General features: G+C 67.2%; 126 protein-coding genes, 5 pseudogenes and 1 riboswitch (2 of these 132 cut by a window edge). Of the genes and pseudogenes, 59 read left to right on the top strand and 72 right to left on the bottom strand.

Features of this window, described 5'->3' with window-relative positions; translation table 11 throughout:
• From IF88_RS0101490 to IF88_RS0101480, 3 genes are all read right to left on the bottom strand, one after another.
• Positions 1-701: the 5' portion of a polyprenol monophosphomannose synthase gene (locus IF88_RS0101490; protein ID WP_030706602.1), read on the bottom strand. Its footprint begins 73 nt before the window's first position; 701 of the gene's 774 nt are visible here — the first part of the coding sequence; it begins with the start codon at positions 699-701; the stop codon falls past the left edge of the window.
• A 329-nt stretch (positions 702-1030) separates the two neighbouring features.
• The gene (locus tag IF88_RS0101485) at positions 1031-2659 is read right to left on the bottom strand and encodes an amidohydrolase (RefSeq protein ID WP_030706601.1); all 1629 of its coding nucleotides are present in this window, start codon (positions 2657-2659) and stop codon (positions 1031-1033) included.
• A 57-nt stretch (positions 2660-2716) separates the two neighbouring features.
• Entirely contained in the window at positions 2717-3157 is a 441-nt protein-coding gene (locus IF88_RS0101480) for an Lrp/AsnC family transcriptional regulator (protein WP_030011705.1), read from the bottom strand.
• A gap of 217 nt (positions 3158-3374) precedes the next feature.
• Between IF88_RS0101480 and IF88_RS0101475 the strand changes: the two genes are divergently transcribed.
• Complete coding sequence (locus IF88_RS0101475; RefSeq protein WP_030706600.1) at positions 3375-3851, top strand: hypothetical protein; 477 nt, start codon at positions 3375-3377, stop codon at positions 3849-3851.
• Between the two features lie 25 nt (positions 3852-3876).
• Here the strand turns inward: IF88_RS0101475 and IF88_RS0101470 are convergent, their stop codons facing one another.
• A complete protein-coding gene (locus tag IF88_RS0101470; RefSeq protein ID WP_030706597.1) occupies positions 3877-4968 on the bottom strand; it encodes a phosphotransferase family protein in 1092 nt (363 codons plus the stop codon).
• 14 nt (positions 4969-4982) lie between these two features.
• A complete protein-coding gene (locus tag IF88_RS0101465) occupies positions 4983-6116 on the bottom strand; it encodes a hypothetical protein (RefSeq protein WP_030706594.1) in 1134 nt (377 codons plus the stop codon).
• 858 nt (positions 6117-6974) lie between these two features.
• On the opposite strand from IF88_RS0101465, the gene IF88_RS43090 reads away from it, so the two are divergent.
• Positions 6975-7265 (top strand): hypothetical protein, encoded by a 291-nt coding sequence (locus IF88_RS43090; protein WP_107050442.1) that lies wholly within the window; start codon positions 6975-6977, stop codon positions 7263-7265.
• A 50-nt stretch (positions 7266-7315) separates the two neighbouring features.
• Here the strand turns inward: IF88_RS43090 and IF88_RS0101455 are convergent, their stop codons facing one another.
• Both IF88_RS0101455 and IF88_RS49535 read right to left on the bottom strand, forming a co-directional pair.
• Complete coding sequence (locus IF88_RS0101455; RefSeq protein WP_030706593.1) at positions 7316-8488, bottom strand: acyl-CoA dehydrogenase family protein; 1173 nt, start codon at positions 8486-8488, stop codon at positions 7316-7318.
• A gap of 147 nt (positions 8489-8635) precedes the next feature.
• A complete protein-coding gene (locus IF88_RS49535; protein WP_051836253.1) occupies positions 8636-9406 on the bottom strand; it encodes a helix-turn-helix domain-containing protein in 771 nt (256 codons plus the stop codon).
• A gap of 68 nt (positions 9407-9474) precedes the next feature.
• Here IF88_RS49535 and IF88_RS47570 point away from each other — a divergent pair.
• A pseudogene (locus IF88_RS47570) lies at positions 9475-9597 on the top strand (DUF6230 family protein); the annotation flags it as partial.
• A 404-nt stretch (positions 9598-10001) separates the two neighbouring features.
• On the opposite strand, the gene IF88_RS45165 reads toward IF88_RS47570, so the two are convergent.
• From IF88_RS45165 to IF88_RS0101430, 3 genes are all read right to left on the bottom strand, one after another.
• The gene (locus tag IF88_RS45165; protein WP_107050446.1) at positions 10002-10154 is read right to left on the bottom strand and encodes an SCO1431 family membrane protein; all 153 of its coding nucleotides are present in this window, start codon (positions 10152-10154) and stop codon (positions 10002-10004) included.
• A gap of 135 nt (positions 10155-10289) precedes the next feature.
• Positions 10290-10724, bottom strand: coding sequence for an SPW repeat protein (locus tag IF88_RS0101435; RefSeq protein WP_030706588.1), 435 nt, complete (start codon positions 10722-10724; stop codon positions 10290-10292).
• A 95-nt stretch (positions 10725-10819) separates the two neighbouring features.
• Positions 10820-12187, bottom strand: a complete 1368-nt coding sequence (locus IF88_RS0101430) for a peptidase C39 family protein (RefSeq protein ID WP_030706586.1) — start codon at positions 12185-12187, stop codon at positions 10820-10822.
• 111 nt (positions 12188-12298) lie between these two features.
• Here IF88_RS0101430 and IF88_RS0101425 point away from each other — a divergent pair, with 111 nt between their 5' ends.
• Entirely contained in the window at positions 12299-12976 is a 678-nt protein-coding gene (locus IF88_RS0101425; protein ID WP_030706584.1) for a uridine kinase family protein, read from the top strand.
• 378 nt (positions 12977-13354) lie between these two features.
• On the top strand, positions 13355-15274 hold the full coding sequence (locus tag IF88_RS0101420; protein ID WP_030706581.1) for an AAA family ATPase: 1920 nt from the start codon (positions 13355-13357) through the stop codon (positions 15272-15274).
• 77 nt (positions 15275-15351) lie between these two features.
• On the opposite strand, the gene IF88_RS0101415 is transcribed toward IF88_RS0101420, so the two are convergent.
• The 11 genes from IF88_RS0101415 to ribD form a co-directional block, all read right to left on the bottom strand.
• Complete coding sequence (locus IF88_RS0101415; protein WP_030706579.1) at positions 15352-15759, bottom strand: hypothetical protein; 408 nt, start codon at positions 15757-15759, stop codon at positions 15352-15354.
• 94 nt (positions 15760-15853) lie between these two features.
• Complete coding sequence (locus tag IF88_RS0101410) at positions 15854-16927, bottom strand: hemolysin family protein (RefSeq protein WP_030706578.1); 1074 nt, start codon at positions 16925-16927, stop codon at positions 15854-15856.
• Positions 16924-18351, bottom strand: coding sequence for a hemolysin family protein (locus IF88_RS0101405; protein ID WP_234323410.1), 1428 nt, complete (start codon positions 18349-18351; stop codon positions 16924-16926). The genes IF88_RS0101410 and IF88_RS0101405 overlap by 4 nt, the downstream gene beginning before the upstream one ends.
• Before the next feature lie 200 nt (positions 18352-18551).
• The gene (locus tag IF88_RS0101400; RefSeq protein WP_030706576.1) at positions 18552-19016 is read right to left on the bottom strand and encodes a PH domain-containing protein; all 465 of its coding nucleotides are present in this window, start codon (positions 19014-19016) and stop codon (positions 18552-18554) included.
• A gap of 44 nt (positions 19017-19060) precedes the next feature.
• The gene (gene hisG / locus IF88_RS0101395; protein ID WP_030706575.1) at positions 19061-19909 is read right to left on the bottom strand and encodes an ATP phosphoribosyltransferase; all 849 of its coding nucleotides are present in this window, start codon (positions 19907-19909) and stop codon (positions 19061-19063) included.
• Positions 19910-19967: 58 nt separating this feature from the next.
• Positions 19968-20249: a phosphoribosyl-ATP diphosphatase gene (locus IF88_RS0101390; protein WP_030706574.1), complete on the bottom strand. Its 282-nt coding sequence runs from the start codon at positions 20247-20249 to the stop codon at positions 19968-19970.
• Between the two features lie 58 nt (positions 20250-20307).
• On the bottom strand, positions 20308-20793 hold the full coding sequence (gene ribH / locus IF88_RS0101385; RefSeq protein WP_007262951.1) for a 6,7-dimethyl-8-ribityllumazine synthase: 486 nt from the start codon (positions 20791-20793) through the stop codon (positions 20308-20310).
• Between the two features lie 50 nt (positions 20794-20843).
• Complete coding sequence (locus IF88_RS0101380; protein ID WP_051836252.1) at positions 20844-22133, bottom strand: bifunctional 3,4-dihydroxy-2-butanone-4-phosphate synthase/GTP cyclohydrolase II; 1290 nt, start codon at positions 22131-22133, stop codon at positions 20844-20846.
• Positions 22130-22786 carry a nicotinamide mononucleotide transporter family protein gene (locus tag IF88_RS0101375; protein WP_030706570.1) on the bottom strand — a complete coding sequence of 219 codons (657 nt, stop codon included), beginning with the start codon at positions 22784-22786 and terminating at the stop codon, positions 22130-22132. The genes IF88_RS0101380 and IF88_RS0101375 overlap by 4 nt, the downstream gene beginning before the upstream one ends.
• Positions 22783-23412 (bottom strand): riboflavin synthase, encoded by a 630-nt coding sequence (locus IF88_RS0101370; RefSeq protein WP_030706568.1) that lies wholly within the window; start codon positions 23410-23412, stop codon positions 22783-22785. Before IF88_RS0101370 ends, IF88_RS0101375 begins: the two co-directional genes overlap by 4 nt.
• The gene (gene ribD, locus IF88_RS0101365) at positions 23413-24549 is read right to left on the bottom strand and encodes a bifunctional diaminohydroxyphosphoribosylaminopyrimidine deaminase/5-amino-6-(5-phosphoribosylamino)uracil reductase RibD (protein WP_078892631.1); all 1137 of its coding nucleotides are present in this window, start codon (positions 24547-24549) and stop codon (positions 23413-23415) included.
• A 150-nt stretch (positions 24550-24699) separates the two neighbouring features.
• Positions 24700-24830, bottom strand: a riboswitch (FMN riboswitch).
• A gap of 331 nt (positions 24831-25161) precedes the next feature.
• On the opposite strand from ribD, the gene IF88_RS0101360 reads away from it, so the two are divergent.
• The 3 genes from IF88_RS0101360 (at position 25162) to IF88_RS0101350 (ending at position 29266) form a co-directional block, all read left to right on the top strand.
• Positions 25162-27513 (top strand): chitinase C-terminal domain-containing protein, encoded by a 2352-nt coding sequence (locus IF88_RS0101360; RefSeq protein WP_030706564.1) that lies wholly within the window; start codon positions 25162-25164, stop codon positions 27511-27513.
• A gap of 78 nt (positions 27514-27591) precedes the next feature.
• Positions 27592-28476 carry an RNA polymerase sigma-70 factor gene (locus IF88_RS0101355; protein ID WP_030706562.1) on the top strand — a complete coding sequence of 295 codons (885 nt, stop codon included), beginning with the start codon at positions 27592-27594 and terminating at the stop codon, positions 28474-28476.
• 55 nt (positions 28477-28531) lie between these two features.
• Positions 28532-29266 carry an SDR family oxidoreductase gene (locus IF88_RS0101350; protein WP_030706560.1) on the top strand — a complete coding sequence of 245 codons (735 nt, stop codon included), beginning with the start codon at positions 28532-28534 and terminating at the stop codon, positions 29264-29266.
• Positions 29267-29802: 536 nt separating this feature from the next.
• Here IF88_RS0101350 and IF88_RS0101345 read toward each other — a convergent pair.
• Positions 29803-30996 (bottom strand): ROK family transcriptional regulator, encoded by a 1194-nt coding sequence (locus tag IF88_RS0101345; protein WP_030706559.1) that lies wholly within the window; start codon positions 30994-30996, stop codon positions 29803-29805.
• A 55-nt stretch (positions 30997-31051) separates the two neighbouring features.
• On the opposite strand from IF88_RS0101345, the gene IF88_RS0101340 reads away from it, so the two are divergent.
• From IF88_RS0101340 to IF88_RS0101330, 3 genes and pseudogenes are all read left to right on the top strand, one after another.
• Positions 31052-32290, top strand: a complete 1239-nt coding sequence (locus IF88_RS0101340; RefSeq protein WP_051836290.1) for an MFS transporter — start codon at positions 31052-31054, stop codon at positions 32288-32290.
• A 93-nt stretch (positions 32291-32383) separates the two neighbouring features.
• Positions 32384-32539 (top strand): annotated as a pseudogene (locus IF88_RS45160) (nitrate reductase); the annotation flags it as partial.
• 86 nt (positions 32540-32625) lie between these two features.
• Positions 32626-34407, top strand: coding sequence for a recombinase family protein (locus tag IF88_RS0101330; RefSeq protein WP_158754268.1), 1782 nt, complete (start codon positions 32626-32628; stop codon positions 34405-34407).
• A 277-nt stretch (positions 34408-34684) separates the two neighbouring features.
• Here the strand turns inward: IF88_RS0101330 and IF88_RS0101320 are convergent, their stop codons facing one another.
• Together IF88_RS0101320 and IF88_RS0101315 are read right to left on the bottom strand one after the other, a co-directional pair.
• Positions 34685-34876, bottom strand: coding sequence for a DUF397 domain-containing protein (locus IF88_RS0101320; RefSeq protein ID WP_030706552.1), 192 nt, complete (start codon positions 34874-34876; stop codon positions 34685-34687).
• Complete coding sequence (locus tag IF88_RS0101315) at positions 34873-35706, bottom strand: helix-turn-helix domain-containing protein (RefSeq protein WP_078892629.1); 834 nt, start codon at positions 35704-35706, stop codon at positions 34873-34875. Before IF88_RS0101315 ends, IF88_RS0101320 begins: the two co-directional genes overlap by 4 nt.
• A gap of 98 nt (positions 35707-35804) precedes the next feature.
• Here IF88_RS0101315 and IF88_RS0101310 point away from each other — a divergent pair, with 98 nt between their 5' ends.
• From IF88_RS0101310 to IF88_RS0101260, 9 genes are all read left to right on the top strand, one after another.
• Positions 35805-36062 carry a hypothetical protein gene (locus IF88_RS0101310; protein ID WP_158754266.1) on the top strand — a complete coding sequence of 86 codons (258 nt, stop codon included), beginning with the start codon at positions 35805-35807 and terminating at the stop codon, positions 36060-36062.
• A 7-nt stretch (positions 36063-36069) separates the two neighbouring features.
• On the top strand, positions 36070-36465 hold the full coding sequence (locus tag IF88_RS0101305) for a hypothetical protein (protein ID WP_030706547.1): 396 nt from the start codon (positions 36070-36072) through the stop codon (positions 36463-36465).
• Positions 36466-37163: 698 nt separating this feature from the next.
• The gene (locus IF88_RS0101290) at positions 37164-37391 is read left to right on the top strand and encodes a hypothetical protein (RefSeq protein WP_030706544.1); all 228 of its coding nucleotides are present in this window, start codon (positions 37164-37166) and stop codon (positions 37389-37391) included.
• Positions 37369-37890, top strand: coding sequence for a DUF6879 family protein (locus IF88_RS0101285; RefSeq protein ID WP_030706543.1), 522 nt, complete (start codon positions 37369-37371; stop codon positions 37888-37890). Before IF88_RS0101290 ends, IF88_RS0101285 begins: the two co-directional genes overlap by 23 nt.
• A 13-nt stretch (positions 37891-37903) precedes the next feature.
• Positions 37904-38752 (top strand): helix-turn-helix domain-containing protein, encoded by an 849-nt coding sequence (locus IF88_RS0101280; protein ID WP_030706542.1) that lies wholly within the window; start codon positions 37904-37906, stop codon positions 38750-38752.
• 523 nt (positions 38753-39275) lie between these two features.
• Positions 39276-39716: a glycine-rich domain-containing protein gene (locus IF88_RS39920; protein ID WP_030706540.1), complete on the top strand. Its 441-nt coding sequence runs from the start codon at positions 39276-39278 to the stop codon at positions 39714-39716.
• Between the two features lie 92 nt (positions 39717-39808).
• A complete protein-coding gene (locus IF88_RS0101270; protein ID WP_030706539.1) occupies positions 39809-40240 on the top strand; it encodes a hypothetical protein in 432 nt (143 codons plus the stop codon).
• Complete coding sequence (locus tag IF88_RS0101265) at positions 40241-40537, top strand: hypothetical protein (RefSeq protein WP_030706537.1); 297 nt, start codon at positions 40241-40243, stop codon at positions 40535-40537. It abuts the gene before it with no gap.
• Positions 40538-40561: 24 nt separating this feature from the next.
• Positions 40562-40975: an NUDIX domain-containing protein gene (locus IF88_RS0101260; RefSeq protein WP_234323408.1), complete on the top strand. Its 414-nt coding sequence runs from the start codon at positions 40562-40564 to the stop codon at positions 40973-40975.
• 61 nt (positions 40976-41036) lie between these two features.
• Here IF88_RS0101260 and IF88_RS0101255 read toward each other — a convergent pair whose 3' ends face one another.
• The 27 genes and pseudogenes from IF88_RS0101255 to IF88_RS0101130 form a co-directional block, all read right to left on the bottom strand.
• On the bottom strand, positions 41037-41414 hold the full coding sequence (locus IF88_RS0101255; protein WP_051836248.1) for an Lsr2 dimerization domain-containing protein: 378 nt from the start codon (positions 41412-41414) through the stop codon (positions 41037-41039).
• A 50-nt stretch (positions 41415-41464) separates the two neighbouring features.
• Complete coding sequence (locus IF88_RS49530; RefSeq protein ID WP_030706532.1) at positions 41465-41869, bottom strand: deaminase; 405 nt, start codon at positions 41867-41869, stop codon at positions 41465-41467.
• A complete protein-coding gene (locus IF88_RS0101245; RefSeq protein WP_030706531.1) occupies positions 41869-42120 on the bottom strand; it encodes a thioredoxin family protein in 252 nt (83 codons plus the stop codon). Before IF88_RS0101245 ends, IF88_RS49530 begins: the two co-directional genes overlap by 1 nt.
• A complete protein-coding gene (locus IF88_RS0101240; protein ID WP_030706530.1) occupies positions 42117-42305 on the bottom strand; it encodes a hypothetical protein in 189 nt (62 codons plus the stop codon). Before IF88_RS0101240 ends, IF88_RS0101245 begins: the two co-directional genes overlap by 4 nt.
• A complete protein-coding gene (locus IF88_RS0101235) occupies positions 42302-42535 on the bottom strand; it encodes a hypothetical protein (RefSeq protein WP_030706528.1) in 234 nt (77 codons plus the stop codon). Before IF88_RS0101235 ends, IF88_RS0101240 begins: the two co-directional genes overlap by 4 nt.
• The gene (locus IF88_RS0101230) at positions 42532-44355 is read right to left on the bottom strand and encodes a DNA polymerase (RefSeq protein ID WP_051836247.1); all 1824 of its coding nucleotides are present in this window, start codon (positions 44353-44355) and stop codon (positions 42532-42534) included. Before IF88_RS0101230 ends, IF88_RS0101235 begins: the two co-directional genes overlap by 4 nt.
• A 36-nt stretch (positions 44356-44391) precedes the next feature.
• Positions 44392-44619 (bottom strand): hypothetical protein, encoded by a 228-nt coding sequence (locus IF88_RS0101225; protein WP_030706525.1) that lies wholly within the window; start codon positions 44617-44619, stop codon positions 44392-44394.
• Positions 44619-44747, bottom strand: a complete 129-nt coding sequence (locus IF88_RS48955; RefSeq protein WP_267884476.1) for a hypothetical protein — start codon at positions 44745-44747, stop codon at positions 44619-44621. Before IF88_RS48955 ends, IF88_RS0101225 begins: the two co-directional genes overlap by 1 nt.
• Positions 44737-45171 carry a hypothetical protein gene (locus IF88_RS0101215; protein ID WP_030706523.1) on the bottom strand — a complete coding sequence of 145 codons (435 nt, stop codon included), beginning with the start codon at positions 45169-45171 and terminating at the stop codon, positions 44737-44739. The genes IF88_RS48955 and IF88_RS0101215 overlap by 11 nt, the downstream gene beginning before the upstream one ends.
• Positions 45168-45305: a hypothetical protein gene (locus IF88_RS46375; protein WP_158754264.1), complete on the bottom strand. Its 138-nt coding sequence runs from the start codon at positions 45303-45305 to the stop codon at positions 45168-45170. The genes IF88_RS0101215 and IF88_RS46375 overlap by 4 nt, the downstream gene beginning before the upstream one ends.
• Positions 45305-45451 (bottom strand): hypothetical protein, encoded by a 147-nt coding sequence (locus IF88_RS46370; RefSeq protein WP_158754262.1) that lies wholly within the window; start codon positions 45449-45451, stop codon positions 45305-45307. The genes IF88_RS46375 and IF88_RS46370 overlap by 1 nt, the downstream gene beginning before the upstream one ends.
• Positions 45448-46131: an FAD-dependent thymidylate synthase gene (thyX, locus tag IF88_RS0101205; RefSeq protein WP_051836288.1), complete on the bottom strand. Its 684-nt coding sequence runs from the start codon at positions 46129-46131 to the stop codon at positions 45448-45450. The genes IF88_RS46370 and thyX overlap by 4 nt, the downstream gene beginning before the upstream one ends.
• Positions 46132-46148: 17 nt before the next feature.
• Entirely contained in the window at positions 46149-46289 is a 141-nt protein-coding gene (locus IF88_RS46365; protein ID WP_158754261.1) for a hypothetical protein, read from the bottom strand.
• A 72-nt stretch (positions 46290-46361) separates the two neighbouring features.
• Positions 46362-46883 (bottom strand): hypothetical protein, encoded by a 522-nt coding sequence (locus IF88_RS0101195; RefSeq protein ID WP_030706519.1) that lies wholly within the window; start codon positions 46881-46883, stop codon positions 46362-46364.
• 58 nt (positions 46884-46941) lie between these two features.
• Positions 46942-48945, bottom strand: a complete 2004-nt coding sequence (gene nrdJ / locus IF88_RS0101190) for a ribonucleoside-triphosphate reductase, adenosylcobalamin-dependent (protein ID WP_030706515.1) — start codon at positions 48943-48945, stop codon at positions 46942-46944.
• A gap of 10 nt (positions 48946-48955) precedes the next feature.
• The gene (locus IF88_RS0101185; RefSeq protein ID WP_030706512.1) at positions 48956-49144 is read right to left on the bottom strand and encodes a hypothetical protein; all 189 of its coding nucleotides are present in this window, start codon (positions 49142-49144) and stop codon (positions 48956-48958) included.
• Positions 49141-49707, bottom strand: coding sequence for a hypothetical protein (locus IF88_RS0101180; protein WP_030706510.1), 567 nt, complete (start codon positions 49705-49707; stop codon positions 49141-49143). Before IF88_RS0101180 ends, IF88_RS0101185 begins: the two co-directional genes overlap by 4 nt.
• Complete coding sequence (locus IF88_RS0101175; RefSeq protein ID WP_030706508.1) at positions 49704-50513, bottom strand: hypothetical protein; 810 nt, start codon at positions 50511-50513, stop codon at positions 49704-49706. The genes IF88_RS0101180 and IF88_RS0101175 overlap by 4 nt, the downstream gene beginning before the upstream one ends.
• Entirely contained in the window at positions 50510-50923 is a 414-nt protein-coding gene (locus IF88_RS49525; RefSeq protein ID WP_078892627.1) for an endonuclease domain-containing protein, read from the bottom strand. The genes IF88_RS0101175 and IF88_RS49525 overlap by 4 nt, the downstream gene beginning before the upstream one ends.
• A gap of 176 nt (positions 50924-51099) precedes the next feature.
• Positions 51100-51375, bottom strand: a complete 276-nt coding sequence (locus IF88_RS0101165) for a DUF3310 domain-containing protein (protein WP_051836245.1) — start codon at positions 51373-51375, stop codon at positions 51100-51102.
• The gene (locus IF88_RS39915) at positions 51360-52046 is read right to left on the bottom strand and encodes a toprim domain-containing protein (RefSeq protein ID WP_234323407.1); all 687 of its coding nucleotides are present in this window, start codon (positions 52044-52046) and stop codon (positions 51360-51362) included. The genes IF88_RS0101165 and IF88_RS39915 overlap by 16 nt, the downstream gene beginning before the upstream one ends.
• A gap of 37 nt (positions 52047-52083) precedes the next feature.
• A pseudogene (locus tag IF88_RS49520) lies at positions 52084-52263 on the bottom strand (CHC2 zinc finger domain-containing protein); the annotation flags it as partial.
• Position 52264: 1 nt separating this feature from the next.
• Positions 52265-52513: a hypothetical protein gene (locus tag IF88_RS46360; RefSeq protein ID WP_030706500.1), complete on the bottom strand. Its 249-nt coding sequence runs from the start codon at positions 52511-52513 to the stop codon at positions 52265-52267.
• On the bottom strand, positions 52510-52797 hold the full coding sequence (locus IF88_RS43065; protein WP_234323406.1) for an endonuclease VII domain-containing protein: 288 nt from the start codon (positions 52795-52797) through the stop codon (positions 52510-52512). Before IF88_RS43065 ends, IF88_RS46360 begins: the two co-directional genes overlap by 4 nt.
• Positions 52798-53003: 206 nt before the next feature.
• Positions 53004-53816: an AAA family ATPase gene (locus IF88_RS0101140; RefSeq protein WP_234323405.1), complete on the bottom strand. Its 813-nt coding sequence runs from the start codon at positions 53814-53816 to the stop codon at positions 53004-53006.
• A 40-nt stretch (positions 53817-53856) separates the two neighbouring features.
• Positions 53857-54699 (bottom strand): RecB family exonuclease, encoded by an 843-nt coding sequence (locus IF88_RS0101135; protein WP_234323404.1) that lies wholly within the window; start codon positions 54697-54699, stop codon positions 53857-53859.
• Positions 54696-55040, bottom strand: coding sequence for a hypothetical protein (locus IF88_RS0101130; RefSeq protein WP_030706492.1), 345 nt, complete (start codon positions 55038-55040; stop codon positions 54696-54698). The genes IF88_RS0101135 and IF88_RS0101130 overlap by 4 nt, the downstream gene beginning before the upstream one ends.
• A 535-nt stretch (positions 55041-55575) precedes the next feature.
• Between IF88_RS0101130 and IF88_RS0101125 the strand changes: the two genes are divergently transcribed.
• Positions 55576-56424, top strand: a complete 849-nt coding sequence (locus IF88_RS0101125; RefSeq protein WP_063754709.1) for a helix-turn-helix transcriptional regulator — start codon at positions 55576-55578, stop codon at positions 56422-56424.
• Positions 56425-56455: 31 nt separating this feature from the next.
• The gene (locus tag IF88_RS0101120) at positions 56456-56860 is read left to right on the top strand and encodes an acyl-CoA thioesterase (RefSeq protein ID WP_030706485.1); all 405 of its coding nucleotides are present in this window, start codon (positions 56456-56458) and stop codon (positions 56858-56860) included.
• 99 nt (positions 56861-56959) lie between these two features.
• Here IF88_RS0101120 and IF88_RS0101115 read toward each other — a convergent pair whose 3' ends face one another.
• Positions 56960-57445: a hypothetical protein gene (locus tag IF88_RS0101115; protein WP_030706484.1), complete on the bottom strand. Its 486-nt coding sequence runs from the start codon at positions 57443-57445 to the stop codon at positions 56960-56962.
• 670 nt (positions 57446-58115) lie between these two features.
• Between IF88_RS0101115 and IF88_RS49515 the strand changes: the two genes are divergently transcribed.
• From IF88_RS49515 to IF88_RS0100990, 25 genes and pseudogenes are all read left to right on the top strand, one after another.
• Positions 58116-58445, top strand: a complete 330-nt coding sequence (locus IF88_RS49515) for an HNH endonuclease signature motif containing protein (RefSeq protein ID WP_030706483.1) — start codon at positions 58116-58118, stop codon at positions 58443-58445.
• Between the two features lie 34 nt (positions 58446-58479).
• Positions 58480-58665 carry a hypothetical protein gene (locus IF88_RS0101105; RefSeq protein ID WP_030706481.1) on the top strand — a complete coding sequence of 62 codons (186 nt, stop codon included), beginning with the start codon at positions 58480-58482 and terminating at the stop codon, positions 58663-58665.
• On the top strand, positions 58665-59102 hold the full coding sequence (locus IF88_RS0101100) for a hypothetical protein (RefSeq protein ID WP_030706478.1): 438 nt from the start codon (positions 58665-58667) through the stop codon (positions 59100-59102). Before IF88_RS0101105 ends, IF88_RS0101100 begins: the two co-directional genes overlap by 1 nt.
• Before the next feature lie 34 nt (positions 59103-59136).
• Complete coding sequence (locus tag IF88_RS43055; RefSeq protein ID WP_078892622.1) at positions 59137-60696, top strand: terminase large subunit; 1560 nt, start codon at positions 59137-59139, stop codon at positions 60694-60696.
• Between the two features lie 88 nt (positions 60697-60784).
• On the top strand, positions 60785-62221 hold the full coding sequence (locus tag IF88_RS43050) for a phage portal protein (RefSeq protein ID WP_234323403.1): 1437 nt from the start codon (positions 60785-60787) through the stop codon (positions 62219-62221).
• A 63-nt stretch (positions 62222-62284) separates the two neighbouring features.
• Entirely contained in the window at positions 62285-62845 is a 561-nt protein-coding gene (locus tag IF88_RS0101080) for a hypothetical protein (protein WP_051836238.1), read from the top strand.
• Positions 62846-62917: 72 nt separating this feature from the next.
• Positions 62918-64027, top strand: a complete 1110-nt coding sequence (locus IF88_RS0101075; RefSeq protein WP_199808011.1) for a hypothetical protein — start codon at positions 62918-62920, stop codon at positions 64025-64027.
• Between the two features lie 34 nt (positions 64028-64061).
• Entirely contained in the window at positions 64062-64403 is a 342-nt protein-coding gene (locus tag IF88_RS0101070) for a hypothetical protein (protein WP_030706469.1), read from the top strand.
• Positions 64400-64729 (top strand): hypothetical protein, encoded by a 330-nt coding sequence (locus tag IF88_RS0101065; protein WP_051836237.1) that lies wholly within the window; start codon positions 64400-64402, stop codon positions 64727-64729. Before IF88_RS0101070 ends, IF88_RS0101065 begins: the two co-directional genes overlap by 4 nt.
• Positions 64729-65058, top strand: coding sequence for a hypothetical protein (locus IF88_RS0101060; RefSeq protein ID WP_030706465.1), 330 nt, complete (start codon positions 64729-64731; stop codon positions 65056-65058). The genes IF88_RS0101065 and IF88_RS0101060 overlap by 1 nt, the downstream gene beginning before the upstream one ends.
• Positions 65058-65441, top strand: a complete 384-nt coding sequence (locus IF88_RS0101055) for a hypothetical protein (protein ID WP_030706463.1) — start codon at positions 65058-65060, stop codon at positions 65439-65441. The genes IF88_RS0101060 and IF88_RS0101055 overlap by 1 nt, the downstream gene beginning before the upstream one ends.
• Positions 65442-65551: 110 nt before the next feature.
• A complete protein-coding gene (locus tag IF88_RS47125; RefSeq protein ID WP_063754706.1) occupies positions 65552-66463 on the top strand; it encodes a hypothetical protein in 912 nt (303 codons plus the stop codon).
• A gap of 80 nt (positions 66464-66543) precedes the next feature.
• Positions 66544-66834: a hypothetical protein gene (locus IF88_RS0101045; protein WP_030706459.1), complete on the top strand. Its 291-nt coding sequence runs from the start codon at positions 66544-66546 to the stop codon at positions 66832-66834.
• 412 nt (positions 66835-67246) lie between these two features.
• Positions 67247-68773, top strand: a pseudogene (locus tag IF88_RS49510) (tape measure protein); the annotation flags it as partial.
• A 3744-nt stretch (positions 68774-72517) separates the two neighbouring features.
• Positions 72518-72787, top strand: a pseudogene (locus IF88_RS49505) (transglycosylase SLT domain-containing protein); the annotation flags it as partial.
• A gap of 417 nt (positions 72788-73204) precedes the next feature.
• The gene (locus IF88_RS0101035) at positions 73205-74110 is read left to right on the top strand and encodes a phage tail domain-containing protein (RefSeq protein ID WP_051836235.1); all 906 of its coding nucleotides are present in this window, start codon (positions 73205-73207) and stop codon (positions 74108-74110) included.
• Positions 74111-74112: 2 nt separating this feature from the next.
• The gene (locus IF88_RS0101030) at positions 74113-75486 is read left to right on the top strand and encodes a Gp37-like protein (RefSeq protein WP_030706453.1); all 1374 of its coding nucleotides are present in this window, start codon (positions 74113-74115) and stop codon (positions 75484-75486) included.
• Complete coding sequence (locus tag IF88_RS0101025) at positions 75486-76556, top strand: hypothetical protein (RefSeq protein WP_051836233.1); 1071 nt, start codon at positions 75486-75488, stop codon at positions 76554-76556. Before IF88_RS0101030 ends, IF88_RS0101025 begins: the two co-directional genes overlap by 1 nt.
• 12 nt (positions 76557-76568) lie before the next feature.
• Positions 76569-77336: a hypothetical protein gene (locus IF88_RS41885; RefSeq protein WP_051836231.1), complete on the top strand. Its 768-nt coding sequence runs from the start codon at positions 76569-76571 to the stop codon at positions 77334-77336.
• Positions 77337-77349: 13 nt separating this feature from the next.
• Positions 77350-78174 carry a hypothetical protein gene (locus IF88_RS46345; protein WP_158754259.1) on the top strand — a complete coding sequence of 275 codons (825 nt, stop codon included), beginning with the start codon at positions 77350-77352 and terminating at the stop codon, positions 78172-78174.
• A 335-nt stretch (positions 78175-78509) separates the two neighbouring features.
• A complete protein-coding gene (locus IF88_RS0101010; RefSeq protein WP_030706446.1) occupies positions 78510-79349 on the top strand; it encodes a hypothetical protein in 840 nt (279 codons plus the stop codon).
• On the top strand, positions 79350-79919 hold the full coding sequence (locus IF88_RS0101005) for a hypothetical protein (protein WP_030706444.1): 570 nt from the start codon (positions 79350-79352) through the stop codon (positions 79917-79919).
• On the top strand, positions 79916-80197 hold the full coding sequence (locus IF88_RS0101000; protein ID WP_234323402.1) for a hypothetical protein: 282 nt from the start codon (positions 79916-79918) through the stop codon (positions 80195-80197). Before IF88_RS0101005 ends, IF88_RS0101000 begins: the two co-directional genes overlap by 4 nt.
• A gap of 82 nt (positions 80198-80279) precedes the next feature.
• On the top strand, positions 80280-81602 hold the full coding sequence (locus IF88_RS42755) for a LysM peptidoglycan-binding domain-containing protein (protein ID WP_078892621.1): 1323 nt from the start codon (positions 80280-80282) through the stop codon (positions 81600-81602).
• Positions 81592-81882 carry a hypothetical protein gene (locus IF88_RS0100990; RefSeq protein WP_063754700.1) on the top strand — a complete coding sequence of 97 codons (291 nt, stop codon included), beginning with the start codon at positions 81592-81594 and terminating at the stop codon, positions 81880-81882. Before IF88_RS42755 ends, IF88_RS0100990 begins: the two co-directional genes overlap by 11 nt.
• A 194-nt stretch (positions 81883-82076) precedes the next feature.
• On the opposite strand, the gene IF88_RS0100985 is transcribed toward IF88_RS0100990, so the two are convergent.
• The 15 genes from IF88_RS0100985 to IF88_RS46315 form a co-directional block, all read right to left on the bottom strand.
• Positions 82077-83525, bottom strand: coding sequence for a hypothetical protein (locus IF88_RS0100985; protein ID WP_051836230.1), 1449 nt, complete (start codon positions 83523-83525; stop codon positions 82077-82079).
• A 15-nt stretch (positions 83526-83540) separates the two neighbouring features.
• The gene (locus IF88_RS46340; protein WP_158754258.1) at positions 83541-83723 is read right to left on the bottom strand and encodes a hypothetical protein; all 183 of its coding nucleotides are present in this window, start codon (positions 83721-83723) and stop codon (positions 83541-83543) included.
• Positions 83724-83800: 77 nt separating this feature from the next.
• Positions 83801-84559 (bottom strand): histone-like nucleoid-structuring protein Lsr2, encoded by a 759-nt coding sequence (locus IF88_RS42750; RefSeq protein WP_063754697.1) that lies wholly within the window; start codon positions 84557-84559, stop codon positions 83801-83803.
• Between the two features lie 110 nt (positions 84560-84669).
• On the bottom strand, positions 84670-85002 hold the full coding sequence (locus IF88_RS0100970; RefSeq protein WP_158754257.1) for a hypothetical protein: 333 nt from the start codon (positions 85000-85002) through the stop codon (positions 84670-84672).
• 247 nt (positions 85003-85249) lie between these two features.
• Entirely contained in the window at positions 85250-85519 is a 270-nt protein-coding gene (locus IF88_RS0100960) for a hypothetical protein (protein WP_030706432.1), read from the bottom strand.
• Positions 85520-85541: 22 nt separating this feature from the next.
• Entirely contained in the window at positions 85542-85997 is a 456-nt protein-coding gene (locus IF88_RS46335) for a hypothetical protein (RefSeq protein ID WP_158754256.1), read from the bottom strand.
• On the bottom strand, positions 85994-86227 hold the full coding sequence (locus IF88_RS0100955) for a hypothetical protein (protein WP_030706430.1): 234 nt from the start codon (positions 86225-86227) through the stop codon (positions 85994-85996). The genes IF88_RS46335 and IF88_RS0100955 overlap by 4 nt, the downstream gene beginning before the upstream one ends.
• Positions 86228-86333: 106 nt before the next feature.
• Entirely contained in the window at positions 86334-86867 is a 534-nt protein-coding gene (locus tag IF88_RS41875) for an antirestriction protein ArdA (RefSeq protein ID WP_051836229.1), read from the bottom strand.
• Positions 86868-87087: 220 nt separating this feature from the next.
• On the bottom strand, positions 87088-87423 hold the full coding sequence (locus IF88_RS46330) for a hypothetical protein (RefSeq protein ID WP_158754255.1): 336 nt from the start codon (positions 87421-87423) through the stop codon (positions 87088-87090).
• A gap of 13 nt (positions 87424-87436) precedes the next feature.
• On the bottom strand, positions 87437-87661 hold the full coding sequence (locus IF88_RS0100940; RefSeq protein ID WP_158754253.1) for a hypothetical protein: 225 nt from the start codon (positions 87659-87661) through the stop codon (positions 87437-87439).
• A 35-nt stretch (positions 87662-87696) separates the two neighbouring features.
• Positions 87697-87888: a hypothetical protein gene (locus tag IF88_RS39895; protein ID WP_037805401.1), complete on the bottom strand. Its 192-nt coding sequence runs from the start codon at positions 87886-87888 to the stop codon at positions 87697-87699.
• 2 nt (positions 87889-87890) lie between these two features.
• Positions 87891-88136: a hypothetical protein gene (locus tag IF88_RS0100930; protein WP_158754251.1), complete on the bottom strand. Its 246-nt coding sequence runs from the start codon at positions 88134-88136 to the stop codon at positions 87891-87893.
• A gap of 97 nt (positions 88137-88233) precedes the next feature.
• Positions 88234-89043: a hypothetical protein gene (locus IF88_RS46325; RefSeq protein WP_158754249.1), complete on the bottom strand. Its 810-nt coding sequence runs from the start codon at positions 89041-89043 to the stop codon at positions 88234-88236.
• 88 nt (positions 89044-89131) lie between these two features.
• A complete protein-coding gene (locus tag IF88_RS46320) occupies positions 89132-89335 on the bottom strand; it encodes a hypothetical protein (protein WP_158754247.1) in 204 nt (67 codons plus the stop codon).
• 1228 nt (positions 89336-90563) lie between these two features.
• Complete coding sequence (locus tag IF88_RS46315) at positions 90564-90773, bottom strand: hypothetical protein (RefSeq protein WP_158754245.1); 210 nt, start codon at positions 90771-90773, stop codon at positions 90564-90566.
• Positions 90774-91074: 301 nt separating this feature from the next.
• On the opposite strand from IF88_RS46315, the gene IF88_RS46310 reads away from it, so the two are divergent.
• The 3 genes from IF88_RS46310 (at position 91075) to IF88_RS0100920 (ending at position 93429) form a co-directional block, all read left to right on the top strand.
• Positions 91075-91479, top strand: a complete 405-nt coding sequence (locus tag IF88_RS46310; protein WP_158754243.1) for a hypothetical protein — start codon at positions 91075-91077, stop codon at positions 91477-91479.
• Positions 91449-92684 (top strand): uracil-xanthine permease family protein, encoded by a 1236-nt coding sequence (locus IF88_RS0100925; protein ID WP_420710890.1) that lies wholly within the window; start codon positions 91449-91451, stop codon positions 92682-92684. Before IF88_RS46310 ends, IF88_RS0100925 begins: the two co-directional genes overlap by 31 nt.
• 76 nt (positions 92685-92760) lie before the next feature.
• A complete protein-coding gene (locus tag IF88_RS0100920) occupies positions 92761-93429 on the top strand; it encodes a DUF5995 family protein (RefSeq protein ID WP_030706418.1) in 669 nt (222 codons plus the stop codon).
• Positions 93430-93681: 252 nt separating this feature from the next.
• Here the strand turns inward: IF88_RS0100920 and IF88_RS0100915 are convergent, their stop codons facing one another.
• The 3 genes from IF88_RS0100915 to IF88_RS0100905 all read right to left on the bottom strand — a co-directional run bounded on the left by IF88_RS0100915 (position 93682) and on the right by IF88_RS0100905 (position 96863).
• Positions 93682-95379, bottom strand: coding sequence for a flavin monoamine oxidase family protein (locus tag IF88_RS0100915; protein WP_030706416.1), 1698 nt, complete (start codon positions 95377-95379; stop codon positions 93682-93684).
• Positions 95380-95419: 40 nt separating this feature from the next.
• Positions 95420-96220 carry a carbon-nitrogen hydrolase family protein gene (locus IF88_RS0100910; protein WP_030706414.1) on the bottom strand — a complete coding sequence of 267 codons (801 nt, stop codon included), beginning with the start codon at positions 96218-96220 and terminating at the stop codon, positions 95420-95422.
• A gap of 199 nt (positions 96221-96419) precedes the next feature.
• Positions 96420-96863 (bottom strand): hypothetical protein, encoded by a 444-nt coding sequence (locus IF88_RS0100905; protein WP_051836228.1) that lies wholly within the window; start codon positions 96861-96863, stop codon positions 96420-96422.
• 498 nt (positions 96864-97361) lie between these two features.
• On the opposite strand from IF88_RS0100905, the gene IF88_RS0100895 reads away from it, so the two are divergent.
• Both IF88_RS0100895 and IF88_RS0100890 read left to right on the top strand, forming a co-directional pair.
• A complete protein-coding gene (locus IF88_RS0100895; RefSeq protein ID WP_051836226.1) occupies positions 97362-98078 on the top strand; it encodes a GNAT family N-acetyltransferase in 717 nt (238 codons plus the stop codon).
• A 79-nt stretch (positions 98079-98157) separates the two neighbouring features.
• Positions 98158-98457: a WhiB family transcriptional regulator gene (locus tag IF88_RS0100890; RefSeq protein WP_030706408.1), complete on the top strand. Its 300-nt coding sequence runs from the start codon at positions 98158-98160 to the stop codon at positions 98455-98457.
• Positions 98458-98498: 41 nt separating this feature from the next.
• Here IF88_RS0100890 and IF88_RS0100885 read toward each other — a convergent pair whose 3' ends face one another.
• Positions 98499-98954: an Lrp/AsnC family transcriptional regulator gene (locus tag IF88_RS0100885; protein WP_007262967.1), complete on the bottom strand. Its 456-nt coding sequence runs from the start codon at positions 98952-98954 to the stop codon at positions 98499-98501.
• A gap of 10 nt (positions 98955-98964) precedes the next feature.
• A complete protein-coding gene (locus tag IF88_RS0100880) occupies positions 98965-100446 on the bottom strand; it encodes an amino acid permease (RefSeq protein WP_030706405.1) in 1482 nt (493 codons plus the stop codon).
• A gap of 414 nt (positions 100447-100860) precedes the next feature.
• On the opposite strand from IF88_RS0100880, the gene IF88_RS0100875 reads away from it, so the two are divergent.
• The 7 genes from IF88_RS0100875 to IF88_RS0100845 form a co-directional block, all read left to right on the top strand.
• Positions 100861-101880, top strand: a complete 1020-nt coding sequence (locus IF88_RS0100875; RefSeq protein ID WP_030706403.1) for a GDSL-type esterase/lipase family protein — start codon at positions 100861-100863, stop codon at positions 101878-101880.
• A gap of 118 nt (positions 101881-101998) precedes the next feature.
• Positions 101999-102979, top strand: a complete 981-nt coding sequence (locus IF88_RS0100870; RefSeq protein ID WP_030706401.1) for an SCO0930 family lipoprotein — start codon at positions 101999-102001, stop codon at positions 102977-102979.
• Between the two features lie 163 nt (positions 102980-103142).
• Positions 103143-103967, top strand: a complete 825-nt coding sequence (locus tag IF88_RS0100865) for a LytR/AlgR family response regulator transcription factor (protein WP_030706394.1) — start codon at positions 103143-103145, stop codon at positions 103965-103967.
• Positions 103968-104163: 196 nt separating this feature from the next.
• On the top strand, positions 104164-104439 hold the full coding sequence (locus IF88_RS0100860) for a hypothetical protein (protein WP_030706393.1): 276 nt from the start codon (positions 104164-104166) through the stop codon (positions 104437-104439).
• Between the two features lie 141 nt (positions 104440-104580).
• On the top strand, positions 104581-106341 hold the full coding sequence (locus IF88_RS0100855) for a cation acetate symporter (protein ID WP_030706392.1): 1761 nt from the start codon (positions 104581-104583) through the stop codon (positions 106339-106341).
• A 17-nt stretch (positions 106342-106358) separates the two neighbouring features.
• Positions 106359-107582, top strand: coding sequence for a histidine kinase (locus IF88_RS0100850; RefSeq protein ID WP_030706389.1), 1224 nt, complete (start codon positions 106359-106361; stop codon positions 107580-107582).
• A 281-nt stretch (positions 107583-107863) separates the two neighbouring features.
• Positions 107864-108556 carry the 5' portion of a hypothetical protein gene (locus IF88_RS0100845; protein WP_030706387.1) on the top strand. Its footprint extends 531 nt past the window's final position, so the window shows 693 of its 1224 coding nt (coding positions 1-693); its start codon is at positions 107864-107866; the stop codon falls past the right edge of the window.

Below are 108556 nucleotides of genomic sequence, written 5' to 3'. Positions count from 1 at the left end.
AGGGCCTCGACCACGATGTCCTTGCTCATCTTGCTGTCGCCGAACTCCCGCTCGACGAACGTGATGGGCACCTCCACCACGCGGAAGCCCTTCTGCACCGCCCTGCGGGCCAGGTCGACCTGGAAGCAGTAGCCCGCGGAGGCCACCTCGTCCAGGCCCAGGCCCTCCAGGGTCTCGCGGCGGAAGGCGCGGTAGCCGCCGGTCACGTCGCGGATCGGGACGTTCAGCATCAGCCGCGAGTACGTCGAACCGCCGCGCGAGAGGATCTCCCGGCTCTTGGGCCAGTTGACGACGCGGCCGCCCGCCACCCAGCGGGAGCCGAGGACCAGGTCGGCGCCGGCCAGCGCGGTGAGCAGGCGGGGCAGTTCCTCCGGCTGGTGGGAACCGTCGGCGTCCATCTCGACGATCACTCCGTAGCCGGCGTCCAAGGCCCAGAGGAAGCCCGCCAGGTAGGCCGCGCCGAGCCCCTCCTTGCCCTTGCGGTGCAGCACGTGCACGTGGTCGTCGCCGACCGCGAGCTCGTCGGCGAGCTTGCCGGTGCCGTCGGGGCTGTTGTCGTCGGCGACCAGGATGTGGGCCTCGGGCACCGCCGCGCGGACGCGGCCGACGATCAGCCCGATGTTCTCCGCCTCGTTGTAGGTCGGAATGATCACCAAGGCCGTACCGAGCGGCCCGTAGGTCCGCTGTCCGCCGTCGCTCACTGAGTCCCCTTTTGTGCTCTTGCACGTCCTGTACGTCTGGTCGCAGAGGATGACTTTAGAACAGTGATCGGGGCCCGCGGTCCTTCGGGCCGGTCAGACGCCCGCTGGCTGCGGGCCGCCGTGACCGTTGTCTACTGGACCGCCGGGCCCCGACCCGGGGCCACCCTCCCCCAACTACCACTGGGGGTGCCCCCACCGGCGGAACCTCCCCTCGCCCCCGAGGCGCGGGCGCGCTGAGCAGACGGATCCGTCCGGCACGGACGTCCTGTGGTGGACCCGGCCGAACCTATCCGGGTCCGACCGCCGGTACCGAACCGAGGCACAACGGATCACCCCTGTGGGCGTACGAAGACCTCCCGCCCGCCGACGACGGTGGCGAGGCACACCGGCAGTTCGGATCCGGGGGTCAGATCGGGCAGTCCGGGGGTGCCGGAACGGGGGTCGGTGGACCAGCGGGCGACCCGGTCGTCGGGGGCCTGGACCACCAGTTCGCCGGTCTGCCAGACCGCGTAGTCGGCCGGGGCGCCCGGTACGAGGATCCCCGCGTCGTCGCGGCCCAGCGCCCGCCAGCCGCCCCTGGTGTGGGCGGTGAAGGCGGCCCGTACGGAGACGCGGTGCCCGGGGGTCCGGTGGAAGGCGGCCGCGCGGACCGTGCCCCACGGGTCGAGCGGGGTGACCGGCGCGTCCGAGCCGAAGGCCAGCGGGACACCGGCCTTGAGCATGGCCGCGTACGGGTTGAGGGTGCGGGCGCGCTCGGCTCCGAGCCGGTCGGCGTACATCCCGTCCTCGCCGCCCCAGGCCGCGTCGAAGGCGGGCTGCACCGAGGCGGTGAGCCCCAGCTCCGCGAAGGCGGCGATGGCGGCGGGGGTCATCATCTCGGCGTGCTCCACCCGGTGCCGGGCGGCGCGCACCCGGGCCAGGCCGACCTTCTCGGCGGCCGCCCGGACGCCCTCGACCACGGCGGTGATCGCGGCGTCCCCGATGGCGTGGAAACCGGCCTGGAGGCCCTCCTCGGTACAGGCCGTCACGTGCTCGGCGACCGCGACCGCGTCCAGGTACTCCGTACCGGTGTGCGCGGCGTCGGCGTACGGGGCGTGCAGGCAGGCGGTGTGTGAGCCGAGGGCGCCGTCGACGAAGAGGTCGCCGGCGGCCCCGACGGCCCCGAGCGCCCTGGCCAGCTCCAGGTCCCGGTCGGCCCAGTACCCGAAGACGCGCGGGCCGGGCCGCTCGGCGGCCAGGGCGAGCAGGCCGGTGAAGTCCTCGGCGGAGGAGATGTCGGGCCCGCCGCACTCGTGCAGGGAGCCGATGCCGAGGGAGGCGGCCTGGTCGAGGGCGGCCCGCTGGGCCTCGGCGCGCTGGGCCGGGGTGACGGCGGCCAGGGCCGCCCGCCGTACGGCGTGGTGGTCGTCGGCGGTCAGCGGCTGGTCGCCGGCGGGCCGCACGCCCGGGACGAGGTCGAGCAGGGCCGTGGTGACCACGGCCGAGTGCACGTCGATGCGGCTCAGGTAGAGCGGGCGGCCGCCCGCGGCCTCGTCGAGCTCGGCCCGGCGCGGCGCCCGGCGCTCGGGCCAGCGGGCGGCGTCCCAGCCGTGCCCGAGGAGCACCCGGTCGGCCGGACGGCTCGCGGCGTACGCGCGTACCAGGTCCAGCGCGGCCGTCAGGGAGCGCGCTCCGCTGAGGTCCAGCCCGGTGAGGGCCAGACCCGCGGAGGTGGTGTGGACGTGGGCGTCGGTGAAGGCGGGCGTGACGAGCGCGCCGCCGAGGTCGACGACCTCGTCCACGCCCTGCGCGAAGGCGTCGGCCGCCCCCTCGGAACCGACCCAGGCGATGTGGCCGCGCTCGACGACCATCGCGGTGGCGAAGGGGTCGGCGGGGCTGTGGACCTCGCCCCCGCGGAGGAGGACGGTCCTGGTCGGTGCTCCGGCGGCGTCGGCGGAGAGGGCGGTGCGGTCAGTCATGCCGACCAGTGTCCCGCGTCGCCCCGCCCCGTCCGAACGCCGGGTCCCCCGCAGGGCCTACACGCGGGGCGGGCGGGCCTCGTAGGGGGTCGAGAGGACGACCGTCGTACGCGTCGAGACGTGGGCGAGGGCGCGCAGGCGGCCCAAGAGGTCCTCGAGCTCCAGGGGGGTGGCGACGCGCACCTTGAGGATGTAGTTCTCGTCGCCGGCGACGCTGTGGCAGGCCTCGATCTCGGGGACCCCGGCCAGCCGGTCCGCGATGTCGTCCGGGGCACTCGGGTCGAAGGGCTTGACCGAGATGAACGCCGTCAGCGGCAGGCCGACGGCCTCCGGGTCGACGACCGCCGCGTACCCGCGGATCACCCCTCGCTGTTCCAGACGGCGTACTCGCTGATGGACTGCCGACGTGGACAGTCCCGTGGCCTTGCCCAGATCCGTGTAGCTCATCCGCCCGTCCCGTACGAGCAGATCCACGATCTGGCGGTCCAGCTCCTCCATTGCGCTCATAGCCGCTCAACTTAAGGCCCAAGGGCACTCCAGGCCCAGTGGTGTCCGCCCACTGGAGGCATCTGCGCCAGGCATGTGACGAAGGCCACAGGGGTATGCAGGCCCCGGCCGGTCTGTTGTGGTTACTCGTGACGCTCGACGGGAATTGCTTGCTGTGGCCGAGGCCGCAGAACCTGCCCGCCCGGCCCACCCAAGGGGGAGTACATCCATGCTGAACACCAAGCGCGCCGGTCGCACCGAACCGGAGCCCCTCGAACCGCTCGATTCCGGGGACGGCACGTACTCGGTGGACGCCGAATACGCCGAATACCCCGACGACCTCGACGGATTCGAGATCCACCACGCGATCTGCCCCGACTGCGGCCAGTCGATCGCCCTCGTCGCGGACGAGGAGTACCTGCCTCAGCACGCGCTCTGCCTGACCCCGTGGAACCCCTTCGGACTCACGGTGTGCGCGGGCACCGGGCGGCCGGCCACGGACGCGCTGCCCAGCGTCGGCATGATCCAGCCGGTGGAGGCCCCCGGTGCCGTCGTCCTGTCGACGACCCTGCCCCAGGGCCTGGACTGGCGGACGCAGCCCTTCTCGCACGTGGGTGGCCCGGGCTCGCGTCCGGTCCGCGTGGTGAGCCCGGTGCTCCCCCGCCCGCAGGCGCAGACGCGGCAGCAGCACGCCCAGGCGGCCTGACGACCGCCCGGGCGTCCCGGCGTCCCTACCAGTACGTTCCCTGCACCATGGCGGCCAGGCTGGCGTGGTGCAGGATCAGGCTGTCCGGGTCCGCCGGGATCTCGACCTCCCCGAAGTGCGCCTGCCGGTAGGCGATGCGCAGCATCACGATGGCGTGCCGCAGGGCGGCGTAGAGAGTGTGGAACTCCATGTCCCGCGGGGTGTGCCCGGTGAGTTCGGTGTACCGGCGCTCCAGGTCCGCGCGGCGCAGGAAGTCCGGCAGGCCGGGCTGTCCGAAGCTCACCGTCAGGTCCTGGAAGAAGCGGTGGAGGTAGACGCTCCAGCCCAGGTCCACCTCGCGGGGCGCGTAGGCGGCCATCTCCCAGTCCAGTACGGCCACCGGCGTGAAGCCGTCGTAGATGACGTTGCCGATGCGGGCGTCGCCCCAGTTGAGGACCGCGGGGCCCTCGTCCGCCGGCCACAGCTCCTCCAGGCGGGCGAACGCCCGCTCGATGAGCGGGGAGGGGGCGAGTCCGGCCACCACCCAGGCGTAGTACGCGCGTTGGGCGTCCACGTGCCGCCGCAGGGGGGTGCCCTCGCCTTCGGGGAGGAGGAACTCGGCCTCCTTGGCCGGGAACTGGTCGTGCAGGCGGGCCAGCAGCGAGATGGTCGCCTCCTGCAGCGCGGCGCGCTCGGCATCGGTGGCGGCGTGCAGCCAGTTGCCCTCGTAGGTGTAAGGCATCACATCGGGCGGGACGCGGCCCTCGGCGCGGGCCATCACGAAGAACGGCGCCCCCAGCGGCCCCGGGTCCTCCTCCAGCCACTGCACCCGCGGGACGGGCAGGTCCGTGTGCTCGGCGACCAGACGCATCACCCGGTGCTGGCGCGGCATGTCGTACGTCGGGAAGACGGTGTAGGCGGCCGGGTCGGCGGCGAGCCTCAACGCGCAGGCACGCAGGGGGGTGTCGGGGTGCTCTACGTCGAACAGCAGGGTCTCGCTGGACATCCCGTTGGACCCGGGGACGGAGACGCCGGTGACCTTCGCGCCGGGGAGCCTGGCGTCCAGCCAGGCGGCGAGGCGCCGCCCGAGCTCCTCGGGCTCCCGGGTGGAGGTACGCGGACGTGGTGCGTCGGCCATGGTCGGTCCCCTTTCTACTGGGCGACGGAGGAGTAGTCGGCGAAACCGCTCGGGTCGTGGCGCCCGAAGCTGCCGTGCTCGAAGATGCCGTGCCCGGTCTGCCCGTCGAGGGTGAAGCGGGCCGAGTGGTCGGTGACCCCGAAGGCGGCCATCGGGTGGGCCGCGGGGTCGGACAGGTCGTAGACCCGGCGGTCGGTCCAGCCGCGGCCCTGCCAGGTGCCGTGCTGCCAGTCGCCGGCGGGCGGGTAGCCGGCGCCGACGGCCAGCGGCGAACTGTTGAGGATCTCCACACCGAGTTCGAGGGGCTTGCGGGACGGATCGCTGAGGTGGACGACCGCCCTCTCGGGGTGCCGACTGCCCGGCCGGTATCCGATCTCGGTGTGCGGCCAGCCGAGCTGGACGTCATGGCGGCCGCTGCCCTCGGGGAAGACCTGCACGGCTTCGTTGAGGGTGCGGTGCCCGTCGGCGTCCTCCTGGGCGATGACCATCACGAACCGGTCCTCGAAGCGGACCGGTATCCAGAGCCAGTGAAACCCCTCGGGCCGGTGCTCATCGCCGGCGCGGCCACCCTCCTCACCGGGGATCGGCCGCACCCCCCAACTCCGGTCACGGGTACCGGTCCACTCCCCCGGCGTGAGGACGAACTCCTCCCCCTTCGCCCGGATGACCCCGCTCACGCCGCCGGCCTGGACGAAGCGGCGCCCCTCGAGCATGAGGCGGTCGCCGCGCCGCTGGATGTGGTGGGGTTCCCAGACGGCGGGGAACTCCGCGGTCCAGGTGACGTCGTACGAGAGCCCGTCCGGATCTTCCGGGTCCGCCGTGCAGCGGAGCGTGAGCCGCTTGAGCGGAACGTCGACGGTGATGGACAGGGGCCCCACGGACAGACTCATCCGATCGTCGGTGAGGGCGTCGGAGGCCCGGACGGCGAGGAGCTCGTCGCCGATGCGGAGGGTGGCGTAGGCGTCGATGACCCCGGCGTTGGGGTAGACGCCGAGCCCGAGGATGAGGACGGCGCGGCCCGCGTGGTCGAAGACGTGGAAGATGCAGCGGTCGTAGGCGTTGCGGTCGCCGCTGACGAGGTGCTTCATCGACAAGGGGGCCTGGTGGATGGGGTACTCGTCGAGGGCGACGGGCCGGTCGACGGACATGGCGGACCTCCTGGACGGCGGGCTTCGGGGGGCGGCTCAGGCGGATATGACGGTACGTCAGAAACCCCGCCGGGGACCACCCTTCTGGCACGCTCTGACACACCGGCACACCACGCCGTGATCTCTGACCGGCCCGTGGACAGCCTGCGGCTCCGCGCCCTGAGCCATGACCGGCCCGTGGACAGCCTGCGGGCTCCGCGCCGTGATCTCTGACCGGCCCGTGGACAGCCTGCGGGCTCCGCTGCCGGGGGGCGCCGCCCCCGGACCCCCGCGCCTCAAACGCCGGCGAGGCTGGATTGGGCGACGGCCTGTGCCCAGCCCAGGACGGGCGACAGCCGCTGAGACGCGGGGAGCCCGTAGTGATCGGTGGCGGCCCATGTCCGACCCAAGACGGTCGGCAGACGCTGAGACCAGCGAAGCGCGTAGCGATTGATCGCGGCCTATGCCCAGCCCAAGACGGCTGGCAGACGCTGAGACGTGTGGGGAGCACGTAGCGATGTAGTGCGCACCGGGACCCTCGCCCGGAACTCACCGACGGGGCCGCCCCTGAAAGAAGGGACCCGGCCCGTCCTTCTGGGGGTTTCCCGGCTGTCTTCGTGTTTCCGTGGCGGGTCGGTCGGTCAAGGGTGGCCGAAGGCCATCGCGAAGCGACGCGACGAAGGAGCGCCCTTGAGGGACCGGCCCGACACGGAAGGACGATGGGACCGACGGGAAACCCCCACCTGCCCCGGAGCCCGCCCCCGGAGCCCGCCCCTGAAGCCCGCCCCCGAAGCCCACCACCGCCCCCGGGGACGGCTCGAACGGATACCCGCACCCCGGGGGCGATTACCCGGCCCTCCGCTCCCGCGTTGGCCGTGCATGACCATGCTTCAGGCTTCAACCGGCCGAAGGCGTCGGCCGACGCCGCCGGGTTTCGAAGAATCGGTTCAGCAGCAGCGGGACCAGCGCGACCCCCGCGACCACCGCGACCACCGCGACCACCGCGACCACCGCGAGCCACAACAGCAGACGCCGGACCCGCCGATCTACCGCGATCTGCTGGCCCGGTGGGCCGATGCCGGCCGCACGCTGCCCGGACGGCGCGACCCGGAGTGGTCCCGGCTCACGTCCTCCCCGGTCTGGCCGACGACCAGCAGCGGGCTGTACTAGCCCACCGCGACCCCGGCCCCCGGCCCCGGCCCTCGCCCCCAGGGCTCCCGTCAGCGGGTCTCCGGCCCCGCCAGGTGACGGGCGATGACCATGCGCTGGATCTGGTTGGTGCCCTCCACGATCTGGAGCACCTTCGCCTCGCGCATCAGTCGCTCGACGGGGAAGTCCGCGGTGTACCCGTAGCCGCCGAGGACCTGCACGGCGTCCGTGGTGACGGCCATCGCCGCGTCCGTGCAGAACAGCTTGGCCATCGCCGCCTGGCGCGAGAACGGCTTGCCCGTGTCCCGCAGCCGCGCCGCCGCGAGGTACAGCGCCCGGCCCGCCTCGATCTTGGTGGCCATGTCGGCCAGCATGAAGCGCAGCCCCTGGAAGTCGGCGATCGGGTGCCCGAACTGCTTGCGGTCCAGGGCGTACGCGAGCGCCTCGTCCAGGGCGGCCTGGGCCACGCCGATCGCGCAGGCGGCGATGCCGAGGCGTCCCGCGTCCAGTGCGGCCAGGGCGATGGTGAAGCCCTGCCCCTCCTCGCCGATGCGGCGCGCGTCCGGCACCCGTACGCCGTCGAAGTGCAGCTGGGCGGTGGGCGAGCCCTTCATGCCCATCTTCTTCTCGGGCACGGCCGCCGTGAGGCCCTCCGCGTCCCCGGGGACCAGGAAGGCGGTGATGCCCTTGGGGCCCTCGGCGCCCGTCCGCGCCAGGACGGTGTAGAAGTCGGCGACCCCACCGTGGGTGATCCAGGCCTTGGTACCGGTGATGACCCACTCATCGCCGTCGCGCACCGCCTTGGTGGCGAGCGAGGCGGCGTCGGAGCCGGCGGCCGGCTCGGAGAGGCAGTAGGCGCCCAGCAGGCCGCCGCCGAGCATCGCGGGCAGGTGCGCGCCCTGCTGCTCCTTGGTGCCGTAGCCGGCGAGGCCGTGGCAGGCCAGGGAGTGCACACTGACGCCGAGGCCGACGGTCAGGCGGGCCGCGGCCAGCTCCTCCAGGACCTGGAGGTACACCTCGTACGGCTGCTCGCCGCCGCCGTGCTCGCCGGGGTACGGGAGGCCGAGCAGGCCCGCCTCGGACAGCAGGGTGAAGACCTCGCGGGGGAACCTCCCCGAGTCCTCTTCCTCGGCAGCCCTGGGGCGGATCTCCCGCTGGGCGATCTCGCGTACGAGGGCGAGGAGGTCGCGGGACTCCTCGGTGGGCAGCTGACGGTCCACCGGCTGCGGGGCGCGGTCTGTCATGGCGGCGCTCTCCTCCCTGGTCGGGCACGGCGGCGACGCGTGAGGTGTGGGACGCGACGCCGGGTCTCGGTGCTCTCACAGCCGATGGTGCCCTCCCGGATCACGGAATGGGCTGTTCAGCGGCTGCGGCGGCTTGAGTATGCCCGATCAGGAGCTTCCCGTCACCGGGGCAAGATCATCACGCTGACCGAACGGTCCTTCGGTAAGGGGAGGTGCCGGACACTCCGGGACGAACTCCTCGATCACCGTCAGCGTCGCGCGCAGCTGGCGCACCAGCAGGGCCCCGAGCTCGGCACGATCGGGCGGTTCCGAGACGGCGGACGCGGCGGACCCACCAGCCCCACCGGACCCACCGGACCCACCACCCCCACCGAGTCCATCACCCCCACCAGCCCCGCCAAGCCCGCTGATCCACTCCAGGGTGATCCCTTCCACGGCGGAGAGCCAGCCGACGAGGGCGAGCCGGGCGACCGGCGGGAGGGAGCGGTGCCCGTACGCGCCTTCGGCGATGGTGGCGACCAGCTCCTCCCGGACGGCGTCGCGGATGGCGAGCACCTCGGCGTCGGAGCCGACGCCGCCGGTGACGATGGTGCGGTAGGCCGCCCGGTGGTGCTCGGCGTAGTGCAGGTATCCGTCGACGGTGCGGCGGACGCGCTCCGCGTTAGGGAGATCCGTCTCGCCACCGGCGCGGGCAACGAGCTCGGCGACCGACTCCTCGACGATGGCGAGGTAGTAGCCGCGCTTGCTCTTGAAGTAGTAGTAGATCAAGCCCTTGGCGACGCCCGCGTGCTTGGCGATGTCGTCCATGGAGAGTGCGTCGTAGGAGGTGTCGGCGAACAACTTACGTCCGATTCCCATGAGTTCGGCCCGGCGAACCTGCGAACGCTCGGTCGTACCGCGCTGTTGACTATTATTCAAATTCAGCCCTAGCCTCGAACTGCCACAACGTGCCCGAAGTATGGCAGCACTTCCCCTGCGCACCGGACGGCCTCCAGGCCGGGACCATCGAGGTGGTCGGCGTGAAGTCGCACGCCTGGTCCGCGACCGGCGGCAACTTCAGGCTCAAGGGCATGCAGCTAGACGTCAGCCTGGACGGCGGGAAGTGCTTCCAGTCGTGCGGCGCGGCCGCCGCCGGAGCCGTGACCCCGGCGGCGGCTGCGCGCCTCGCGCCGGACCCGGCCGTTCTGGGGCGGACCGCTGGTCCCCCGACGGTCACCGCCTCGTTCTTCGCACCGCAGGGCTTCGCGCTCGCGGGTACGGCCGAGGTGCCCACGGTGGACGGGCCGCTCAAGGTACTGGTGCTGCGGATGCGGGCGGCTTCGCTGCGCGACGACCGGCTGCGCACCCGGGACGGCGGGAGCGAGTACGGGCTCGCCGCCGACTCCCTCGACCTGCGCGGCGACGTCACCTTGTACCTGACGCGGTTCAGCGGCTGCATCGAGGGGCTGCCCTGCGTGACCTTCAGCCCCGAGGGGCTGCCCGCTCCCCCGGCCGACCCCCCGCGAGGAGCCGGTTACAGCCAGCCGACCTGGGTGACGAACATGGCGACGACGACCACGAGGGTCCAGCCGAGGACGTGCTCCAGCCACGAGGAGTCGTCCTTGGGGCCTCCGGTGCGGACGAGGTCCAGGGCGGGGGCGGTCGGGGTGGCGCTGTCGGCAGTCATGATGTCCAATGTGCCAGCGTTCGCGCCCTTCGCGGTAGATGACGATGGTCACGTGGTAGCGCCCGTCACACCACCGGGCCCCCACCACGCCCCGGATTCGGGAGCGGCGGGGGCCCGGCGGCCTGGCCGGCCTGGTCAGATGCGGGTGTCGCGGTTGCGGCCCGCCATGGCCGCCATCGCGAGGCCGAGGCAGAGGGCGACGACTCCGGTGATCACGTTGTTGACCACCGTACGGGTCGTGTCCATCTCTCCGGCGATGACCCACGGGGCGATGATCGTCCACGCGCCGAGCGCAACGGCCGTCCAGGCCATCGCGTGGGTGCGTTCGTAAGCGGATCCCAGACCACCCATGCACAGGCAGAACGCCAGGCCGGTGATCAGGTTGTTGACGGCCAGCGGGGTCAGGACGCTGAACCCGGCTATCCACGGCGAAGCCGCCAGGTACAGGCCCGTGATCAAGGCCAGTGCCTCAACGGCCTGCGCGGCAGGGGTGCTGGTCACCCGTTCGAACCGAGTGCGCATCTCGGCCAGGTCCGGGTGGTGCTCGATGCTGCTGGGATGAGTGGTCATGGCGGGCTGCCTCCTACAAGAAGCCTTATATGGCTTTTATCCCCATATTCCGCCCGTTAAGCCATCCGGACCAGCCGAGTTCGCCCAGAACGCGCTCAGAACACCCCGACCGCCGTCAGCGCCGCCGTGTGGGCCGCGCTCGGGGCCGCCGGCACATAGAGGTAGCAGATGCCTCCGCTGCCCGAGGCGACCTTGCCGGAGGTGCCGTGGCGCTTGGTGCGCAGCCAGATAGCCTCCCATTCGGCGCGCTTGTAGACGCGGCGGACGGACGGGTTGTCGGGCGAGTTGGGGTCGTTGGCGATCACGTCCCCGGCGGCCGTGAAGCCGATGACGGTCATCAGGTGGCCCGCGGTGCCGTAGCCCGCGCCGGTGAGCTCCTCCGGGCGGAAGGACTGCGAGGTGATGGCCGGGATGCCGACCGCGACCAGGATCTCCAGGTCGGTCAGGGAGGTGAGCCGGGTGACGACGCCGCCGAGCCCGCGGTAGGTGGCCGCGTAGGCGGCGTTGAAGGGCCAGTTGCCGCAGCCCTTGTAGGCGGCGTCGTAGGTGGAGCGGGCCGCGTGGCAGATCTGCGGGTCGGAGTACCTCGGGTTCACCCAGGTCAGGGCGGTGGCGCTGGCCTTGCCGCCCCAGTACTCGATGATCATCTGCGAGGAGGTGGGGCTGCACCAGGCCTCGCCCCCGTTGTCGTACTCGGGGTACTGCCCGGCGTGGGTTTCCTGCGAGTAGCGCGGGACCTTCAGCTCGTGGGCACGGCCGGAGGGAGTGGAGGCGGGGACGGTGAACCGGTCCGGGACGTCGGAGGCCATGGCGCCCGCCAGCCACACGGTGGGGCCGCGGTCCGCGCCCGGCTTGCGGTGCAGGGTCAGACGCAGCTGCCAGTCCCTGATCCGCAGCCCGGCGGCCGCGGCCGGGGCGTCGACGGCGAGGGTGTCGGTCCAGACGGTGGACTTCCCGTCGGTCTGGCCGTCGACGGAGGTGCGGCGGATGTCCCGGTCGCCGGAGGCCCAGCGCCCCATCACGTACCAGGGGGTGGCGGTGCCGTCGGTGTAGGTGCCGCGCAGTTCGATCTGGATCCAGGTGCCGGCCGGGGTACGGGCGTTCCAGGAGGCGATCGCCTCGGTGGCGGGCACGGTGGAGCGGTGCACCGGGGAGGTCCAGGTGGCGTACTCCCAGACGCTCTTCCTCCCGGTGTGCGGGTCGGCGTACTCGGTGCGGCCGGCGGCGGTCTCGATCTCCAGGCCGGGGCGGGCGCCGCCGACGGCGGTGGTGCCCCGGTGGGTGCCGGCCTGCCAGTGGGCGAGGGAGTACCAGAAGCGGTTGTCGACGGTGCGGCCCGTTGCCCGCGGGGTCGGCCGGGAGGCCGCCGAGGCGCTGCCGCCGGGGATACCGGAGGCGGTGGCCGCGGTGGCGACCGCGAGTGCGGCGACGAGTACGGCCCTGCGTGGCGTGGATGCTGTCATCGCGAGGTTCCCCCAGGGGGTGGGTCGGCGCTTCGGTGGCTTCACCCTTCCAGTTCCCGGCGGCCGGACGCCGAAGCCGGGGGTCGTGTCGGGCTTGTCTAGGCTGGTCGGGTGGAGCCACAGCAGTCACTTGAGTCACTCGCACGGGAGCTCGCCGCGTTGCCGCCCTCCCTCGGCCCGGTGCGCCTGATCGGGATCGACGGGCACGCCGGATCGGGCAAGAGCACCTTCGCGGCGCGGCTCGCCGAAGCGCTGGGACGGCCCACGCTGGGGCGCCCCCGGCCGGCACACCCCACGCCGGCTGTGCCCGTGCTGCACCTGGACGACGTGGCCAGCCACGCGGAGCTGTTCGGCTGGGAGGAGCGGCTGCGCGCGCAGGTGCTGGAGCCGCTCGCCGCGGGACGGCCCGCGCACTGGGCCCCGTACGACTGGGTGGAGCGCCGCTTCGGGCCGGAACGGGTACTGGAGCCGGCGCCGGTGCTGCTGATCGAGGGGGTCGGGGCCGGGCGGCGGGCGCTGCGCCCGCACCTCGCGCGGCTGCTGTGGATGGAGACGCCGCGTGCGCAGTCCTGGATACGGGGGCGAAACCGGGACGGGCGGGAACTTTCCGACTTCTGGGACGGATGGGAGCGCGCGGAGCGCGCGCACTTCTCCAGTGACCCTTCGCGCCCCTTCGCCGACACCCTGGTACGCCAGAGTGGTACGGGATACGAGTGGTCTTCCGGGACCGGAGCGACGGCGGGAACCGCCGCTTCCGTGACCGAGGGTGACGAACTCCCCCGGGCCTGAGCGGGCCTGGAAATCCTCTCCGCCGGGCCTCCACCGACCTGCTTGACCTGGGGCCCGCACCGGCCTTACGTTCTCAATGCGCGCCTTTACCGGCTGCCGCGGACACGAAGCCCCCGATTGTTCCCCCGTGATCGGGGGCTTCGTTCTGCCCGCACGTCCCCTCCCCGCAGGCGTCACGCCCGGCGAATCGACCCCGGTTCTTCACCCTGAGTCACCGGGTGCTCTTGGGGCGCACGCCCGAACCCGGCCTGTCGCGCCCTACGTAAGGTGCGAAACCGCAGGTACGATGCAGCCCTGATTTCATCGGCGCAATGGCCAACTCGCGCGCTCGAAGCGGGGGTTGCCGCGCACCACGGGGGCAGGCTTGTGGGGGACGTGATGGATTTCGGCACGCCGGGCAGCATGCACGCCCCGGCCGAACTCGCCTGGCTGCGCGGAGTCGACGCCTGCACCATGGGCGCGTATCCGCAGGCCGAGGAGGAGTTCCGGGCGGCCGTACGACTCGATCCCTCGATGGCCGACGCCTGGCTGGGGCTGCACGCGCTGCGGGTCGACACCGGCAACGCGTTACTCCGGATGTACGCGCACCGGGACCGCTTCGGCGAACAACGGGCCCGGCACCGGAGGACGCTGAACTCCTGGTACTGGCTGGGCTGGTGGGTCCAGCCGGTGCTGGAGAGCCGGCGCGACCTGCTGCTCGCCCACGCCTCGCACTGGCTGGACGGCCGCCACGTGCCCGAGCTGGACCAGGCGCTCGCGGCACTGCCGCCGGTGGACACCGACGCGCAGGTGCGGTTCCTGCACGCCTGCCGGGCCTATCTGGTCAAGGACTGGGAGCAGTTGGTCCGGCACACCGAGCCGCTGGTGAACGATCCGCTGCTGGGGATCGAGGCCGGCCTGTTCGGCGGGATGGCCCGGGTCCGGCTGGAGATGTACGGGCAGGCGGAGCCGATGCTGTCGGCGGCGCTGATGCGCTGTCGCAGCGAGCAGCCGCAGCGCAAGGAGCTGCGGTACTGGCTGGCGCGGGCGCACGAGGGCACCGGGCGCAGTGCGGCGGCACTGCCGCTGTACCGGGCGGTGCACCGGGTGGATCCCTCGTTCATGGACACCGCGGCCCGGCTGACGGCCATCGAGGACGGCGACGACACCGACGGCATGGCCGATCTGGCGGGTCTGGCGGGCTACGCCGGGTACGGGGCCTACGCCGGGCACGGCCCCTCGCCCGTCGGCGGGGACTTCGCGGCGGTCGCGCTGGGCGGCGGGCCCGTCCAGGACATCGCGGCCGACAGCCAGGCCGAGCCCGACCCGCTGGCCCCGCCGACGCCCCCGGCGGGCCGGGTGGAGGGCGCGCGGCGCAAGGTGCCCGTCCCGCCGCAGGGCGCGCCCGAGGGGTTGCCGGCCGGACCGTCCGACCCGGTGGCGCTCGCCGAGGCGCTCGCGGAGCTGGAGCGGATGGTGGGCCTGGAGCCGGTCAAACGGCAGGTGAAGGCGCTGTCGGCGCAGCTGCACATGGCGCGGCTGCGGGCGGGTCAGGGGCTGCCGGTGCAGCCGCCGAAGCGCCACTTCGTCTTCTCGGGGCCTTCGGGGACGGGCAAGACGACGGTGGCGCGGATCCTGGGGCGGGTCTTCTACGCGCTGGGGCTGCTGGGCGGCGACCATCTGGTGGAGGCCCAGCGGGCGGATCTGGTGGGCGAGTTCCTGGGGCAGACCGCCGTGAAGGCGAACGAGCTGATCGATTCGGCGATCGGCGGGGTGCTGTTCGTGGACGAGGCGTACTCGCTGTCCAACTCGGGCTACAGCAAGGGCGACGCGTACGGCGACGAGGCCCTGCAGGTGCTGCTCAAGCGGGCCGAGGACAACCGGGACCACCTGGTGGTGATCCTGGCGGGCTATCCGGCCGGGATGGACCGGCTGCTGGCGGCCAATCCGGGGCTGTCCTCGCGGTTCACCACCCGGGTGGACTTCCCCAGCTACCGGCCGCTGGAGCTGACCGCGATCGGCGGGGTGCTGGCGGACGCGAACGGGGACCACTGGGACGAGGAGGCGCTGGAGGAGCTGCGCAGCATCAGCGGGCACGTGGTGGAGCAGGGCTGGATCGACGAGCTCGGCAACGGGCGGTTCCTGCGCACGCTGTACGAGAAGAGCTGCGCGTACCGGGATCTGCGGCTGGCGGGCTTCGCGGGTGAGCCGTCGCGGGACGACCTCGCCACGCTCCGGCTGCCGGACCTGATGCAGGCGTACGGGGAGGTCCTGTCGGGCCGCGGGCCGCAGGAACGGCCGGAGCCGCCGCCGCTGTGAGCCGGCCCGGCCGTGACGGCTCCGCCGGGCCACGGCGCTTTCCTGTCGGGGCTGGATGCGGCTGGTGCCGTCCTCCGCTACGGCATTTCCGGGGGTGCTCCGGAGAAGGCCGCGATGGCGTTGAAGACCAGCCAGAGGACGAGCAGGGGGATCACGAACCAGAGGACGGAGAGCAGACGTCCGCCGTTGCGCGCGGCCCAGGCCGCGTCCTCCGGGCTGCCGAGGTCGCCCCGCAGCAGGGCGTCGGCCTCCGCCGCGAACGCCGGATCCGCCTCGGTCAGGTTGAGGAGCGCCGCCGTGAGCCGGTCGGCCGCTTCCGGTACGGAGGGCTCACGCTCGAAGGCGGCCAGGAAGGCCAGGCCCTGTTCCGTCAACCGGTCGCGCAGCAGCGCGCGGAGCCGGCGCGCCACCGGGGAGGCCACGTCCGGGTCCTCGCTCAGCAGGGCCACCATCCTGGCGGCCGTCTCGCCGTGCTCCCGGGACATCCGACCGCCCCCTCCCGCGTACGGTCAGTATTGCCCCGGCACCCGGGCGCCCAACCGGCCGAACCCGCCGCGGGACGGCGGGTTCGGCGACGGGTCAGCCGGTGAGTGCCCCCTCCGGGCGGAGTCCCGGCCGGCCGGCCGGGACGCGGTGGGCCGGGTCGCGGACCTCGCCCACCAGCATTTCCAGGACGTCCTCCAGGGCGACCAGGCCCAGGACCCGGCCGCTGGGATCGGCGACCTGCGCCAGGTGGGTGGCGTCGCGGCGCATGACGCTGAGGGCGTCGTCCAGCGGGACGGTGGCGCACAGCGTGGTCATCCGGCGCCAGACCCGCTGGGGCACGGCCCGTTCCCGGTCCTCCAGGTCCAGCACGTCCTTGACGTGCAGGTAGCCCATGAAGGCGCCGCTGGCGGCGCGGACGGGGAAACGCGAGTAGCCGGTGCGCACGGTCAGCTGCTCGATCTGGCGCGGGGTCACGTCGGGTCCGACCGTGACCAGGCGGTCCCGGTCGAGGAGGACGTCGCTGACGGGGCGGCTGCCCAGTTCCAGGGCGTCCTCCAGCCGCTCCTGCTCGACCGGCTCCAGGAGCCCGGCCTGCCGGGAGTCCTTGAGGAGCCGGCCCAGCTGGGCGGAGGTGTAGACGGCCTCGACCTCGTCCTTGGGTTCGACGTTGAAGAGCTTCAGGACGAGCTTGGCGCAGGCGCCGAGCGCGGTCGTGACCGGCCCGCACAGACGGGCGAAGGCGACCAGGCCGGGGCTGAACCACAGGGCGGTCTTCTCGGGGGCGGCCATGGCGAGGTTCTTGGGGACCATTTCGCCGATGACCAGGTGCAGGAAGACCACGGCGGCGAGCGCGAGGGCGTAGCCGAGGGGGTGGATCAGGCCCTGCGGTACGTGGACGGCGTGGAAGACGGGCTCCAGCAGCCTGGCCACGGTGGGTTCGGCGACCGCGCCGAGGGTGAGGGAGCAGATGGTGATGCCGAACTGCGCGGCGGCCATCATGCGGGGCAGGTTCTCCAGGCCGTGGAGCACCTGGCGGGCCCGCTTGGACTCGGCCGCGAGGGGCTCGATCTGGCTGCGCCGTACGGAGACGAGGGCGAACTCGGCGCCGACGAAGAAACCGTTGGCGAGGACCAGCAGCAGGGCGAAGAGGAGCTGGAGCGCGTTCATCGGGAGGCGCCTTCCAGCTCGGCCCGCTGCGGGACGCCTCCGCCGTGGCGGCCGGAGCGGAGCGGGGCGGCGTCGGCGGCGGAGGCGGGCCGGTACGTTCCGGCCGCGGGCACCGCCGTCAGCCGGACCAGGCGCACGCGCTCGGCGCGGTTGCGGCCGACCTGGCGGACGGACAGCTTCCAGCCGGGGAGGTCGGCGCGGTCCCCGGGGGCGGGGATCCGGCCGAGCAGGTCCGCGACGAGGCCCGCGACGGTCTCGTACGGGCCTTCGGGCACCTCCAGGCCTATCCGGCGCAGGGTCTGCACCCGGCAGCTGCCGTCGGCCTCCCAGGAGGGGCGGCCGTCCTCGGCCGGTACGGCGGCCAGTTCGGGGCCCTCGTCCTCGGCGAGGTCGTGCTCGTCACGGACCTCGCCGACGAGTTCCTCGACGATGTCCTCCAGCGTGACCACGCCGGCGGTGCCGCCGTACTCGTCGACGACAACGGCCATCGGCTGTTCGCTGCGCAACCGTTCCAGCAGCGGCTGCACCGGCAGGGAGCCGGGCACCAGCAGCGGGGCGACGCAGATCCGGCTCACGGTGGTGCGGTCGCGCTCGGCCTCGGGCACGGCGAGGGCGTCCTTGAGGTGGACCACGCCGGTGACCTCGTCGATGCGGTCGCGGTAGACCGGGAAGCGGGACAGGCCCGTGGCGCGGGTCAGGTTGAGCACGTCGGCCGCGGTGGCCGTGTGCATCAGGGCGCTGACCTTCACCCGGGGGGTCATGACGTGCTGGGCCGTGAGCTCGCCCAGCGAGAGGGTCCGTACGAAGAGGTCGGCGGTGTCCTGTTCGAGGGCGCCGGCCTGGGCCGAATGGCGGACCAGGGAGACCAGTTCGCCGGGGGTCCGGGCGGAGGCCATCTCCTCGGTCGGCTCCACGCCGAGCGCCCGGACGAGCCGGTTGGCGACGGCGTTGAGGCCGGCGATGACCGGCCGGAAGGCGCGGGAGAAGGCGTTCTGGGGGCCGGCGACGAAGCGGGCCACCTGGAGCGGCCGGGAAACCGCCCAGTTCTTCGGGACGAGCTCGCCGACGACCATCTGGACGGCGGAGGCGAGCAGCATGCCGATGACGACGGCGACGCCGGGGACGGCTCCCACGGGCAGGCCGGTGGCGCCGATCGGCCCGGCCAGCAGTGCGGCGAGGGCGGGCTCGGCGAGCATGCCGACCACGAGGGAGGTGATGGTGATGCCGAGCTGGGTGCCCGAGAGCTGGAAGGAGAGCTCCCTCAGGGCTTTGACCACCGTGCGGGCACGGCGGTCACCGTCGGCTGCGGCGCGCTCGGCCTCGGGTCTCTCCACGGTGACGAGGCCGAATTCGGCTGCCACGAAGAAACCGTTGGCGAGGATCAGGGCGAACGCCGCCGCGAGCAGGAGTAGCGGAATGGTCATGCCGCCGCCTCCGGAGGGAGGGCGGCGCGTGTACTACCGGACGATCCGTCCATTGCTGGAGGGAGTCACTCCTCAAGTCGCAGGTGCCCACGGGCCTCGGGGTCCCGGGGCCGGTGGGAGGGCGCACAGCTGCGCCCCGCCACCAGGGTAGTCATTGAGATCCCCGCCGCAACGGTACGCAGCGACGAGGATCTGTGGTCTCAGTGGTCGTTCGCGCCCGTTCCGCGGCTCTCGGCGAGGGCGCGCAGGGCGCGGGCGTCGCCGATCGCCCGCTGCTTGGCGACGCCCGGCTGGATGCCGAGGACGGGCAGGCTGGTTCCGTCGTTGAGGTCGAGGAACACCCACGGGTCGCCCGGGCGGAGGTTGACGCGCAGGATCTGCGCCCACTCCAGGCGGCGGGTGGTGGTGATGTTGACGACGGTGACGCCGGTCTCGTCCGCGACCACCTTGGGGCGGCTGAGCAGGACGAGGACGGAGCTCAGCAGCACGGCGGTGAAGAGGAAGCTGATCCGCTCCCCCGTGCTGAGGTTCTCCAGGAGGAAGGCGATCGATCCGATGGTCACGAACATGGCGGTCCCGACGCCCAGCAGGACGGCCCGGGTCCGGTTCGGCCGGAAGGTGACCGGCAGGGCGGGCGTGCGGGGCTGGGCGGCGGACTCGGCCATGGTGGTTCGGATGCCTTCTGCGGTGGTGGTGCGGGTGGGACGGGTCAGAGCCGGCAGGCGTGGATCGACGTGGTGAGGATCGCGCGCGCGCCGAGCTCGTACAGGTCGTCCATGATCCGCTGAGCCTCCTTGGCCGGGACCATGGCGCGGACCGCGACCCAGCCTTCGTTGTGCAGCGGGGAGACGGTGGGCGACTCCAGGCCCGGGGTGAGGGCGACCGCGCGCTCCAGGTGCTCGGCGCGGCAGTCGTAGTCCATCATCACGTAGCTGCGGGCGACCAGGACGCCCTGGAGGCGGCGCAGGAACTGCTGGACCTGCGGGTCGTCGGCGTCGGCGCCGTTGCCGCGGATGACGACGGCCTCGGAGGTGAGGATCGGCTCGCCGATGACCTCCAGGCCCGCGTTGCGCAGGCTGGTGCCCGTCTCGACGACGTCCGCGATGATCTGGGCGACGCCGAGCTGGATGGCGGTCTCGACCGCACCGTCGAGGTGGACGACGGAGGCGTCGATCCCCTTCTCGGCGAGGTGCTTGGCGACGATTCCCTCGTACGAGGTCGCGATCGTCATCCCGTTGAAGTCCTCAGGGCCCTTCGCGATGCCGGGGGTGGTGGCGTAGCGGAAGGTGGAGCGGCCGAAGTTCAGCGGCAGGATCTCCTCGGCGCTGGCGCCGGAGTCGAGCAGCAGGTCCCGGCCGGTGATGCCGATGTCGAGCTTGCCCGAGGAGACGTAGATCGCGATGTCCTTGGGGCGGAGGTAGAAGAACTCGACCTCGTTCTCGGGGTCGACGACCACGAGCTCCTTGGACTCCTTGCGCATCCGGTAGCCGGCCTCATGGAGCATCGCCGACGCCGGTCCGGAGAGAGAACCCTTGTTGGGGACGGCGATGCGCAGCATGGGGCTTCCTTTGATGCGTGGGTTGTGCGTGCTTACGGGTGGGTGTGCGGGCCGGAGCTCAGAGGTGCGCGTAGACGTCGTCGAGGGAGATCCCGCGCGCCACCATCATCACCTGGACGTGGTAGAGCAGCTGGGAGATCTCCTCGGCGGCGGCTTCCTTGCCCTCGTACTCGGCGGCCATCCAGACCTCGGCGGCCTCCTCGACGACCTTCTTACCGATGGCATGGACGCCCTTGTGGACGAGCTCGGCGGTACGGGAGGTGCTGGGGTCGCCGTTGGCGGCCTTGAGCTGGAGCTCGGTGAAGAGGTCTTCGAAGCTCTTGGAGGGTTTGTTCGCCATGATGTCCTTAGGGTACGGGCTCACCCGGGTGTCCCCGTGCCGGGGTTCACTCCTTGGACTAGCGCCAGGGTTCGCTGACGGTCCGCAGGGTCATGGCGGTGGAGACGGCGGCGGTGACCGCTTCGTGCCCCTTGTCCTCGTTCGACCCCTCGAGCCCGGCGCGGTCCAGCGCCTGCTCGTCGTTGTCGCAGGTCAGTACTCCGAAGCCGACGGGGACTCCGGTGTCGATCGACACCTGCACCAGGCCCTGGGTGACGCCCTGGCAGACGTAGTCGAAGTGCGGGGTGCCGCCGCGGATGACCACGCCGAGGGCGACGATGGCATCGTAGCCGCGACCGGCGAGCACCTTCGCCACGACCGGCAGCTCGAAGCTGCCCGGGACGCGGAGCAGGGTGGGCTCGTCGATGCCCAGCTCGTGCAGGGCCCGCAGGGCACCGTCGACCAGTCCGTCCATGACCTTCTCGTGCCACTGGGCCGCGATCACGGCGACTCGGAGGTCTCCGCAGTTCTTCACGCTCAGTTCGGGTGCGCCCTTGCCGCTCACAGCTCTGCTCCTCGGTGGTTCGTGGATGTACGTACGGTGGTGGTGCGTGCTTACTGGTTGCCGCAGGCGGACGTGGTCACGGCCCCGTCCAGCCAGGGCAGGTCGTGGCCCATCCGGTCCCGCTTGGTGCGCAGGTACCGCAGATTGTGCTCGCCGGCCTCGACCGGCATGGCCTCCCGGCTGGTGACCTCGATGCCGTGCCGGACGAGGGCGGCGGACTTGTCGGGGTTGTTGGTGAGCAGCCGGACCGTGTGCGCGCCGAGGTCGGCGAGGATCTGCGCGCCGGCGGCGTAGTCGCGGGCGTCGGCGGGCAGGCCCAGTTCCAGGTTGGCGTCGAGGGTGTCGCGGCCGCGCTCCTGGAGCTCGTACGCGCGCAGCTTGGACAGCAGTCCGATGCCGCGGCCCTCGTGGCCGCGCAGGTAGACGACGACCCCGCGGCCCTCGGCCTTGATCCGCTCCATGGAGGCGTGCAGCTGGGGGCCGCAGTCGCAGCGCTGGGAGGCGAAGATGTCGCCGGTCAGGCATTCGGAGTGCATGCGGACCAAGAGGTCGCTGCCGTCGCCGATCTCGCCGTGGACGAGGGCGACGTGCTCGACGCCGTCGACGGTGGAGCGGTAGCCGTAGGCCGTGAACTCGCCGAAGGCGGTCGGGAGGCTGACCTCGGCCTCGCGGCGCACGGTGGGCTCGGCGGAGCGGCGGTAGGCGATCAGGTCCTCGATGGAGATGATCGTCAGGCCGTGCTTGCGGGCGAAGGGGATCAGCTCGGGCAGGCGCAGCATGACGCCGTCCTCGCCGGCGATCTCCACGATGGCACCGGCCGGGCGCAGGCCCGCGAGGCGGGCCAGGTCGACGGCGGCCTCGGTGTGGCCGTTGCGGACCAGGACGCCGCCGGGCTTGGCGCGCAGCGGGAAGATGTGGCCGGGGCGGACGAAGTCGCCGGGTCCGGAGACCCCGTCGGCGAGGAGGCGCAGGGTGGTGGCGCGGTCGGCGGCCGAGATGCCGGTGGAGACGCCGTGGGCGGCGCTCGCGTCGACGGAGACGGTGAAGGCGGTCTTCATCGACTCGGTGTTGTTCTGGACCATCTGGGGGAGTTCGAGCCGGTCCAGCTCGGGGCCCTCCATGGGGGCGCAGATCAGGCCGCGGCACTCGCTCATCATGAAGGCGATGATCTCCGGGGTGGCCTTCTCGGCGGCGATGACGAGGTCGCCCTCGTTCTCCCGGTCCTCGTCGTCGACGACGACGACCGGCCGGCCCGCCGCGATGTCGCGGACGGCCTGCTCGACGGGGTCGAGGAGGAAGGCAACTTCGGGGATCTCGGGCACGGGCTTGAGGGTGGTCATGCCGTTGCTCCTTCCAGGGCCGTGGCGGGGGTGGTGGTGCGCGAGCGCTGGTACCAGTCGTAGGCGCCCCAGACGACGAGGGCGAAGTACACGACGTAGACGAGGCCGGAGAAGGCCAGGCCGCCGTTGAAGGCGAGGGGGACGCCGACCAGGTCGACGAGGAGCCAGGCGATCCAGAACTCGACGAGGCCGCGGGCCTGGGCGACCATCGCGACGATGGTGCCGACGAAGATGTACGCGTCGGCCCACGGGCTCCACGACAGGTCCGGGTAGAGCGTGAACAGGCCGCCGACGGCGAGGGTGCCGAGCGCCGCCCCGGCGAGGAGCAGTCCGCGCTCCTTCCAGGTGGCGGTGCGCACGGCGATGGAACCGTCCTGGGCCTGCTGCCGGCCGAGCTGCCAGGCGCGCCAGCCCCACGCGGCCACGCCGATGACCAGGAGCTGCTTGCCGACGCCGCCCGTGAGGTGGGCGGAGGCGTAGGCGGCGATGAGGATCAGGCCGGAGAGGAGCTGGGCGGGCCAGGTCCATATGGAGCGGCGCCAGCCGAGGGCGAGCGCGGCCAGGCCCATCAGGTTGCCGATCATGTCGGACCAGATGACCTTCTGCCCGAAGACGGTGAAGGCCTCGGCGTTGAGCCAGGTCAGGGCGGTCACCGGGCGTCTCCCGTCGGATTCGCGTGCAGCGGGTCCACGCCGGCGGCCAGGAGGCGCTCGACGTACTTCGCGAGGACGTCGACCTCCAGGTTGACCGGGTCGCCGGCCTGCTTGGTGCCGAGCGTGGTCAGGGCGAGGGTGGTGGGGATGAGGCTGATGGTGAACCAGTCGGCGGCGGCCTCGACCACGGTGAGGCTGACGCCGTCGACGGTGATGGAGCCCTTCTCGACGACGTAGCGGGACAGGTTCTCCGGGAGGGCGACCTTGACGATCTCCCAGTGCTCGGAGGGGGTCCGGGAGAGGATCTCGCCGGTGCCGTCCACGTGCCCCTGGACCAGGTGGCCGCCGAGCCGGCCGCCGAGGGCCATCGGGCGTTCCAGGTTGACCCGGGAGCCCTTGGTCAGGGCGCCGAGGCTGGAGCGGTTGAGGGTCTCCTGCATGACGTCGGCGGTGAACTCGCCGTCGGCGGTCTCCACGACGGTCAGGCAGACGCCGTTGACGGCGATGGAGTCCCCGTGCTTGGCGCCCTCGGTGACGAGGGGGCCGCGCAGCCGGAAGCGGGAGGCCTCCTCGAGCTGCTCGACGGCGGTGACCTCGCCCAGTTCTTCGACGATTCCGGTGAACACTCAGTGCTCCTTCGGGGCGGTGGTGGGGATGGCGGTGATGCGGAGGTCGGGGCCCACGCGGACGGCCTCGGTGATGTCGAGGCGGACGGCCTGGGAGATGTTCGTGATGCCCGCGTCGCCGAAGGCGGCGGGGCCGGCGCCGAGCAGGGCCGGGGCGAGGTAGCCGACGACCCGGTCGACGGTCCCGCCCTCGGCGAAGGCGCCCGCCAGGGTGGGGCCGCCCTCCAGGAGGAGGGAGCGCACGCCGCGGGCGTAGAGCTCCGTCAGGAGCCGGTGGATCGGGATCCGGCCGTCGTGCAGGGGCAGCCGGAGCAGGTCGACGCCGGGCAGGTGGCGGGTGTCGGCGTCCTCGGCGACGACCAGCAGCGTGGGCGCGGAGTCGTCGAGGACGCGGGCGGACGGCAGGATCGCGGCGTGGGTGTCGAGGGCCACGCGCAGGGGCTGGGTGGCTCCGTCGATGCCGCGCACGGCGAGGTGCGGGTCGTCGGCGCGCAGGGTGCCGCCGCCCACCAGGACGGCGTCGGCCTCGGCGCGCAGCCGGTGGACGTCCGCGCGGGACTCGGCGGAGCTGATCCAGCGGCTGGTGCCGTCGGCCGCGGCGCTGCGGCCGTCGAGGGTGGCGGCGTACTTCCAGGTCACGTGGGGGCGGCCGAGCCGTACGGAGGTCAGCCAGGCGGTGTTGCCGGCCTCGGCCTCGGCTTCCAGGAACCCGGCCTCGGTGTCGATCCCGGCGGCGCGCAGGGTGGCCGCGCCACCGCTGGCCTGCGGGTTCGGGTCGGAGACGGCGTAGACCACGCGGGCGATGCCGGCCTCGGCGAGGGCGCGGGCGCAGGGTCCCGTACGGCCGGTGTGGTTGCAGGGTTCGAGGGTGACGTAGGCGGTGCCGCCGCGGGCCGCGTCGCCCGCGGCGCGCAGGGCGTTGACCTCGGCGTGCGGGCCGCCGGCCCGCTCGTGCCAGCCCTCGCCCACGACGGTGCCGCAGGCGTCGGTGATGACGCAGCCGACGACGGGGTTGGGGCTGGTGGAGCCGAGTCCGCGGGCGGCGAGCTCGACGGCTCGGCGCATGGCACGGGTACCCGCGTCGGATGCGGGTGCTGCGTGCGCGGCGTGTGTCGCCACCGGGTCCTCCTGCCTCATCGGGCACGGACTCCGGGGCCTGTCGGGATACGACAGATGAAGCGGTCCAGCTCACAGGGGGGACGCCGAGGCCGGAAAACGGTCCGATCGGGCATGTCCGCAGGGATATGCCGATGAACCGCCGACGGCGGCGTACCTGTGACTGGCCCGCCGCGCACTGCCTCCCATCCGGACTTTAACCGTCGGTCCAGGAATCTCACCTGGTCAACCGGCCGCTGGCTGCGGACGGGTCGCGGACTATAACCGCCGGTTCGGAATTACACCGACCCCGGAGTGCGCTGCTACTGGTACTCCAGCCAGTCTGCCACGGGTGATCCGGCGCCATGCAGGTGATGCGGTGTGGCCTGGCTCACAGAGGGTGACCCGGGGGTGACGCCGGTCGGGCCTCGTCCGCGACCGGAGCCGGCGCCCGGCCGGGACCTGGCGAAGTGGACCCAGGGTTGGTCCAGACCTATTGACGGGGTGGTCTAGTCCTCTTAACGTTCCCTTCATCTTCTCGGGAACAGCCCGTCAGATGTGCGCACGTCACGGGCCAACACGCTTCCGCACCAGCCCTGTTGCTTCACGTTGTGTCCACTTGCGTCCCGCATCCTCCCCTCCCCAGGAGGCACCATGCCGTCCCCCACACGTACGAGAGCGATGCTCCTGGCATCCGGCGCCGCCATCGCCGGACTGCTGGTGGGCGGGCTCTCGGCGGGCGTCTCGCACGCCGCCGACAACGAGAGCTGTCGCCCCGACGGGCTGTACAAGACGGCCGGCGTCGACGTCCCCTACTGCTCGGTCTACGACTCCGAGGGCCGCGAGAAGATGGGCGCCGACCACCAGCGCCGCGTCATCGGGTACTTCACCGGCTGGCGCACCGGCAAGGACGGCACCCCCGCCTACCTCGCCCACGACATCCCGTGGTCCAAGGTCACCCACCTGAACTACGCATTCGCCCACGTGGGTGCCGACAACAAGATCTCCGTCGGCTCGGACGGCGTGAACAACGCCGCCACCGGGATGACCTGGCCCGGCGTCGCGGGCGCCGAGATGGACCAGGCCCTCCCCTACAAGGGCCACTTCAACCAGCTGACCAAGTTCAAGAAGCAGCACCCGAACGTCAAGACGCTGATCTCGGTCGGCGGCTGGGCGGAGACCGGCGGCTACTTCGGCGACGACGGCAACCGCGTCGCCTCCGGCGGCTTCTACTCGATGGCCACCAACGCCGACGGCTCGGTGAACCAGGCCGGTATCGACACCTTCGCCGACTCCTCCGTCGAGTTCGTCCGCACGTACGGGTTCAACGGCGTCGACATCGATTACGAGTACCCGACCACGATGAAGGACGCGGGCAACCCGCTCGACTGGCAGCTGTCCAACGCCCGCCGCGCCGGCCTGGTCCAGGGCTACGCGGCCCTGATGAAGTCCCTGCGCGAGAAGCTCGACCGCGCGGGCGCCGCAGACGGCAGGCACTACCTGCTCTCCGTCGCAGCCCCCTCCTCCGGCTACCTGCTGCGGGGCATGGAGACCTTCCAGATGCAGAAGTACCTGGACTACGTCAACATCATGTCCTACGACCTGCACGGCGCCTGGAACGAGTACGTCGGCCCCAACGCCTCGCTCTTCGACGACGGCAAGGACGGCGAGCTGGCCGCCGCGGGCGTGTACTCCACCTCCCAGTACGGCGGCATCGGCTACCTCAACACCGACTGGGCGTACCACTACTTCCGCGGCTCGATGCCGGGCGGCCGCATCAACATCGGCCTGCCCTACTACACCCGCGGCTTCAAGAACGTGCAGGGCGGCACCGACGGCCTGTGGGGCAAGGCCCCCGCGACCACCTGCCCGGCCGGCGCGGGCCTGACCAAATGCGGTGACGGCGCGGTCGGCATCGACAACCTGTGGCACGACAAGGACACCAACGGGGTCGAGTCCCCGGCGGGCTCCAACCCGATGTGGCACGCCAAGAACCTGGAGAAGGGGGTCGTCGGCGACTACGTCACCACGTACGGCTTCCCGGCCAACACCACGCTGACCGGCACCTACGTCCGCAAGTACGACTCCACCCTGGTGGCGCCGTGGCTGTGGAACGCGCAGAAGAAGGTCTTCCTCTCGACGGAGGACGAGCAGTCGGTGGCCGCCAAGGCCGACTACGTGGTGAACAAGGGCATCGGCGGGACGATGGTCTGGGAGCTCGCCGGCGACTACGCGTACAACGCGGCCAAGGGCCAGTACGAGGGGGGCGACACGCTCACCGACGCGATGTACCAGAAGTTCAAGTCGGCCTCGCCGTACGGCGCGAGGAAGTCCACCACCGCCCTGCCCACCCGGGCCGTGAACATCAAGACGGAGTTCACCGAGTTCAAGCTGGGCGACTCCAACTACCCGCTCACCCCGAAGCTCAAGATCACCAACAACACGAACGCGACGCTGCCCGGCGGCACCGAGTTCCAGTTCGACTACGGGACCTCGGCCCCGGACAACGCCTCCGACCAGTCGGGCTTCGGTACCAAGGTGATCAGCAGCGGTCACACCGGCAACAACGTCGGCGGCCTGAAGGGCGACTTCCAGCGGGTCTCCCTGAAGCTGCCGGCCTGGCAGACGCTGGCCCCGGGCGCCTCGGTCGACCTGGCCTTCAACTACTACCTGCCGGTCTCCACGCCCTCCAACTGGACGGTGAACATCTCCGGCACCACCTACGCCCTCGCCGGGGACCTGGCGCGCGGCACCACGGTGACGGAACCGGGCGGCACCCAGCCGCCGACCACCCCGCCCACCACTCCCCCGACCACGCCGCCCACCACCCCTGCGCCGACGGGCGGGACCTGCACGGGCCCGGCGTACGTGGCGGGCACGGTCTACAACAGCGGCAACGTCGTCTCGCACAAGGGCCACACCTGGAAGGCACAGTGGTGGACGCAGAACGAGGAGCCCGGCACCACCGGTGAATGGGGTGTCTGGAAGGACCAGGGCGCCTGCTGACCCTGATCCGCGCGTGAGCGAGTGAGGACCCGGTGGCCCGGCGGCCACCGGGTCCTCGCCCGTGCCTAGGCTGTCCGGGTGAGCACCCATGTCACCGCGAGCGACGCGGTCTTCGAGGAACACCGGCCCCGGATGTTCGGCATCGCCTACCGCATGCTCGGCTCCGCCGCGGAGGCCGAGGACACCGTTCAGGACGCGTACCTGCGCTGGGCGTCGGCGGACCGCGGGGACGTCGGGCACCCGGGGGCCTGGCTCGCCAAGGTCGTCACGAACCTGTGCCTCAACCAGCTCACCTCGGCGCGGGCCCGGCGCGAGGAGTACGTCGGCCCCTGGCTGCCCGAGCCGGTCCTCACCGGGGACGGGACGCTCGGCCCGCTGGAGTCGGCGGAGCAGCGGGACAGCGTGTCCATGGCCCTGCTGGTGCTCATGGAGCAGCTCACGCCGGTGGAGCGGGCGGTGTACGTGCTGCGCGAGGCCTTCGCGTACGGACACCGGGAGATCGCCGGGCTGCTCGACCTCTCCGAGGCCAACTGCCGCCAGCTGTACCGGCGGGCGGCCCGGCACGTGGAGGCCCCGCGGCCGCGCTTCCGGCCCGACCCCGCGCAGTGGCAGGGCCTGGTGGACACCTTCATGTCGGCGGCGCGCAGCGGGGACGTGTCCCGGCTGGAGAGCATGCTGACGGCGGACGTGCGGTACGTGTCGGACGGCGGCGGCGTGGTCAACGCGGCCCGGCGGCCGATCCTGGGCCGCGACAAGGTGGCCCGCTTCGCGATCGGCGCGCTGGGCAAGTACGTGGCGGGCCTGCCGATCACCTTCACGGAGGTCAACGGGGCGCCCGCGCTGCTGTTCGGGGAGGCGGCGGTCCTGCTGATCGAATTCGAGGACGGCCTGGTCAGCGGGATGCAGGCGGTCGTGAACCCGGAGAAGCTGCAATTCCTGCGGCGCCAGCTGTCACATTCCTGAGGGCTGTCCAGTCCCTGCTGGCGAAGGCTTTTCTCCAGGGAAGGACGGACGGACCATGAGCACCATCCTCGTCACCGGCGGCACGGGAACCCTCGGATCGCAGGTCGTCACCCGGCTGCGGGACGCGGGCCACGAGGTCCGCGTCCTGAGCCGGCACGCCCCGGACCACCCCGTCGACCTGCGGGACGGCGGCGGGCTGGACGCGGCGACGGCGGGCGCCGAGGTCGTCGTGCACTGTGCGAGCAGCCCGCGCGGCGGGGACGAGACGGCGGCGGGCCACCTCATCGAGGCGGCCCGGCGGGCCGGAACGGTCCGCAACGTCGTCTACATCTCGATCGTGGGCGTGGACCAGGTTCCGTACCCGTACTACCAGGTCAAGCACAAGGTCGAGCGGATGCTGGAGGAGTCGGGCCTGGGCTGGACGGTGCTGCGCACCACCCAGTTCCACGACCTCGTCCACGGCTACTTCCGGGCGATGGCGAAGCTGCCGGTCCTGCTGGTGCCCGCGGGGACTCGGGACCAGCCGATCTCGGTCGACGAGGTCGCGGACCGGCTGGCAGCCCTCGCGGCCGCCCCACCGGCGGGGCGGGTACCGGACATGGGCGGCCCCGAGTCGCGCGACATGACGGACCTGGCCCGGGCCTACCTCCGCGGCACGGGCCGCCGCCGCCCGGTCCTCCCGGTCCGGCTCCCGGGCAAGGCCTTCGCGGCCTTCCGCCGCGGCGCGCACCTGACTCCGGCGCACGCCGTCGGCAAGGCCACGTTCGAGGACTTCCTGTCGGCGCGTTGACGGCCCGGGCGTGCCGGGGCTCCACCCCGCACCCCGCGCCTCAAACGCCGGAGGGGCTGGATCGTGCGGCCCAAAGATCGGGGCTCCGCCCCGGACCCCGCCGGGCTCCGCCCGGACCCGCTCCTCAAACGCCGGAGGGGCTGAATTCGTGCGGCGCGGGCCGAGGTCAGGGCCGGAGCCGCGCCCTGTCGGGCAGGGCCGGTTGGCTGCGCCGCTCGGGCGGGGTACGGGGCCGGTTGCACCGGGGCCCAGCCGGGGCCGGGGGCCGGTTGCGGCGAGGCCGAGCGGGTGGGGGCCGGTTGTGCCGGGGGCGGGCGCGCGCCGGGGCGTCTCCTCGGGCGCCGAACGTGACGAGGGGTCGGAGAGCGCAACCTCGTTGCGTTCGACGCCCTGCGGGGATCACCCCGACACACACCCACCCCCGTCCCAACCGGCCGGTTCGGCCTCGCCGCGCACATTCAGCCTCGCCGGCGATTGAGGCGCGGGGTCCGGGGCGGAGCCCCGCCTAGCCACCCGTGGGACCGGTCCTGCCGGTCCTACCCCCCGAACAGGACTTCCTGCGCCGCCTCGCGGGCGGCCAGGCGGGCGCCGGTGAGGACCGCCCGGTCACCGAGCACGGTGGCGCGGACCGCGGTCGGCACCGGGGACAGGGTGGCGAGTCGGGCGGCGACGCGGGCGGCCAGCGCATCGCCCCCCGCGCGCCCGAGCTCACCGCCGAGGACCACGCAGCCCGGGTCGAGCACCGCCGCAACCGCCGCGGCGCCGAGGGCGAGCCGCTCGGCCAGCGCGTCCAGGAACACGTCTCCGGCCGCCCCGGCCACCGCCTCCTCCGCCGGCCCCCGGAAGCCGTGTTCCGCCGCGAGCGCCGCCACCGCCTCCCGGCCCGCCAGGGCGTGGAAGCCGCCCCCGCACTCGGTGGCCGACGGCAGGGTGCCGGTGCCGGGTACCGGGAGGAAGCCGATCTCGCCCGCCCCGCCGGAGGCGCCCCGGCGCAGCCGGCCGTCCAGGACCACCGCCGCGCCCACGCCCGCGCCGAGCCACAGCAGCACGAAGGAGTCCAGGTCGCGGGCGACGCCCAGGCGCTGTTCGGCGAGGGCGGCCAGGTTGGTCTCGTTCTCGACCACCACCACGGCGGGCAGGGTCCGTTGCAGGGCGCCCACCAGGTCGCGGTGCCACGCGGGCAGGCCGATGGTGTCGCGGAGTTCGCCGGTGGCCGGGGTGACCAGGCCGGGGGCTCCGATGACGACGGTGTGCAGGGCGGACGCGCCGGCCTCGTGCGCGGTGCGCAGCAGGGCCGCGACCGCGTCCTCGGGTGCGCCGACGGGCAGGGCGGCCTCGGCCAGGGGCCGGCCGAGGAGGTCGGTGACGACGGCGGTGACCCGGTCGGTGCGGACGTCCAGGGCGGCCAGGTGCGCGCGGTCGGCGACGATCCCGTACAGCTTGGCGTTGGGGCCGCGCCGCTGTTCGCCGGACTCCCCGACGACCTCGATCAGCCCGGCTCCGGTGAGCCGTTCGACGAGGTCGGCGACCGAGGGGCGGGAGAGGCCGGTCATGGACTTGAGCTGGGCGGCCGTCAGCGGCCCGGACTCCTGGAGGAGCCGCAGGGCGAGGCGGTCGTTGAGGGCCCGGGCCGTGCTGGGCGAGGCGGGCGACGGTGCCGGGGCAGGGGCAGGGGCAGGGGCAGGGGCAGGGGACGGTACCGGGGCGGGGGCGGAAGTCACGGCGCCCATCCTAGGGAGTCGAGGCCATTATCTATCAGGCAGGGTCCCTGATAGTTTAATGCTCATGACCGGGGACAACGACCTCAGCCCGGCGCGCCTGCGCCATGCCCGTTTCGCCATCGCGGCCGTCTTCTGCGCCCACGGCGCCGTCACCGGCTCCTTCGCCACCCGCATCCCCTGGATCCAGGACCACGCCCAGCTCAGCGCGGGCACCCTGGGACTCGCCCTCGCCTTCCCCGCCCTCGGTGCGGCGTTCGCGATGCCGCTGGCCGGGCGGATCAACCACCGGTTCGGCGCGCGCACCGCACTGCGGGGACTGCTGGCGATGTGGACCCTCTCCCTGATCCTGCCGAGCCTCGCCCCGAACCTGCCCGTCCTCTGCCTGGCACTGCTCGTCTACGGGGCCACCGCGGGCATGTCGGACGTGGCGATGAACGCCCTGGGCGTGGAGACCGAGAACCGGCTGGGCCACTCGATCATGTCCTCGCTGCACGGCATGTGGAGCGTGGGCGCGCTGATCGGATCGGCCGCCGGGACGGTCGCCGCGCACACCGGGGCCGACGCCCGGCTGCACCACCTGGTCGCCGCGCTCGTCCTCACCGCGGCCGGCCTGATCGCCGTACGGGGCGTACTGGACCTGCGCAGCGACGCGGAGGCGCAGGCACCGCCGCACTTCACGCTGCCCCCGAAGTCCGCGCTGTTCATCGGGGCCATCGGCTTCTGCGCGGTCTTCGCCGAGGGCGCGAGCCTGGACTGGTCGGCGGTGTACCTGCGGGACGTGCTGCACACGGACGCCGGGCTGGCGGCCGCCTCCACCACCGCCTTCGCGCTCACCATGGCCGTGGCCCGGCTGGCCGGGGACCGGGTGGTGGACCGGTTCGGGCCGGTGCGCACCGTCCGGGCGGGCGGCGTACTGGCCACCGCGGGCGGGCTGCTCGTGGTCCTGGTGCGGCACCCGGGGGCGGCCCTGGCCGGCTTCGGGATGATCGGGCTCGGCATCGCGGTGGTGGTCCCGCTGGCCTTCGCCGCGGCGGGGCGCAGCGGGCCGGCCCCGGCCGAGGCCATCGCGGGCGTCGCGACGATCACGTACACCTCGGGGCTGATCGCGCCGTCGGCGATCGGCGCGGTGGCCGACGCGAGTTCGCTGGTGGTGTCCTTCGGACTGGTCACGCTGCTGGCCTTCGCGCTGGTCGTGGGCGCCGCGGTACTGCGCCGGCGGCCGCCGGTGGGGCAGTCTGGGGGCGGGGCCGGCGAGAAGGCCGACCCGGCCGATCGGGACGAACCCATCGATATCCGGCCGTAATATGTCGACTGGCCGCAGCGGCACTTCCGTGCGCTGCGGCCTCGACATGTCAGCGGCCGGCGCTGGGGAGTGTCCGGAGAAGAGGAGTGGAACATGGGCCTCGGCGTGGGTTGGACCCTGCACGGAGACGGGCGGACACCCGCCCCCGGCGCGGTGGTCCGGCCGGAGGAGCGGCTGTCGTGGCCGCGGACCGCCGGGCTGGGCGCCCAGCACGTCGTGGCGATGTTCGGCGCGAGCTTCGTCGCTCCGAGTGTGCATCACGGGACCTAGGCACTGCCTGGTCGGGACTTTGGTCCGTCAGCGACGGGTGTATCCATCACCTATCGTTGGAGGACGTGACAACCGTGGTTCCCGCACCTGCCCCCATCCGACTCCGCCCCGCCGAGGACGACGGAATACCCGCATCGTTCCGGCGTAAGAAGCGCGGCATCATCTACGTCCGCGTATCTCAGGCTCGGGCAGACATGATCAGCCCGGAACTCCAGGTCGGCCACGGCATGAAGCTGGCCGATGCAAACGACATCGAAGTGACCATCGAGCCGATCATGGACCTCGGTGAGTCTGGCCGAGAGTTCGAGGACCGGAAGATCTCCGAGATCAAGGAGATGGCCCGGAACAAGGAATTCGATGTCCTGATCCTCTGGATCTGGTCGCGCTTCGGGCGCAACCTGCGTGAGTCGCTGCAACACCTTGACGATCTCCTGGCCTACGGGATCGAGGTCCGGGCAGCTCACGAGGACTTCGACGGCAAGACGACGATCGGCCGCTTCGCCATCGCTCAGATGCTCAACATTGCCGAGCTGGAGTCCAACCAGAAGTCGGACATGTGGAAGGCGGCCATCGAGCGCCGCAAGAATCACGGCCTCCCCCACGGTTCGGCTGGCCGCGGAAAGTTCGGTTACTACCGCTGCGACACATGCCCTACACCCGAACCGGGCAAGCCTATGGACAAGTGCCCGAACTGCAAGGACGGCGTTCTCAAGCGCGACAGGGTCACTAACCCCATCTACGGCCAGCTCTACCTTGACGCCATCAAGGGCAAGTCGGCACGGTCAATGGTTCTGTGGCTGCGCGCGAAGGGAGTCGTTCACTGGACGGGCCGGGAGATCGACGCCGGGGACCTCTACTCGATCTTGGATTCCGGCTTCGGGCTTGGCTACGTCCGGTACACGCTCCCGGAAGAGCTCCATGTCGTGATCACACGCGAGGACGGGACCACCAAGAAGAGGCGTAAGAGCGCGCACAGGGACATCACCTCGTACCTCTATTACCGAGGCAAGCATCAGGCGATCTGGGACGATCCTGTCTACTGCGAGCAGGTCTGGGATGCGTACGTTGCGCGTCGCCTCAAGGGCAAGCAGGACGACGACAAGGCCCACGACCACTCAGCTAAGTACGAAGTCTCGGGAGCCCTGACATGCTCGGGCTGCGGCAACAATATGCACGCCATGCTTCGCGCCAAGAAGGTCCAGAGGCCCTGGAAGGACGGGAAGCCCAACCCCTTCGACGTGCTGTTCCGATGCACACGGCAGATGAAGTTCAAGGACTGCCCTGGCGGGGGTGTCTACGTCTCGCTGGAGACGGTCATGACAGTCGTCAAGGACTGGCTGTTGAAGCGCGTTGAGGAAGATCCGCAGGGCGCTGGAAGCGTGCCGGCCCGCGTGGCTCAGCTCCAGGCGCAGCAGATCAAGGAGAAGGCCACCGAGGAGACGATTCGGTTGGATCAGATCACCCGGGAGCTGACGGAGCTACGGGCCAAGGAAGACAAGCTGACGGATGCCGTTCTCAACGAGTTGATCTCGGACGAGGCCGCCCGTCGCCGCCGGGCGGAATACGACGGTACGAAATACCGCCTCAAGGAGGAGCAGGCCGCCCTCAAGAAGAAGATCAAGGACGCTCCGGTAATTACGCCGAAGCCCGAGATCGAGGACTTCGCGACGGTCATGAAGCTGCTGGAGGTGGCAGATGTGGCCGACCAGCGAAAGTTGATCAAGACCTTGGTGCGGGAGATACGGGTGAACCGTGGCCGGAAGGTCGCAACCAAGTGCACGATCTGGCCCATGTGGGTTCCGCCGCCGCCGAAGCCCACCAAGAAGGACCAGGAGCTGGCGGCCTAGCCCTCCGCAAGGCGGTCGGCGTACTTGATGGTCAACTCGGCAACGGTCTGCCAGAAGGCGTCCAGGCAGTCTTCCTGCGTCACGACCTCGCCCCGGTCACCCACAATGTCACATCCCAACTTTAACCGCTAAGCGAGGCCCCTCCCCAGGGAGGGGCCTCCGTGCATTTACGACCGTACCACGAATGTCACATTCCAACTTGCGGAGGTGAACTAACCCCCTCCGCGGCACTGGCCGCGGAGGGGGTCAGTTCGTTCATACAGACGTGACGGGGGGCCTAGCGTTCGCCACCCTTGGCGTAGCCGAGGAACGCGGACCAGGCGGCAGGCGACGCCGTCAGCAGTCCCTTGCCGTGGTCCTTGGTGTCGCGCACGTGGACGACGGGAGCGTCGCCCGCAGCGACCTCAACGCAGTTGTCCGGGTCTCCACCGCTGTAACTGGACTTGCGCCACACCAGGTCAGCACTCACTTGCGGTACTCCTCAATCACTGCACGGATCAGTTCGATCGACCGAGTCTTCGGCAGCGCGCTACTCAGGACGCGATCGTAGAGGACAGCGTAGCTATCAGCCTCGCTGCCTTGGAACATTCTTCCCGTTGACGGGCCTTCGGTGTAGGCCACCGTGGTACCGCTCCGCATGGTCAGTACGGACAGGCTGCCCGTCAGGACTGCGGGGACGGTCTCACCGAAGGACAGCACGTGGACCTCAATCCGCGGCCTCTCGCTCAACTTGATCAGGTGCTCAAGCTGCTCAACCATCACCGACTTCGATCCGACCACACGTCGGATCGCCGCCTCGTCCAGGACGGCCAGGAACCATGGGGCAGAGGGGCCCGTGAGTATGGCCTGACGTTCGACACGGCTTTCAGCCACGGCCACCGGGTCTCGACCGTTCACGAAAGACATGGATTCAGCAAGGGCGAACGCGTAGTCGTGAGTCTGGAACAGACCAGGCACGACCTGCGAGTACTCCTGGATCTTTTTGGCTCGCTTCTGGTGGTCCAGAAATCCTTCGGCGTACTCAGTGACGGTCTTGATGGCCAGGAGCGGCCACAGCTCGTTCAGCTCGTCGCCGGCGTCGAAGACCTTGTCGAGCTTGGCTACCAGCCCTTCCGACGGACTCGCCTGACCCCGCTCCAGCTTCCTGATCAGGGATTCGTTGCTGAAAACCTCGTCTGCAAGCTGCTTCGGGGTCCACCCACGCGCGTCCCTCATTCGGCGCACTTTGGACCCGAGGAGTCCAGCAGGTGTCGACGTGTCCAGATCTAGTCGCGGTCGGCCGCGCGGAGCAGTCCCCATCTTTTCTGCCTTCTCCAACTCATCCCAATAAAACTCCTGTTCAGGCTAGCCACTCAGGGCCACGCTCTCCATCAGACGGACAAAGAAGGTCGACGGAGGTGGTGAAGGTGAACAGTTTCCGGCTTCGGGACATCGTCGTGGACGGCCAGCGTCAGCAGGTCGGTCGCATCGTAGACATCCCCGAGGACAGCGACACGCTGACGCTCGTCCGGCCGCCCGGCGAGACCACCTGGACCGCGAGGCGGGCGATGTGCTGGCCCGCCTCCGAGGAGGAGGCCGCAGTGGTCGTCGGTGAGGTTGTCGAGCGTGTGATCGGCGGGTCCGAGAGGCCCCTCCTACCGCGCGGAAGGGCCTGAGCCGAGCATGTTCAAGCTGCGCCAGAAGGTGTTCGACAACAACCGGGGCGAACGTGGAGAGGTGACCAAGGTTCACCCGTTGGGGGGCCTGATCACGCTCCAGAACGCCAACGGGTTCTCGTGGCTCGCCGCGAACGAGAACTGCTCGGCGACGGAGAAGCGGAAGCCGACCATCATCGAGCGGCCCTCGGGGGAGCCGTTCAGGATTCCCCCTGGCACGATCCCGCACGAGAACATGCGGCCCTTCGACCTGAGGGTGGGGGACTTCGCCTTCCTCGACGGCCGGCTCCTGCGGATCAGGGACATGCGCGGACGGTTCGGCGGCGGGAGAACGCTCATCTTCGACGGGGGTAGGGCCAGACCGGCTGGAGGCGCCGAGCGGATCTACCGCAGCCTTCGCTAACTCCTCGCCCCGGCTGTGATCACTCCATCTCCCGGCCGGGGCGAGGGCTCAACCACAGACGGAAGCAATGGCTCGGATCGTCCTCATTACCCCGTCAGTAGCCGACCTCGGTTACCTGCACCAGGTCTTCCGTGACCCGATCTCCCAACGGATCTACGCGTTGAGATGCCCGGGAACGAGTTGTCATCGACTCGCTGCCGTCGTCCGAGGTCGCATCACCGACCACACGGACTACACCCTCAGAGACCCCTGCCTGATGTCTGGGGTCGCCATTGAAGACCGGGCGGCCAGGCGCCGGCCTTCCCGCACGATCGCCCCTAGCTGGAGGAGCGACTAGTGGAGACCTCGGAGATCGTGGTGTACCGACTGATCACGTTCCTTACCTGCTTCGCCCTGGGCGTGCTCATGTGCGCTGTCTGGATCAACAAGGGCTCATAGTTCTCCCACGCGCCGATCAGCCGTACCCGCGTGGGACGCGCTCCCGAGAGTTTCTGGCACCTCCCCCATGCCAGGAAGGGAGCCGGTCCGGCCGCCTGTGGGTCGCCCCGGGCGGCCGGACCACTGCTCGGGAAGAACCTGTAGCAAACCAGCCATCCCCAGAACTGACTGTGCAAGTTCGCGCAAGTTCGATGCGCCGACGAGTGGTTGCGGCGCAAGCTTTCACACAGAGATCGTCCGTACCTAGCAAGGAGGAGATCATGGCCCTGCGGATGCTTGGCAAGGACCCCGAGAGCAGGGACGGCGGCTCGCCCACGATCTACTTGGACGAGGACACCAACACCTACCTGGTGCAAGGGTTCAAGGTGACCGACGACGAGCGGCGGGCGCTCATGAGCATCCCCGGGCACGAGGATGTGATCGAACTGCCCCGTCGGATGGTGCAGTTCTTCTTGGAGGTGGAAGGTGACGAAGGTACCGACGTTTGAGGAGTTGCTGTCTTCGGCGCAGCACTCGGCCATCCACTTGGAGATGCGGGACGGCTACATGTCGGACCCCGGCCTCGACGCGTGGAAGGCCGGCGAGCGGAACCGGCGCGAGGACAACGACGAGGAGCTGTGGCCCTGGCTCCGGTGGGTCAGGGAGGCCACCGCGCGTGGCGTCCTGATCCGGCGGGCCCGAGTCTTCTCCACTCCCGAGTCGGACTACCTGAGGTTCGAGCACCACATCTCCGACGCCAACGTCCGGGCCGGTGAGCAGATCAAGTGGCTGCCGCGTCGGCGGGCCACGGACATCGCGTTCCCTGGCAATGATTTCTGGATCTTCGATGGGCACTATGCCTTGATCAATCACTTCACCGGTGACGGTGAGTGGGCTGAGGACCCCATCGAGGTCTGTACCGATCCGGCGATCATCAAGCTCTGCACGTCGGCCTTCGAGGCCGTCTGGGAGCGAGCTACCCCGCACTCGGAGTATCAGCCCACCTGACCGCGCACTCCTCGTGAAGACCTCACCTTCGTCCGCCGTAGAGGAAGCCCGCGCTGCCCTGGGCAGGCGACTCCGCGACATGCGTAGGCCGACCGGGCTCTCGGCACGGGCCCTCGCGGCCCGTGCCGGTTGGCACGAGTCCAAGGCTTCCCGCATCGAGAACGGCAAGACCATGCCATCGGACGCAGACCTGCTCGCTTACGTGACCCTGTGCGGGGAGCCGGGGGCGCTTGAGGATCTGCGGGCCACCGCACGCGGCATCGATCAGATGTACGTCGAGTGGAAGACCGTCCAGAAGGCCGGCCTCACGGCCGGACAAGAAGCGCACGTCCCTCTCTACGCCCGAACACACCGCTTCCGTATCTACGAAGCGAGCGTCATCCCCGGCCTGCTCCAGACCGAGGGCTACGCCACGACGATGATGTCCCGCATCGTCGCCTTCCGGCAGATCCCGGACGATGTGGAATCCGCAGTGAGGGTCCGGATTCGCCGCCAGAGGTACATGAGGGACGGGCATCGGCACTTCTCGTTCGTCCTCGAAGAGGCAGCGCTGAGGGCCCGATTCGGTGGCCCCGAAGTGATGGCCGCACAGCTCGGGCATCTGCTCCAGGTCGCCGCCATGCCCAACGTGAGTCTCGGCGTGGTGCCCATGACGGCGGAACGGGATATGTGGCCTGTCGAAGGGTTCTGGATCTTCGATGACCTACAAGTGATCACTGAGCTGGCTACCGCTCAGATCACGGTCAAGCAGCCTAGCGAGATCGACATCTACGCGCGCATGTTCTCTGAGCTGGCAAAACTCGCCTGTGTCGGACAACAGGCCCGCAGCCTGATCACGGATGCCATCGCCGCACTCGGGTGAAAATGTGCAAGCTCGTGCAAGTTCGTTGAGGCCGACTCCTCCGGGGGTCGATGCTCTCCCAGTGGGTTCCGCAGCACGGATTCAACGGGCGGAGGTATCGCGATCATGGACGACTCGAAGGGTACCGAGCCCCGAGCCAGACTGACCCTTGAGGTCTACACCGTGAGCCCCAGCGGACAGGTCAGTGACCGTCGACCGGGTGTCCTGATAACCGAGGCGCTGGACGCCGAGGTCACAGCAAATCCGGTTCGGTTTCCGCCCTGTCGATGCGGACGCTGCGAACCCTGAGCACCCAAAGACTCCTGCCGCACACGTTGGTCTGTGCAGCAGGCGATGTGCCGCCCTGGCGGTGAGGGAAGCGTCTCGGCACCAGGAGAGGCCGAGGCTCCCGGACGGTAATTACCCCGGAAGGGGGTGATCAGCAGATGCGCACCGACCCCGGAGACAAGTCCGGCGGTACGGGTGGGGACCAGTTCCCGCCCCCGCCAGCCTCCTGACCCTCACCCACCCGAGAGGAGAAACCGTGACGACGATGCTGGACGCTCCGGTCGCGCTGCGGCACGGCCGGGACCTCGTGAGTCCCGAGCTGTTCGAACGCCTCGCCGCGTTCTGTGCCGACGAGTACGGCATGGAGCGAGTCGTGGCTGACCGCGTGATGGACCAGGCCATCGCGTTCGTGTACGTCCTCGGTAGCGAGAAGGCGTACGACCTCGCGCCGAGTCAGCTGGTGGACCCCGGCTGGCACACGTTCATGCTGCACACGCAGGAGTACGCCGACTGGTGCCAGGACAAGTTCGGGTACTTCGTGCACCACGCGCCGAACTCCAAGGTCCGGACGCGGGCGCTGATGGTGTCCGTGGCCGACCGCGTCAAGGCCGCCGGGTTCAACGTGGACGAAAAGCTGTGGGGAACCGCAGCCGAGTGCAATCAGCCCGCGTGCTGCGGCGACGGCCCGTGCTGCTGATCGAGCCCTGACCGACCGATCCCCCACCTGAACGAAGCGGTCCGGACGCCTCCAATGCGTCCGGACCGCCTCACTCCCCAAGGGTTCCATCAATGACGACCATTATCGAGGGCTTGACGGGCCGCAGCAGGGTCACCGTGTTTGTTCTCTTCGGCACCGTGTTCGGGTACGCCACTCACCACTTGGATCAACGGAAGATCGGGGAGGTGGCCATCATCGGCCCCCTCTCTCCGGGAGCGGACTGGCTTCGGCTCTGGCAGATGGCAGCCAACATGTGCAAGGAAGGCGCGACGCGGGAGACCATGGGTCAGTGGATCTTGGCGCAAGCGACCCGCGCGTTCGTCGTAGGTAGTGATCGGATCGCCAAGCTTGAAGATCAGGACTGGAAGCTGGAGCCCGGCGGGCGGAAGGTCAGCTTCGGCACCACCTACGCGCACCGTGATGAGGTGTGGACGGGGAACATGACCGTCGAAGGACTCACCCCCGAGCAGGTCGCTGAACAGCCTTCGATCTACCGGGCCTGAGTGGCGATGTACCACTACCGATACGAGTTCAGGTTCATACCGGCCGACCCGCAGTACGGGTGGGGTGACGGCCGTGAGCTTGTGCGCGTGGCCGATGACCTCAAGGAAGACCTGGGTCGATACCTGGATCTGTTGGAGGACGATGACGTCCGACTTGAGCACACGCTGAACACGCTCAAGCCGCTATCGGACTGGCTGAACGAAGAGCTTGAGGGGTTGCTCATCGGTCAGGACCTGGCCGTGTTCAAGGGCAACTCCATGGAGGTAGCTATCGCCACCGACGAAGATCGACTTTGAAGGGACCTCGGGATGGAGCATGGAATGGCCACGCCGGACGCGGCGGTGATCGTGGCCATCGACCAGGCGGACGGCGTGGCCATCCTCCGCTCGGAGTTCGCCCGGCACGGTGGCGAGTACCTGTTCCTGCCCGGAGGCCGAGTCGAAGGAGCCGAGACCCCGGAAGAGTGCGCCCGCAGGGAGCTGCGTGAGGAAGCGGGCATTACGGCTGAGGACTGGCGCCCGCTCGGTTCGTACGCCATCACCCTCGCCAGTACCGCACGGGTTCACCTATTCGAGGCTCGACAGCTGACCGTCGGTCGACCGCAGCTCGAACCCCCGGAGGCCGACTTCATACTGTCGTGGTGGTCCATGCCCGACGTCATTGAGGCCGTTCGCGAGGGTCGCTTTCTTCTCCCCGCCGGCCCTCTGGCACTCATGCTGGCAGGCCGCGCGTAACACGGCCGAAAGCGAGAAGGGCCCCCTCCGCGGAGGGGGCCCTTCTCGCTTTCGTTGACTGCTAGTCGCCCTGGTGCTCTGCGACCAACGCCTTGAGAGCAGCGCCGGACACCTTCTTCTCGTACGCCTCGTACAGCCAGTCCTTGAGACGGCCGCGGTCGGGAACGGACACGCCCTGGCTGATTGCCCACGCCCGCACGTCGGACGTTTCAGGACCAGAGGCGGTCTTCTTCTTGGAGCCCGCGGCGACCTTCGGAGCCGGGCTATCACGGTAAACGCGGTTCACCCCAGCCTCTTCGAGGACTGCGTGAAGCCCTTCAAGGGCCTTCTCGTAGGCGTCGCTCGCCTTCTGGATCTGGGCAACAGTCTTCGGGTCTTCGACGTGGCCCTCGTACTCCTCGCCCTCGACCTCAAGCTGGACCAGCTGTACTACCTTCATGCGGGGCTCCCAACCGCCATGCTTCACAAACTTGCGGTCACGATAGCGCATCAGATCACCCTACGACTCACGCTTTCGGCAGACAGGTAGACGACCTCCCTGATACCCGAAGACCGGATGAGCTTCGCGCAGTCACGGCAAGGCGATCTCGTTATGTAGATCGTTGCGCCCTGGCAATCCGCCCAGTCGGCATAAAGCAGTGCGTTCGCTTCGGCATGAGTTTCAATACAGTCCTGGTATGAGGAGCCGGAGGCGGCGTCTGAGAGACAGCGCGGGCATTGTCCACGGCTGCACGACGGGCCTCCTGGATACGATCCGTTGTATCCCGTAGAGCGGATTCGCCGGTCAGGTCCGACCACCACAGCTCCGACGCGGCAGCGGCAACAATCACCTCGCGCAGCGACAGCCTCGGCGATTCCGAGGAAGTAGGTGTCCCAGTCCGGGCGGTCATCCATCAACTCGTTTCCTCGAAGAACACGATGAGGTCTGCCTGACTCTTGAGGCCGGTCAGGCGGCCGACCTCGCGACCGTCCTTCATGGCCAGAAGGGTCGGGACGCCGGTCACGTCCAGGACCCCGAAGAGGTCGTCGGGGGTGACGATGTCGGTCACGGTGACGTCGGCCGTGATGGATTCCTGGGCGATCAGGGGCTTCATTCGCTGGCAGGGGACGCAGGCCGGCGAGGAGAAGAGGAGGTATGAGGTCACTCCGCGGCCTCCTTCTCCTTGTAACCCCAGTGGGTCTTGGCCGCGTTGATCAGGTCGGTGAGAGTGACGTCGTTGTCGCCGCAGCAGGAGCAGCCGCCCTCGGCGATCGGGTCGTCGCGGTCCTTCATCCAGAGGACGATGCCGCCGTTCTCCATGCCTTCGACGGTGAAGTGGTCACTGTTCATTCGGCCACCTCCGTGACAGGGGTTCCGATCATGAGGAGCTGCCAGACGTCAGCGCCCATGACTTCGGCCAGGTCCTTCGGGACGCCCCAGTCCTTTGCTTCCTTGATGACGGTCCCGGCGATCCTCGCTGACTTGATAGCCGCGAGACCGGTGTTTTCGATGACTCGTTCATGGATCTCCTTACTGATTCCGCCGACGAGTTCGTCAAATGGGTCGTGTTCGTTACTCATTCATTCTCCTTGTGGATGGTGTTGCAGAGGTCGCAGTACTGGCCGGCGGCCATATAGCCGCATCCCCAGCTCTTTCCGTAGACCGATACATCGGTATCGATGAGGACGCCGTTCATCGTTTCCTTCATGATTTGGGCGGCCTTGGCCGTCGCCTTCACGGCATGCTCTTCCGGGAACTGGAAGATCACCTCGTCGTGAACCGGGAGGAGACAGTACGGTCCGTATCCGGCTTTCTGGAGGCGCAGGATTGCCCTCCCCGTCACGTCCCGGCTTGCGCTTTGCACCGCGTAGTTCAAGGCGGCGTACGGGCGCCGCTTGTCGACCAGGAGCCGGCGTCCCGTGTTGGTGGTGATGAAGCCGGTGCGGCGCGCTTCCTTCTGTAGTTCTTCGGAGTACTCGCGAACCCTGGGGAAGGCGTCGAAGAATCCGTCGATCGCGCGGCGTGCTGTCTCTTCGCTGACTCCGGCCTGGGTGGCCAGGGCCGCCCAGCCGCCGCCGTAGACGGTGAGGAACCCGGCCATCTTGCCGGTGGCCCGGTCGACGCCCGCCGAGTCCGCAGTGATTTGGTGAAGGTCGGCCCCTTCCCTGAACGCCCGCTTCATGGCCTTGTCTCCCGACAGGGCCGCCAGTACACGGAGTTCCTGGGCTTTGTAGTCGACCGCGCAGACGAGGTGCCCTGGGTCAGCAACGAATCCGCGGCGGACCAGTGAATCCTTCGACGGGAATGTCTGGGCCGGTATCGCCCCGGAAATCGACATACGGGCTGTCCGGGCACCGGTCGAATTTATCGAGGCATGCAACCGATCTTCACTGTCGCGGTTGGCCAAGGCATTGTCGAACCAGGTCGATTTTGCCTTGGCGGCCCTCTTGCCCTGGTAGATGGCCTCACACAGTGGGTCGCCGAGATGGGCCTTGAGGAGCTGGTCATCGACCTTGGGCTGTCCGGTGGGGGTCTTGCCGGTGGGCCGGATTCCCCGGCTGATGATCGCCTCCCCCACCTGCTTGGGAGAGTTGATGTTCTCCAGTCCGAGCCTGGCGGCCACTTCCTTGAAGTGGACCTCGGTGCGGGCCAGTTCATTGGCGCGGGCCTCGATGTACGGGACGTCGGCCTTGATGCCTGTGCGGACCATGTAGGCGCATGCGGCGGCGAGCTGGTGTTCGTAGTCGAGGAGCTTTCGTGCAGAGGCCGGTATGAGGGGCTTGAGCTTGCGGGCCAGCCGGAACGCCAGGATGGGGTCCATGCCGGCGTAGAGGTTGAAGCCTTCATGTTCCAGCGGAACGATCGGCCACACCTCGGCCTTCTTGACCCTCAACTCCTTGGCGATGCCGGTCATGCTGCTCTTCACTTCATCGGCCACGTCTGCGGAGAGGTAGTGGCGGGTGAGTTCTTCGAGCGAGTGACCGACGCCGCCGTCTTTCCGGCCCCGGCTGTCTACGAGGTGGGCCACTATCCGGCTGTCGAGAAGCCGCGGAAAGACGGATTCGGCCTTGACTCCCCAGACCCGGTCCATGCAGAGGATGTCGTAGGTGCCGTTCTGCATGACGAGCTTCTGTACCCATCCCACAGCCTTGATGGCGTCGTCCTGAAAGAGGCCGCCCTTCTCCACGGGGAGGACGTAGCTCTCGTGAGCGTTTCCGAACTGTGCGAGCCTGATTCGGAATCCGTCTTCCCACCAGGAGAGGCCATCGGTCTCGGTATCGAATCCGAGTGCGCGCCGATTGGTAACGATGAACTGGCGGAAATCGAGGAGGTCTTCTTCGGTCTCGACCACATTGATTCGGATGCTGTCGCCGTTGAGGCTGTAGTCGATGACCTTCACACAGATCTCCCAGTGTCACATTCCAACTTTGAGCGCTTAAAGAGGCGGCTCCTTACCTCGGCGTCGATCCCGCTCGGCCACGAGGGCGTCATACCGAGCTTCGAGGCTGGTGTACTCGCGTACGGCGACGTCGAGTTCCCGTTCCAGCTCGTCTGCGTAGAGGTTGAGCCGGTTGGCAATCTGCTGGTGCTTCATCGCGGCACGCTGACTCAGCGCCAGCTCCGCTTGCACCTGTCGCAGCGCGGCAGCCTTTGTCCCGAACATCAGTAGGTGCCCTCCAGGACCGGCGGGAACTCGGACTCCTCGGTGATGGGGCCCACCCGCCGTTCAACGGTCATGTTGTTGTGGACGTAGACGTGAAGAGGGACCTCGTCCCAGCTCTCAAAGAACACCGGCAGCTCGCAGAGCAGTCTGGATCTCGTCAAGGTGGGCCTGGGCGTCCGCGGCACCGGCCCACCGCTTGTCGCGCTGGGCTCGCTCGGCGACGCCTTCGAGGGCGCGCTTGCGGTCCGAGAGGTGCTTGACGAGCTGCACGTAGCGGTGGCCGGCCCCCTCAGTCTTGCGGGCCCGCTCGGTCTCGTAGCGGCCTCGCCAGTCGGCGGAGACCCGCTTCTCCTCGTCGTAGCGCTGGGTCCAGTACTTCCGGGCGTCGGTCAGTTCCTTCACCTTGGCCTCGGCCTGGGCCAGCTGGTCTCGCAGGGAGGTAATCAGTGCCGTGTTCTCCTCCGTGACCTCGATCGTCACCCTGTTGAGGGGGACGTTCAGCAGGTCCATCTGAGAGTTCTCGCGCTCGTAGGTAGCGCTCCACATGGTCATTCGTTGGCTCCAGGTATCTCGCAGGCCGCGCAGGCCGCGGGTTCTTCGGGGGTTTCGTCGGCTGGGTAGTCCAGGACGAAGGACATTCCGCAGGGGCACTGGTAGAAGGCCAGGAGGCTTACCAGCTCTGCCATCAGGGGAGGCGGGTGACGCAGCGGGCCGGGGTGTCTCCGGCCTTCGCGTACGTCCACAGGCCGCAGGGGCCCTTGGTCCAGATCAGGAATGAACCAACTGCGGCCACGGCCAGGAGGAGCGCGGCCAGGGCGTTGCCGAGCTTCACGGCGCCACCCGGCCGTGCTGTACGAAGGTCTCGTGGGTCATCGGCATGTGGGCCTTGAAGTGCTCTTCCATCCGGTCCGCGACCGTCTCAATCTCGGCCTGGGGAAAGCTCGGGTACACGGCGTGGTCGCTCTTGGTGCGGAGCGAGAGGAAGTGCATGAGGCTCCGCGGATTGCAGGTGACATAGAAGGTCGAGAAGGTTCCGACCGGAAGGACGCTGCGGGCGATCTCGCGGGCGACTCCTTCGCCCAGCATGGCCTGGTACTGGGTCCACGCCTCGGTGTAGGCCATCCGCAGGGACTCCCCCACAACGAGGGCCTGGCGGAAGGTGCCGGGCTTGTAGTCGTACGCGCCGGCCTTGCCGACCTGGACCAGGGCCCGGTCCCCTGAGGGGACGTAGAAGACGGGCTCCAGCTCGCGATATCGCCCGGACTCCTCGTTGTAGCTCATGCCGGCCCGATGCCTCATGAACTCGCGGACGACGAAGATGGGGGCGGATATCCGGAAGGTGAAAGTGCCGTGCTCGAAGGGGCTGCCATGCCGGTCCCGCATCAGAAAGTTGATCAGGCCCGCATCCTTCTCGCGGGTGGCGGGCTGGACCTTGCCCCCGGTGGTGGAGACTCGGGCGGCTGTGCACACCATCTCGTCGGTGGCGAGCTGCTGCACGAGCTCTACGTCCATGGCGCTCTCGAACTGGATCACGGGGCCTCCTCGTAGTCCGGGGCGCACCCGTAGCAGGCCAGTTCCTCCACGCCGTCGATGTCCACCGATGCCAGGTCTTCCGGCGGGTAGGTTGCGGCGCACACGTAGCACTGTTCGTGCTCGGTGTCGTAGCGCATTTGCTCTCCTCGGATACGGGGGCCGGGCCGGTTGCCCGGCCCCCGGTTCTCACATTCCAACCTTGATGGCGGCTACTTCTGGACGTACTTGCCGGTCTTCTTGTCCAGGAAGGCCGGGGGGCACTGGTCGGACTTCTCGCGCTCGGTGCAGAACATCGCCTCCCAGTCGCCCTTCGCGAAGTGCTTGCGCCCGTGGGCGCAGGTGTCGCCGACGACCGCGTTGCCGCCCTCCTGCTGGACTCGGCCGCCGGAGAAGACGTTCTTGCCTGCGGCCTTGGCCGCGACGCTCTTGTCCTTGGTGTTCAGCTCGGTGTTGAAGGACTGGATCTTGGCCATCTTGCGGAGCATCGATGCGATGGCCGGCCCCTCCTCCTCCAGGAGGTTGTCCATGTCGGTGACGGTCGGGGCCCGCAGCACGGCGAGGGAGGCGTCGTAGCCGAGGCCGCCCTTGAAGGAGACGGTGACGCCCTCGGGCGCGGCGGTCGGGGCGGGGGCGGCAGTGGTCACAGGCGACTCCGTGTTGGTCTCGTTCGTGGTGGTGTTGTCGGTGGGTTCATCCCAGGGGGAACCGCTTCCGAAGGGGTTTTCACTCATGTCTTCATCCTCGCATTTCTTGTGTCACATTCCAACTTAATGGTGCGTGATCTAACTCTCAGATAGGGCAGGCGCCGGAGGCGCAGACCTCGTCGTATCCGGTATCCGCGACGACTTCTCCGATTTCGAACATGCGCTTCTCGTACTCCTCCTTGGAGATCCGCTCGTACGGGGACTGCGGGCGGCTCATCTCCGGGAAGATGGTGGTCCCCTTGAGGACCGGCAGGAAGCCTCGCAGCGTCTCGTACACGTCCGTGACGGTGTAGGTCTCTGGGTTCACCGAGGCCGTGTAGGACACGGCCTGGTCGGCCCAAAGCTCCTGGTACATCCGCTGTACCGAGAGCATCTGGTCCAGGGTCAGCTCCCCCGAGTGCTCGAAGGCGTCCGCGCACTCGGGATAGTCGGGCAGGAGCGGATCGACGGTCGGGATCTCGACCACGACCGTGTTGGCCGAGTACACGCACGGTTCGGTGCGGTAGCCCTTCCTCTCGTATGCCTCGATCTGGGCCTTCTCCGTTGGCTCGATGGACGAGAAGCGAATCCGGCGCAGGAAGAAGTCCGCGAAGGGTGGGTGGATGCCTTCACCCGAAGCGCTGGCCAGCTTGGATGTGGTCCCGGTTGGCGCGATTACCCTCTTCTTGATGGGTACGGGGATGCGCAGTTCGTTGGCGTATTCCGCGGCGGCCCGGTCCACGGTGTTCGCGAAATGCGCCAGGTCGAATCGGATGCTGGGGTTGTAGGGGGCGCGGCTGTATTTGACGCCCAGCTTGAAGAGGTAGTCGGCGAACCCGAGGTGGCCGACACCGATCCGTCGGTACTTCTGGATGGCCTGGGCGGACTTGGGGTCCGCCACTTCGGCGAAGGTCGCTCGGATCAGGTAGCGGGTGGCAAGCCGGTGGGCGTCTTCAAGATCGGTGAAGTCAGCTTCCCCCTCATGAACGAACTTACCGAGGTTGACCGATCCGAGGTTGCACGGCTCCCACGGGTTCAAGGTCGCCTCTCCACAGGGGTTGGTGGTGTAGGTCCCATCCACCTCACCCTCGGCAGTCAGCGTCGAGTTCCAGAACCCAGGCTCCCCGTTCCCAAGGGCACCCTCGGCAATCGCCTTCATGATCTTCTGGGCACGAGGGTTCTTCTCGTCCAGGGCCTTCATGAAGGTCGCGTCGATCTCGACGGAGACGTTCGTCGTCCACATCGCCGCGGTGTCCGAAGACTTGCACGTCAAGAACTCCTCGATCAGGGAGTCGTCCCAGTGCATGATGCTCATGCGGGCCGACCTGCGAACTCCGCCCGCGACGATGGCCATCGCGATCTGATGGTCTATCGACATCGCGTCCATGCCGTTGAGCGGCCAACCGGCAGCCTCCGAGAGGATCTGGCCGACCTCGATCATCATCCGTGCAAACGGTTCGGGACCCGAGGCCGTCCCGCCGAAGCTGCGCAGCGGAGCTCCCTTCCCTCGAATACGGCTGACGTCGAAGACGCGATTGTGGTGCTTCATCGTCGGCTCGTGGGCTGAGCGAATCAGGTCGCCGAGTGCCCAGGCCCAGCCCTCCCGCGAGTCCTCCACGGAGTAGGCCCCAGCCCATGCGTAGTCGTACTCGGCGCTGATGAGCCCGGCCTTGCTCAGATCCTCGTAGTCGGGGTGCGCGGGGTCGCACACGATGTGCGTGGTCACGCAGTTCTCGACGGTGGGGGCACGGTCGAGGTACCGGCTGCTGTAGTTGCTGCCAACACCCCCACCCTCGGCCAGGCGCAACAGAGTGAACGTGTAGTGCTCGGCCGGGTCCTCGGACCATCCGGCGGCCCAGCAGTTGTTCAACGCGAAATTGTTCACGCCACTGCTCTTCAGGTGCCGGCCCGCAGGCAGGAACTTGAAGTTCTGGATCAGGTCGATGAGGGCCTGGCGCTCGCCGGCCTCGATGTATCGCGGCTCGACCAGGCTCAGGTTTCCGTCTACGACACGGGTGACGGTCTCGGGCCAGGTTTCCTGTGACCCATCGGGCTTCTTGCGGGAGTAGGTGCGAAGGAAGACGGTTTCGGCGGTTTCGGTCTGGAACAAGCGATATCCCTTAGCGGTTGGCCGCGAGAGCGGCGGTCAGCATTTCGATGACCTTGGGAAGGTCTTGGCGGTCGATGTTGAACTCCGCGCTTTCCGTTGCGTTATGGAGTCCGAGGTAGACGGGAGAGATGGTGCCTGAGTCGTAGATCACGTCGCAGACGGTGTCGTGTCGGCCGTAGTTGTGTCGGGTCTCGATCACTTCTGGATCTTTCGTCGGAGGGAGCGGTTCATCTCGTAGGAGAGGGCGATGACCGCCCGCTGGCAGGCTTTCTGGTCCGCGTCAGAGGCGAGGGGGATGCCGAGGACGTAGCGGCTGTGGAGGAGTCGCTGATACCGCTCGTTGATCCGCCTCATGGCGTCCTCGGCGTCGAGGCGGGCCGTGTGCAGGTTCTCGCTCACGGTGCAGTGGTTGAGGTCGTCCTTCTTCCCGATGAGTCCGCTGAACTCCTCGGCGGTGTAGATCATCGTGAGGAGGGCGGTCTTGGCCTCGTCGGCGGTGTAGAAGTACTCGCCGTCCACCAAGTCGCGGTAGAGCCGCTCCTTGGCGGCGTACCGCTTCCCGGCCGTCCAGAAGATTCGCTTGAGGAGGGCTTGGTCATCGACGGCCAGGGCGACGTTCTTCCGTTCCCGGATGGCATGTTCCAGGATGGCCTGCTTCACGTCGTCGGCCTCAACGATGTGCCAGCGTTCCGCGATGGAGTAGGCGACCCTTCCGGCGAGGTCTGCCAGGTAGGCCCAGTCGAGTTCGGAGTTCTCTGTCACGCGGCGGCCTTCCTGGCGAACTGCCCGTTCTCTCCGCGGTGCAGGGCTCCGTAGCGCTGGCCCTCGACCGTGAAGGACCCGTCACTGGCCATGGGGACCAGGACCGGTGTCACGTCGCCGTACTTGCCGATGTAGAGCACGGTGAAGCCGGCCTGCCAATTCGTCGCCCCGCGCTTCAAGTAGGTCGCCTTGTTGATGTCCATGAAGTGACCCACCTCGACGCCGGTGAGCGTCTGGAGGTTGCCCTTGTAGCCGCGGCTTTCGTTGATGAGCCCGAGCTTGTGTACGTGGCCCATCACCACCGACTTGCCCATGGCCCGAGCTGCTGCCATGGCGGCGCCTCCGGCATACCTGCTGGACGAGAACCCGAGGTGCCCGTGTGTCGCTGTCCAGCCGTCTGTGAAGTCGTAGAAGTCGCCGAGGTCGGTGATGTCGAGGTCGTCGTAGCCGAGCAGTTGCGGCTCATCGAAGGCGCCTGTCTTGGCGAGGGCCGGCGCGTACTTCCGGAGGTAGTCACGGGGTCGGTCCCCGTGGTTCGAGCGGAGGATACCGAACCGGCCGTCGAAGACCTCTCGCACGGGGGCGAGCACCTTCCGCTTGGTGTAGGCAGCCTGGTCGTAGACGTCGTCCTCGAACTCTCCGCGGCTTCCCTTGTTCCAGCGGGAGGGGGCGGTGAAGTCGCAGGTGTCACCTATGCCGAGAACCTCGTCTGGTTCGAAGTCCTTGACGAAGCTGGTCCAGTTCCGGACCATGCGGGGGTCTTCGAGGGGAGCCTGCACGTCAGGCAGGACAACGATTCGCTTCACGCAGTCACCGTCACTTTCCAAAATGATTTCTCTATTCGCCTGAACTGTGAGACAGGCGGATCGGTCAGATAGGAATTTATCGCCGGATGCAATTGCAGGGATTCCGGCAAACGCTCATACCCTGGCAACAGCTGCAAATTGCAAGGCGCACACAAGAGCCCCCGAACGCATTCGCCGCAGGTTCGACTAACTTCCCCACAACAATCGTGATTGTGATCAATATGGAACACTCCCCTCCCTCTAGACTCTCCACTCCCACAAATCCCACATCCGCCGCCCTGAAATGACAGAAGCTGCTGGAATTGACTCTTGGTGATACCGAATCGCCGCTCTTTCGCCTTCCAGCCGATGCATTCCCTGCATCGCGAAGAGTGCCCCCTACCCTTCCCCTGCGACCCAAAGTTGCCCATGGGCAGGTACGCCTGACATCCAGCACACCAACTGTCGTCACCCCGGACCCTCCCGCCATTTGCGACCCTCGGCCGCAGGGGACCCAACTCCAAGCCGCGCTTCAATTGCTTGAGGTGACTAGAACAATATCCGCGCCCATGTGGTTCGTTGAGACAGGTCTCAACAACACAAATCCTCACTTCTGCCCCACGCACTCGATGTACTTGTTGGCATACCAGGTCAGTTTCTTCAGGTCCTGAATTCCGCCGTCCTGGTGCTTGTACTGGCAGCGCATCAGGTACTTGATCTGGTTGCCGAGGAGGTAGCCAAGGAAGGCTTCATGGGTCATCGACGCCTGGATAATGTCGATGACTTCGTACGCGCCTTGCGTGTAGTGAGATGGACTACTCACCGGATCGGTGTCACATTCCAACTTCTTATCGGCGAAAAAGACGCTCACGACAGGCCGCATTTCTCTCGAAGGGCCTGAGGTCCGAATTCCTTGACGAATCGACACACGTCGTACTTCTGGTCGAAGTAGATCGGGACGAGGTTGGGAAGGCGTTCGGCCAGCTTGGCTATGAACTGCTCGCCCGGCCCGTCTCCGTCTGTGAATCCGAAGACCCTCTCGTATCCGAGGAAGGCGGGGTCGAAGTGGTCCCGCCACGAGGAAACTCCGGACGAACCGGCACAAGGAATCTCCGCGATCTCTGACGCCATCCCGTCGAACTCGCCCTCACTGATGCCGATGTACGGTGACGGCCGGATGAGGGCCTGCGTGTTGTAGAGCATGGGCTTGGAACCGGGGAGGCTCTGGTACTTCCCGTGACCCTCATGGTCTTCGTCGTCCCGCCAGGAGCCGTCAGGGTTCTTGGTGCACCGCTCAGCGATGCACCGGAAGCGGATGGTTGCTACCGCGTGCTCCCCGCCCGCAGGGCGGAGGTAGGGAATCGCGAGCCGGCCGCCCTGCTTCTCATGCCCCGTAGCGGGGTGTTCGACGTAGCCGAGGCCCATCCGAGTCGCGATGCTGTCCAAACCTCGGCGCCTGATGTACTCCGCGGCCGGACTGTCGGGGAAGCTCAGGCTGTAGCTCTGGGCTATGTCCACCATCGAAGTGGATGGCGGCGAACTCTTGAGCAGCACGGAACCCGATACCTTCCTTCCTCATGATCACGTCGTAGCCGTCTTCGCTGGTGTCGCAGACAAAGCACGACCAACGGCTCTTGAATGAACTAACTGACGCACTGGGGTTGCTCTCGGAGTGCTCGGGACAGTGGATCTTCTCCCAACCACCCTTCCCCTTTACGTCCACCTCGGGGTAGTAGTGCCGGAAAACCTGGACGATGTCCGGCTTCGCCATCTCACATCCCAACCTTGAGAGCCGACTCAAGACGGAGCTGAGCCATGATGTCCACTTCTGCGCGGACGATCTCGGCCAGGGCGGGAATCCCCATCTCCTGCCGCATGGCATCTCGACGGCCCTTGTAGATGGCCACGGCACGCTCATGAAGGCCGAGCTGGGCTTCGGCCTCCAGGAGCCGGAGGAGCTTCGTCAGGTTGGTCTTGCGAGTGAAGGTGACGTAGAGCGTGCCGCCGTCGAAGCTGATCATTTTCCGTCTTCCTTGTGGTATCGCTTGCCGATGATTTGGATGGCCGGCGGGCTGTCGAGGTAGTCAGCCGCATTGCGGAGGATCGTCGGGTTGTCCCGAGCGCCCTTCGCCAGAAGGTAGTTGTTGCAGCGGCGGCAGAGGAGTCCGCGGCAGAGGCCGGTCTTGTGGTCGTGATCGACGCTTAGACGCTGATGTCGGGACTGCCGACAGATGGCACACTTTCCGCCCTGCTCCTGAAACAAGGTCGAGTACTCGCCCGGACCAAGTCCGTACGTCGCCTGCACTCTTACTTCGTGAGAACTCGCGCTCCGAGCGCGCTTCCTGCACGATGCACAGACCTTGCCACGCGTGGACGTGTAGAACTTCTCGGCCCTGTTCCGCTCGCACTTCACGCACGCCCGGAAGCCCTTCCTCGGAGGATTCATCCCCCCGCCCTTCTTCCTCAAGTGTGTCACATTCCAACTCGACGCCCAAATAGAAAGCCTGTGAGCTAGAACTCATCGTTCAGGTCGCAGATTTGGAGGTTCGACGTGTTGACCTCGAACGAGGCGTACGTCTCCCCGCTCGGATCGGTGAACCCCTCACGATTCTTCACGGGGCTGATGTGCAGGGTGCGGCCGTTCATACCGTCCACTTCCGCATGGATGGTGAGCACCACCGATGGCACGCGCCCGATCTTGCCCTTCACACCGTCCAGCGGGATCGGCTTGATACCGGAGCTGTACTCGCCCACGACATGATGCATGGCCATCACATGAGAGTGGGTCTCCCTGGCCATCTCGTTGAAGTAGTCGCAGAGTCCTTCAAGGCCGAAGGTATATTCCTCGGCGTTCGAACTGCCGCCGCCGTCCACGTTGGTGATGTTGTCAACAATCACCAGGTGTGGATAGATGCCGAATACCTCCCGGTAGCACTCAAGGTGGGTCTCGATCTCCTTGGGTGTCGGCCGGGCCTGGTAGTTGAAGCGAAGCCACCACCGTTTCGCCAGGGCAGCTTCATACTCGGCGAAGGAACCGTCGTTGGCGACCAGCTTCTTCTTGATGTCCCGCGCGTTGTCGCCGGTGATCATCGCCGTCGCTCGTGACAGCTGCGTGGCGGCCGTACTGTCCGCGCTGAAATAGAGCGTGGGAACGTTGGACCAGACCGCCAGCCACAGGGCGGCGAGAGACTTACCGGTACCACCTCCGGCGCAGACGACGGAGAAGTCTCCGCGACGGAACTCCACTTCGAGCTTCGAGAGTCCGGTGAAGGGGTTCTTGAGGGGTTCGCCTGCCGCACCGCGGACGAGGATGGATTGATTCAAGCTGAACAATTCAGCACCTCCATAGTGTCACATTCCAACTTCAGCGCCGAGAAAAAGCGCAGGCGTATGCCACGTCGCAGAACCGGCAGCCGAATCCAGGCTTGGGCGGGAAGTCGCCAGCCTTCACGCCCTGATCCATCCGTACGATGCGCTCGGTAATCTCGTCCTCGTCGGCGTCGGCCAGCTTGACGGGCCGGGACACCTTTCCCGTCTTGGCGAGGTACCAGTCCCCGTTCGTGACGGGAGCCTCTTCGGGGTACAACTGGTTCACCGCGAGGCCGTAGACCCAGAGCTGGAACTTCGACTTGGTGGAGCCGGTCTTGAGGTCCCGGACGCGACGACTCATGTCCATGTTCAGGAGGACCTGATCGATGAAGCCGCGGACCTTCACCCCTCCGAACTCGGCCATGAAGTAGAGCTCGATGGCCGGCGTGCCGTCAGCCACCTGCCAGACGCCGTCCCGCTTGCGTTTCTTCGGGTGCCACAGCGCAGGCGCGTTCTCCTGGACGTACTCCACGTACTCACGTGTCTGGCGTGAGCCCGCCTCGTACCGCTCCTCCAGGTCGTCAGCGGCGGTGCCCTTGTTGGCCCTCATCCACTGCCCGATGTCGTTGAGCTTGCCCATGTCCCGGTTGATGCCGTCGCAGTACTCGTCCTGAAAGACCCGTACCACGTCGTCTGCGGCCATCTCACGCCCGGACTTCTCGAACTTCTCAGCAGCAGTGTGGAAGGAGGTGCCGTGGGTGCTCCAAGCCGCAGGCCGGGGCTCCACCTTCTCCGCCCGCTTGAGCCAGCCCTTGTAAGGGCATTCTTCATACTCGGTGATCTGACTGACCGAGCGGGGCATGCCCGCCCAGCGCTCGTAGTTGGCCTCAACGGTCACGTGGTCTCCTCCTGAAAGATTCCGAACTGAATGAACGACGTAGACCCCTTCATCCTGGGGTGGGGCCATTCGCAGATGTCGCTGTAGACGATGACGCAATCCTGCACGGGCTGCCCTGCCCTCTCTGCAAGAAGGGCGAGCTGCTGCTGTTCGGCAGCTCCCATGTTGTTTCCGAGGGTCACCGTGGTGATCTTTCCGTAGCCGACCGCAGTGGTCGTCACAATTCCGGACGCGGTGGTTTCCGCGGGCGGCTCCGACCACTGCTCGCACTGCGCGAAGGCAGTGACGATTTCAGCAGCCCGAACATGGACCTTCACACCTTCGAAGGTTTCGAACACCATGCTCCTCTTTCGCTTCCGACGGCACCGGCCGCCGCGCCTTGAACCATACAGGCGCAGGTCAGCCGAGTGTCACACTCCAACTGTGTTGACGGTCACAAATCGCACACCATCGCGTAACGACGCGCCCGATCCGGCAGTGTGACGATCCCCACGGCAGCACAAACGCATATCTCTCCCCCTGGGGGCATGCACCCCCGTAGCGGGCCGGCCTTCGGAACGGCCAGGGCCTCACCCCGACGCCAACTCCCCAAGTACCGAGCGGAGTCGGCCGCACGGCGCCGGGGCGCTTCCATGATTCTTACCTATGCCGAACCGGAACGACGTTTCCGGAAGTCGCGCTCCGCAAGTTACCTGCGTTACATCTTCGGTTGAGCGCACAACCATCCAGCCCCCTCGATCGTCTTCGCAAAAACGCCTTCTGCGCAACGGCCTCGATCTGTCTTCCGCACGGCCAAAATCCCGAGCTGACTGTCAGTGGGCTCCGGTAGGGTCCTCGGTAAAGAGACGCTAAAACGACTCCCGGGAGATAAAGCAAATGCAGGCTGGTTTGGCAGGGAACTCTCACACCGACTCTGAATTCGGTGACGAGAATTCTGGTCTGCCTCGGTTCTTGCGCGCATGGCGGGCGGCAGCAGGTCAGAAGATGGGCCTCCACAAGCCCATGCCGCAGGCCCTTGTAGCCCAACGCTGCAAGATGAGCGACCGGTGGTACAGGGACATGGAGAAGGGCTACATGCCCCGGCCCGACCGCGAGGCCATGGAGCGCTTGGCCGACGCCTTGCTCCTGGAGCCCGACCAGCGACTGACGCTCTTCCTCTACACCGTTGGCTGCACCCCGCCCGCAGGCGTGACGGCCATCCACGACTCTCCGGAGCACAGGGCCATACAGCTAGTTCTGGACCAGCAGGACCCCCGGCCGGCCTACGTCTCCGACGCCGACTGGAACGTCATCGCGTACAACCGGCCCATGGGCGAATGGTTCCCGTGGGTACGGGAAGAGGGCGCGAACCTGATGCACTGGGGGCTGATCAACCCCGAGTCCCGCGACCAGCTCGTGAGCTGGGAAAGCCATGCCCGCGTGTACCTGAGCATGATCCGTCTGGAACTCGCTCGGGGCCGCAGTACCAGCGTCCTGCCCCAGATCCTTGAGCAGGCCCTTGAGGACCCGCTGATCCGTGACTACTGGGCCGAGGACACGACCGTGGTCGCCAACCGGGACGGTCATCACTTCCGGCTTCGCATACCGCGGTTCAATGGGGAGATCGACCTCATCTCCCAGGTCTTCATCCCTGCGCGCTTCGAGAACCTGCGCCTGGTCCTGCTCACCTGGCCCCACGAGGCGGAGAGCCCCACCGGCTTCATGGTTCCGCCCGTCATCGGCTGAACCTCACCCACACACAAGCGAGCCCTTCAAGATGAACGCATTCACCTTCCAGTGCCAGATTCGCTGGTCCGACATGGACGCGAACGGCCACGTGAACAATTCGGTGTACTCCCGGTACCTCGAAGAGACCCGCATGAACATGTTCGCGGACCTCGTACCCGAGGACCCGGACGAACGTCTGGCAGCCAACTTCGTCGTCTCGGAGCAGTCGATAAAGTTCGTCCGACCGCTCGTCTACAGCACTGCCCCCGTCACCATCACCGCGCGGGTAACGGGAATGAAAGCCGTGTCCTTCTCGCTTGACTGCGAGATTCACGATGCCGAGACCACCTACATCAAGGCCAGCACGCTCATGGTTGCCTTCGACTCGAAGGCGGGCCGGGTCCGCCGGATGTCGGACACCGAGCGGCACTCCCTTGAACGGTTCATGAACTAACTAACCCGCGCCGCCATATGGCAGGCAGACAGCCCACGGGCCCCCGGTGTGTACCCGGGGGCCCGTGGCCGTGTCCGAAGGCCGGCTCGCGGCCACGTCTCACTCGTCTGCGAGGGTGATCGCGTTGAGGTAATCGCCCTCGGGAAGCTCGCGGTCCCTGGGCCACCGCACGATCAACGCACCATCCGCGTCCGTCCTCGGCTCCAGGCCGAATCCCCCTGCGGTCTCGCGGTCGTACGTGACGATCAGGTTCTTATCCCTGATCTTCTTCTCGAAGCGGGCCGCTGCCAACAGGTGTGTCTCGTTGAGCTGGTCATCACCCAGCGCCGCCCGCAGATAGGCCCGCAACTGCTTCGCCAAGTAGGTGTTGTGGTGCGAACCCTTCTCCTTGGTCGTCAGCACGTCCCACGGGATCAGCTCCGTGATGACCGTCTTGGAGACCTGCCGCCGGTAGTACCCGCCCAAGGTGAGTGCCTTGTTCACGGCCTGGCCGGAGACCTCGTAGCGCTTCCCGATCTGCTCGTCGGTCAAGCCCTGCTGCGAGAGACGGATCAAGGTGTTGAGATCCGGCAGACGCTTCTCCACGGGCCCCCTCCTTCCATGTGACGTGCACCGAACGCGCTTACATGATCGAAGGTAGCACTGCGATCGACTCGCGAAGCGCCAGGAAGTTGCATCACACTCCAACCTGAGAGGCATGTCACATCCCAACTCGAATGTTCGTTCGATCGATCGTTCGGCAGCGTGTGCCTCGTGTCACATCCCCACTTGGCGGTGTCCGCTTGCCATCCCCCGGACACCGACATAGTTAGTGAGAAGAAGAAAGAAGAGTCAGTAAAAGCTGATCCATTCTCCCTAAGAAGCATCCTCTCTGACTTACAAGAGTCAGAGAGAGATTCCTTCCTGTTAGATCTCCTGTCGAGTATTCCAGTAGAGGTCCAGGAAGGCATTGGCCCCGGAGCCAGAACAGAAACCTCCGGGGCCTCTCATTCAACCGACTGAGAGTGATCGTCTTGAGTCGGCCAAGGCAAGGTAGCTCCTTGCTGGCGTGGTGGTGTACGGCTGCACTCCGACAATAGGGGCTTTGAAAGCCCCGACGATAGGAAGACCGGGTTCAACTCCCGGCCAGCGCACGAGCGGTACGGAGTTCTGACAGGGAAACCCGGCGTTGTCAGGCCCTCGCAAGGGAGCGGCCCCGAAAGGGGCAGCGGTTCGAATCCGCCCTACCGCCTTACAAGTTCACAGAGGAGGACTGATGCCGAGAGCCAAACAGATTTGCCTCGTGAGCGGGTGTACCTCTGTGACCATTCGTTCCGGCCGGTGTGAGGAGCATGCTCCCGCGGCCCGAAAGGGCTGGGACCGGCCTTCTGCCCGGAACCAGACCCGCCCAGGTGACTGGTCGTCCCGAAGGGCGAAGGTGCTGACCCGTGACCGGTTCACCTGCCAGAAGTGCGGGACGCGCGAAAACCTCCAGGTCGATCACCTCATCCCCGTCTCTCGGGGCGGGAGTTGGGATCTTGACAACCTCTGGACGCTATGTGGCCGTTGCCACGCGCTCAAGACCTACTACCAAGACCGAGGCTGAGCCCCGGTTAGTTCATGCATGGAGCCGTGATGTGATGACCGACCCCGAACCGTGGGATGCCTGGGCCGACGAACGCGACCAGGAGTACGCCCCGTACCGAGGGCGTCAGCCCTCGAAGGCCGCGGTGAAGCGGCGGTGGCACCAGGACGCGAGGACCGAGCTGCACGAGCTCGGCGAGCTGTACGGGGTCTCTCCTGACGTGGCGAACGGAGCGATCTGATGCCTGCTCGGCGCGGGCCTGCCCCGAATCCCAACTCCGCTCGAAGGAACACGGACCATGCCCTGGGCGAGCGCAAGCTGTCCGGCCAGATCGGTGCCGGCCGTGAACTCCCCAAGGCCCTCGGCATCACCACCTCCGGAGCCAAGCGCTTCTGGAAGACGTGGGCCTCGGCTCCTCAGACCGAGGACTGGATGGATACCGACTGGACCGAGCTGGAGATCGTCACGAAGCTCGTGGATGCCTTCTACCTCGGAGACATGAAGCTCGCCGGTGAGATTCGCCAGCGCGTGGGCAAGTGGGGCGCCACCACCGAGGACCGGGCCAGACTCCGGATGTCCTTCGACAAGCAGGCCCAGGGCGAGGCCGCGGGACCGCCCCAGACCACTTCGCACGCAGACATGGATGCGGAGCTGTTCAAGCTTCTCAGCGAGGGTTGAGCACAGTTCTCCCCTGATCCCGAGGGGAGTTCAGATGCAGACCGGAAACCTTCCCAAGGGTGTGCCGGCCCCTCACGAAACCCTCGGCTACGGCATCATCCGCTGGGCCCAGACCTACATCGTGCAGCCTGACGGAGACAGCGCGGGCGAGAGCTGGAAGTTCACGAACGAGCAGCTTCGCTTTGTTCTTTGGTTCTACGCGATCAACTCGGATGGGACCTGGAAGTACTCGGCCGGCACCCTGCGTCGGGCAAAGGGGTGGGGGAAAACGCCCCTGCTCGCGGCGTTGGCGATCGTAGAGTTCATCGGTCCCTGTCGGTTCAGTCACTTTGATGAGCACGGCCTGCCTGTCGGTAAGCGTGTTCCCTTGCCTGTCGTACAGCTCGGCGCAACCGCGCTGGACCAGACACAGCAGACCCTCGACATGATCCGCGGGATGCTGTCCGAGTCTCCGGCCGAGAAGGAATACGGCCTGGAGATCTCGAAGTCGATGGTTCAGTTCAAGTCCGGCAAGCCGGGCTCGATCACGCCGAAGGCGACCAGCGGCCGAACAAACGAAGGTAACCGTCCAACTTTTATCGTGATGGACGAGGTCCATCACTGGGTGAGTTCCACAGGCGGCCCTGATTTCTATCAGGTGTTGAAGCGAAATGTCGAAAAAACCACGAAGGCTGGTAGCCGGTGGGTGACGACAACGAATGCATTCAACCCCAACGAAGACTCGGTAGCTCAGATCATCTTCGAATCCGACATGGTGGCCCAGGGTTATTGGCTCTACGACTGCCTTGAGGGCTCCCTAGAAGTAGAAGACATCCGGGACGAAGAGAAGGTGTCCGCAGCCCTTCGGGAAGCTTACGGGGATGCTCACTGGGCCGATATCGAGGGTCTGACGAAAACGATCCTCTACGACCGCACGACTCCCGACTCGACATACTTCCGCTTCTTCTTCAACCAGATCGCCGAGTCGAGTGATGGCTGGATGTCCAAGGCCGAGTGGGACGCCTGCGAAGCCGAAAACGACATCGAGGCCGGCGAACAGATAGCAATCGGTTTCGATGGAAGTGTCCGAGGCGACGGAACTGCTTTGGTAGGCGTCAGATTGCGCGATGCCAAACTGTTCGTCCTCGGCAAGTGGTTGCGCCCCGAGCACGCGAAAGATGACTGGGAAGTCGATGTCCTCTCGGTCGAAGCCGCCGTCAAACGGGCTTTCAAAACCTATCGCGTGGAATGGATGTACGCCGACCCTCCATGGTGGCAAGAGAATATCGGCCGCTGGGCGGTGGAGTGGGGCGACGATTACGTTTTTGAGTACTGGACCAATAAGCCTACTCGCATGGTTCAGGCCGTCGAGAGATTCCGTACCGCTGTCATGGTCGGTGACCTCTCCCATGTTGGCGATCCCGAAATGACTCGCCATGTCCTCAACGCCGTTGTTCGTGAAGTTCCTCAAGGTGACCTGATCGTCAAGGACTCACCTCGATCCAAACGCAAAATCGATATCGCGGTGGCCGCCGTACTTGCACTTGAAGCACGCGCGGACGCGATTGCGGATGGACGCCTCCAAATCAAAAGGAGGCGAGTAGTCGGTTTCTGAGCCCCGCTCGAAAGGGGCCCGGATGGTAGCTGCTCTTGATAAGTCGATAGGCCAGGAAGGCGTCATGTCGCCTCCGTCCACTCCACAGATGTGGATGGACTACCTGTCATCGAAGCTTTCCTCCCGCGCGGGTCGCTTCAAGCGATTTGGGGAATATTACGACGGCAAGCATCAGAAGATGCTCTTCTCTCAGTCGAAGTACAGGACTGAGTTCGCCCACGTCTTCGACCGCTGGAACGACAACTTCTGCGGCTTGATCATCGACAGCGTCAACGAGCGCATGTTCATCGACGGCTTCCGCCTGTCGAAGGAACCGGCGGAAGACGATCTGGCCCGCGAGATCTGGCAGCGAAACCGGATGGACTCGGAGTCCAACTCCGCCCACTTGGACGCCATGATCCAGGGAGCCGCGTACGCGGTCGTCTGGGGCGACGAGTCCGGCAAGGCCGTGATCTCCGTCGAGTCCGCTGAACACGTCGCGGTGCAGTACAAACCCGGCTCCCGTCACGAGATCGAGGCCGCGGCCAAGTTCTACGTCGATGACTGGGGCCGCCAGTTCTGCACTCTCTGGCTCGCGAACTCCGTCCACGTCGGCAACTGGAAGATCGGCGGCTACACCATCGACGGGCCGGCCAAGCCAAACCCCCTCGGTGTCGTACCTGTCGTTCCCATCCAGAACCGGACCCGTCTTGTCGGCGAACCCATGTCGGACCTGGCCACGGTCATACCGATTCAGGACGCGATCAACAAGACCGTATCGGACTCCCTTGTCGCATCCGAATACGCTGCCTGGCCTCAGCGCTACGTAACCGGCCTTGAGATTCAGGAAGACGAGAACGGCAACCCGATCGAGCCTTTCAAGGTCGCCGTGGACAAGCTCCTCCAGGCCGAGGACCCGGCCGCCAGCTTCGGCCAATTCGAAGCCGCGAATCTCTCGAACTACGTCGACCTCGTGGACATGCTGACCATGCACATGGCGAGTATCGCGAGGGTCCCGTTCCATTACATGCTCAAGGGCGGCCAGCCTCCGAGCGGCGACGCGATCACGTCGGCCGAAGCCGGTCTGGTATCGAAGACCCGAGAGCGGATGCTGCACTTCGGTGAAGCATGGGAGCGCACTATGAGGCTCGCCATAGCCGTGGAGAACGGCGGGAAGCTACGCGAGGAGTATGAGGCCGCGGAGGTCATCTGGCGCGATCCCGAAAATAGGACCGAGGCCCAGCACATTGACGCGCTTCTCAAGCTCCAGCAGCTCAACGTTCCAAAGCAGCAGCTCTGGCAGGACGCTGGATACACCCCTTCTCAGATCGCACGATTTGATCAGCTCCTGGAAGAAGAGGCCAAGACCGAAATGGAACGGGCCGACAAGTATCAGACCGATGCTCAGAAGCAGGAGCTTGCCATCGCCCAGCAGGGCGCCGACGACAAGTCGGCCGTCTCCGGCGCAAAGGCCAAGGCTCAAGCCATGAAGCCTGCGCAGGGGAACTCCGGCAATGCGAACCGTCAACGTTTCGAGAAGAAGTAGCAGAAACGTTCCCTCTACGGCCGCCGAAATGGTGGCCCTTCCCAATCCGAAATGGATGATCACATGAGCGACGACCAGACGACCACTGATACCGGCACCACGGTCAGCGTGCACGATGGTGCTGACGCTGCCGCGTTTCAGGCGGAGCTCGACAAGTGGAAGGCCCTGTCCCGCAAGAACGAGGACCGCTTCAAGCAGGCGTCCACAGAGCTTGAGGGATACCGCCAGTCCCACATGTCCGACACCGAGAAGGCCATCGAAGCGGCTCGGGCGGAGGCCCGAAACGCGGCCCTCTCCGAGGTGGGGACCAAGCTCATCAGCGCAGAGCTTCGTGCAGCCTCCTCAGCGGCCGGAGTGACACTTCCCGGCGCCGAGTATCTGAACCTTGACTCGTTTCTCGGCGAGGACGGAAACCCGGACTCGGTACGTATCGAGGCGTTCGTGTCGTCCCTTCCCAAGCCGAGCACCACGCAGCCTTACGCGCAGGATCTCGGCCTCGGTCGTCAGGGGAGCCCGGCCGCCGGCCAGCTCACTCGTGAGGACCTTTCCCGCATGTCTCCGAGGGAGATCAACGAGGCCCGTAAGGCGGGCAAGTGTGAAGCCCTCATGCGAGGCGAAATCTAGAGCAGGCCTCTTTTTTGCGCTCAAAGTTGGAGTGTGAGATTCGGGCGCCTGCCTTTTCTCTAAGGAATCTATATGGCTGGTAACGACTTCACTACTCAGGCAGCTTCGGGCCTTCTGACCGGCGGCCCTGCTGGGCAGGACCCGACACTCAAGGGTCACGGCGTCTTCGTTCCGGAGCTGTGGACTGCCCAGCTCCTCCAGGACCTTGAGGACAATCTGATCCTCGGTTCCGCGGAGATCACCAACCGGAACTATGAGGGCGAGTTCCGGCGTGAAGGTGACCGCATCCGCATCCCTCACTTCGTCGACACCGTTGAGGACAAGGGCCTGGTGAAGGCTTACGGCGAGATCGGCGACAAGGACCACGCGGCTCTTGAGTACATTCCGATGACCGTAGGCAAGGGTTCCTCGTTCCACATCGAGATTGACGCCCTTCACCAGCTCCAGACGAAGAGCGGCATCGACCTCATGTCGGAGCTGGTACGTCAGCGTGGCCGCCAGGCGGCCGTCTCCATCGACCGGATGCTGGCTCAGACCCTGACCGCGGCCGTCGTCGGCAAGGACCTGAACGGCGCGGAAGCCATGCCGGCCGACGCGTCCACCCTGCCCGCCCTTCACGGCAAGATCGACACGGTTACGCCGAACGCTCTGGAGTCCGAGGTCATCGGCGTCTATGACTACGTGGTGGCGATGCTGGAGAACCTGGACCTCAAGAACGCTCCCGACTCTCGGTACCTGTTCATCTCGCCGCGTCTGCGGTCGCTGCTTCTGCGTGACCCGAAGTTTGTCGACGCCAGCCACTTCGGTGGCGGCGCGGTCATGCCGTCCGGCGCCATCGGCACGATCCTCGGCATTCCCGTCCAGGTCTCGAACACCCTGGGCAAGGAGCGGCCGACCGAGGCCAAGTTCGTCAAGGGCCGCCGCCACGACGCCCTCAACAGCATCGACATGTTCATGGGCTCCACTTCGGCCACCAGCCTCGTCATCCCGTTCGCGCAGATGGAGGCGTACAAGCCGGAGAAGAGCTTCACCGACGCCATCAAGTCGCGCGTAATCTACGACGCCAAGGTGATCCGGCCGGAGCAGCTTCTCGTTGCCACGGGGGTCGAGAAGGCGATCGTGGACCACAACAAGGTGGCCGTGGAGAAGAACCGGACTGTGGCCGTGCAGGCAGCCAAGTAGCCCCTTTTTTGTGCCCAAAGTTGGGATGTGACACATGAGCATCACCGTGGACGACATCTCTGTTCGCCTGGGGCGCACGATCGGGGACGACGAGAAGCCGAGAGTGGAGGCGTTCATTGAGGACGCCTCCGCCCTCGTGCAGGATTACTGCGGCAGTGGTTACGCGCAGACTCCGGGCATCAAGGCGGTGATCTGCGCCGAGGTCATCCGATGGCTTGCCGTTGCCCCAGGCATCGTGAGTGAGCGTGTCGGAGACATCCAGGTCGAGTTCGGATCCTCCGCGACCACCCAATCCCTCTCCCCAGCAGCCAGAGCCTCCCTCAAGAGGTACCGCAGGAAGCTCGCCTCCATCTCCCTGATCCGGGAGGCGGAATGAAGAACCTGTTCACCGATGAGGTCCAGGTCCTCCGCGCCGGCCTGACGGACACGGCCTACGGAAGGAAGCGGGACTGGGACCACACGAACGTGGTTTTCAAGGGGCTCGGCAACGTCCAGCCTGACCGCTCCTTCGAGGTCCGCTCCCCGGAACGGGAGACCGCCCAGGAACGGATTCTGGTGTACCTGCCCTTCGGGGCCGACGTGGGTTCCGCGGATCGGGTCCGTTTTGGATCACGGCTGTACGAGGTGGACGGCGTCCCGTCGCCCTGGGGGCACGGCTCCCTGCGGCACGTATGCGCTCGGGCCTGGCGGGTGGAGCACTGATGGCCGCCCGCGTCCGCTTGATCCTCGACGAGGCCGCCATTCATCGACTCATGTCCTCAACCGAGACGGCTCGGGTGCTTGCCCAGAAGGCGTCGGCCATTGCGGCGAGCGCCCGCGGATCTGCCCCCAAGAACCGCAGGGGCTCGTGGAACATGTACGCCCTCTCCCTCTCCGTCACCGCGTACGAGGTCGAGGGGATCGTTCATTCAGCGGTGCAGGCAGACCGGCATGCCCTCCTCATTGAATACGGCTGGCGGGACAAGAGCGGCCGACGCCATCCCGGCAGTCACACCTTGAAGGACGCCCTGATGAAGGAGCGTGAGAGCTGATGCGCCTCGACCCCGTGTCGGTGGTCTTCGACTACCTCAAGGGCCTGAATGAACTAACTAACTTCGTGACCGGTGATCTGGTGGGACGCGAACCGGGAGACACCACGATCTACCTGGAGCACGCCGGGGGGCACCGCGTGATCCGGGCCCGCATGGACCGGGCCGACATCACGTACCAGGTGTATGCGAAGGATCGGGCCGAAGCCTCGGCCGTCGCCTACCGGGTCCGTGAGCTGCTGCTTGAAGACCTGCCGGCCCGCGTTGTGGGTGGCGCACTGGTGCTCGACGTGGACGAGGCAATCAGCCCACGCTACTTCCCCGACGCGACATCCCGCGAGCACACCTATCAGGGCGAAGTGATCCTCTTCCTGACCGACGCGTAAGCCTGCGTACGGCCTCTCTTTTTTGCCCTCGAAGTTGGAATGTGACATTCGCGCCAGCTTCTCAGCCCCCTGCCCGGGGGCTTTTTTCATGCCCATTCACAGGAGGCCCCATGGCTGAGAACTCCGGCAATTCCAAGAAGATCCGCTTCGCACCCTCGGGCGAGATCTACGTCGCACCGGCCGAGCGGGTTGCGAACATCCTGCCCCGGGACACTGTCCCGTTCACCGCAGACGGCGACTTCCGTGCCCTGGGCTACGTGGACGAGGGCGGCGTGACCATTACCCCGTCCATCGAGACCGACCCGGTCAACGTGTGGCAGTCCGCGGTACCCGTCCTCTACAACGTGAAGTCCGCATCCTTCCAGGTCAAGGCAACCCTGATGGAAACGAATCAGCTCACGACCGAGCTGTTCTTCGGAGCCAAGTGGGTACCGGCCACCGACAAGGAGGGCAAGGTCATCGCGGGCACCTTCCGCCTCGACCTCAAGTCCACTCCTGAGCTTTCCGAACTCGCTCTCGTCGTGGACTGGTCGCAGACCGTTGATGGTCGGCCGGTCCGATACCGCTGCGTCATCGGTCGAGCCATGATTTCGGACCGTGGTGCAATTCAGCTCCAGCGGGCCGAGAACGGCAAGTTCGAGCTGACGATTGACGCCCTGGACCGCTCCGGAAACCTCGGCTACGTCCTCACCGACGACCAGGTCATCGATGGCCCCGTCGAGGTGGCCACCAAGGTGACCCTCCAGCCGGGAATCGTTGAGCAGAGCGGCCACTTCGATGTGGTCGGCCAGGGCTTCCCCAAGGGCGAGGCCGTCACCCTGACGTTCTCCTCCGAGACCGGCAAGTTCACCCGGACGGCCAAGGCCGTCGAGGAGAACGGCTCCTTCGTCGTACCGGTCACGGTCGCGACGGATACCCCGATCGGCCAGTACACCGTCAAGGCCAGCGCCGGATCGGTCGTCAACGTGGAAGCCATCGGCAAGCTGACGGTGAACGCCAAGCAGGCGGAGCCCGGCAAGTAGCAGAAACCTTTCCCCGTGGCGGGGAGGGATAAATCCCCGCCCCCTTCTCATCATCCCCACCTGTCATCCCTGGAGTTCCCATGGCCACTGCCAAGAAGACCACGACCGCCGCCAAGTCCGCCGAGGCGAAGGACCAGGACACTGCCTTCGAGTTCAAGGGCGAGCAGTTCCTCATCAAGTCCCCCATGAACCTTCCGGACGAGGTCCTGGACGTGATCGAGGAGGGTGCCGGCGAACGGGCCATCACGCGGGCCATCGTCGGCCCGGAGCAGTGGGCCAAGTACCGGGCTCTGCGCTGCACCATCGGCGAGTTCAACGAGTTCCTGGAGAAGGTCACCGAGGCCGCGGGCTTCGGTGAGCCGGGAAACTGATACAGACCGTCCGCATCCTGCACGAGTACAGCGACCCCCTTGAAGCCGACCTTCTGTCGCACTTCGGGGTTGACCTGCTCGACCTGTGGTCCGGGCGGCTGTCTCTGCGCCGTGTCCATGTCCTAATCCAGGCTCTCTTCAAGAAGCCTGGAGAATCGCTGCTTCTCATCGAGATCGATGACGCAACTTCCTGGACCGAGACGAATCACATTCTTGCCCGGATCTCCGATGGTCTCGAACTGTCGAACTATCTCTTCATCAAGGCCAACTCAGGCGAGGACGACGACCTCGCGCCCCCGGAGCCACTTCCCCGCCCTGGGCGGGTTGCAGAGAAGCCGAAGCCTCGCGAGTTCGCCTCCGGCGATGACGTGGCTTCGTTCTTCAACACCTTCGGCAACCCCTAGGAGGCTGCATGGCTACGCGAGGAAGGGCGCCGGTCAAGGTCGGCGCCGGTTACATCGAGATATACCCGGAGCTTTCGAAGACTGCGCTGGCACGGCTCCGAACGGACCTCACCACACAGTTGACCGCCATGGGCAAGGCCGGGGCCGCAGCCTTCTCCAAGGGCCTCACGGGCGGATTCCAGGGAATCGCCACTGCCACTTCCAAGGCAGCGAAGCAGGCCGGGAAGGCGACCGAGAAGGAAGCGGTCGACACCTCTAACAAGCTCCGCCAGATCGAACGGAGCTTGACCCGCTTCCACGGTGAGGAGGCCGGCACTCAGTTCCGCACCTATCGCAACCTGGCAAGGCAGCGCGAGCAGCTTGAGGAAGGCACCTCCCGTGTAACCCGTCAGGCGATTGCCGACACTGTTCGCGCAAACCGCCAGGCCACTCAGGACACGATCCGCCAGGCCCGCGAGGAGCAGGAACAGAAGGCCCGCCTCCAGCGCGAAGCCCTGGCCGAGACCCGTCGACGCGTCCAGGCGGAGCGGACCGAGGAACGGGCCCTGGCCCGCGATGTCGCGCAGGTCAGGCGCGAGCAGGCCACCGCGGCTCGGCAGGCTGCCGCTGAGCAGAGGGCCGCCCAACAGGAGCTGGCTGCCGCTGTGCGTCGGCGGCTCGCCGAGGAGCGCGCAGCCAATCAGGCCCGCGTCGGTTTTCTGCGTGATGAGCTGCGCGGTCTCCAGCAGACCCGCTCGGCGTACGCCGACACGATCACCAGCAACCGTCGCCAGGTAGCCACCTGGGACCGCGAACACCGTGCGTCCACGCGGTCCGCTGGAGAGCAGTGGAAGTCCCTCTCGCAGTCCACGGAAACCTACGGCCAGAACCTTGAGCAGGTCGGCCGGAGCATCACACAGAACCTCGTAGCCCCGCTGGCCATCGCCGCCGGGTACGTCACCAAGATCGGTGCCACGAGCGCCGACATGCAGTTCTACTCCTCGGAGGGCCTGAACCGGGCCGGCTTCAACCAGAAGGAAGTAGCCAAGGGACTCCAGGCAATCCAGGACTTCGCGGTTCACACCCCGTTCTCGCTGGAGGACATGACCGACAAGTTCTCCCAGGTTGCGCGCAACTTCGAGTCCTACGGCAACTCGACTTCGGATTCCCTCAAGAAGTCCGAGCTGCTGATCAAGGGCATCGCGGACTACGCCGCCTCTTTCGGTGTCACCAGTCCGGAGAAGGTCAAGGGCGGCATGATGGCCGCCGACATGATGATGGACCAGGGCAAGCTGTCCACCCGGTACCTTCGTCAGTTCGTCCGAGGCACCGGTATCCCGATGAACGAGCTCGGCAAGATCGCCGGGTACAAGGGCGGTCCCGACTTCCTCAAGGAGGTCCAGGACCCCAAGGGCGGTGTGAACTCCAAGGAGTTCTTCGACAAGTTCATCAAGGTGTATCAGACGGCTCCCGGCGTGAAGGGGTCCGCGGAAGCTCTTGGCACTGGCTCCATCGGCGGACACTTCACGTCCGTCAAGGAGCAGATGCAGTTGACCCTCGGCAAGCTCTTCGGTGGCTTCTCGGAGGAGACCGGGAAGTTCGAGTGGACCGAGCTTGGGAAGAACACGCACAAGCTTGCTGACAGGCTCCAGGACCTCGTTGAGGACCCGGACTTCCAGAAGCTCGCGGGCGGCCTGTCCGGCAACCTGATCAAGGCCCTGAACCTCCTCCTCGGTGGCATCGAGAAGACCCAAGGGTTCTTGAACGACCATCCCTGGCTCAAGGATCTCGTGGCCAAGGCCGTCAAGGTCGTCGCAGTGTTGGGGCCGCTGGCCATCGCGATAGGGCTGGCCACCAAGGTTCTCGGCAAGGTAGGAAAATCGTTCCTCCCGCTGATGAAGCTGACGGGTGGTCTGGCGAAGGGGGTACGCGGCGGCTACCGCACCGCGAACCAGTTCCTCTCCGGCGTCGCGGCCGGTCGGGGCAACTTCCGTGAGGCGTACCAGGCTCGACGCGCCGAGAACCACGACGGCGATGACCGGTCTCTTGTCCGGCGTGGCATGGACCGGATGCGGGGACAGGACAGCCGCTCCACCCGTCTGACGGTTGAGACGAGCGATGCCGAGAACGCCCTTCGGCAGGTGGATCAGCGAATCCAGCAGATCCAGAGCCGGATCTACAACCTCAACCGGGAACGGCTGAACTCGCTCGCCAACGAGCTGGGCGGCGAGGCCGGCACGAGTGTCCGCGGTGGTGCTCAGGGCGCTGACCGTGAGATCGATCAGACGCGCCTGTCGGTGCGGGAGCTGAACCAGGCCCCGCTGGCCGAACTGGGTCAGCGGCTCCTGTCCGTCAAGGAGAAGGCCGATACGGCACAGTCCGGCATTAAGCAGGTCCGCCAGGCCGTGAACGACCTCAATGACGGCAAGCTCGGCATGGTCCGTCAGCAGGTCGAGTTCTTGAAGGAGAAGGCCGAGACCGCGAAGCGGTACATCGCGCAGGTGGCGTCCGCGGTGCAGGATCTCAACGGTCGTTCCCTGGACAGTCTCCGCGCGAAGTTCTCCTCGAACCTCACCCCTGCGATCAGGGAGTCGCACTCGGAGGCCAAGGACCTCAACGACCGGATCAAGGACATCAACGGGCGGGCCTTGGGGCAGATCACCGGCAAGGTTCGTACCCTGCGTGACGCCCTGGACCAGGCCGAGAACAAGGCCGGTGGCCTCGGCGGCAAGCTCGGCTCCGTCAACGAGCTCACCGGCTTCGGCGGGGGCGGCAACGGCAAGAACAAGGGCAAGGGTCACGCTCTCGGTGGCATCGTCCCCGGCTACGCGCCAGGGGTGGACAACTACCACGCGATCCTCTCCCCGGGTGAGGCGGTCCTCCGTCCCGAGGTCGCCAACGCCCTCGGCTCCGACACCATCAACGGATGGAACTCGGCTGCTGCTCGTGGCCGGATCACACGGCACGCGAAAGGCAAGGCCGGTAAGGGTTCCTCAAAGTCCGGGACTTGGCCTCTCAGCATCCTGGAAGAGCTGTACGACATCGTGAACGTGGGCCCCGGGATCGGGGCCTTCACGGGTGGTATCGGTATGGCGGGTGCCGGTCAGGCCATCGGTGGCGAGACGGGTTCGAACGTTCGCCACTGGGGTGCCCAGGCTGGCGGAGACGGGGCCGGCCGACTGGTGAACGACCGGTTCGGAAAGATGAAGGATTTCATCCTTGAGCGAGTTCCGTCGTTCCTGACCAAGGCTCCTACCGGTATCGGAAACCTGATCGGTATCGCCGCTGGCGGTATCGCACCGACGGCCGGTCAGCTTTTCTGGGATGACGTCTGGAAGGGTGACGGGAATATCCTCCAGCGTGGCGGTCACTTTATGACCGACATGGTGAAGGCGATACCTCAGATCCTAAAGGATCTCGTATCGAATATCTGGGATTCCGGTGCCGAAATCCTCGGCGCCTTGAAGGATGCGATATCCGATCCGGTCGGTTTCTTCGAGGACGCCTTGTCCTCTGTGAAGTCGATGTTCCAGGGCATGGTCGACCAGGTCAAGGAGATGGTCCGCCTACTCCAGGAAATCTGGTCGAATCCCTCCGAATATGCCGAGGAAGTATTCGACAATTTCGTCGTACGCGTCAAGGAACTGATGCCCAACACAAAGGGCCTATTCCAGTTCGCGGACGGCGGAGTCGTCCCCGGCTACTCGCCTGGCAATGACCGCGTTCACGCGATGCTGTCGCCGGGCGAAGCAGTCCTGCGCCCGGAGGCGGCCCGGTTCCTCGGCCATGCAGCTATCCAACGACTCAACGCGGGCGCCAAGTCAGGATCTCTTTCCTCGTCTTCGAAGTTGGAAAGTGACACTCCTGTCCCTGATGCGAAGGCGTACGAGGAAGTGGTAGCCAAGATCATCGCGTCTCTGGAGGACCTAACAAAGGCCGTGGCGGCTCACCGCTCGGCGTCGGCCGCCGACTGGGACCAGGTGGCGACGACGGTCCGGACGGCAGTTGACGGCACGATCACCCCGGCACAGGTCAGGTGGGTCCAGCACATGTCCGGACCCCTGGCCCAGACCGAGCGGGTCTTCCGGTCCACGAACCAGGGCGTCTGGGTCAGCGTGGCGGCCCAGGTCTCCTCGTCAGTCTCCGACGTGTCCAGTTCCCTGACACGGCTCCGCGGCAACGTGGAAGCGACCAAGCGGTTCTTCGAAACCTCCGGGTCTCAGATTCGGACCGCGTGGGGACAGGCCATGTCGTACGTGGACTCGTCCACCAGGAGCACGGTCACCGGCCCCTACAACAGGGGTGCCGTGCCGATGCTGTCCTCGATGGCGAAGCTGGCCGGCACGGGGGCTCCCCTGTCTCCGGTGCAGTTCTCGACCGGCGGCATCGTGCCGGGCTACCAGCCTGGCGTCGATACGGTCCCGGCCATCCTGTCGAAGGGTGAGGGAATCCTTCGCCCCGAGGTCGTTCGGTCCCTCGGGCCGGACACCATCCTCCGCTGGAACGAGCAGGCCCGAAAGGGCGGCCACGTCTACGCGAAGGGCGGAATTGTCGGCCAGGCCGCGTTCACCGGCCCGACCGGTGCGGACTGGGTGGGCAAGCACAAGGAAGACGATTTCGAAGGCTATACCTCCGCCCTCAAGGCCGGGTGGTCGTCGGTCGTCAAGCCGATGCTCGACACCGTGACCCGCACCTTCGGTGTTCCGGGGGACCTCAGCTCCAGGGGCTTCGAGAAGACGCAGCCGTGGGCACAGACGTGGACCAAGTGGGTTGATGACCACACCTCCGGGGGTGGCGGTGCGGCCGTCAAGGTCGCCTTGGACGAGTTCCGCACCGAGGCCCCGATGGTGGGCGGCTCCAAGTACAGCCTCGGCACCGGGGAAGCCTGGTGCGCCGACTTCATTTCCTACGTGGTCGACAAGGCCGGGGCCAATGCGGCGTACGGAAACAGCCCCCAGGGGGCGCCGCGGAATCGGTGGCCGGCCGTAGCTACCTGGAACGGGGCCATGCGTCACGTACCGGTTGCGCAGTCCCAGCCGGGTGACCTGATGACCTACCAGGGCAACGGGCACATCAACATCAAGACGGGCACGGACGAGACGGTTGGCGGCAACGAATCCAACTCGTTGAAGCGCAGTCGGGGTTACTGGCGCAACGCGACAGCGGCCCTGCGGCCCACGGGTGGAGTCGCCTCGACTGACGGTCCCGTGCTGAACGCGTGGCCGGGCTCGATCCCGAAGTTCACCGGCACCCTCGGGGGTGGCGTGGATTCCGCGATCGGCCAGTACATCGCACAGGCAATGGGACTGACCAGCGTGAGCGGGCCGAAGTGGTCGGACGGCCTTGCGACGATCATCCGCCGCGAGTCCGGCGGCAACGTCCGGGCGGTGAACAACTCGGACTCCAACGCGAAGGCCGGGACCCCGTCCAAGGGCCTTGCCCAGGTGATCGATCCGACGTTCCGTGCCTATCACCAGGCTGGAACGAGCTGGGACATCTTTGATCCGGTCGCGAACATCGCCGCCGCGATCAACTACATCAAGGATCGGTACGGCGACATCTCACGTGTTCAGCAGGCCGATCCCAGTAAGCCCCCCAAGGGCTACTGGACCGGAACACCGTACGCGTCACCGGGCCTCGCCCTGGTCGGAGAACGAGGCCCCGAGCTGGTCAACTTCCGTGGCGGGGAGAGGGTCTACAACCACGGCGATACCCGAGACCTTCTCGGTAACCGATACGAAATCCACATCCACGAAGCCAAGGCCGAGGACACCACTCAGGCAGTGATTCGCGGACTTCAATACGTGGAGACCATGTACGGAATATAGCGGGAACGAAAGCCCCGGCCCCATCGGCCGGGGCTTTCGCTTGCCCCGAATTGAATGAGGTGCGCTATGCCAGTTCCGGGATACAGGCAACCCAAATGGGAAGAGAACATACCCGTTGTCGGGAAGCCCCCGTCCCCGGATGTCTGGGGGCACACCAACGTGACGATCACCGGGCACAGCGGTATGGGCGAGACCATCTCCCTCACCGACTTCTCCGGCCGGGCCTGGCCGGCCATCTTCCTCCAGGACGGCGCACAGGGCCTCGACATGCCTCCCATGGAGGTCTTCTCCGACACGAGCCCCAACCTCGACGGAGGCTCCTTCCGGTCCACCAAGGCCGCGGCTCGGGAAATCATGCTTCCGCTCTACCTGTACGGCGTGGACCGTAGGACTCTTCTCCGGTTGAAGCGGAACCTCACTCGGACCTTGAACCCGAAGAACGGGCACTGCGTACTTCGCTTCACCGAGGGCGACGGCACGTCCCGATACATCACCGCCTACTACAAGGGCGGCATGGAGGGCAAGGAAGGCCCCGACGACGCCGGGTTCACCTGGTGCCGGTACGGCGTCCAACTGACGGCCTTCGACCCCTGGTTCTACGGAGCCAACGAGGTCATGGCCGAGTGGAAGACCGGGGCGGGGAAGGTCTTCCTCAAGGGGCCGGGCAAGCCCTTCCTGCCCATGGAGATAAGCCGGGGCACGATCACCTCCTCGGGTGTACCGGTCAGCAATCCGGGTGATGTCGAATGCTGGCCCGTGTGGGAACTGGTGGGACCTATCCGGTCCTTCACCATATCCAACGAGGACGGGCAGAAGTTCGGCATCAACAAGGGAGACGGAACCAGGGACATCATCGCCGGAGGCGAGGTCCTTACCGTCGACACCCGTCCAGGATTCAAGACAGTCCGCAGCAGCACAGGTAAGAACTTCTGGCCCGATCTCGACAAGGCGCCGTCCCTGTTCTCAATCCCGTCTGGCGAATCCAAGGTCAGCGTGAAGATGAACCCGGGAGCATCCAGCGCGGCTCTTCGCCTACGGATGCTCCCTCGATACGAAAGCTACTGACCATGGGATACCGCATTGAGGTACGCGACAGGAACCTGAACCGGATAGGCGAGCTGGACACATGGATGAAGATGGACCTGGTCCTCCGTTTGAACCGGGCCGGCTCCTGGCAGCTCCTCGTACGCGATGAGACTCCACAGGCGAAGCTCCTGGAGAAGGGCGGGGGGATCGCCGTCTGGATGGACGAGCGCCCCGACAAGCCAATCTTCTCCGGACAGATCGAAACCTTCCAGAAGTACTGGACGACCGAACAGCACACCGGAGTTGGGTCCGTCTACGTCGGCGGGAAATGCGACAACAAGGTTCCCTACGGATACCTTGCCCTTCCTGGCACCACTGGCGAGGGCGACGCCCGCAAGGTACTGCCCGTCGACCAGCAGTGGAAGGGAGAGGACCGCCGGACCTACGGGTTCGAGGCGGGTCAGGCGTTGTGGGTCGAGTACGACTTCGCCTTCGGCAACCGCGGCCTGCCCGGCCGCAGGGTCCCCGGGGTGGACATGGGCCCGAAGCCCACCACGGCCGGCCTCCCCCCGAAGGTCGGCAAGCCGATCGGTGGGACCCTCCGCTACGACTCGATCGGCACCCTCGCGGAGAACTGGACCAAAGAAGGCGAGATCGCCTACCAGTTCCTCTGGAACCCGGACACACGAAAGATCGAACTAACCGTCTTCGCCCCTGCCGACAAGTCGATGGACGTCCGCTTCTCACCCGAGCTGGGGAACCTGCGCGAGTACATCGCGACCCTGACGGCGCCCCGCGTAACGCGGGTGGTCGTCGCCTGCCAGGGCGAGGGCCAGGAGCGCTTCATCAAGCAGTTCCCGGAGAAGTCCGCGCTGGACGACGACGGTCGGCCGCTGTGGGTGAACGACCTCACCGCGGACGAGCGGGAGTGGGGCTTCGTCATCGAGCAGTTCGTAGACCGGCGCGACGTACCGCTAAAGACAGGCAAGGACGGCGGGCCCGAGCTCGTCACGAAGCTCACGGACGGCAAGGAAGACCTCGGCACAGACCCGGATGGGAAGCCGTGGAAGGACAAACCCACAGCCGTGAAGCACTACCTGGACTCCATCAAGTCCGCAGCTGATGGCGTGTTCAAGGAAAACCAGAAGAACGGCAACTTTCAGGTATATCCCATCGAAACCCCGCAATGCAGGTTCGGACGGGACTACTACCTGGGAGACAAGGTCAGCGTCGATATCGACGGAGAGACCTATGTCGATGTGGTGCGAGAGGTAACCATCACCGTTGAGGACGGCGGTCGCGTCTCGACCGTTACGCCGAAGATCGGTGAACAGGGAACGGGTGAACCGCTCAACCTCTACAAGCATGTGAGCGAGCTTCGAGAGAAGCTGCGCAAGCTGGAAGCGAGACTGTAATGACGGAGACCAGTTACCCCTTCGAAAAGGATGCCGCGGGCGGTGGCCGTACCGCCGTCACCCAGAACGACTGGCAAAGCATGGCCTCGATGTGGTCTGGCGACCGGATCAACATGTTGCTGACCTCAAGCAACCTGGTGCCCGAGGCCATGCCGTTCTACGCTCGCGTGACCGACGTGAACACGATCACCGTGCAGCCGGGCGAGGCATTCGTGGGCGGCTTCTATTACAAGCTGGACGCCCCGGCCGCGATCCGCATCGACAGCAACCTGTCCAAGGACAAGGCCCGCGTCGACCTCCTTGTCCTCCGCGCAGACCTGGCGAAGGGGGCGGTGAACCTCGCTGTCCGACGCGGCGCCGAGTCCACCTCTCCGAAGATCCCGAAGCCGGCCCGACAGCCGGGCGGCGAATGGGAACTCCCCCTGTACGTCATCCGCGTTCCGAAGGGCGGGGGCGGCAACCCCGTCGCAGAGCCGGTCCACCCCTATATGACTGGCGACGACGCTGCCTCGGTCGCCCCTGCTCAGTCCGTCGCCTACCACCAGCCACAGGGCACCTTCATCCGATGCCTGGACCCGAAGAACCAGTACGAGGCATTCAACGGCTCGGACGGATACACCGTGACCCGGGACCTTGGAGCGACGAAGACCTACACGCCCAAGATCCTCAATACTCGCGTCAGCACGGATGACAAACTCCAGGCGCGAGGGCGGTGGAGGTGGATCGCCCCCAATACGATCTGGTACTCCGTCGACATCGCCAACAGCACGGCAACCGATTTCTGGAACAACGCCCAGGACGACTGCATATCTTTCACGCTTCCCATGCCGTTTCACGGCGACATCGGCCAAGTTCTGTCGGGACAGATGACGAACGGCGGATACGACGCGGGAATGCCCAACTTCGTTGACCTCCGCGGCTACACGTGGGGGGGCAACCGTACCAACGTCGCACGAATCCTCTATCAGAATCCCAAGTATCTCCATGAGGGACTTGACTATCTGCGGGTGTTCCCCCGAAATTCATACATCCTCTTCTCCGGCGTCTACGAAACGCAGGGACTCGCCTAACCAGGAGATCCGATGGCACGCAACTACTTCGGCGGTACCTCGGCTGACGTCGCAGAAGACGAGGCTGGTTCCCGACTTCCCAACCTCCCCGGCCGGGTATACCTGACCGCCACCGACCCCGACCCCGTCAAGGACGTCCTAGGCCCCAACGACGAGCCCCTGGACGGCCTCCTCTCCGACGAGCGCGGCATGATTCCTCAGTTCCAGGGGCCTGACGGAACCGAACAGCTCTGGGTTGACTTCGGCAAGGGCCGCACCATGCTGACCGCCAACAACGTCGGCCTGCGCTTCCGATCGCACCTGTTGCCGAATGCCGACCCTCACGGCGACCGCGCCTACGCACGTGAGCTTCTGGATCAGGCCGTACTAAAGACCGGCCGAAATGACTGTCGGACGATCCCATCTGATGCACTGTTCAACGTTGATGTACCCGCCGGCACCAACGACGTAATCCGCATGAATCGTGACGGAAAGATAGGCACGAGCCTCAAGTCCAGTGGCGCTCTCTACCTTGATCCATTCAGCGATAACACTGCACTGGTCATTAACAGTACCAACATGACCGACGCCAAGCCGTTGATCACCTTGAACGGGAGCACACCTTCCACGCTCCGAGTCATGAAGAACGGTGACATCCGAACCAGCGGCGCCTTGATTTCCGCCTCACCGGTTCAGGCTCCGAATGTAGGCGACGCCCGCGTATTCTCCGGTCCTGCTGATCCCGCCACGCTGGGAATCACGCTCCGACCCGGTGACGTTTGGGTTTCCTATGGCGTCTAACTACAACCGCGTAATGCAGTGGACCGGTACAGCCTGGCGCGAGGGTACGAAGAAGATGTGGGACGGGTCCAAATGGACCGACAAGCCCGCGGTGAAGGTCTGGGACGGACAAGCGTGGATGTTCAAGTACCCGGATCCAGTTCAGTATCCGTCCTTCCAGGCAGCCAACGGGGCACCCAAGGAGGACAGTGAGTATCGGACGTACAAGCTCCCCACAGGCGTCCGCCTTGGGGACTTGGTGGTATCCATCTGCGTCGCCAGGAACGATATGCCGCAGCTCCTGAACCCCACCCTGTCCATACCGCAGACGAAACGGCTGGCAACTGGGTCCTGGATCGCCTGCGTGGTTTTCCGGTACGACGGGCCACGGGAGTTGAGCGACGGCGAGTCAGTCAGGTGGCGCATCCCTGCGGGGGGTGACTCGACGGTCGTCAATTATGTATACCGGTTCGCGAGCACAATGAATCTTCCTGTCACCCCCCTACAAGAGATCAAGGAATACAAGAACGTATTCGAAGTTCCGATGAACTCTCCTCGCGGAAATACATCTCTCTTCACTGTCATTTCCGAGTCCAAGAATCTTTCTACAGTTCAGTTCCCGGAGGGTCTGATTTCGCGCCATTCCATCGGGGGAAAGTTCGGCGAGAATCAGATACGAGTCCACGCGGCTGACACACCGGGTTCAGGGGCAAGCGTAGGCACCGCAAAACTCGATACGACAGTGCCGGCCGCAGCGGTAGTCACCATCAAGATTCCCGGGGCTGATGACGGCCTCCCAACTTGGATCCTGGGCGACGCAGCGGCTTCTGTACTCGGCAAGACTACGTATCTCCAGTGAGGTGAACTATGCCTAAACCGACTCTCACGAAGTGGCAGTCCCGAGAGATTCCCAGCCCCTCCCTACTGAATGCCCGCCTGACGTTGCCGCAGAAGTACTACGCCAAGATGCCGTACTTCTCGGCCCGTGGCGTTAGCGTTGGAAGCTCATTCCCTGGTGGAGTTCCGCCGAATCAGGCCCTCATGGCGGGCCAGCGTCGGGATGTCACCTGGGACAGTTCTCGACATAACCTAAACGGATTTACCAGTGGCGACAATATCCGATACCGAATACCCGAAGATGGCGTCTACCACGTCACCTTCAACGCCTCGGTGTGGGGGAACACTGTCCGCAACGTGGGAGAGAACCTGAATGCCTACATCACCGCGGAGGGTTCGACCGGGCAGGGCGCTACCGGAGTCATCGCTCATACGACGTACCAGCATCAGCAGGCCAACGGCTACACAACCATCCGCGTCAGCGTGACCGAATACTTCACCAAGGGAAGCTCTGTTCGCGCGCAGATCTATCTTGACTCAGGAGCTACGGGCACATGGGGAATCGCCGCTAACAACTACGACGCCAATTTCAATGCTTTCATGATCAGCCCGAGCGACAACGGCTGGGCACAGCCGGCCGTCAAGCCTCCCTCGCTGTCCGCGTGGAAGGACGACAGGGTTGTAAGCGTCTCGGACATGAACGAGACAAGCCGCGATGTCTTTGCCCACCTAGAGAACAGACCACGCTTCACGGCCCGAGGCACGTCCTTCAATGTCGCATCCGGCCAGGAGAAGGTTGCCCTCTCCTGGTCCGGAATGTACGCCAACGATCCGGGTTTCGTGCTGCAACGGCTCACCGACGGATATGCGGACCAAACCGCAATCACAGTCCCCTACTCGGGGATGTATCTGATCCACTTCTTCTGTTCAGCGAAACACGCGGATGGCACGGAAGCTGCGTCTTACGGCTTTCAGTTCAAGATATACGGGAATAGCGATGAAGCCCGAATCCTTTCCCAGAATAGTACGACCCGCATCAACCAGGACTGTTCCGTTGCCGTGGACGACCTTGTCTACCTGACGGCCGGCGAAGTGTTGAACGTCCGCTTCTACGGCTGGGGGGCAAATACCCGCTGGGTGAGCGGGGACGGCGACGGTCGAATCAGCACCTTGGGAGCCGTCTACATGGGGGCCTAAATGCTCACTTACCCTTCCTGGTCCTCCCGGCAACTCCTGTCGGCGGTGGACATCAATCCGTACACCTACGTGAACAATCAGCAACTGACCAGTCCCAGCGCCTTCCGCGTGAAGGGTCTGGATTCTCTGGCCAACTTCTCCGCCAGAACCGAAGCTAAGTGGGACACCTGGGACTTCCAGAGGCAGGGTTGGACGTCTCCAAATATGGCCAAGTTCCGTTGCCCGTCGACTGGCACTTATTTCATCGCATCCAACCTGACCTTTCGCCCGCCGAGCGACATGGACGGCAAGAAGTCCGCGATGCTCGACAGTGTGGTCACCGTTCAAGCCCCACAGGACGACAGCACGAATGACGTGCTCAAGGCCCTGAACAGCACGAAGATTATCGGTTCCTACTTGAGTATAAATTGCTCCGGTTTGGTCCACCTCATCGAGGGCTCTTTCGTGTCCGTCCGCGTGGCCGGCTGGGGTGGCGAGTGGACCAAGGCCGCCTCCGAGAACAAGAGCTCTTCCATGAACTCCTTCGCTGCGGTTCAAATCGCTCCCGACGCAAAGGGGTTGGCAGGTTGAACACCACCACACTCATTCTCAATACCTTCGGCCTATGCGGCATCCTCGCCACCATCGTCGGCGGCTTCGTTGTCGTGCGAGCCACGAAGGAAGCCAAGACCGCCGAAGTTTGGAAGGCCGAGGCCGAAGCGCAGAAAGCCCGCGGAGACCGGCTAGAGCTGGACCTGACCGAGATCAAGGACCGCCTCAAGCGGATCGAGCAGGAGAACGCCCGGCTCATCCAGATACTCACCGCGATCGATCCCGAACGGCTGGTCGTTCTGCGCCGAAACGAATGAACTAACTAACCGCTGCTGGTTAGTTCACGCATAGGGCCGCCCATCAGGGCGAGCCCTTTTTTCATGCCCGAAAGGCGGAAACATGAGTCAGGTCACGCAGGTTCTATCCATAGCGAAGAACGAGGTCGGCTACCGCGCGGAACGCGCAGCCGGTGAACGGCCCTCGGGGCACCAGAAGTACTCCCCACAGGTCCCGGGCCTTGAATGGTCGAACTATCAGCCTTGGTGCGCAACTTGGACGAGTTGGGTTGCCATGAAGGCTGGCGTCGCCAGTCTCTTTCCCCGTACCGCTAGCGTCTGGACCGCGATGGAGTGGTTCAAGCAGCGGTCCCGCTGGAGTGAGTATCCCGCTGTGGGGGCCCAGGTCATTTACGGCACCTCGGGCAGTACGCACACCGGACTTTGCTACGCGTACGACGACACCTACATCTACACCTACGAGGGCAACACCAGCCTCTCCAACGACGCGAACGGCAACGGCGTCATGGCCCGCAAGCGTCTTCGCCGAGATTCCTACGTCCACGGCTACGGTCTACCGCAGTACAGCGAGGGCATCGTCACCGCGGACCCCTCGAAGAAGGGCAAGCCTGGCTTCGCGTACGCGGCTACCGCTTCGACGCCGGCCTCCGACTCGGGCGGCTCCACTGGTGTCCCGAGCGGCAAGTACAAGGTGAGCAAGGGGCAGACTCTCGGGGCCGTAGCAGCCCTGCTCGGTGTCTCCCTGGCGGCCCTCCTTGCAGCCAACCCGGACATCAAGAACCCGGACGTGGTGTACCCGGACCAGGAGATCAACGTTCCGGCGAAGCCCGCTACGCCCACCCCGACCGAGAAGCCGACCGAGAAGCCGACCGTGCCTCCGCAGAAGCCGGAGCCTTCCACGCCTCCGGCCAGTGGGGGCACCTACACGGTTACCAAGGGTGACTCACTCTCCTCGATCGCCGAGCGGTTTGGCGTGAGCCTGGCCCAGCTCACGAGCTGGAACGAGGGCCTGGCCGCCAACCCGCATCTGATCTACCCCGGCCAGAAGGTGAAGGTCCAGGCAGGCAAGCACGCTGCCACCCCGATCGCAGTGAAGGAACCGAAGACCCGTGAGTATGCCCGCCCCTCGAAGCCTGTTGCGCCTGCGATTCAGAAGCCCTCGCAGGATGACCGTTTGGCACGAATTGAGCGCGAGCTCCGAGAGGTCAAGGACAAGCTCAGCGAAGTCTCCGAGAAGCTCGACAAGGTGACCCCCAAGCCCGATCCGAAGCCTTCGGAAAAGCCGAAGCCGGATGTCGAGGCCAAGCCGAAGGAGCCGAAGCCGGACGTGCCAGCTCCGGTCCATCCCGAGGTCTCCAAGCCCACAGACGTCCCCGTTGTCCCCCAGCTCGTCATCCCGACCCCGGAGGTCACCCATGTTCCGTAAGCACGTCGTGCGCCTGCTTGGCGCCCTGGCCGCCCTCACTCCGTGGCTGGTAATCCAGTTCCCGGACATCCCCTGGGAGGCACTGATCCCGTTCTCGCTCGCACTGCTCGGTGGTGCCGAGGTCGCACAGCGCGTCGAGGACCGTAAGACGGAGACCGCACTCTTCGAGCCCTCCCCCGAGGAATCCGCCTCCGCCGCACACCTTCGACTCGCCCTCTACGAGGCGGGACTTGCAGTCTCGCCCAGCACCTCGAAGGCACCTCTCCTCGATCGAGAATGAACTAACTAACCGTGGTACATAGGTTGGTACAAAATGGATAGCAAAAAAGGCCGGGACCCCGTCAGGGGTCCCGGCCTTTTTTATTTGGTCAGACGGTCAGTCCTTCCACTTACCATCGGACCACTTCCTGACCAACATGGAAAAGCGGCCCTGCACGATGCGTGCGGGCCGCTTCTGTGGCATCTGGTCCGGACTCACAGGAGCCCAGCAAGCGGGTTAGCGCCCTCCTCCTTCGGAGGTTCGACCGCCTTCTTCGCGGCTGCCTTCCGCGGGGCCGTCCTCCGTGCCGGCTCGCTCGCCTTCGTGGAGGGTGGCGGTGTAGCAGCGGTCTTCCGCTGCGGCGGGACTACGGTCAGCTTGGGCCGCTCCTCCGCCTCCGTCTGCTCCTGGGCCTGCTGGACGGCTGGCCGCTCATGCTCGCGCGTCGCGTCCACGAACCTCACCACCACGGGCTTCGGACCCCCCTTGGCGGAACCCGCTCGCTTCTCCATGACGACATCAGGCATCGCCTCGATGGCGGCCTCCATCGAATCGGCGTTACCTCGCGTACCGAGGGACCGCAGGATCAGGGTCCGCGTCGCCTCACCCCCATAGCGGGTCAGCGACTCTCGAATGATCTGCTCGACAGACTTCATCTGCCTCCCGGTGCCCTGCTGCGATTCGTTGACGAGCTGTTCCGTGCACGCCATCGAGTACTCGATCATGGCCTCCGCAGCCTCCCACGCCTTGACGGAGATCACCGTCTTGCGTTCGGCGGCCACCAGGAGACAGGCAATCCGCAGAAGGTTCTCGTCGCCGCGCTCGAAGAAGCACGAGACCGCCTCGGGCAGGGACGCCATGCGCGCATCGAACGCCTTCCGATATGCGTCATGCCGATCGGCCGCTTCCGGAGACAGCTCCATCTCGCGAGCCTTTTCCCGTGCCCAGCGGTAGGCCCGGGTGAGGGCCGGCGTCTCCTTCACGGCGTCGAGCGGCCTCTTGACGCTCGAAGGCAGAGACTTCGACTGGGACACCACGAAGTGTGGGATGCGGTTGAAGGCACCACCGAGAGCAAATTCGGGCTTGACCAGGGGCGCCCATCGACCCGGCTGAATGTGCACGTGGTAGCCGAGAAGGGGTACGTCGATCCTCTGCTCCTCGCGCTTGCCGCCCTTGCCCTTGGTCGTGTTGACGACCGCTTCGCCATCCCAGGCGTTGATCAACTGGTCATGGTAGGTCGCATCGCGATTAGCCCTCTTGAGGACGGAAGCCCATTCGCCTTCCGCGATCATTACCCGCCCGTCCCTGCCCTCCTCCGAGGTAAGGGACTCCTGCTCGACCTCGAAGAGGGCCGTCACCAGGGACGGCCCGCTGCTGATGCCCTTGCGCATCCGGGTACCGAGGAAGCTTCCGATGGAGGGGTCCAGGACCGCTCGCGCTGTAGCGAGCGCGAAGCCCTTGCGTCCCACCCTTGTCCGGCCTACAAGCGCCGACCAGAAGACGGTCGGCCGGCCTGACGGCTGGAATACCTTGCCGGCCACCGCAGCGGACCAGAGAGACAGCGTGGCGGCGTACACACCGATCGGGTCCGCCTCCGAGTGCGGCATTGCCGCTGCGACTGCCTTGCCCAGGGGGCCGTACTGCATCGCCTTGAACGTGGTCACTTTTACTTCTCTCCCCTAAGCCGCGACGGCCGCGACAGAACCGAACAGATCCTCGAAGTAGGCCGCGAACTTATCGCCGTGCTCCTGGCACAGGTCGTAGCTCACCGAGCCTATAGCAAGCTCGATCACCCCTATTTGCTCTCTCCCTTTAACTGAGCAGGCGTCACAAACGACCGCTTCGACCACTTTCCGCGCCATGCGTCCTCCTATGACCGATAGACCATGGCCAAAAGGCCGTCCTTTCGGACGACCTTTGACCAAAAACCATCGGTTGGTTATGCGTTGTCCCTCTGTACGCGAACGCCGTACGCGTACCGGCCGAAGGGCGTGATGAAGTCATCGCCGTCGATGAACTCGAAGTTCAGGAGCCTCGCGCCCGAGGTTCCGATCCCCTTGATCTTTCCGTTCTTGACCGGGATGTCTCCGGCGAGCTGGCCAAGTACGTTGAGGTTGAAAGGTGTAAGGGCGTCGATTCGCTCCATGAGCGTCATCTCTGCGATCTTGTGCGTCCGCTCGCACCCGGAGCCCTCACGCTTCGCCCAGTTCTTCTCTCGCCCGGCAGGAACGGGCAGCTCCTTGTAGTGGTTGGCCGCCTCCTCCTCGCTCACGATCAGGTCGACAGCATCAGATGCCGTTACCTCACGCTCGATGCCGTTCGGCTGCGACGCCTGGCCACCGGCCAGGGTCGTCCTGTACGCCTGCTGCACGTCCAGAGGGATGCGCCCCCGGTTGGACAGCGTGTACCCCTGCGTCTTGGCCCAGGCCCGGACGGCCTTCGCGTCCAGGGCGTCACCTTCACGAGCGGAAGGGCGGGCCGCGGGACGGCCGGCCTGGGCCTGGTGGTGCTCCACGCGCCGTGCGGCCCCCTTGTACGGGGCGAGCAGTTCCCGGAGCGTGTCCGCGTTCGCGTCGGTCAGGTCGATCTCGTACAACGTCCCGTCGATCCCGAAGAACACCGTTCGGATCTCGTAGGGGTTGGTGGTCTCGGTGCCGTCAAGGTCGTCTATGTAGGTCGTGATCTGCTTCGTGGCCATGGTGTGTCCCTCTGTTCGTCCGATCGTGTTTCGATCAGCCATGACGAAGGGCCCGGCCGAAGCCGGGCCCTCATCAAAGCCACCGAAGCCGGTTAGCCGTACTTCTCCTCTTACTTTCCTTGGACTGGGTTGGGGTGTTCGGCATCAGGGCCGGGGCAGTGGCGGACTGTGCACCAGTGCAGGCCCGCGAAGGTGGCACCGCCCCAGGCGACCAGGGCACCAGCGGCCAGCCCTCGGGCGAGCGCGTTGAACGCCTTCGCCGTCTGTCCGCGCTTGGTCGACCGGAACTGCAATACGTCGCCATGTGACCCGACGATCGTGGCGGACTCCGCCGCGATGCGGATCAACTCCTCCGGCGATCGAGAGGCGAGCTGCGTCATGTGCAGCGGGACCGCCGCACGAAGCGACTCGACCAGGACCACGTTTTCGGCTGCGGCCTCCATCACTGCGGCCTCCCCTTGCGTACTTCCCGCATGGGAATGGAATGCTCGTGACCACCGGTCAAAATGGTTCCGTCATCGTGGTAGGTGCGAGGCGTCCGGATTGCGAGCGTCATGATCCGAGCTTGATGCTCGTCTTTCATGTGGCGGACCGTGCCGCCTACGACGTGCCCGCATACCATCTCGCCTGTGTAGACATCGGGGCCGTGTACGAGAATCCCGTACCACTGCACAAGCACCGTGGGCGTGATCATTCGGGCTTACCTGCCTTCGTCCACTCGTGGTGCCAGTGCTCAGGGTCCAGGGAACGGCCGGCCTCGGCGCTGGCCTTGGCCCATGCCGCGTGACTCTCGGGGTAGTACACCCGCCAGTCGTCCACGAACCTCATGGCCCAACAAAGCGAGTCGAGTCGTTCCGACAAGTCGGCCTCGACCAAGTAGGCACGGCCGTTGGTGTCATAGACCCACTTCTTCGATCCGGGGGCGGAAGCTCGCCAGGAGTCGGCAGCGTTACGGATCACTGTTTGTTCAGTCGGTCGCACTTCATCGCTCCAGTTCGACCGGATCGGCAGCGAAGAACTTCACGTAGAGCGCCTTCAACTCAGCGCGTCGCGCTCGACGTTCCGGACGGTTGGACGTGCCGGGGAGGACGGCCACCACGCGATCCAGCAACAGATGAAGCGTCCGCCTTCGGATGTGTACGGCGCATCGCTCACACGCCGCCCACGGCTCGGAGAACACATGTGTGTTGGGTCCCTGGATCATCACGATTGCTTTTCGTGTCTCGAAGATGGCCGCCGTGGTACCGGCAGAGCAGAAGTCGCAGATCTCGGCCAGCCGTTCAGGGTCGACGGGAACAGGTGCCGGATCGTGATCCCAGGTGACCCCCTGCCAATCCGGGTGGCGGAAGGACACATCGCGGAAGACCGTCCCCACATGCTGATTCAGCGCGACGCAACAAACGTCACACATTCGACGGTCGGGGGCGAAGAAGTTCATGCGGCGACCCCATCGAGAATGAGCGCGGTCCGGGAGTCGAGGAAGGCGGACACCGCTTCCTTCACCAGCATTTCAGCCACGGCAGGCGGGCAGTGGTAGCCGTTCGCGGCTATGCCACACATTCCCCAGACCACCTCCATGTGAGCCATGCGGTCATCGTGCGTCGGCTGGTGCGCAGCCTCTTCCGCTTCCTCGCGCACCGCTGCGCGGTCACCCTCATACGCCTTCATGCGTCCCACTGTGTAAGTTCCTTCCCTGCTTCGAAGTGAGTCATTAGAGACTCGAAACCAGGGGCTCACATTCCAACTTGAGCCCCTGACTTCCAGCCGCTATGCCTCAGTAGTCCCGGACGAAGTGCCAGGTACCCGCACCCTCGTAGAGCGCAGTCTCACCACAGATCAGCCGTTCCTCGGCCTCACTGACTGCGATAGCCCGCATGTGACTGTGATACTGCTTCGGAAGCTCATCCCAGAAGTGGTCTTCCTCCGCCAGGATGTACGCGGCGTATGCGTTCTCTTCCGGCCCAATCTCTTCTGTGACCGTTCCGATGAACCGGTCTTGGCACGTCTCGTAGAGGTCGGCGACATCGACGTCCCCATGGAAGTGGCGGACAATCACGGCCGGGAAGTCATCCAGAGCGAGCGCAATCAAGTGCAGATCTTCCAAGGACTCGTACTCGCCGAGTTCCAGGCCCCCGAAATCGTCGTAGTCATGTATCGCAAACTCTTCCGCCCCCGGTATCGGCGAGGCGTCCAACATGAGCTGAATCTCGTGACCGATTGAGTCCGGGTCTTGGGTGGCATCGATCCATTCGCCGTGAAGGATTCCGTTGTTGTAAGACGCGAGACAGGCGGCGTAAATCTGGTGCATGGTTAGCGGACCTTCCAAACATCCTTGAGTGGGATCACGTTCATATCGTGCGAGCGCTCTACAGGCGCCGTATCGTACGAGCCCTGAATGACCACGTGCGTAATGTTGTCGCGTTTCATTTTGGGTGCGCCGTAAATGACTCCCCGGATCGTTCCGGCGAGTTTGTGTCCGAACATCGACCGGTACCTGACTGGCATACCGATTTGAACGCTTGCGGGGGTTACCATCCCGACCACCACGAGCGAACCTCTTCGGGCTCTTCCTCGTAGTTCTCCCGGATCACTTCATCAAGCGACGCGTTCGGATTTTCGAGGACGTGCAGGACCGCATTTACGACCATGTTCATCAGGTCCTGATCACGTTCTGATCCGGCCAGCTCTTCCGCAACGAGATCCACGCCAGCGTTCACCGCCGTCGAGATATCTTCCCGAGTCCAGACGTAGACCGTCTTGTGAACTCCAGCCCGAAGCGTTCCCGCATGCTTGCCCACTTTCACGATTGAAGGCGCGAGCGCTTCGAGAGCTGTCCCACGGCCGGCCTGGGGTTCCTGGTGCATCAGTGTCACTGTCTTACTCTCCATCTCGTACGAGCGGTGCATGGCCGTGCATGATTGCGATGTGTTTCAGGTAGGTCGCGATACTCTTGCCGAGCGAGGAGTCCGCCTCTTCATCTGCGAGGTCACTCGCATCGCAGGCATTTTCAGCCCAGACATGGAAGACCACCGGGTCGTCATGTCCACCGGTGGCGCGGACCTTATCCGCCCCCTCCTCCCACCAATCCGATTCCCAATCCATGACTACGGTGTAGGGCCGCTGCGAACCAACGCGCATCACGCACCGTCCTTCAAGGTCACGTCGTTTATGTATCGCTCGTCGGCATCGTCGTAATAGCGGTGCTCCTCGGATACAGGAAGGGCCTCCCAGAAGTCCCAGGCCGCTTCGGTGGCCTCTTCCTCGCTTTCCGCCTCGACCTCAAATCGATATGTCACCTGCTGGACATATTCAACTGCGTACGTCTTCATGATCAGCGGCCCTCAATCCACGTACCGGTTTCGTCCATACGTGCCGCACCTGTCAGGAATCCAGCCGCCTCACTGCGCCCCTTCATGGGCACATAGATTCCAACATGGTCACCCTTCACATACTGAATCAACCCGCGATAGGTACCAGCCTGACGACGGCTGTACTCGCAGTACGGAAGTCGCACCTGCACCCGCTTCCCGTAGGTCAGCTTTTCGCGGTCCATCTGATTCAGGTGAGTTGTCTTCATTGACTTACCCTTTCGTTCGCACTCTCGCCTGCCTGAGAGTCCATAGCCGCGCCCGCATGTCACATTCCAACTTGCGGGCCCGACTAAAGGCCATCAGCTATGCAGCCATTCGGTAGGGGTAGCGAGCCCTGGAGCACTTGACGCAAGCCCGCATCATGACTTTCACTTCTGCGACGCTTCCATACGATCCGGAATGCTTGAGCGTGTCGACGTAGACACTCAAGCAATCACAGTCGCCTTCGGCGTAATCCTCTGTGCAACCCCAGCAGAGCGCACTAACCTTTTCCGTCTTCAACCACTCATCACAGTGCAAGCACTTCTGATACCCGAGATACCCCATCGCATCTTCTGCGTCGCATGATGAGCAGTTAGAGCAATGCGGGACCTCAGGCATATTGTTGATGACGTCCCCAGGCTCAACACCCGTGGGCAAGGTATATTGGTCCGCAATCATCGCGCACGCACCGTCCCACTCCAGTTCGGACAGTCGCTCATCATCGAGAATGGGATACCCGGCCAACTTGTTGGATATCTGGCGGGCAATCCTTAGTCCTCGGATGTCGCCAGCATCGAAGGCAACCAGGCCGCGCCAGTCCCAATGCTCGACTCCGGCCGCGTCAAAGGCAGCGTGCGCGGCCTCCGCGTTGACCCTGATTACATTCTCTCGACAGTCGCAGTTGTAGTAGCCCCCCGAATTCCAATCAGACAGGGGTGACCCGTCCGAGTCTTCGATAAGTCCGAACCCCTTGGCTACAGTGAGACCTTCCGCGCTGTCGCGCATGTCCCACATGCCATACATTCCGAACTCCCCGCCACCATAGGTGTGCGGCGAACGCTCGGCATACTCACGGGCGAATCGGCTGATGCGAAAGCCCTTACGGGGCGAGTCGTCCGCAATCTTTCCCATGGTTGCTCCCTTGTTTTCCTCGCTACGAGCTAGCGAGCCATAGCCAGTCTCACATTCCAACTTGTGAGCCTGACTAAGGCGCCCTAGATCACTCGTCACCAGTCAGGCATGCGTTACCCATGCCATCTTCGATGCGCTCTCCCGACGGTCGACACAGGGCATCCGTGAAGCCATCGTTGTACGTCGCTACCACATCAGCCTGAATCGCTGTTTCTGCATACAGATATCCCCCCATGAAGGTCAGGGTGGAGAACATGAACACACACAGCATGAGTACGGCCCTGTCGCGCATCCTGCATGCCCCTCTCGCTTGTTCTGAGTGCCTTACTGTCACTCACCCCCACACATCCACTCTCAGACGCTTAGAGACGCACTGCGGGCCGTTGCTCATGGCTTTGGTCCTGTGCGCTGGATACGTCGTATCGATTGGGTGTGTGAGAGTCAATCTCAGTAGTGCATTGATCTATCCATGCCGGGGCGATCACATCCCGCTATCCGCTCACTCTCCTATGACGTACTCCGAACCACGCTGCAACACATGCAGATATAGGGACGGGCGCTCTAGGTTCATCCCGGTTATTCGCTTCGCCGGGTGTGGCCTATGTGATGTTCCTAGTCGGTTTCCCTGTAAGCCCCAGGGGCTCTTACACAGGGACCTATTCCTAGTACCTAGGTTGTGGTCCGTACTGCCTTTGGGAGCCGTTCTAGCGCTCCTGTCGCGGCCCTGACGCCCGGATTCAGATTCAGGCTCCGTATCCACATCCCCGCTTGGCGGGTGGGTCTCGGTTGGCCTTTCCGGTCGGTGTCTCGCTGACAAGAAGAACACTGTCACACTCCAACTCGACTGTCCACCTCACGCACGCGTCAACGTTATGTATCACTGTTTGTATCAATAGGCTCCGAGACCTTGTTATCAAAGGAGACGCACGCGAAACCACACAACAGGCTCAATGTCAATAGTGAAACGAATGATTACCGTCACATAAATAAGGCGATAGATGCATAGTGGATGCGGCCTGTCTATGTGGAGACACCACAATGCATGGCCTTACCCTCTAGCCACTTCCTACACAATGCGCTTACCTAGAAGCCCGTGCCCCATAGTGACGCAATACACATCTCTACTGCCCTCTAGCGCATTCCTTCGTGTGCTAGCGCGTCAATAGAATATGACATTCGCCACTCCATATCGATACGTAACGACACTGCGCGCGGAGTGCGTATCTCGTAACGCTCCGGATGTGCTCGAATACTTACCGATTACAGTTAGTTCATGCATTCTCAGGAGATATTGGCCGCTAGTTGGAATGTCGCCAGAGGTATTGCGCATTCGCTCGCCGCCTAATGAATGAACTAACTCACGCGCACGCACACACATATACATATGGGGGTAATACCTGTGCATTCATTCAAAGGACCCACCAGGGGTGCCTTCCTCCCATCGTGTACGGGTATGAACTAACTAACCGCGGAAGCAAGAGAGGCGCCTGCCGGCGCCTCTCTGTCCCCTTCGACCCCCCTTACTGTTTACGCAGCCCGAATCCCAGGATCGCCGTGGCGAGTAGATCGTGAATCAACGTCTCCCCTTCTCTCTTCGACGCACACGGGCGCGATTTCTCAACTCCCCCGATATTCACGGTCGCTTGCCACCTTCCGAAGGTGTCCTGATGGACCCTTCCGAGGTTCACCCAGGCTTTTCCATCTTCATCGATCTTGATCCGGTCATCCATGTCGACACCTTATCAAGGTGATCTAGGTCTCATTGGGTTGTTTCGGTGTCCATGCAGAGCCCTTGAGACACCGACATTTCTTGTGAGGGGGTTACATACCCCCGAACAGCCGGGGAGGCGCGAGACCCGCGCCGAGATGGTCACCCAGCTCGTATCCCCACCCCGCCCCGAAGCGGGGGTGGAGGTTGAAGCATCACCCATGAATGAATGAACTAACTGCCACACGAACGTTGATACAAAGTTGAGCCTCGTGAGTATCGAAACCCTTCTCGCAAAGATCATCTTTGGCTAACATCGGGCTATGGAACTCGGTGAACCCATGACGATAGGTGGTAGGTCTCTCCCGCAGCCGGCCTGTGAGGAGCGCAGCGCGGCAGACGTGTTCCTGCTGAACACGCTCGCCAACATCGCGGCATGGCGAGGTGCTGAGGGGGCTTCCAAGGTCGAGGAAGGCGCCCAGGACGAGGTTGCGGTGCGGCTGACCCCTCAAGAGTTCGAGCATGTGATGAGGCTCCTCGCGGGGGACGGTTCGGGCCTCTCCAGGGGGATCTTGGAGGCTGTCACGGACCCCGAGCAGGAGCGTCTAGGCGACGTTTCCGCAGGTGAGTGGGTGTCTCTGCCTCTCCCGACCTCTCATGATGTACTGTCGGAGCCACATTCGTCGCACCGGTCCTCATGGGCCTGGACCCGAACCTGGCCATCATGATGTCCGGCGTCGCGACGGTGATCTTCCTCCTCGCGACGCGCGGCCGGGTCCCCTCCTACCTGGGCTGCTCGCTGTCCTTCGTCGGTGTCGCGGCGGCGATCCGGGCGTCGGGCGGGGACAGTGCGGTCGTCACGGGCTCCGTGTTCGTCGTCGGCGTGGCGCTGTTCCTGGCCGGGCTGGCCGTCCAGCGCTTCGGGGCACGCGTCATCCACACGGCGATGCCGCCCATCGTGACGGGTGCGGTGGTGATGCTGATCGGCTTCAACCTGGCTCCGGTGACGGCGTCGACGTACTGGCCGCAGGACCAGTGGACGGCGTTGCTGACCATGCTGTTCACCGGGTTCGCCGTGGTCTGCCTGCGCGGCTTCTGGTCGCGCATCGCGATCTTCCTGGGGCTGGTCTTCGGGTACACGGTCTCCTGGCTCTCCGACCTGCTCTTCGGGAAGATCCACTCGACGGTGGGCGGGGAGGCGGCCGTGGACCACTGGCGCCTGGACCTCTCCGGGGTCGCGAAGGCCGACTGGATCGGCCTGCCGTCCTTCCACGGGCCGTCCTTCGAGTGGTCGGCCATCCTCATCGCGCTGCCCGTGGTGATCGCCCTGATCGCCGAGAACGCGGGGCACATCAAGGCCGTGGGCGAGATGACCGGCGACCCCCTCGACGACAAGCTGGGCACGGCCATCGCGGCGGACGGCGCCGCGTCGATGCTGTCCACGGCGGTCGGCGGCCCGCCGAACACCACGTACTCCGAGAACATCGGCGTCATGGCGGCCACCCGGGTCTACTCCACGGCCGCCTACTGGGCGGCGGCCGGATTCGCGCTGCTCTTCGGCCTGTGCCCCAAGTTCGGCGCGGTCGTCGCCGCGATCCCGGGCGGCGTGCTCGGCGGCATCACCGTGATCCTGTACGGGATGATCGGCCTGCTCGGCGCCCAGATCTGGATCAACGGCGGGGTGGACCTGCGCAATCCGCTGAACCTGGTGCCCGCCGCGGCGGGCATCATCATCGGCATCGGCGGGGTGAAGCTCCAGATCACCGACACCTTCGAGCTGGGCGGCATCGCGCTGGGCACGATCGTGGTGATAGGGGGCTATCACGCGCTGCGCTGCTTCGCCCCCGCGCACCTGAAGCCGCAGGAGCCCCTGCTCGACGCGGGCACTTCCGCCTACGACGACGGCGGGGAGGCGGAGGACAAGCCCCGTTGACGGGGTTTCGCCCGAACCGGGGAAGCGTACGGCCAAGTTCCCCGGTTCCGCGTCGGCGCCTGCGACTCTGCCTCCCATGGAAGCGGTGCTGGCGCGGATGCGCGCCCTGGACGAGCGGCTGCCGCCGCAGGACGGTGTCGCCGTCTTCAACCGGGTCTACCTGACGGTGACGGAGACCCTGCACCATCGGATCGAGCACGGGTGTTTCCCGGCTCCCCGGCGGGCGGCGACCCTCAGCGTGCGGTTCGCGGAGCGGTACCTGACGGCGGTGGAGGCGGACCGGGCCCCGGCCTGCTGGCGCCCGCTCCTCCAGTACCGCCGCCACCCCGGGATCCGCCCGCTCCAGCACGCGCTGGCCGGGATCAACGCCCACATCGGGCACGACCTGGCGCTCGCCGTGGTGGCCACGTGCGGCGAGCTGGACTGCGAACCGCGGGCGCTGGAGGCGGACTTCGACCGGGTCGGCGACACGCTGGTCTCGCTGGAGGAGCACATCCGGGAGGACCTGATGCCGGGCCCGGACCTGCTGGAGATCGCCGACCCGCTGACCCACCTGATCGGCTCGTGGAGCCTGGAGCGCGCCCGGGCCGGCGCCTGGGCAACGGCCCGCCTCCTGTGGACCCTGCGGCGCTCCCCCGAACTGGCCGAGGAGTTCACGGCCTCCCTCGACGCGGGCGTGGGCCTGGTGGGCCGCTGCCTGCTGACGCCGACGGCCCCGAAGCCGGCCGCGGTGTACCCCAGCTGACGGCCCCGCCGCGGCTCACCGCGTGTCCTCGAACGGGCGCACCTTTCATCTGTGACCTCTGGTGCGGAGACCTCGAATGGTGCAGAGACCTCGAACAAGTCGCCCGAACCGAGTGTGATGCGGCCGTCGCAGGGCGTGCAAGTGGTTCTGTCGATCATGGCGGGCCTGCGGCGCCCCGGGCATGAGAACGGGCCGCCGGCCCGCGTGCTGACGTGCGCGGGGCGGCGGCCCGTGATCAGGGGCCGGGAGGGGTCAGTCCTCCGGGAGTTCGACCGGGGCGATCTCGTCGTAGACGTCGCCCGGGCCCGGGTTGGTGGCGTCCGTGGAGCCGCCGAGGTGGTGCATGACGCCCCAGACGGCGTTGAGGGCGGTCTGGACCGCACCCTCGGCCCAGCCGGCCGTCCAGGAGATGTCGTCGCCCGCGAGGAAGATGCCGCGCTTGTCCTCGGGGAGGCGGTCCTGCATGAAGTGAGTGAACAGGCGGCGCTGGTAGCGGTAGTGGCCCGGCAGGTTGGCCTTGAACGCGCCCATGAAGTAGGGCTCGTTCTCCCAGGACACGGTGACCGGGTTGCCGATGATGTGGCGGCGGATGTCGACCTTCGGGTAGATCTCGCCGAGGGACTTCAGCATGACCTCCATCCGCTCGTTCGCGGACAGCGGCAGCCACTTCAGGCTGTCATCGCACCAGGTGTACGAAAGGCAGATGACGGCGGGCTTGTCGGGGCCGTTGTCCAGCAGGTAGGTGCCGCGGGTCATGCGGTCGGTGAGGGTCATCGACATGACGTCGCGGCCCGTCTCCTCGTCCTTGTCGAGCCAGAACGGCCGGTCGACGGGGACGAACAGCTTGGACGACTCCATGTAGTGGGTGCGCTCGATCGCCGTCCAGTGGTCGATCGGGAACAGCGTGTCGTCGCACTCGATCTGCGACAGCAGCATCCACGACTGGGCCGTGAAGATCGCGGCACGGTACGTGCGGATGTCGCCGGAGGAGTCGGTGACCGTGATGCGGTTGCCGGCCGTGCGGTGCAGGCGGGTGACCGCCGGGCGCGGGGTGCCGTCGTGCAGGGAGGACAGCGAGGTGCCCTGGGCCCAGTGCACGATCTTCTCGGGCTCGCGCTCCCACAGGCGCAGCGGCAGCTGCTGCGAGCCGCCCACGATGCCGCGGTGGTGGTCGTCGGCCTCGGTGTAGACGACGCGCAGGATCTCCAGGATGGAGTTCGGGAAGTCGGTGTCCCAGCCGCCCGTGCCGAAGCCGACCTGGCCGAAGATCTCGCGCTTGCGGAAGGACTTGAAGGCCTCCGACTTGCAGAGGAAACCGTAGAAGGTCTCGTCGTCGAGCTTCTCGACGAGCTTGGCCCAGATCTCGCGGATGCGCGGGACGTCCCGCTCGCGCATCGCGGTGTTCATGTCGGAGAAGTCGGCGCCCTCGTCGAGGCAGGCGTTCCACGCGGCGGACACGTCGCGGTAGATCTGCGGGAGGTCCGCGATGGTCTCGGCGTAGTGCGTCTCGCCCTTGAGGTCGACGACCGTCGAGGGGGTGGACTCGGCGAGCGGGTTCGGGAAGGGCTCCGTCACCAGGCCGACGAGGTCGATGTAGTGCTGGAGGGCCGTGGAGGACGGCGGGAAGCGCATGGCGCCCATCTCCGCGGTCAGTTCCTCGGTGCCGGCGCCCTCGAAGCCGACGGTGCGCAGCCGGCCGCCGATCTGGTCGGCCTCGTAGACGACGGGCTTGAGGCCCATCTTCATCAGCTCGTACGCCGAGATGATGCCGGAGAGCCCGCCGCCGATGACGGCGACCTCGGTGCCGAGTTCGGTCGCGGGTATCTGACCGAGACCCGCCGGGTGGGCGAGGAAGTCGTCGTACGCGTACGGGAAGTCCGGGCCGAACATGGTGATCGGCGGCTGTCCGTCGCTGTGCGGGACGGCGGTGGTGGGCACCGTGGACGTCATGGGGGTACGTCTCCTTGCGGCAGGGCTGGGGAAAGAGGTCTTAGACGAGGGAGGCGTAGAGCCCGGGGCGTCGGTCCCGCAGATAGGGGTTGGTCTCGCGGGATGCCGCCAGCAGCTCGGGGTCGGCCTCGCCGAACACCAGCTCCTCGCCGCGTCCGGCCCGGGTCCGGGTGACCCCGTCGGGGCTCGCCAGGCAGCTGAGTCCGACGAACTCGAACTCGCCTTCCGGGCCGGTGCGGTTGACGTACGCGATGTACATCTGGTTCTCGAAGGCCCGTACGGGGACGAGCTGTTCGGCGACGAACTGGAACGGGTGCATCTGCGCGGTCGGCACCAGGAGGAGGTCGGTGCCGGCGAGCGCGTGCGCCCGGACGTTCTCGGGGAACTCCACGTCGTAGCAGATCATGATGCCGATGCGGAGGCCGCCGAGGTCCGCCTGGACGACGGGGGTGTCGCCGGGGGTGAAGGCGTCCTGTTCGAAGCAGCCGAAGAGGTGGGTCTTGCGGTAGTTCGCGAGACGCACCCCGTCGGGGCCGATGAGCTGCGCCGCGTTGAAGACGGCGTCGTCCCCCCGCTCCGGGTAGCCGTACAGGACGGCGATGCCGTGACGGCGGGCGATCTCGCCGATGGCGACGGCGGACGGGCCGTCGGCCGGTTCGGCGAGCCCGGGGATGTCCTGGAGGTCCAGCGCGTAGCCGGTCAGGAACATCTCCGAGGTGACGAGGAGCCCGGCCCCGCCCTGCGCGGCACGTGCCGCCGCCTCGTCGAGCGCCTTGAGGTTCTGGGCGGTGTCGCCGAGAACTCCGGAGCTCTGGAGGAGGGCGGTGCGCAGCGCAGGCATGGACTACCTCTGTGACAGGAGGGGTGGGGTCATACGAAGGTACGTTCGCGCGCTCCACCCGGACAAGCCGTGACCGTTGCGCTGCGCGCATCGATTCGTTGCGTGTTCCACGACGGGTGCGGCGATTCGTTGCGCGGGGCCCCCAGAGGCTCTCGGGGAACCCCTGCGGACCTTCGCGGACCCCCTCCGTCGGCCCCTGCTACGCGGCCTTGCGGAAGGCCGGGTGGCCGGCCAGGAAGCGCAGGTCGTCGAGGATGTCGGGGGTGTGGTCCGAGACGACGCGGCCGCTCCAGGTGTCGACGAGGGCCAGGACGGTCCTGGTGCCGTCGAAGTGGTGGCCGGCGGCCTCGTACGCGAGCCGCAGCGCGGTGTACCCGGCCGATTCGATGTCGGAGCCGATGTCGGAGCCGATGTCGGAGCGGACGCCGGAGCCGACGCCGGTGCCCGTGCGGGTGCCGAGGACCGTGGTGGCGACGGAGTCGTCGAGGCCCAGCAGGGCGAGGGCGGCGGCCACCTGCCGGGAGCGGGGACAGTCGGCGCGGAGGTAGAGGCGGTAGCGGTGCGGGACGGGGGAGAAACCGGCCCCGATGCGGCCGCGCGGGGCGGGGGCCGGGCCGGTGCGGGGCAGGACGGTGTGGGACATGGCTCTCCTGGGGTGGCGCGGGCGGCCTGGGCGCACGGCGGCCAGGTCACGGTGGTGGCCTGGGCGGGGCCGCGCCCCGGTGGGGCGGCGCTGCGCAGGCCGGCGCTCCGGGCGCCGTCGCGCACGCCCGGTCCGGGTCACTCGTCTGCGGGAGGGGTCAGCCGCGCGAGCCGAATGCGCTGCACACGCGCAGGAGGTCGATGTGCAGGCGCCGGGTCAGCCACCAGCGCCGCAGGGTCGGGGCTCCCGATTCCGCCGTCCAGGCCGTGTCCACCGGTGCTCCACCCCCGTCCTGTCCTCGGCCTGCCCCAGGCCTGCCCCCGGTCCGTCCCGGCCGCGGCGGCCCGCGTCGCGGCCGCCCGCCTCGCGGTGGCTAGGCTTCCCGGGCCGGGCACGTTCGTCGCGGCCGTCCCCCGCAGTTTCGTGGCGGCGCCCGGGGCCGTCAAGAAGGCGGCCGCGGGACGGTCGCCGCCGCCCCACGGAAGGAGTCCCGCACCCATGTCCCCCGAGACCGGAACCCTGTCCGACAGCGCTGTGCTCGACAACCCGGTCTGGGCCGCATTGACCGGGACCCACCGCGCTTTCGCCGAGCTGGGGCCCACGGGTCTGGCCGGCCGGTACGCCTCGGACACGTCCCCCTTCGCGGCGCTCCGCGACCCGGAGGATCCCGCGGCGTGGGCGGACCTGGCCGCGCTGGTGGGGCCCGGTCAGGAGGTCTGGGTGACCGGGCTGCCGACCCCGCCGGCGGACTGGGAGACGCTGATGACGGTGCCGGGCGTTCAGCTGGACGGCCGGGGGGTACGGGCCGAGGCCGCGCCGGAGGCGGTCCCGCTGGGGCGCGGCGACGTACCGGAGATGCTGGAGCTGGTCGGACTGACCCGGCCGGGCCCGTTCCTGGACCGGACGGTCGAGCTGGGCACGTACCTCGGGATCCGCCACGGGGGCCGGCTCGTCGCGATGGCCGGGGAGCGGATGCGGCCGGCGGGCTGGTCGGAGATCAGCGCGGTGTGCACCCACCCGGACCACCGGGGCCGGGGCCTGGCCGGCCGGCTGACCCGTGCGGTCGCGGCGGCGGTCCGCGAGCGCGGGGACAACCCGTTCCTGCACGCGGCAGCGGCGAACACCGGCGCCGTCCGGCTCTACGAGTCGATGGGCTTCACGGTGCGCCGCCGCCCGGTCTTCCTCGGGCTGCGCACACCGGCCGCAGGGGCCTGATCCGGAAGCCGTCGGCGACGGCGGGTTTCAGTGGGCGGCGAGTGGTCACACGCGGGACAACCCACGGAAAGGAACTGCCATGACCGACGTCTCACGCCTGCCCGGCTCCGCGCACCACTTCTGGCAGTGGCAGTCCCGGGCGGCCTGCCGGGACCTGGGGTCCGGCCGGTTCTTCCACCCCGCCGGTGAGCGGGGCGAGGACCGCGAGGAGCGGGACGCCGCAGCGAAGCGGGTCTGCGCGGCCTGCCCGGTCCGGACGGCCTGCCTCGACCACGCCCTGCGCACCCGCGAGCCGTTCGGCGTCTGGGGCGGCCTGACGGAGGAGGAGCGCCACGCGCTCCTGGGCCCGGCGGGGATGACCTTGGCCGGGCGGGCCTAGGCCCCCGTCGGCCGGCCGGGCCTCCCCCACCCCGAGGGGGCCTACGCCGGTGCGCCGGAGGTGAAGCGGCGGAGCAGCGGGGAGAGGACGAGGACCGACTTGGTGCGCTCCACGAAGGGCTCGCCCGCGATGCGCTCCAGGACCCGTTCGAAGTGCCGCATGTCGGAGGCGAAGACCTGGACGAGGGCGTCCGCGTCGCCGGTGACGGTCGACGCGGACACCACCTCGGGGTATCTCTCCAGTCCTCGCCGGATGTCGTCCGGCGAGGTGTTGTGCCGACAGTAGATCTCGATGAAGCCCTCGGTCTCCCAGCCCATGGCGGCCGGGTCCACGCGCACGGTGAAGCCGGTGATGGCGCCTTCGGCGCGCAGCCGGTCCACCCGCCGCTTCACGGCGGGGGCGGAGAGCCCTACCTCGGAGCCGATGTCCGCGTAGGAGCGGCGGGCGTCCTCGGCGAGGGCGTGCACGATGCGTTCGTCGAGATCGTTCAGTCGCACGGGGGGTGAATCACTTCTGTTCAGCGGCCTCCTCGGCCGGGGCGGCCGGGGCGGCCACAGTGGCCAGGCTGGAGCGGCGCATGCCGTAGAAGAAGTAGATCACGAGCCCGACGGCCATCCAGCCACCGAAGACCAGCCAGGTGATTCCGGGCAGCTCCGTCATCAGGTAGGCGCAGAGGAGGAAGCCCACGATCGGGGTGACCGGGAAGAGCGCGACCTTGAAGGTGCGGTTCATCTCCGGGCGGGTCTTGCGCAGGATGATGACGGCCACGTTGACCAGCGCGAACGCGAAGAGCGTGCCGATGCTGGTGGCGTTCGCCAGTTCACCCAGCGGGATGAAGGCGGCGAGCAGTCCGCAGAAGAGGCAGACGATGATCGTGTTGACGCGGGGGGTGCCGGTCTTCGGGTCGACCTTGGCGAAGGCCTTGGGCATCAGGCCGTCGCGGGACATGGCGAAGAGGATGCGGGTCTGACCGTAGAGGACGGCGAAGACGACGCTCGCGATGGCGACGACGGCGCCCGCGGCGAGGATGACGCTCCAGAAGGAGTGTCCGGTGACGTTCTCCATGATCTGGGCCAGGGCGGCCTCGCTGCCCTCGAACTCCTGCCACGGCATGGCGCCGACGGCGACCAGGGCGACGAGGCAGTAGATCGCGGTGACGATGGCGAGCGAGAGCATGATCGCGCGCGGCAGGTCCTTCTTCGGGTTCTTGGCTTCCTCACCGGCGGTGGAGGCGGCGTCGAAGCCGATGTACGAGAAGAACAGCATGGAGGCGGCGGTGCTGATGGCGGTGACGCCGAGCGGGGCCAGCGGGGTGTAGTTGCCGGCCTTGATGCCCATGAAGCCGATGACGCAGAAGAGCACCAGCGTGACGATCTTGACGCCGACCATGATCGAGTTGATCCGGGCGCTCTCCTTGGCCCCGCGCAGCAGGAAGACCATGCAGAGCAGGACGACGACCAGGGCGGGCAGGTTGATGTAGCCGCCCTCGCCCAGCGGGGCGGAGAAGCCCTCGGGGATGGTGAAGCCGAGGGTCCCGTCGAGCAGCTCGTTGAGGTACTGGCCCCAGCCGACGGCGACGGCCGCGACCGAGACGCCGTACTCCAGGACGAGGCACCAGCCGCAGACCCAGGCTATGAGCTCGCCCATGGTGGCGTAGGCGTAGGAGTACGAGGAGCCCGAGACGGGGATGGAGCCCGCGAGCTCGGCGTAGGAGAGCGCCGAGAAGAGCGCGGTCAGGCCCGCGAGGATGAACGCGACGAAGACGGCCGGCCCGGCGATCGGGGTGGCCTCGCCGAGGACGACGAAGATGCCGGTGCCCAGGGTGGCGCCGATGCTGATCATGGTCAGCTGCCACATGGTGAGCGAGCGCCTGAGCGCGCCGCCCTCACCCTGGCCGCCCTCGGAGACCAGCTGCTCCACCGGCTTGCGGCGGAGCAGCGGGTTGACGGGCTTCGTGGCGAGCGGTGGCGCCTGGCCGTGGTCGAGCACGAGGGGACTCCTTGTCACTGCGGATCGGGGAGGTCGGGGATGAGGCGTCGACCGCGACGATCCGGAGCAGGACAGGGCCCGACGGGGGAAGGGCCTGAGCATGGGAGGACCGCCGAGCTGGCGATCCGCCACTCCACGTACAGCGAGTGAGCCTACGAGCTGAGTGATACCGCCCGTAATGCACCATCCTTGCACATTGGCGCACGATCGTTGCGCGGATCTGTCCGGGATGGTCCTTTGTTGCGTACGGATGATCGATCGCTGCGCAGCCCTCTCCGGACCCCCTTTCTTGACACCTCGTCAGGTGTGCCGCAGCGTGCCGCCTGGCGGCATTGGTGCGACCGGAGGCGATGGATCCGGGTACGAGCGGGGTACGGGTCGCCGAGACCACGGACACACGATCGGAGGCGGAGCGTGAGCAGACCGGGCGCGGACCAGCAGTGGCCGTGGCAGGATCCGCAGCCGTTCCTGCGCGGGGTCGCCTGGCTGGACAAGGGGCGCCCGGTGCGGGCCGACCCCGCGGACACCATGCGGCTGCCCTGGGACACCGGCGAGCGGTCCACCCTGCCCATAGGGGTCCGGCTGGAGTTCACCACCGAGACCGCGCATGCGGTGGAGGTCCGCTACCGGGCGACCGTGCCCGGCCCCACCGACGCCCTGCGCGACCTCGCGCACGGCTTCGCGCTCTGGGACCGGCACGGAGTGGTCGCCGAGGTGTTCACCGAACCGGCCGCGGAGGCCGTCGTACGGATCGGCCTGGGGGGCGGCACCGGCCCGTTCACCATCCATCCGCCCGAGACCCAGTCCCCGCTGATCCTCGGCCTGCGCGGGATCGGCGGCCCCCTCGCCCCGGCGCCGGCCGCCCCGCGCTGGGTCGTGCACGGCGACTCCATCACCGAGGGCTGGTGGTCCACCCGTCCCGCGCACGGCTGGCCCGCCGTCACCGGCCGGGCGCTCGGCTGGGACACCGTCAACCTCGGCTACGCGGGCGCGGCGCGCGGCGAACTCACCACCGCCGAGCAGCTCGCTGGCCTGCCCGCCGACGTCCTCACGCTCGCCTTCGGCACCAACTGCTGGTCCCGGATGCCCTTCTCCGCACCCCTGCTGTACGAGACCACGCGCGCCTTCCTCGACCTGGTCCGGCAGGGTCACCCGCGGACCCCGCTGCTGCTGGTCTCGCCGCTGCTGCGGCCCGACGCGGAGCGCACCCCGAACAAGCTCGGCGCCACCCTGGGCGCGCTGCGCGACGCGATGGAGCGCGCCACCCGGGACCGGATCGCCGCCGGGGACGACCGGCTCGCCGTTCTCCCGGGCCGGGACCTGCTCGGTCCCGAGCACCTGGAGGACGGGCTGCACCCCAACGACAGCGGACACCAGGTCCTCGGCCTCGCTGTGGCCACGGCCCTGCGGCGCGCCGGGTTCGGCCCGGGGTGAGTGAAACAGCCCACACGAGCTCCCTTGAACAGATCCCTGCCATCAGGGCGTGTCCTGAGCACAGTTGCCGCCGCCGGGGGCGACGGCACGACAGACACCACACGTGGGAGAGATCAAGATGGGCATCAAGCGCGGAACCACCCTTGCAGCCGTCGCGATGGCGGTCGTCCTGGCGGCGACCGCATGCGGTCCGTCGGACGACAAGGCGGCCGACAGCGCCCAGCCGGCCGGCGCCGCCTCCCAGGCCCCCGCCGCGGACGGGGGGTACGGAGCCCCCGCCGCGGACGCGGGGTCGGGATCGGGCGCCAAGGCCGCCGGGCAGCTGGCGATCGCCAACAACGACCAGCTGGGCGCGGTCCTCACCGACAGCGCCGGCCTCACCCTCTACCGCTTCGACAAGGACACGGCCAAGCCGCCGAAGTCGAACTGCGACGGGGACTGCGAGAAGACCTGGCCGGTGGTCGCCGCGGGCGACGCCACCGCCGCGGCGGGCATGGACCCCTCGCTCCTCGGCGAGGTCGTGCGCAGCGACGGCAGCAAGCAGCTGACGGTGGCCGGCTGGCCCGCGTACCGCTTCAACAAGGACACCAAGGCGGGCGACTTCAACGGTCAGGGCGTCGGCGGGGTGTGGTTCGCGTTGGCCTCCGACGGCAAGAAGGCGGCGAAGGCGGCGGCGCCCGCGGCCGGCGGGGCCGAGGCGGGTGCGGCCGTCGGGGCCGAGGCGGGTGCGGCCGAGGCGGACGCCGCGCTCACCGTGGCGAAGGACCCCAAGCTGGGCGACCACATCGTCGACGGCAAGGGCATGACCGTCTACCGGTTCAAGCCGGACACCGCGTGGCCGATGGTCTCCAAGTGCGTCGGCGACTGCCTGGCCAAGTGGCCGGTCGTCCCCCCGGTGGCCCAGGGCAACGCCAAGGGCATCGTCGAGAAGAACTACCTGGTCCTCGACCGCCCGGACGGCAAGAAGCAGCAGACCGTCAACTGCTGGCCCGTCTACACCTTCACCGGCGACAAGAAGCCCGGCGACATCAACGGCCAGGGCGTGGGCGGCACCTGGTACGCCGTCGCCCCCGACGGCAAGCTCATCACCGTCCAATAGTCCCGGGACAGTAGCTCGGGGACGGTCCGGGGACGGCAAGTCCGGGACACCTCCGAGCCCCCTCCAGGCCCCCCACCACGGTCGCGCGGCCCCTGCCTCCATCCCCCGGGGCGGGGGTCGCGCCCCGTTCCGCCGCGGCGCGCCGGTACCTAGACTCGGCGGCATGCTGCGCGTACTTGCCGTCGACGACGAGAAGCCGCTCCTGGAGGAACTCCTCTACCTGCTGCGCTCGGACCCCCGCGTGCTCAGCGCGGAGGGCGCCTCGGACGCCACCGAGGCCCTGCGCCGGGTCACCCGGGCGCTGGAGTCCGGACCGGACGGGGCCGACGCCATCGACGTGGTGTTCCTCGACATCCACATGGCCGGGCTGACCGGTCTGGACATCGCCCGGCTGCTCGCCGGGTTCGCGCAGCCGCCGCTGATCGTGTTCGTCACCGCCCACGAGGGCTTCGCCGTACAGGCCTTCGACCTGAAGGCCGTGGACTACGTGCTCAAGCCGGTGCGCCCGCAGCGGCTGGCCGAGGCCGTCCGGCGGGCCTGCGCGCAGCTGGGCCGCGCCGAGGAGGTACCGCCCCCCGCCGAGCCGGCGGCGAGCCCGTCGGCCCCGGCGCCACCGCACCGCCCGGCCCCCGAGGTCACGGTCGCCGACCGCGCACCGGAGCAGATCGCGGTCGAACTGGGCGGAGTCACCCGCTTCGTGGCGATCGCCGACATCGCCTACGTCGAGGCGCAGGGCGACTACGCCCGCCTGCACACCGACGAGGGCAGCCACCTGGTGCGGATCCCCGTGTCCACGCTGGAGGAGCGCTGGGCGGCGCGCGGGTTCGTACGGATCCACCGCCGCCATCTGGTGGCGCTGTCCCGGATCGACGAGATCCGGCTGGACGCGGGCACGACCAGTGTCCGGGTGGGTTCGGCGGAGCTCCAGGTCAGCCGCCGGCACGCACGGGAGCTGCGGGATCTTCTGATGCGGCACGCCACTGGCTGAAAGCGGCCGCCGCCGGGGGCCGTCCGGCGCGCCCGTCCACCGGTCGGCGACCGTCCGGCGCGCGCGGGTGCCGTTCGTCGCGCGGGGAGGGACGTACGGCGATCCGCCGGAGCCGTCGGCCGCACCGCCGGCGTGAACGGTCCGCCACTGCCATCGCCCCTGCGTATCGTGGATCTTCCGGCGCGGGAGGAGCGAGATGTCCGAGATCCAGGCGCTGGTCGACGCCCTGAGCGGACTGCCCCGCACCCCGCCCGCCGGGCCCGCCGAGGCGGAGGCCCTGCTGGCCCGGCTGCGCAGTGCGGCCGCCCGCTGGGCCGACATCCTCTACGAGGCCCGTGAGGGCGTCCGCGAGCAGGTGCCGCCGCGCGCGGAGGCCGCCCTGACGCTGGCCTTCCGGCGCGCGGAGGAGTCGTACGTGGAGCTGGAGATCGCCCTGCGGGACTGCGCCGAGCACCGCGACCCCGCGGTCTGATCCACCAGCGGCGCGGGGTCCCCGGCGGACCGCCCGGCGGAGCCCCCGGCAGCGCCGCCGCAGGGCCGGATCGTGCCTGTCGCCGGGTCCGGGCTCGTGCATAGACTCCGGTCTCCACCCCCTCCGCCGAAGGACCGCCCGGTGAACCAGACGTACGCGCTGACCGCGGTCGCCGTCGTCGTGGTGGTCACCGTCCTGGTCGGCGCGCTGGGCCTGCGCATATCCCGGACCACCTCCGACTTCTACGTGGCCTCGCGCACGGTGGGGCCCCGGCTCAACGCGGCGGCCATCAGCGGGGAGTACCTCTCGGCCGCGTCCTTCCTCGGGGTGGCGGGGCTGGTGCTCCTCCAGGGGCCCGCGATGCTCTGGTACCCGGTGGGCTACACGGCCGGGTACGTGGTGCTGCTCGCGCTGGTCGCGGCCCCGCTGCGACGTTCCGGCGCGTACACGCTGCCCGACTTCGCCGAGGCCCGGCTGGAGTCGCAGGCGGTGCGCCGGATCGCGGTGCTGTTCGTGGTCGGGGTGGGCTGGCTGTACCTGCTGCCGCAGCTGCAGGGCGCCGGGCTGACGCTGGAGATCCTGACCGGGGCCCCGCACTGGGTCGGCGGGCTGGTCGTGGCCTTCGTGGTGAGCGCGGCGGTGGCCGCCGGCGGGATGCGCAGCATCACCTTCGTCCAGGCCTTCCAGTACTGGCTCAAGCTCACCGCGCTGCTGGTCCCGGCCTTCTTCCTGATGGCCGCCTGGGCGGGGGACGGGGCGCCGCGGGCCACCTTCGACGCACCGGCGGCCTTCCGGGAGCACACCTCGGTGACCCTCGCGGAGGACGTGCGGCTGTCCCTGGACGAGCCGCTGACGGTCACGGTGACCGGGCAGGTGGACGGACGCGGCTACGTGGCCGTCCCGCTGACCCTGGCCCCCGGCGGGCATTCCGTACGGGCGCACGCGCGGCTGGAGTTCGCCCCGGACACGCCCGTCCCGGACACCCGCGCGGAAGCCGGCCTCGGGGTGTCCAGCTGGTCGGAGCCGCTGTCCGGGGACCGCCCGGAGCACCGGCTGTACGCCACCTACGGGCTGATCCTGGCCACCTTCCTCGGCACGATGGGCCTGCCCCATGTGGCGGTGCGCTTCTACACCAGCCCCAACGGGCGGGCCGCCCGGCGCACCACGCTGGTCGTGCTCGGGCTGGTCGGCTCCTTCTACCTGCTGCCGCCGGTGTACGGGGCACTGGGCCGGATCTACGCCCCCGAACTCGCTCTGACCGGCGACGCGGACGCGGCGGTGCTGGTGCTGCCCGAGCGGATGCTCGGCGGACTGCTCGGCGAGCTGCTGGGGGCGCTGCTGGCCGGGGGTGCCTTCGCGGCGTTCCTGTCGACGGCTTCGGGACTGACGATGGCGGTGGCCGGGGTGCTGCACCAGGACGTGCTGCCGGCGCGCGGGGTGCGCAGCTTCCGTTCGGCGGTGCTCGTGGCGATCCTCGTGCCGCTGGGCGGGAGCGTCGCGGCAACCGACGTCCCGGTGGCGGACGCGGTGGGGCTGGCCTTCGCCGTGTCGGCCTCCTCGTTCTGTCCGCTGCTGGTTCTGGGCATCTGGTGGCGCGGGCTGACCCCGCCCGGGGCGGTGGCCGGGCTGGTCACCGGTGGCGGGGCGGCCCTGAGCGCGGTGCTGGCGACCCGGACGGGGCTGGCCCCGGCGGGCTGGCCGCACACGCTGCTGGCGTGGCCGGCGGTGTGGTCGGTGCCGCTCGGGTTCCTGACGATGGTCGCGGTGTCGCTGGCCACCCGCTCGCGGATCCCGGCGGGGACGGCGGCCACGCTGGCCCGGCTGCACCTGCCGGAGAACGTGGCCGTGGACCGGGCGTGGGCCTCCTCCCCCCGGCGGAGCGAGGGGGCGGGTCCGCGGTGACGGCGCTGTGCCCGGCCATGCTGGCCGTGCTGGTGGTGGCGGCTGCGGTCCTGCTGCTGGGCGCGGGCTGGGCGGCGGGCCGCCGGCAGGCCCGGCGCGGCGAGCGGGCGGCCGGGCTGGACCTCGGGACGCCGGTGGAGCGGGCCACCTTCCACACCCTGCACACGGCTTCGCTGGCCGCTCCCCCGCTGCGCGCCGGGCTGACCGAGGACGCCGCCCGCAAGGCCGCCCGGCGGCTGCGCTCGCTGCTGGGCACGGAGGCGCTGTGCCTCACGGACCGGGAGTCGGTGCTGGCCTGGGACGGGCCGGGCGCCGACCACCACGAGCGGCGGGCGATGGCCCGGGTGGCGGTGACGCTGGAGTCGGGGCGCAGCCAGAGCGTGCGGACAGGGTGCCAGCGGCCCGACTGTCCGCTGAAGTGGGCGGTGGTGGCCCCGCTCACCGGTGAGGACGGGATGCTGGGCGCGCTGGTGGCGTACGGGTCGCGGGAGTCGGCGGTGCTGGTGCGGGCCGCCACGGAGGTCGCGCGGTGGGTGTCCGTACAGCTGGAGCTGTCCGAGCTGGACCGTTCGCGGACCCGGCTGATGGAGGCGGAGATCAAGGCGCTGCGGGCGCAGATATCCCCGCACTTCATCTTCAACTCGCTGGCCGCGATCGCCTCGTTCGTACGGACCGATCCGGAGCACGCCCGGGAGCTGCTGCTGGAGTTCGCGGACTTCACCCGGTACTCCTTCCGCCGGCACGGCGACTTCACCACGCTGGCCGAGGAGTTGCGCTCCGTCCAGCAGTACCTGGCGCTGGCGGGCGCCCGGTTCGGTGACCGGCTGAAGGTGACGTTGCAGGTGGCGCCGGAGGTGCTGCCGGTGGCGCTGCCGTTCCTGTGCCTGCAGCCCCTGGTGGAGAACGCCGTCAAGCACGGGCTGGAGGACTCCACCGAGGAGTGCCGGATCACCATCACCGCGCAGGACGCGGGCGCGGAGGCGGTGATCACCGTCGAGGACAACGGGGTGGGGATGGATCCGGCCCTGCTGCGCCGGATCCTGGCCGGGGAGTGCAACGGTTCCTCCTCCGGCATCGGGCTGCCCAATGTCGACGAGCGGATCCGGCAGGTGTACGGGGACGAGTACGGGCCGGTGATCGAGACGGGCGTCGGCGCAGGCATGAAGGTCACCATCCGCATTCCCAAATACCGTGCGGGCGTGCACAGTTCACCGTCCGGACACCATCCCCCACGCCCCTGAGCACCCGATCCCGTGTCATCCGGGGAGGGGCGCGACGTGACCGGCGGGGCACCCCCCGCGGTGACTGCGGAAGGGATCGCCGACGTGCGGGTCGGGCGAGAGCAGCTTCGTGACGAGCTGTGGCGGTGGGTGCGCGGGGGCGCCGAGGGTGGTGGGGGCTTCCTGGTCATGGAGGGCGAGCCCGGCGCGGGCCGGACCGACTTCGTACGGGACGCCCTGACGCGGGCGGCGGCCCTGGGCTGCCGCGTGCGGTACGCGGCGGCAGCCGCCCCCGGGTCGAAGTGCCGCTGCACGCGGCCCTGGACTGCCTGCACCCCCGCGGCCCGGACCGAGCGGCGGCCGTCGCCCTCCTGCGGGAGGCGCAGGAGGCGGCGCGGCCGGGCGGCGCCCTGCTGGCCGCCATGGACCTGCTGACGGCCGCCGTCGAGGAGTGGTGCGCACAGCGGCCGCTGCTGCTGGTGCTGGACGACGCCCAGTGGGCGGACGCGGCCAGCCTGCTGCTGTGGCGGCGCCTGGCCGACCAGGCGGTGGCGGGCCGGCTGCCGCTGCTGCTGGCCGCGACCCGGCGGCCGTTGCCCACGCGGCCCGAGCTGGAGGAGCTGTGCTCGACCCCGGGCGGGCGCGCGTTCCGGCTGGAGCCGCTGTCCGGGGCGGAGGCCGCCGGGCTGGTCCGGGACCTGCTGGGCGCGGAGCCCGGGCCCCGGCTGCGGGAGGCCGCCGAGCAGGCCGGCGGCAACCCGCGGCTGCTGCGGGAGCTGCTCGCGCACTGGTCCGGGCTCGTCCGCGTCGACGGGGACCGCGCGGAACTCCTCGCGCCCGAGGATGAGTTGCCGCCACCGCCCGCCTCGCTGACCCGCGAGCCGGGCCGGCTCTCCGCACCGGCGCGCACCCTCCTGCGGCACGCGGCGCTGCTGGGTCCTGCCTTCACCGCGCGCGAACTGGCCCTCGTACGGGGCGGGGCGGCCCGCGAGCTG

Origin of the sequence: Streptomyces sp. NRRL F-2580 (assembly GCF_000720115.1) — a bacterium.
GTDB lineage: Bacteria > Actinomycetota > Actinomycetes > Streptomycetales > Streptomycetaceae > Streptomyces.
This window is presented reverse-complemented; position numbering and strand designations above follow the sequence as displayed.

Excerpts from the sequence above, each read along its gene's own strand:
- IF88_RS0101485 (WP_030706601.1), bottom strand. The coding sequence starts at position 2,659 with ATGACTGACCGCACCGCCCTCTCCGCCGACGCCGCCGGAGCACCGACC.
- IF88_RS0101480 (WP_030011705.1), bottom strand. The coding sequence starts at position 3,157 with ATGGAGGAGCTGGACCGCCAGATCGTGGATCTGCTCGTACGGGACGGG.
- IF88_RS0101475 (WP_030706600.1), top strand. The coding sequence starts at position 3,375 with ATGCTGAACACCAAGCGCGCCGGTCGCACCGAACCGGAGCCCCTCGAA.
- IF88_RS0101470 (WP_030706597.1), bottom strand. The coding sequence starts at position 4,968 with ATGGCCGACGCACCACGTCCGCGTACCTCCACCCGGGAGCCCGAGGAG.
- IF88_RS0101465 (WP_030706594.1), bottom strand. The coding sequence starts at position 6,116 with ATGTCCGTCGACCGGCCCGTCGCCCTCGACGAGTACCCCATCCACCAG.
- IF88_RS43090 (WP_107050442.1), top strand. The coding sequence starts at position 6,975 with ATGACCATGCTTCAGGCTTCAACCGGCCGAAGGCGTCGGCCGACGCCG.
- IF88_RS0101455 (WP_030706593.1), bottom strand. The coding sequence starts at position 8,488 with ATGACAGACCGCGCCCCGCAGCCGGTGGACCGTCAGCTGCCCACCGAG.
- IF88_RS45165 (WP_107050446.1), bottom strand. The coding sequence starts at position 10,154 with ATGACTGCCGACAGCGCCACCCCGACCGCCCCCGCCCTGGACCTCGTC.
- IF88_RS0101435 (WP_030706588.1), bottom strand. The coding sequence starts at position 10,724 with ATGACCACTCATCCCAGCAGCATCGAGCACCACCCGGACCTGGCCGAG.
- IF88_RS0101430 (WP_030706586.1), bottom strand. The coding sequence starts at position 12,187 with ATGACAGCATCCACGCCACGCAGGGCCGTACTCGTCGCCGCACTCGCG.
- IF88_RS0101420 (WP_030706581.1), top strand. The coding sequence starts at position 13,355 with ATGGATTTCGGCACGCCGGGCAGCATGCACGCCCCGGCCGAACTCGCC.
- IF88_RS0101415 (WP_030706579.1), bottom strand. The coding sequence starts at position 15,759 with ATGTCCCGGGAGCACGGCGAGACGGCCGCCAGGATGGTGGCCCTGCTG.
- IF88_RS0101410 (WP_030706578.1), bottom strand. The coding sequence starts at position 16,927 with ATGAACGCGCTCCAGCTCCTCTTCGCCCTGCTGCTGGTCCTCGCCAAC.
- IF88_RS0101405 (WP_234323410.1), bottom strand. The coding sequence starts at position 18,351 with ATGACCATTCCGCTACTCCTGCTCGCGGCGGCGTTCGCCCTGATCCTC.
- IF88_RS0101400 (WP_030706576.1), bottom strand. The coding sequence starts at position 19,016 with ATGGCCGAGTCCGCCGCCCAGCCCCGCACGCCCGCCCTGCCGGTCACC.
- hisG (WP_030706575.1), bottom strand. The coding sequence starts at position 19,909 with ATGCTGCGCATCGCCGTCCCCAACAAGGGTTCTCTCTCCGGACCGGCG.
- IF88_RS0101390 (WP_030706574.1), bottom strand. The coding sequence starts at position 20,249 with ATGGCGAACAAACCCTCCAAGAGCTTCGAAGACCTCTTCACCGAGCTC.
- IF88_RS0101380 (WP_051836252.1), bottom strand. The coding sequence starts at position 22,133 with ATGACCACCCTCAAGCCCGTGCCCGAGATCCCCGAAGTTGCCTTCCTC.
- ribD (WP_078892631.1), bottom strand. The coding sequence starts at position 24,549 with ATGAGGCAGGAGGACCCGGTGGCGACACACGCCGCGCACGCAGCACCC.
- IF88_RS0101360 (WP_030706564.1), top strand. The coding sequence starts at position 25,162 with ATGCCGTCCCCCACACGTACGAGAGCGATGCTCCTGGCATCCGGCGCC.
- IF88_RS0101350 (WP_030706560.1), top strand. The coding sequence starts at position 28,532 with ATGAGCACCATCCTCGTCACCGGCGGCACGGGAACCCTCGGATCGCAG.
- IF88_RS0101345 (WP_030706559.1), bottom strand. The coding sequence starts at position 30,996 with ATGGGCGCCGTGACTTCCGCCCCCGCCCCGGTACCGTCCCCTGCCCCT.
- IF88_RS0101340 (WP_051836290.1), top strand. The coding sequence starts at position 31,052 with ATGACCGGGGACAACGACCTCAGCCCGGCGCGCCTGCGCCATGCCCGT.
- IF88_RS0101315 (WP_078892629.1), bottom strand. The coding sequence starts at position 35,706 with ATGGGGACTGCTCCGCGCGGCCGACCGCGACTAGATCTGGACACGTCG.
- IF88_RS0101305 (WP_030706547.1), top strand. The coding sequence starts at position 36,070 with ATGTTCAAGCTGCGCCAGAAGGTGTTCGACAACAACCGGGGCGAACGT.
- IF88_RS0101290 (WP_030706544.1), top strand. The coding sequence starts at position 37,164 with ATGGCCCTGCGGATGCTTGGCAAGGACCCCGAGAGCAGGGACGGCGGC.
- IF88_RS0101270 (WP_030706539.1), top strand. The coding sequence starts at position 39,809 with ATGACGACCATTATCGAGGGCTTGACGGGCCGCAGCAGGGTCACCGTG.
- IF88_RS0101260 (WP_234323408.1), top strand. The coding sequence starts at position 40,562 with ATGGCCACGCCGGACGCGGCGGTGATCGTGGCCATCGACCAGGCGGAC.
- IF88_RS0101255 (WP_051836248.1), bottom strand. The coding sequence starts at position 41,414 with ATGAAGGTAGTACAGCTGGTCCAGCTTGAGGTCGAGGGCGAGGAGTAC.
- IF88_RS49530 (WP_030706532.1), bottom strand. The coding sequence starts at position 41,869 with ATGGATGACCGCCCGGACTGGGACACCTACTTCCTCGGAATCGCCGAG.
- IF88_RS0101240 (WP_030706530.1), bottom strand. The coding sequence starts at position 42,305 with ATGAACAGTGACCACTTCACCGTCGAAGGCATGGAGAACGGCGGCATC.
- IF88_RS0101235 (WP_030706528.1), bottom strand. The coding sequence starts at position 42,535 with ATGAGTAACGAACACGACCCATTTGACGAACTCGTCGGCGGAATCAGT.
- IF88_RS0101225 (WP_030706525.1), bottom strand. The coding sequence starts at position 44,619 with ATGTTCGGGACAAAGGCTGCCGCGCTGCGACAGGTGCAAGCGGAGCTG.
- IF88_RS0101215 (WP_030706523.1), bottom strand. The coding sequence starts at position 45,171 with ATGACCATGTGGAGCGCTACCTACGAGCGCGAGAACTCTCAGATGGAC.
- IF88_RS46375 (WP_158754264.1), bottom strand. The coding sequence starts at position 45,305 with ATGGCAGAGCTGGTAAGCCTCCTGGCCTTCTACCAGTGCCCCTGCGGA.
- thyX (WP_051836288.1), bottom strand. The coding sequence starts at position 46,131 with ATGGACGTAGAGCTCGTGCAGCAGCTCGCCACCGACGAGATGGTGTGC.
- IF88_RS46365 (WP_158754261.1), bottom strand. The coding sequence starts at position 46,289 with ATGCGCTACGACACCGAGCACGAACAGTGCTACGTGTGCGCCGCAACC.
- IF88_RS0101195 (WP_030706519.1), bottom strand. The coding sequence starts at position 46,883 with ATGAGTGAAAACCCCTTCGGAAGCGGTTCCCCCTGGGATGAACCCACC.
- IF88_RS49525 (WP_078892627.1), bottom strand. The coding sequence starts at position 50,923 with ATGGGCAACTTTGGGTCGCAGGGGAAGGGTAGGGGGCACTCTTCGCGA.
- IF88_RS0101165 (WP_051836245.1), bottom strand. The coding sequence starts at position 51,375 with ATGCGGCCTGTCGTGAGCGTCTTTTTCGCCGATAAGAAGTTGGAATGT.
- IF88_RS46360 (WP_030706500.1), bottom strand. The coding sequence starts at position 52,513 with ATGATCAGCTTCGACGGCGGCACGCTCTACGTCACCTTCACTCGCAAG.
- IF88_RS0101130 (WP_030706492.1), bottom strand. The coding sequence starts at position 55,040 with ATGGTGTTCGAAACCTTCGAAGGTGTGAAGGTCCATGTTCGGGCTGCT.
- IF88_RS0101125 (WP_063754709.1), top strand. The coding sequence starts at position 55,576 with ATGCAGGCTGGTTTGGCAGGGAACTCTCACACCGACTCTGAATTCGGT.
- IF88_RS0101120 (WP_030706485.1), top strand. The coding sequence starts at position 56,456 with ATGAACGCATTCACCTTCCAGTGCCAGATTCGCTGGTCCGACATGGAC.
- IF88_RS49515 (WP_030706483.1), top strand. The coding sequence starts at position 58,116 with ATGCCGAGAGCCAAACAGATTTGCCTCGTGAGCGGGTGTACCTCTGTG.
- IF88_RS0101105 (WP_030706481.1), top strand. The coding sequence starts at position 58,480 with ATGACCGACCCCGAACCGTGGGATGCCTGGGCCGACGAACGCGACCAG.
- IF88_RS0101100 (WP_030706478.1), top strand. The coding sequence starts at position 58,665 with ATGCCTGCTCGGCGCGGGCCTGCCCCGAATCCCAACTCCGCTCGAAGG.
- IF88_RS43055 (WP_078892622.1), top strand. The coding sequence starts at position 59,137 with ATGCAGACCGGAAACCTTCCCAAGGGTGTGCCGGCCCCTCACGAAACC.
- IF88_RS43050 (WP_234323403.1), top strand. The coding sequence starts at position 60,785 with ATGTGGATGGACTACCTGTCATCGAAGCTTTCCTCCCGCGCGGGTCGC.
- IF88_RS0101080 (WP_051836238.1), top strand. The coding sequence starts at position 62,285 with ATGAGCGACGACCAGACGACCACTGATACCGGCACCACGGTCAGCGTG.
- IF88_RS0101075 (WP_199808011.1), top strand. The coding sequence starts at position 62,918 with ATGGCTGGTAACGACTTCACTACTCAGGCAGCTTCGGGCCTTCTGACC.
- IF88_RS0101070 (WP_030706469.1), top strand. The coding sequence starts at position 64,062 with ATGAGCATCACCGTGGACGACATCTCTGTTCGCCTGGGGCGCACGATC.
- IF88_RS0101065 (WP_051836237.1), top strand. The coding sequence starts at position 64,400 with ATGAAGAACCTGTTCACCGATGAGGTCCAGGTCCTCCGCGCCGGCCTG.
- IF88_RS0101060 (WP_030706465.1), top strand. The coding sequence starts at position 64,729 with ATGGCCGCCCGCGTCCGCTTGATCCTCGACGAGGCCGCCATTCATCGA.
- IF88_RS0101055 (WP_030706463.1), top strand. The coding sequence starts at position 65,058 with ATGCGCCTCGACCCCGTGTCGGTGGTCTTCGACTACCTCAAGGGCCTG.
- IF88_RS47125 (WP_063754706.1), top strand. The coding sequence starts at position 65,552 with ATGGCTGAGAACTCCGGCAATTCCAAGAAGATCCGCTTCGCACCCTCG.
- IF88_RS0101045 (WP_030706459.1), top strand. The coding sequence starts at position 66,544 with ATGGCCACTGCCAAGAAGACCACGACCGCCGCCAAGTCCGCCGAGGCG.
- IF88_RS0101030 (WP_030706453.1), top strand. The coding sequence starts at position 74,113 with ATGGGATACCGCATTGAGGTACGCGACAGGAACCTGAACCGGATAGGC.
- IF88_RS0101025 (WP_051836233.1), top strand. The coding sequence starts at position 75,486 with ATGACGGAGACCAGTTACCCCTTCGAAAAGGATGCCGCGGGCGGTGGC.
- IF88_RS41885 (WP_051836231.1), top strand. The coding sequence starts at position 76,569 with ATGGCACGCAACTACTTCGGCGGTACCTCGGCTGACGTCGCAGAAGAC.
- IF88_RS46345 (WP_158754259.1), top strand. The coding sequence starts at position 77,350 with ATGCAGTGGACCGGTACAGCCTGGCGCGAGGGTACGAAGAAGATGTGG.
- IF88_RS0101005 (WP_030706444.1), top strand. The coding sequence starts at position 79,350 with ATGCTCACTTACCCTTCCTGGTCCTCCCGGCAACTCCTGTCGGCGGTG.
- IF88_RS42755 (WP_078892621.1), top strand. The coding sequence starts at position 80,280 with ATGAGTCAGGTCACGCAGGTTCTATCCATAGCGAAGAACGAGGTCGGC.
- IF88_RS0100990 (WP_063754700.1), top strand. The coding sequence starts at position 81,592 with ATGTTCCGTAAGCACGTCGTGCGCCTGCTTGGCGCCCTGGCCGCCCTC.
- IF88_RS46340 (WP_158754258.1), bottom strand. The coding sequence starts at position 83,723 with ATGGCGCGGAAAGTGGTCGAAGCGGTCGTTTGTGACGCCTGCTCAGTT.
- IF88_RS42750 (WP_063754697.1), bottom strand. The coding sequence starts at position 84,559 with ATGGCCACGAAGCAGATCACGACCTACATAGACGACCTTGACGGCACC.
- IF88_RS0100970 (WP_158754257.1), bottom strand. The coding sequence starts at position 85,002 with ATGGAGGCCGCAGCCGAAAACGTGGTCCTGGTCGAGTCGCTTCGTGCG.
- IF88_RS46335 (WP_158754256.1), bottom strand. The coding sequence starts at position 85,997 with ATGAACTTCTTCGCCCCCGACCGTCGAATGTGTGACGTTTGTTGCGTC.
- IF88_RS0100955 (WP_030706430.1), bottom strand. The coding sequence starts at position 86,227 with ATGAAGGCGTATGAGGGTGACCGCGCAGCGGTGCGCGAGGAAGCGGAA.
- IF88_RS41875 (WP_051836229.1), bottom strand. The coding sequence starts at position 86,867 with ATGCACCAGATTTACGCCGCCTGTCTCGCGTCTTACAACAACGGAATC.
- IF88_RS46330 (WP_158754255.1), bottom strand. The coding sequence starts at position 87,423 with ATGCACCAGGAACCCCAGGCCGGCCGTGGGACAGCTCTCGAAGCGCTC.
- IF88_RS0100940 (WP_158754253.1), bottom strand. The coding sequence starts at position 87,661 with ATGGATTGGGAATCGGATTGGTGGGAGGAGGGGGCGGATAAGGTCCGC.
- IF88_RS39895 (WP_037805401.1), bottom strand. The coding sequence starts at position 87,888 with ATGAAGACGTACGCAGTTGAATATGTCCAGCAGGTGACATATCGATTT.
- IF88_RS0100930 (WP_158754251.1), bottom strand. The coding sequence starts at position 88,136 with ATGAAGACAACTCACCTGAATCAGATGGACCGCGAAAAGCTGACCTAC.
- IF88_RS46325 (WP_158754249.1), bottom strand. The coding sequence starts at position 89,043 with ATGGGAAAGATTGCGGACGACTCGCCCCGTAAGGGCTTTCGCATCAGC.
- IF88_RS46320 (WP_158754247.1), bottom strand. The coding sequence starts at position 89,335 with ATGCGCGACAGGGCCGTACTCATGCTGTGTGTGTTCATGTTCTCCACC.
- IF88_RS46315 (WP_158754245.1), bottom strand. The coding sequence starts at position 90,773 with ATGGATGACCGGATCAAGATCGATGAAGATGGAAAAGCCTGGGTGAAC.
- IF88_RS46310 (WP_158754243.1), top strand. The coding sequence starts at position 91,075 with ATGGAACTCGGTGAACCCATGACGATAGGTGGTAGGTCTCTCCCGCAG.
- IF88_RS0100925 (WP_420710890.1), top strand. The coding sequence starts at position 91,449 with ATGGGCCTGGACCCGAACCTGGCCATCATGATGTCCGGCGTCGCGACG.
- IF88_RS0100920 (WP_030706418.1), top strand. The coding sequence starts at position 92,761 with ATGGAAGCGGTGCTGGCGCGGATGCGCGCCCTGGACGAGCGGCTGCCG.
- IF88_RS0100915 (WP_030706416.1), bottom strand. The coding sequence starts at position 95,379 with ATGACGTCCACGGTGCCCACCACCGCCGTCCCGCACAGCGACGGACAG.
- IF88_RS0100910 (WP_030706414.1), bottom strand. The coding sequence starts at position 96,220 with ATGCCTGCGCTGCGCACCGCCCTCCTCCAGAGCTCCGGAGTTCTCGGC.
- IF88_RS0100905 (WP_051836228.1), bottom strand. The coding sequence starts at position 96,863 with ATGTCCCACACCGTCCTGCCCCGCACCGGCCCGGCCCCCGCCCCGCGC.
- IF88_RS0100895 (WP_051836226.1), top strand. The coding sequence starts at position 97,362 with ATGTCCCCCGAGACCGGAACCCTGTCCGACAGCGCTGTGCTCGACAAC.
- IF88_RS0100890 (WP_030706408.1), top strand. The coding sequence starts at position 98,158 with ATGACCGACGTCTCACGCCTGCCCGGCTCCGCGCACCACTTCTGGCAG.
- IF88_RS0100870 (WP_030706401.1), top strand. The coding sequence starts at position 101,999 with ATGGGCATCAAGCGCGGAACCACCCTTGCAGCCGTCGCGATGGCGGTC.
- IF88_RS0100865 (WP_030706394.1), top strand. The coding sequence starts at position 103,143 with ATGCTGCGCGTACTTGCCGTCGACGACGAGAAGCCGCTCCTGGAGGAA.
- IF88_RS0100860 (WP_030706393.1), top strand. The coding sequence starts at position 104,164 with ATGTCCGAGATCCAGGCGCTGGTCGACGCCCTGAGCGGACTGCCCCGC.
- IF88_RS0100850 (WP_030706389.1), top strand. The coding sequence starts at position 106,359 with ATGCTGGCCGTGCTGGTGGTGGCGGCTGCGGTCCTGCTGCTGGGCGCG.